Below are 111,152 nucleotides of genomic sequence, written 5' to 3'. Positions count from 1 at the left end.
ACGCACGGTTTGCATCTCATTGTGAAACACCATCGCTGGAGCGACAGACATAGACAAAACTGCATCTGTAGAAGGCGTGGTTAAAAAGTCAGAAACTGAAAGATTCTCATCCACCTGTGGAGAAGGTTGATCTTTATGAACTTCTTTATGAACTGGACGCAAGGTCATTTGATCCGATAAAGATTGAGAAGAGGCTGAAACAGCAATCTGTTGTTTCTCATCAGAAAGAGGGCGAGAACCTGTTGGAGGGAACACCACATGCGTCTGTTTTTCTTGAGAGGAAGATACCGAAACTCTAGAGACATTTTGTGCTTCTCTTAAATGACGTGGAGGGCGTTGCTTGGGTTTCGTTTTTGGAACAGATTTACGAGAACCGGTATTTTTTCCTCTAGAAGAAGCGCCTTGATCAGATAGTGTAACAGGAACTTTCGTTTTCTTTTTTGCACACTGTGTCTCAGTATTTGAATGTTCCGTATCTCCAGAAACTCTCGCTAAATACCAAGTTGTGGAACTGCCACTAGAGCTAGCACATCTAGTTCTCTTCTCCAAATGATACTGATAGGTTCCGCCATCGACAGTTGTAATTTCCTTACCAGAGTGATCTGCCAGAGTAAAATTAGCGCCTTCATCGTGGCTTCTATCGGTAACTAACGAAAGCTCAGTAACAAAACCATTCCTTTGTGAGAGAGGACCTGTAATCTCACGACCAGAATCTGCAACGCTTATTTTGTGATTCCCTGCCCCCTCACCAATCGTCAAGTAATCACTCGCATCCCACGTAGCACTAATATTGAATCGAAAATGTAAATTCCCTGAAAGCCTCTCGACATGAAGAGAAATATGACGTGGATCATACGGAATAGAAGTAAAAATAACAGTTCCATTCTGTCCCCCTAAATCTTCAATTTCAATCTGAGGTTTCTCTCCTATATTCCGTTCACCAACCTCAAATATTGTTTCGTCAACTCTTCCTCTTATAGGAATATTTGTCTTATGAGTATGATTGGTCCTATCACCAGCGAATAAATAAAGTTCTCCGTGATCATTGACTCTTACGTCTCCAACAACTTTTTGTACACCAACATGGAACCACGATTTGGCAAAATCCGTAATTGTTAAAGTATCCACAAACCCTTGAGGATATACTACTTGAATAGCCTGCCCCTTCAAAGTAGTAGCATAAGACTCTCCATGCGCTAAAACGTGCTGTCTACCATTCTCTGAGACATCTGTATACATTGCGCCTCCCCCCTCTTTTCTTTCTCCCGTATAAAGATTTTGTTCTCCGTTCCTCCCTACTTTCGTATTCCAAACCATTGCCCCATCATACACATTCTGCTGTCCCACTGCTCCACCATCTCCAGAAACTATGGCACTATATGCACTAGTTTTTTTTACCACACTTCTAAGATCAATGTTTTTTTCTTCATGAACAAACTGCTTACCCCCAGTAACTTTAGCATCTATTGCAGTTCCTCCACGTGTCACTATTTGCATCGCCCCTTTTTTAATAGTGGAACCTATAGAAGTTGCTCCATTTTCAACAATCTCAACACCACCATCTTCAATCTTAACATTACTGCTGAAAATACGAGAAATCAGTGCTGAACCTTTTGGTACCTCTGCTCCATTTCCCACATGTTCTAATCTTGTTAGCCCTTTACTGCTCTCAACTGCACTTGCAACTTGCACAAGACAACTACTGATCATCAATACTGAAAAACTTAACTTGTATTTATACCTCATTATCCACACTCCACTCTCAATTATTTAGAAAAATATCCCGCGGCTACGTAGGTAACGCGTCTTAGATTGTATCGTAATGTGTTTTATTTATGTCTAAATACAATTTTTTAGTGTATTTTTTTATTTTAAACAATTATAAGTTGTAAATTTATAAAGCACTAAAAATTCTAACTTAAGGTGGAAAAACTGAATAAAATTTAAATTATTCACTTGAGTTCAATGAACAATTTGCAATATTTGAAGTTATAGATGAAAAAACGCTCATGCTTTTAAAAGAGAGTATAAAGACATCCCTACTGTTTGAGATAGTCTCTACACTCTCGAGAAGACAGAGTGGTGCATTGTCTTTTTAAGTTCGGAAAACAATAACGTTTGTAAAGTTAATAAGCCGTTTAAAGATAGACTTAGAAATTATAGCGCAACCCTAAAATACCTTGAAGAGCATTTTTAATCTTATGTCCTTTGAGGTAATGTGCTTCCGCATAAAGTGTTAGTTTATCATTGACCACACTGTTTAAACCAATTCCCAATTTACCCGCACTACCCGATAAGTCTGTGATAAATTTATGCTGATTATTAATTGTCACATAATTATTATTGATATTCTCACGCAACCAAGCTGCCATTATATAAGCTGTTAGTGAAGTTTCTGAATTCACAAAGAATTCATGTCCCGCCGTCAAGCCAACTTCACTACGAAATGAAATTAATGGTCTTAGATCACCGATCATTCCATTGGAAAGTTTTATTTTTTTACCTTCAACCTGTAAACCTGTTAGCTTGATATAAGGCTGCATCCAAGTGTTTTGCGCTGGTTCAAAATAACAACCAATCTCAAATGATCCACCTATCGCCCACTGATTATAACGACTTTGAATCGTTGAACCATTCGTTGATATGGCTTTCAAATTATCTCTATAATAATTATATTTCAAAACACCATCCATATACCATCCACGATGATCAAAATAGGTTGCGTACGTTCCAATACTATAAGAGCTCAGACCACTATCCCCCCCCCGCGCATGAGAAACACGTGCTTGATCATAACTACCAAAACCACCAATATATAACTCTCCATGCCTTAATTCATTCAATTGATCAGCACCAAGAACTAAACCTGTTTGCCCAAGCTTAAAGTGTGTATGGCCTGCTGCAATGCGCTCTCTGCTCTTAATCCCATAAGTCCATAGCTCGATATCTTTCCTATTTCTGTTCCAAATTTTTCTACCATTCCGTACAATTTGTAATTCATTGTTAAAAATGACTCCAGGAACTACGGCCAACGTTAACAGTGCATCCGTAGAAGGTGTTGTTGCTGTTCCACCAGGATTGAACGGATTTGTAGGATCTGTAACAGAGCTTTCTGGTCCACTGAGGCGGCTTGCAGATAAAAACCAAACTTTTCCATTTTCATCCTTTCTTTCTTTCAGTCCATACATATAAGTTCCACCATCAATGGCCTTAATGTTTTCACCCTTAAGATCTGTCAATGTAAAATGCGCTCCACCACTTTGATCCGTAATTAAATCCCGCTTATTTGAAAAAGGTTCCGTGATTTCAACGCCAGAATCAGCAACACTGATCGTATGATTCCCATCCCCTTTTTCAACGAAGAGATAATCACCACGGTTATGAGCAATGGTGGTATTGAACGCAAAATGTAAATTTCCTGAAAGATTATTTATATGAAGCTGAGAATAATATGGATCAGAACCCGTAAATGCAAAAATAACACTTCCCTCACCACTTAATTTTTGTATTAAAGAGCTTTTTCCATCAAACTCATCCGTGAGTGCGTATAATTTTGTATCTTTTCCATTTAAAATAATATCCTCTACTCTGGTGTGATGTTGATCATTACCAGCATAAAGATGAAGCTGCCCAGAATGATTTACCAATGTTTTGCCTTCTAATGTCGCTCCAGCATGCACCCATGATTTTGTTTCATCATTCATTGTTAGATTTTTTACAAATCCATCAGTATCTATTTCCTGAATAGCGTTCTCATTTAAAGTAACTCCAAGAGCCTGACCGCCTTTTAAAATACGCTGTTTACCACCACCAAAAACCTCTGTGTCAAACGCAAAACCATCATTTTTTGTGCTTTGAGATTTTTTTCCAATCTCTTGCACGCCCCCTCGCATGACCTTCGTATTCCAAACTTTACCCCCATCATATACTTTTTGCTGGCCTAATATTTCATCTTGACCATAAATGACAGTATGAGAAGCAATACTCCCTTTAACCTCTCCTCCAACATCTCCTTCACCGAAAACAAGCTGCTCACCACCATAAATTTTAGTTCCCTCTACTTTTCCTCCATTTCCAACACTTTGTTGTCCACCTTCTTTAACGACAGCATTTTTAGAAAAACCTTGTTTTCCCTTTAAAGCCTGAACATTTTCAATTCCACCATGTTCAATTTTACTATCCTCACTGAGACCTCCTGCATACACATAAAGCTCTGCACCATTCCTTACCGTATTATTGATGGATCGTCCTGGTCTATCAATCTCACCATCATTTGAAATGTAAGCCGTACCTTTATTATCAAGGATATAATTTTCGAGCAGTGCGCCATCTTTAATAGAGATAAGTTCAGGCTTTTTAAGAAACGTAGTATTTTGTTCATGTGCATTATAACCAACATTGTTATGATGGCTGCTGTCAAACTCCTGTTGACTTGCGAATACTCTAGTATCCCTAACAAGCGTAAAATTGCTAGGCTTTTTTAAAAAGCCTAATTCATTGCGTGTTCTTACAATGCCATCATTCGATGCTCCAAGGATGCATCTTCCCATTTTCATATCTTCATTGTATTGATCCTGAAATACTGGGGCATTTTCATAATTTGAAGATTGACAAAAAAACGGTGCCCCCCTCTCACTTGCAGCAGCAGCCTGTACAAAACAGCTGCTCAACATGAGTGCCCAAAAATTTCGTTTCCATTTATATTTTGTAGCCATATCCTCCCCCCTCTTCACGTCTGCATAGACACCAAACGTAACTAGCTCTACAAAATATATTTTCAACCTTAGATTGTAACAATTCTTCTGAGTAGCCTCATCACTTTACTCAAAAACTGTTTTTTACCATCTCTGCAACGCATTTTTGATCGGAGATATAAGGGAATCCCTGCATTTCTTCAAAGTTTTTTCATCAAAGAAAAAAGTAACACATAATAAACTATAATATAAATAAAGAGCACACAATCTTTCATGAAAAGTGAAGCTGTATGCTCTGAAGAGTTATTCACGCCTTATTAAAGATTTTTAAAAACAATTATACCTTTAAAGATAATCAAAAAATATCCCTATCATTAGAAACTATAGCGTACCCCTATAATGCCCTGAAGAAACTGTTTTGTTTTACGCCCTTTAATATAATGCGCCTCACCATAAAACTTCAACTTCTCACTCACTAAACTGCTGAAACCTATCCCTAATTTACCCGCATTCCCTGATAAGTCCGTGCTAAAGGGATGTTGGTGATTAATCAACGTTTGATTGTCATCTTTATGCTCTCGCAACCACGCTGCCGTAATATATGCAAGAGATGAAAAAGCCATACGAGAGCCAAATTCATACCCTAAAGATAAACCAACCTCACTGCGTAATGAAGTGAAGGGACGCAGCTCACCTACCATGTCATTCGATAACTTAATTTCCTTATCCTCAACTTTTAACCATGTAAACTGTCCATAAGGCTGTAACCAACTGCTCTTCGACGTCTGAAGTCGATAACCGGCTTCAAAGGAAGTTCCAACAGCCCATTGCGTATAACTGCCTTCAATCCCTAATCCATTCGTTGAAACACGCACGGTTTGCATCTCATTGTGAAACACCATCGCTGGAGCGACAGACATAGACAAAACTGCATCTGTAGAAGGCGTGGTTAAAAAGTCAGAAACTGAAAGATTCTCATCCACCTGTGGAGAAGGTTGATCTTTATGAACTTCTTTATGAACTGGACGCAAGGTCATTTGATCCGATAAAGATTGAGAAGAGGCTGAAACAGCAATCTGTTGTTTCTCATCAGAAAGAGGGCGAGAACCTGTTGGAGGTGCTCCTTTAATCACTTGACTTTCCAGAGTTGAAACAATTGAAGAAACTGAAGATTTTTGACTTAAGTTGGGGCGCTTTTCTCTTTGACGTGGCAACTTAATCGTGTGCTCTTCTGTATTTGTAAGAGTTGAAAAAGAAGAAACCGGTTGATTTTGGTTTAAATGCCGCGCAGATCTGCTTCTACTTCGTGGCAAACTATCAAGAAATGAAGAATTATCAATAGAGATTGCAGATAAATACCAAACTTTTCCATCTTCATCAGTTCTCTGTTTTAAACCATACGTGTAAGTTCCACCATCAACAATTGGAATTTTTGCACCAGAAAAACTTTGTAGAGTAAAAGATGCGCCTCCACTTTGATCCAAAATTAAATCAAGTTCTGCTGACGAAGGATCAACAATTTCAATACCAGAATCTACAACACTTATTGTGTGAAAACCACTCCCATTCTCAATAAAGAGGTAATCACCTTTTCCTTCTGCAAGGCTAACATTAAAGTTAAAATGTAGACTCCCTGCTAGATTATCAATATAAAGTTGAGAGTAATATAAATCATCTTCAGAAGAGGTAAAAATAACTTTTCCTACACCGCTTAACTGCTGAATATGTGTACTTTTGTCGCCAAAGTCACCAGCAATGGCGTATAATTGCGCTTCTTCTCCATTTAATGCAATGTTTTCTACTATAGTTTGTTGACCATCATCTCCAGCATCAAGATGGAGTCTTCCAAAATCCTGAACTTTTATTTCTCCTCCTAATACCACACCAGCAGAAACCCATGAATTGGCATTCTCTTTAATCGTTAGATTCTTTACAATTCCACCCGCATAGACTTCTTGAATACCACCAGTATGTAAAATAACTGTATTTGCTTCACCTCCTGCTAAAACACGCTGCATACCCTCTGAAAAGACCTCTGTATTTACGGCTAGACCACCGGCTTTTTCTACAAAGTTATCATCATCAGGAAACCATTTAGCAAGAGTTTGCATTCCTCCACTCATCACTTTTGTTCCCACTGCCATTCCATCATCGTATACATTCTGCTGTCCCAGTATGTCTCCTTGACCATAAATTGTTGTATCATAAGCACTGCTCCCAACAATTCCACCATTCACATATCCATCCCCAAAAATCAGCTGGTTACCACCGTAAATTGTAGTCTGCAATGCTGTTCCTCCTCCTTCTACCTGTTGTTTTCCCCCCTCGTAAATAATCGTAGACTCTGAAATCCCCTGTTCCCCGATAATCTCTGAACCGCCATTTTCAATTGTTGTATTTTTACCAAAACCACCAGCCTCAACATAAAGTGTTCCAGATTCCGAAACGGTAGTGTTAATAGACTTTTTAAGAGAATCTTTCTCTCCATCATCAGAGATATAAACGACCCTGTCGTCACCAAGCAAAAAGTTTTGTAAAATGCCTCCTCCCTCACAAATACTGAAATTAATGACATCAGAGATACTAAAATCTTTTGAAGATATCATATTTTCTTCTTTTTCAGGAAACTTATCTATAGGTGACTCCGCATGAGGTGAGGGGGGGACAGGAGTAGAAGTTGTTTCCAACGGCGCCAAATACCAAATCTTTCCTCCATTCTGATCTTTTTTCTTTAGCGCATACATATATGCTCCACCATCAATCGTACTGGTCTCTTCACCAGAAAAATCCGTCAGAGCAAAATGAGCATTTCCGCTTTTTTCATGAATCAAATCAAGTTCAAGGACTAAATTTTGTGTTTCTAGAGAAGAATTGGCAATTTCAATACCAGAATCAATCACGCTTATTGTGTGATGCCCTTCCCCCTTTTCGATAAGGAGATAATCACCGCGCTGCTCACCAAAATTGGTATTCAGCCTAAAACGTAAATTCCCTGAAAGCTTACCAACTTCTAGTTTAGAGTAATGCGGATTAAATATGGTAGAAGCAAAAATAACACGGCCATTACCACTTAGATTTTCAATCAAAGAACTTTCGCCATCCATCTTAGAAGCAATAGCGTACAATTTTGTATCTTTGCCATTTAAAACAATTTTTTCTACTTCAGTACGAGATTGATCAGCACCAGCATAAAGATAAATTCGTCCAGAATCATGAATCATAGTGCTTCCTTCTAATGTTGCACCAGAATGTAACCATGATTGTGCTTGATCCTTGATTGTTAAATCTTTTACGTACCCCCCCAAATCTATTGTCTGAAAAGCAGTCCCTTCTAAAAAAACGCTAATCGCGATTCCCCCTGCTAAAACGTGTTGTTGTCCACCAGAAAACACCTTCGTATCAAATGCAAAACTGCTATAATCGTCTAGCTCCTGTTCTACATAAAGATTTTGTACCCCTCCTTCCATGATCTTTGTATTAAAAACCTCTCCATCATCATACACATTCTGATATCCTAGTGCCCCATTTTCACCAGAAATAATGCTGCCATAAGCTCTACTTCTTACCACCGCACCCTTAATATCAGACTTTCCTGAAACAAACTGCTCTCCACTATAAATTTTAGCCCCTTCAGCTTTTCCACCCTCCTCAACCTTTTGTTTTCCGCCTCTCTGAACTATACTATCCTGTGAAAGACCTTGTGTTTTAATAAGCTCAGTACCGCCTCTTTGAATTGTCGTATACAAGCTAAAACCACCGCTATAAACGGAAAGCTTTCCACCATCTTTAACTGTATTACTAATTGAAGTTTCTCCATTGCTATCAATCTTCTCTCTGCTACTCTCAAAGCTAGGATCCGCAATCGTAACAATCATTCCCTTTCCAATTATGAATTCTGTGAGATCATTCGATAATGGAGCCATAACAGATGGTTGCAAGCTAAAATCAGAAAATAAAGAGGTATTTGCCTCATCAACAGCATAATTCGCATCTAAATACCAAATTTTACCAGTGCCTTTATCGTTTCTATGTTTCAAACGATACCTATAGGTTCCGGCATCAATCGTTTCGATTTTTTCACCAAAAGTATTTGTCAGAGTAAAATGAGCGCTCCCAGCGTGATCAGAAATTAATTTATGCTTTTTGTGAAAAGAATTTGTAATTTCACGTCCAGAATCAGCCACACTTATTGTGTGAGAACCAGAGCTACTTTCTTTAATGACAAGATAATCACTAAAGTGCTTGGCAAAGTTGACATTAAAATAGAAATGTAAAGAACCTGAAAGATTATCAATATTAAGTTCTGAGTAATGTTTACCTGTCCCTAAAGACGTAAAAACAACTCTACCGTTTCCCTGTAAATTATGGATATTAACGTGAGATTTTTTGCTGTTATCTTCAGGAGCAATAATATATAGTTTGGTATCTTCTCCATTTAAACTAAGATTTTCTACTTCTGTAACTGCTTCATCATTTCCAGCATAAAGATAGAGGCTGCCAAAGTCATAGACATTTGTATTTCTGTCTAATATTGCACCAGCAAAAGCCCATGAGCTTGCTTGATGATTAATTGTTAGATCATCCGTATATCCAGAATCATATATCTTCTGCGTAGCTCTATCGTATAAAGTAACTTCACTCGCATTTCCTCCTGCAAAGATATTCTGAATCCCATTTTTAAAAAGTTGGGTATTGAGTGCAGAAGCCCCCTCATTGATTGTAAAATCTTCCTCTTCTGTATCAGCTGTATCAGCATCTTCTGAAAAGCCATTATGAAAATTCTCTTGACCGTCAATATTCTGGACACCTCCTTTCATAACCCTTGTGTCAACAGCAATCCCCCCACTATAGATACTTTGTATTCCTAGCATTCCATCTGCAGCATGAATTTCAGTGCCATAAGCACTACTTGCCTTATCTTCAAGCAACAAACCTTCTCCAAGGATCATCCCTTTACCAAAAATAATCTGCTCACCACCATAGATTTTAGTCCCTTCAGCATTTGCACCACTTTCAACAATTTGTTTACCCCCTTTTTTAACAACGGCATATTCTGAAGTGCTAAGTTTTTGGATAAACTCAATCCCACCATGCTCAATGATCGTATCCCTACTCACACTTGCTGCATCAATGTAGAGTTTTCCACCTTCTTGAACCGTATTATTGATGGAATAGGCAGCACCTTCATAACTAAAGCTATTTATTTCAGAACCTTCAGAGCCACGGTTAGCAATATAAATAGCAGCACCATCGCTTATTATTGAATTTGTGAGAACTTCAAAGAGTAGATTTTCTGATTCCTTCCTTTCCTCTTCTGAAGACTTCCTTCCTTCTAGTGTCTTTTCATGCACTATCATTTTTGCCCCCTCTTTTTTTTCTTTTAATCCCCTCATTCTTGATAACAACTTTGGAGTTTCTTTTAGATATTCATTGATACCTACTGGTGTTAATAGCTTTTCTTTTGGTGTCGATACTCGATCTGCACTCGCAATTTTGATAAAAAAACTGCTGGTCATTAACGCACAAAAACTTAATTTCAATTTGCGTTGCATTCTTCACACTCCATAATTCCAAATTTAAATTCCCCATTTAGAAAAAAGTGCATAGACCAAAACAACATTCTGTAATGGTTCAACCTCATGTTTTTTAAAGCTAATAAAACATTCGATGATTAAACTCTGACAGATCAAATATACATCATGTGTTTTTAAATATATGCACAACTAAAAGATTTAATTTTTATTGTATGCAATTAAAAAGTGTTATAATTATATTCATAAAAAGATTTTTTAATATTTTTGAGACACTAAACACTGATCTACGAATAAGATTGATCTCTCAATAGATAAAAATTGGCCTTAAAACTTTAAAGGAAATAGCACTATGAACGAGAGCAGCCTTTATGGCCAAATATTTCCACCTTTTACAGCATTTAAAATAGCTTCTTTATTCTATTCAATTTTGATAATCTAAAAAACACATCATTGATGTTCATCAGTCCATTATCATTGTTTTAATATATTAAGAAACTTCATAATATCGACTCGACACTGATATGAAATTTTTATAATTATAGTTGGTTAATTCATATTTGATTTGCCATATACTGAAAGGGACATTCTATTCATGTCTATAAACTTAGAAATGCAAGGCATAAGCAACAGAAATTCCCCTCGTCGAATTTTGTTTGCAAGCCTTATTGGCCCAACAATTGAATTCTTTGATTTCTATGTCTTTGCCACTGCCGCAGCTCTTATATTTCCTCATGTGTTTTTTCCAACACAAAATGATCAGATTGCTATTTTACAATCTTTCCTGATTTTTGGAGCAGCCTTTTTTGCTCGGCCCTTTGGCTCGATTGTCTTTGGACATTTTGGAGATAAAATTGGAAGAAAAGCAACACTTATCGCCTCTCTTCTCACAATGGGTCTTTCAACAGTCATTATTGGTTTTCTTCCCACATATGAGACCGCTGGATGGTTTGCGCCCTTCCTCTTAACCTTGTGCCGTATTGGACAGGGAATGGGATTAGGAGGAGAATGGGGAGGAGCTGTTTTGCTCGCAACAGAAAATGCCCCTCCAGAAAAGCGGGGATGGTATGCAATGTTTCCCCAATTGGGTGTTCCAATCGGTCTATTTCTATCCATTGCTGTTTATTTAGGTCTGTTATATTTTCTTGATCATGATGCACTTGTCGCTTGGGGATGGCGCATCCCTTTTATTGCCTCAGTTGTTTTTATGATTATAGGATTATGGGTTCGTCTTTCAATCAATGAAACTGTTCAATTCAAAAAAGATCTTGAAAGTAAAGAACGTGTCAAAGTTCCTATCATCGATGTCTTTTTAAAATGTCCACGAATCTTATTTCTTGGGGTATTTTCTGGTATGGCAACATTTGTTTTGTTTTACTTGGTTACAGCATATTTGTTAAGCTATTCAACAAATCATTTGCAACTGTCATATTATCAAGCGCTTCAAGTCGAAATTGTCGGTGCTATTTTTTGTGGAATTTTTACGATCATTACAGGAAGACTTGCTGATCGTATTAGGCGAAGAACTTTGATGATTTGGATTACAATCATCACCGGTATCTACTCTTTTGCAATTCCTTATTTCTTAAATTCTGGAGTTATAGGAGTCCTTGCAATGTCCGTCATTGGTTTGTCTATCATGGGCATGATATACAGTCCTCTTGGTGCTGTTTTGGCTTCACCATACCCAACAGCCATTCGATACACGGGTTCTTCTATTACTTTCAACTTATCTGGCATCGTAGGAGCCTCTCTTGCACCTTATATTGCAGAATATTTGGTGCAACATTTTGATACGTCTTATATCGGCTATTATTTGCTTTTTGCTTCTTTTATTTCACTGATTTGCTTTGTTGGGTTTACAGATGATGAGATATCCAATTAGGATATAAGAGCGAAGAATAAAATAAGGACTGGCAGAAAAAGTGCTGCCAGTCTCATTTTAAAAGACATAGGTTGCGGTATACTCCACCACAATATTCCCGCAAACAATACACTCAAAAAGAAAAATAAAAAATCGGCAATATTGCTCATATCAGCAACAAAAAATACCCCTGATAAGATATGCGTTGTCCCCAACCACGAAACGCAAAAAAAAGCCAACATCACAGCCCATAAAACAAGCAAAATTCGATCAATAATCATCATCATGCCGTTTCATTTTTTTAATTATAGGCCATGTCTTTAGCATGCCTAAGAAAAAAATAATAATAAAGACCCAACGCCCTCCCCCTGATCCTTCCGCAATAAAAAGTGCTGGATTTACGATTCCTACTAATCCTATCAAAACCATAACAAAAGACACGAGGCGCATTAAACTTGTTTTTCCCAACAACGATCTTCAGTCTGTTGCCAATAGGTTAATTTATGATTTTCCATTTTATATTTTTTCCACTGTGCCCGAGCATAATTCAACTGCTCATCATTTCTACCATCAAATAGCACGACAAGTCGTTGGTAAGCATCAATATCCGAACAAACAGCCCCTTCTATGAGAAAACGAATCTTTGAATCATTTGGATTTTCTTGTCCTGTAGTCAGAAAGACAGGCTGAAGATTTGAATATTGATCACACTCCGTTCCATGTCCAATAAATGACTCATCAGCATAAACCCATAAATGCATATCTATAGAATCGCGCTGTTCTTTACTCACACATTGTATTGTTACCTTACCAAAACGATCCAATGCCCGCTCTACAAGCGTTGGCAAAATATCTTTCAACGTTGACTGCGTCAAATGATAGAATAGAATATCCAACCTCTTAAGCCCTCATTATTCTTTATAAAAAGCTAACATCTTTTTTAGAAAAACCTCTATATCCCTCATATAAAAGGGAACGGTTCAAGATATAAAGCTCTTTTTCGATTAAGATGCATTATCTTTTTGTCCGCGGTTTCAAAAAACTCTTTAAAAGATAAAATTTTTTTATTTTCAACGTTAATAAAAAAGTTTTTCAGTTATTTTCTAGATTCTTTGTAGACTATCGTTGAAAATAAAATATAATGTGTGGAAAAATTAAAGGGAATTTAACGAGCAATTTTATATCATTTATTTACTAAAAGCATCCAATCCACGGAAAGGGTGTTGTTTAAACTTTATTACATTTTAACCAAAAGCAGTAAAGATATTTGCTATTAAATTAAAGACTGAGGGTGTTCCCCAATTTATGCGTATTATTGAGTTCTACATCCTGAAACGTGTCTTTGTCTTGTTCAGTTCTGTTATGATTGCAGCAGTGGGCGTTAGTTGGACAGTGCAAATTCTTGCACGGATAAATTTTCTCACAACAAGTAAACAAACACTTTTCACAGTCTTGCAATTTTCACTTTCATTGGTTCCTTCTGTTGTTTTTATTGTCATTCCATTTGCATTAGTGATCGCAATTACAACCATCCTTTCAGCAATGAATCAAGACTCTGAACTTGCTGTTATTAATGCTTCTGGGTTTCCTAAGAGTACGGTTTGGAAACCTATTCTTTTTCTTGCTATTGTTGCATCATGTATTTCCTTTTCTATAGCTAATTTTGTTGTTCCTCAAGCGCGTCTTAATATGCGACAAATGCTCGCAAGTGCTCATTTTGATCTTATTAATCTGTTCATTAGTGAAGGAAGCTTCCAAAAACTTGCCAATAATCTTTACATAGAAATTGGTGAACGGAATCCAAACGGAACACTTGAACGTCTTTTCATTGCCGACCAGCGTGACCCTAAAACTGATCTTTTTTATTATGCAACAAAAGCCTCCATTGTAAGCAATCAAAATGGTCGTTTTTTAATCCTCAATAACGGTGAAATAGAAAGAGTCAATCATGAAAATAATAGCATTTCAATCGTTCAGTTTAGCGCATATACCTTTAGCTTAGGGGAATTTATTCCTAGTGATAAAATTCCTACTCTTTACCCAAAAGATCGATCTCTTTCTTATTTACAAAATCCTGACCCAAAAGATTCCTACTATCAACGAAAACCACTCCAATATAAAGCTGAGTTTCACCGCCGTCTAACACAATGGCTCTATCCAATCGTTTTTTCACTTATTGCATTAGCAGCGGCAGGAAATGTAGGCTCCCATCGACAAGCACGCCACTTTGCAAATTTTTTGGCAATTTCTCTTTCTTTTCTGGTCTATTGGATAGGGTATTTTTTCGCCGAAAAAGCAAAGAACGATCTTGCATATGTTCCTCTCCTTTATATTACGCCCATAGGAACAAGTATATTTGTCTTTTTTATGCTTTTAACGAATCATAAAATTAGACTCCCCGCAAAGCTTCATGAGATACTTCAAATCATTTTTCAAAAAGTAGTGAACAAATTTGAACATCGAAAACCTCAAGATTCTCTGGATAAAATATAATGATTGGGTGGACACTTGGACGCTATTTTTTTATACGTTACCTTAAAATAACTTGTTATTTTTTGGGGAGCATTTTTGTTCTTGCTCTTTTAATCGATTTTACAGAAAATTCTGGGAGGCTCCCTTCCCTTCCCCATTATACAGCAAAGGATGCATTTCTTCTCTCTGTTTTACGCATCCCTTTTATTATGCAACAACTTATCCCTTTTATTGCACTCTTTTCTGCAATGGCAACCCTTATCTCGCTTAACAAAAAACTTGAACTTGTCATAACTCGCTCAATTGGTGTTTCTGCATGGCAATTTCTTATGCCTGCTTGTTTGGGCGCTTTTCTTTTGGGATTATTTTCAATTCTTCTCATCAATCCAATTGCTGCATGGGGATTTTCTCAAGCAGAAAAAATGATGACTGAATGGCGCAATAATAATGTCCTAACATCTCTTCAGAATACGCGTATCCACTGGTTAACACAGCGTACAGATTTAGGCAGAACAACCATTGGTGCTAAATTTATCACTGACCAAGGACTTTCTCTTCTCGATGCAACCTTTGTACAATACAAAGACGACGCAACCGTCAAAAATTGGATTAACACCCCGAAAGCAACCTTGACCAATGGTGCTTGGCTATTAACAAATGGAACAATTTATAAAATAGGGCATCCCCCTGAAAAATTTATCGCGTTGAAAATAAAAACCAATCTAAAACCTGAATTTTTAACGGAACGTCTAGTAAACCCCGCAACGATTCCATTTTACCAATTGCCCCAAAAAATTATGATCGCACGTTCATTTGGCTATTCTGCTCATAATTTTGATATGTATTTACAATCTTTGATTGCCTTACCGGTATTACTTGTGGCAATGACTCTCATTGCAGCAACTGTATCTTTAAATTTTACGCGTTTTGGGCAATCCAGAACGTTGATTCTTGGTGGCGTAATAGCTGGGTTTATGCTTTATGTTATTTCCGTACTTGTTCAGGCTTTTGGTAATGCTGGATATATTCCACCAATTATTGCTGCTTGGACACCTGTTGTTATTGCATTATTCTTGGGAATCTCTTTTTTACTTCATAAAGAGGATGGCTAAGTGAAAGCGTTAACAGGTAAGAAAATCATTTTAGCAAAATTAAGTGCTCTCGCTTTTAGAAGTGTTATGGCAGTTATCTTAGGGGGAGCGTTGCCTTATTGCGCATACGCTCAAAGCCTTATGTCTCCTCCTCAAAGTCGCATTCAAAACCCAGAACGTCCTCTTTTGCTCTCTGCGGACGAACTCATCTACAACCGTGATAAAAACACTGTTTCTGCACAAGGGAATGTTCAAATTGAATATGATGGCAATAAAGTTATCGCTCAAAAAATCATTTACAACCAAAAAACAGGACGACTTATAGCACAAGGAAACGTTGAAATTACTCAAAAAGATGGTAATAAAATTTATTCCAATCAAATTGATATGACTAAAGATCTTGGCGAGGGTTTTGTAAACGCCTTGCGTATTGATACAGCCAATAATGTGCACTTTGCCGCTCAAAATGCTACACGCAAAAACAATCAGATAACAATTTTTGAAAATGCAACCTATACAGCTTGTGAACCTTGCTCTTATAAACCAGATAGAGAGGTCTTATGGAAAATTAAAGCCAGAAAGATCATATGGAATAATAGCGTTAAAAAAATTCGGTTTGAAAATAGCAGTTTTGAAGTTTTTGGTGTACCAATTATAAAATTTCCAAATTTTGAGCTCTATGATCCAACTGTCAGGCGTGCAAGCGGTCTGCTTACGCCTCATTTTTTCTATACTAATTATCTTGGTATGGGAGTAAAAAATTCTTATTTCTGGAATCTTGCCCCCCATTATGATTTTACGCTTTCTTCTACGGTTTACACTCAACAAGGGCTTTTAACTGAAGGGGAGTGGCGTCAGCGTTTTAAAATGGGCAATTATAACATTCGCTTTGCTCATATATATCAAATGAAACCGCATAGATTTGACAATGATACGATTGATGCACAGCTTAAAAACCGTTATATGCTAGCAACAAAAGGGGATTTTCGTATTAATTCACACTGGACGTATGGATGGGATATTTTTGCACAATCCGATCGGCATTTTAGTCGTGCCTACAAACTTGAAAACTATAGCAATCCTACACAACTTTCTCAAATCTATCTGAATGGTCTTGCAGGAAAAAACTATTTTGACATGCGTTTTTATCATTTTAAAATTCAAGATTCGATATTGAATGATCCTCATTATGAACGTCATTCTCAGCAAGCATGGGTTCTACCACACATCGATTATTCTTTTACACCAGATGAGCCTATTTTTAATGGAGAGCTTACCTTTCACAGCAATATACAATCAATTTACCGCCGTCATGCCGACTTCAATTCATCCGACTGGAACGAGAATCCTCTCAACACTGTAAGACTTTCTGGTATGGCTGGAAATAGTTTTCGTTTAACAAATGAGCTTCAGTGGAAAAAGCGCTTTAATACACACAATGGTCTCATATTAACCCCCCTTCTCTCTCTACGGGCCGATATCCTTACAATCAATGGACAAAAAAATCATGCTACTTCTGTAGAACACGATGCCTTATCCGCAATTGGAGGCTCAAAAATTCGTGGTATGGCAACAGCAGGGTTGGAAGTACGCTATCCCTTCCTTATTACAGCTAATCATTCTACACATATTATAGAACCAACCGCCCAAATTTTTATACGCAATAACGAACAATATATCGGACAACTTCCTAATGAAGATGCACAAAGCTTTGTCTTTGATGCAACCACCCTCTTTCAACGAGATAAATTTTCTGGTTATGATCGGGTAGAAGGTGGTACAAGAGCTAATGTAGGTCTCAGATATTCTGGAAGCTTTAATGACCATTGGTCTCTTTATGGTCTCATTGGACAATCCTTTCATCTGGCAGGAAAAAATTCTTTTGCTGAAAAGGATCTTGTTAATGTCGGTATTCATTCTAGCTTAGAGGCAAAACGTTCAGACTATGTTGCCATGTTTGGTGCAACCCATAAAAACGGATTTTCCTTAGAAACGCGTGGACGCTTTGACAAAAAAACAGGAAAAATCCGCCGTAGTGAAATTGAAGCATCACAAAAATGGAAATTTTTTTGGGCCTCTGTACAATATGCTTATATCGCAAGCCAACCAAATTACGAATATCCAAAAGAGCGCCAAGAAATTTCTTTTCAAACGGGCTTAAAACTGGCAGACTACTGGTCCATTAATAGCAGCGCTGGTTATGATCTCGTGTCCAACACATTTATAAAACGAGGCATTAGCTTGAATTATGCAGATGAATGTTTCGGGCTCACATTCGGTTATCAACAGGTAATGAATCCAGGGAGAAAAACACCCTTGCAAAACTTTAATTTCTCTCTTTCATTACGCACAATCGCAGATATTGGAAAAAATATAGATTCAAATTTATAAAGAGAATGTATAAGTGATTTAACTTATTATTGTTTTTATGAAAAAAAGTGTATAGTTTAAGTTATTGATGGGAATTAATAAACAATGCGAAAGCCTATTTACATGAATAAATTGAAAAAGCGTGTTCTTGCTTTATTTTATATTACGTCTTTGAGCGTAAGCAGCCTGCTCATAAATGAATTTTTGATTTCCTCGGCCTTTGCGCAGACTGCTATTGTTGTTACAGTTAATGGCAATCCTATCACAAACTATGATATACAAAGGCGTGTTGCTTTTCTCAGATTGCAACAAAAGCAAGGCAATTTGGTGGCACAAGCTAAAAAAGAGCTTATCGACGAAGAATTAAAAAATATTGAAATAAAACGCCGTAATATTGAGGTAAGCAAGGATGAAGTTGATAAAGCTTTTGAGAATTTTGCAACGCAAAATAATATGACACTTGATCAGCTCAATCAGATTCTGATCCAAAATGATATTACTGTACAACATTTTAAAAATTATATCCGTGGACAAATAGGATGGGGACGTCTTGTTAGTGCACGTTATCAAGCTCAAACGAGTATGATTAGCGAACAAGAGGCTGTGCGCAGAATATTAAAAAATGGTGGTGTTAAACCTTCAACCAACGAATATACATTACAGCGCATTATTTTTGTTATTCCTGCCCATCGTCGTTCAGAAATCTTTGAAAGACGTCAAAGAGAAGCAAGCAATTTCCGCGCAAATTTCCGTGGATGTGCAAATTCTCACAATCAAGCAAGAGGTATTTTAGACGTTACGATCCGCCACTTAGGAAAGTTTCTGGAACCTCAACTTCCCAGCGCATGGGAGCAAGCTATTCTTGCGACACCTGCTGGGAAAATGACAAAATTACAAGAAACGTCTGATGGTATCGAAGCAATTGCTGTTTGCAAAATAAAAAGGGTTTCTGATGATTATGTCGCTCGGCTGATCTTTTCTCTTCAAGATAATAAAAACAAAAGTCCCAAAGAACTTGAAGAATTGAGTGAAAAATATTTAGAAGAGCTGCGACGCGTAGCTCGTATTCAGTAATGACTGCTCTTGTTGTTAGTGGTGGTGATCCAGCCGGAATTGGTCCTGAAATAGCTCTAAAAGCGTGGAATTTGCGTGTTGCCTGTCAAGTTCCAGCTTTTGTGCTCATCGCTGATCCAGATGTTATTCGTTCGCGCGCTCGTTTTTTACAGATCGATGTTGAAGTGGAATCTGTTTTAACTACCACAAATCCTATCAAAAACTTTCAAAACGCTCTCCCTCTCATACCGTTAAAAAACAAACAAAGTGATCAATTAGGTTTTCCTTCTCCAACCAATGCTGCTGGAATCATTGAGGCTATTGAGCGCGGTGTTCAATTGATTCAAAGTGGATATGCTTCTGCATTGGTTACTTGTCCTATTGCCAAAAAGAATCTTTACGATGCTGGATTTAAATTTCCAGGTCATACAGAATTTTTAGCTGATTTGGCCCATAAAGCTTTTCATAAATGTTATCATCCAGTTATGATGTTAGCAGGACCTCGATTAAAAACGGTACCAATGACTGTTCATATCCCATTCAAAGATGTTCCTTTACAGCTGACCCGTCATTTAATCATTCAAACGGCCTTCATTATTGAATGCGATTTAAAAACACGATTTAAAATAATGTCACCTCGGCTGGCTGTCGCTGGTCTTAATCCTCACGCTGGAGAAGAAGGTGCAATGGGAAAAGAAGATATTGAAGTTATCACTCCTGCTATTGAATATCTTAAAAAGAAAGGTCTTAATATTACAGGTCCGCTTCCTGCCGATACAATGTTCCACGAATGCGCAAGAAAAACATATGATGTTGCTCTTTGCATGTATCATGATCAAGCTCTCATCCCTGTTAAAACATTAGATTTTGATACCACCGTTAATGTCACATTAGGTCTACCTTTCATTCGTACGTCTCCAGATCACGGAACTGCTTTTAACATTGCGGATAAAGGCATCGCTTCTCCGGAAAGCTTTATTGCTGCTCTTAAACTTGCAAATCAACTTGCACAAAATAATTCGATACCATGCCAATAGATAATCTCCCTCCTCTGCGTGAGGTCATTGATACATATGGGTTACAAGCTCATAAATCTTTGGGGCAAAATTTTATTTTTGATCTGAATTTAACATCTAAAATTGCGCATCAAGCAGGCAATATAGAAGGAAAACCTGTTCTTGAAATTGGTCCAGGCCCTGGAGGGCTCACGCGCGCCTTGCTAGCAAAAGGTGCTATAGTAACAGCAATAGAGCGCGATGAGCGCTGCATACCGGCCCTCTTAGAAATAGAAAAGCACTATCCAAATAAATTAAAAGTTATTTGTAATGATGCACTGAAACAAGATTTTTCAAAACTTTTTGAAACAAGCCTAGAAAAACCACGCATTATTGCCAATCTTCCCTATAACATTGGAACGCAACTCTTATTAAATTGGCTGTTAGTGGAACCATGGCCTCCTTTTTATGAATCAATGACATTGATGTTTCAACGTGAAGTTGCCAAGCGAATTACAGCAAAACCTCAATCTTCTCATTATGGACGTCTTAGTGTCTTAACTGGCTGGCGGACCATGGCTAAAATTGCTTTTGATGTCCCTCCTCAAGCATTCATACCAGCGCCTAAAGTAACTTCTTCTGTTGTTCATATCATTCCACGAACTCAACCCCTTGTCTGCTCCGCACAAAAACTAAGCTTTGTTACAAAAACCGCTTTTGGACAAAGACGAAAAATGCTTCGTCAAAATTTCAGAACTCTTGGAGATGAAATGCTTTTAAAAAAAGCAGGAATTGATGAAACACGCCGTGCTGAAACACTTTCAATTTCTGAATTTGTGACTTTAGCGAATTTGATAACCTAAAAAGTACAAATTTTTCAAAACAACAAAAATATTAATCAATCTTTTCAGAAATAAGTTCATCAATAAAAGTTTCAAGAAAAGCACATCTCTCGCGTTTTGCGGTTTCAGCTAAATAAATTGACCTAATAAGAGATAAAGACTGATCTAAATCTTCATTAATCACAATATAATCATAAGAATGCCAGTGCTTTAGCTCCGTTCGTGCATTTTCCAATCGTAAATTGATGATATCTTGACTATCCTCTGCTCGACGATGTAAACGCGAAACAAGCTCTTTCATTGAGGGTGGAAGAATAAAAACAGATACGATGTCTCCTGGCATCTTTTTTTGCATTTGCTTGGTGCCTTGATAATCAATATCAAATAACATATCACGACCGGCACTCAATGTATTTTCAACGGTTTCACGTAACGTACCATAATAATTCCCGTGTACTTCTGCCCATTCAATAAATTCATCTCTCTCACGTTTATGGTCAAACTCTTCCTTTGAAATAAAGTGATAGTGGAGTCCATCGACTTCACTGGAACGCTTTCTCCTTGTGGTTACACTGACAGAAAGCTCTAATTGTCCATCTTTTAAAAGTAACCTCGAAATTGTTGATTTACCAGCACCAGAAGGTGAAGAGAGAATAAATAAAAAACCGCGGCGTTGATTTTTTTTTAGAGTATTCAATTCACTTTCAATGACTGTCATTATACCACTCTATTTTGTATAAATTTTTCTTCAAAATTTGAACGATACATTATCTCAACTTTTCCCTAATCAATTTTTTTAGCAATTCTCAATATTATTCTGCACTTTTATTGAGATAATTTATCAGAAATATATTAATTTCTTTCTTAAATATTTTGTATCTATACGCTCATTCCACTTGTAACATACAAGAAAATCATTTTTATCATTCTCATCAAAAGTTTAAGCAGAAAAATCTCACTAATATTTGGAGCTCTCATTTACGATGCCAAAAGATACGCTATCATTATAAATTAATGTCTTGCCTTTAATTCTCGCCATTTGCGAACATTCATATTATGCTCTTCTAAGGTTCGAGAGAAAACATGTCCTCCTGAACCATCAGCAACAAAATAAAGCGCATCACTGCTTGGTGGATGTGCCACCGCTTTCAAAGAATCGCGACCTGGATTTGCAATAGCTGTTGGAGGCAAACCATTAATTTTATAAGTATTATAGGGTGTTTCCTTCTCAAGATCTGAACGGTAAATTGCACGACCCGATGGCTTTCCTTTTCCTCCAAAAAGACCATAAATTACCGTTGGATCCGATTGAAGACGCATCCGCTTTGCAAGGCGGTTATAAAATACTGCAGCAACCATTGGTCTCTCTGCAGCAACGCCTGTTTCTTTTTCAACAATTGAGGCCAATATGACAAATTCATCAATTGATTTAATGGGTAAATCAGGTGAACGCGCCGCCCATATCGCATGAATTAATTTTTTCTGTCCCTCATACAATCTGTTTATAATTTCTTTGCGCGTTGTCCCCCGAATAAAGCGAACAGTATCCGTCATCAAATAGCCTTCTGGCGGCAAAGTTTTTGGAAGCTCTCCAATCAAGATTTCATTTGTCGCTAATCGATCAAAAACTTGTTGAACCGTTAAACCTTCCGGTACTGTAAATGTATATTCAATGGATTTTCCTTTCACAAGAATATCCATAATATCTTGCATTGAAGCATAGGCTGGAATTAAATATTCACCAGCCTTCAGGTGGCTTGTGTTTTTGTGATAACCAACCCCATAAACAAAAATATCTGATGATCGAATGAAACCACGTTTTTCTAGCAATGAAGCAATTTCACGAATTCCTGTGCCAGGACTGATAAGGACAACTTGTTCTTCCTCAATTTTTCCCTTTTCTTCGAAAATACTTTTTCCAACATAAAGAGGAATACTTATGCCAAAGAGAATAATCACAATCAGCATGAGAAAAAAATGACCAAGAATAACCAACGGATTACGGACGATAGATGACTTCTTTTGTTTTTTATGTGTTAACATGCCTAATGATCTGCTCAATGATTTGAAGAGGAATCATTTATGTCCTTTAATGATGTTCCATTTTCCACATAGGACATAACCTCTCAATAGCGATTAAGGACAATATTATAATTTCTTATTCACCTTATAATAAAGGTGAAAATTCAAAAGTAGAAATTAAATAAAAATACTTAATTATCCCCTAAAACGTCGCATCACCAATGATGCATTTGTCCCACCAAATCCAAAAGAATTTGAAAGTATCGTATCAATCTTTCGTTCACGTGGTTTGTGCGGGACAAGATCGATTTTCGTTTCAATCGATGGATTGTCAAGATTAAGTGTCGCTGGCGCTATGTTATCGCGTATAGCTAAAACACAAAAAATAGCCTCAGCAGCACCAGCTGCACCAAGTAAATGCCCGATAGAGGATTTCGTTGATGACATAGAAACTTGTGGTGCATAACTTCCCAGAACACGTTCAACAGCTGCTAGCTCTATGGAATCAGCCATCGTTGATGTACCATGAGCGTTAATATAATCAAGTTCACTCACATTCACTTGTGCACGCTTAAGAGCGGCCATCATACTACGCTGTGCCCCTTCACCACTTTCTGAAGGCGCTGTAATGTGGTAAGCATCACCCGATAAACCATAGCCGATAACCTCAGCATAAATACGTGCTCCTCGTTTTTTTGCATGTTCCAGCTCTTCTAAAACAACAATTGCCGCTCCTTCCCCCATCACAAAACCATCACGATCAGCATCATAAGGACGTGAAGCTCGTTCAGGATCATCATTGCGGCAAGTAGAAAGAGCTCTACAAGCAGCAAAGCCCGCAAGAGATATCCGATTTATCGGAGATTCAGTTCCCCCTGCCACCATGACATCTGCATCACCGAACATAATCAAACGTGCCGCATCACCGATCGCATGGGCCCCCGTCGAACAAGCTGTCACAACCGAATGATTAGGTCCTCGTAAGCCATATTGAATAGACACATAACCAGAAGCAAGATTAATCAAACGACCTGGAATAAAAAAAGGAGAAACACGGCGCGGACCTTTATCACGGAGTGTATAACCCGCTTCAACAATGCCCTCAATTCCCCCAATCCCCGAACCGATCAATACCCCTGTACAAATCTGATCTTCATCACTCTTAGGAAACCATTCAGCATCAGAAAGTGCTTGGTTAGCAGCAGCCATTGCATAAACAATAAATGCATCAACCTTCCGCTGCTCTTTAGGTTCCATATACAAATCAGCATTATAGGTCCCCTCTGTTCCATCCCCTAAGGGGATACGCGCCGCAATCTGGCATGGCAAATCAGATACATCAAATTCAGTAATACGCCGAACACCACTTCTTCCTTCAAGAAGTCGCTCCCAACTATATTCAATATTACCAGCTAATGGAGATACCAATCCTAAACCAGTAATAACAACACGTCTCATAATTTCCAACCTTGAACTAAACTTCAGCTCTCAAAGCTCTCTTTTCAAAAGAGCTCCGAAAAATACAGGCAAAAGCAATGAATGCCTTTGCCTTTTAATAATCATGCAGAAGCTTTATCAATGAACTTGACTGCATCACCAACTGTGAAAATCGTTTCGGCAGCTTCATCTGGAATTTCTACACCAAATTCTTCTTCAAAAGCCATAACAAGCTCAACCGTATCAAGGCTATCAGCCCCTAGATCATCGATAAAGCTCGCATTTTCTACGACTTTATCAGCATTAACCCCAAGATGTTCCACAATAATTTTCTTAACGCGCTCTACTGTATCACTCATGTTGAAATCCTCGAATTTATATTTTCCTATAATTTGGTTAACTATATCGGTTCATCTAATCAAGTAAATAGATGCATTCCTTTAAAAGATTTTAGCAATGATTTAAAACATCCTGTGGATATTCCCTATAAAATGAACCAATCTGACATTCCGACATCAATTGATAACGACCATGTTAAAGAAATAGCGCATCTTTTCATTCCAATCGTTACTATCTAAAATAATACATCTTATAAATCAATGTGGAATACAAGAAAATACTTAAATCATTGCCATTCCACCATTAATATGGAGTGTTTGACCTGTCATATAGGCCGCTTCATCGCTCGCTAGATAAACAGCAGCAGCGGCTATTTCTTGCCCACTCCCCATACGCTTCATTGGAATCGCAGCCATAATGGCTTCTTTTTGCTTTTCATTAAGCTTATCTGTCATTGCCGATTTAATAAATCCCGGAGCAATACAATTAACAGTAATGTTTCGTGAAGCAATTTCTTGTGCCAATGCTTTGGAAAAACCTATCAAGCCCGCTTTTGCAGCACAATAATTCGTTTGTCCAGGATTTCCAACAACACCAACAACAGATGTAATATTAATAATCCTTCCATAACGACGACGCATCATAGAATGTGTTAATTCACGCGCCAAAAGAGAAGCAGCTGTTAGGTTAACTTCTAAAACATCATCCCAGTCTTTATCTTGCATCCGCACAAAAAGACCATCCTTGGTGATTCCTGCATTATTGACCAAAATATCAATACCATCCATTTCTTTTTCTGCAACTTCAGCCAATTGTTTAATTGATTGACGTTCAGAAAGATTAGCGGGAAACACAAAAACATTCCGCCCTAATTCTGCTGCCACTTCTTTAAGCTTGTCTTCACGTGTTCCATGAAGACCAACAATGGCTCCTTGTGCGTGGAAACAACGTGCAATTGCCTCACCAATTCCTCCCGATGCCCCTGTTACAAGAGCCTTACGTCCTGTTAATCTAAACATTTTTTTTAAACTCCTTATAGATTAAACGCCAAGCATTTCTAGCGCTGATTCTATTTCATCAACTGTTCCAATTGTTATCCCCCTTATATCCTTGTTAATACGGCGTGTTAAACCTGTTAATACTTTTCCAGAACCAACTTCAAAAAGCGTGTTGACCCCATTAGTGCCAATCCATTCTATTGTTTCACGCCATCGCACTCTCCCAGTCACTTGTTGAACAAGAAGAGCAGCAATACGCTCAGGATCGCTTTCTGGTGCAACAGAAACATTGGCAATCAAAGGAACAATAGGGGCAGTTTTGTTAACAGCCAAAAGTGCTTTCTTCATGGCATCAGCAGCAGGCTGCATTAAAGACGAATGAAAAGGTGCAGAAACCGGAAGAAGAAGTGCACGTTTTGCACCTTTTGTTGATGCAATCTCTAGCGCTGTCTCAACGGCTTTTGCCACACCTGAAATAACAATTTGCCCACCACCATTATCGTTGGCAATCTGGCATAGTCCTTCTTCAGAAACAGTTTCGCAAATTTCTTCCACAACGTGCTCTTCCAAACCGATAAGTGCGGCCATAGAGCCTTCACCAACCGCAACAGCAGCCTGCATAGCATTGCCACGAATGCGCAAAAGCCTTGCCGTATCTGTAAGACTCAATGTACCAGCAGCACAAAGAGCCGAATACTCGCCTAAAGAATGACCGGCAACAAACTTGATCTTTTCTTCTATACGAAGCCCTAATTGTTCCATCACACGAATGACAGCCATAGATACAGCCATTAATGCTGGTTGTGCATTGGTTGTTAACGTTAAAACATCTGCTGGTCCTTCAAAAATGATCTCTGATAATTTCTCACCCAAAGCATCATCAACTTCCTCAAAAACCATTCGCGCCGCAACAAATTGTTCTGTAAGCGCCTTCCCCATTCCTACAAGTTGACTCCCTTGCCCTGGAAAAATAAAAGCTGCACCCATTAATCGACTCCTTAATTGTGCCATTAAATGATTTTCTTTTGACCTTATTCATCCGCAAAAAGTCAAGACAAAGTGCTTTATTTAGAACGAATATCTCTTTTCAAATTATATTTTAAGGGCGGAATTTGATATAAAAACTTAGGAAAATAGGGGGCCATAAACTGAATAACACCCAAACTTATCAGACTTCCTAAAACTATACCTGCTAAAATATCAAAAGGATAATGTACCCCCACAAAAATGCGAGACCAACAAATCAAGCATAAAAATACCACAGCCAATTTAAAAGGACCTTTGTATCGGTAAAAATAAAAGTTTGCTGTATAAGATGCAATGGTTAAGGCGTGATTACTAGGAAAAGAAGCTGTTGGACGATGTTTAATCAGTGGTGTTGTCAACCCTACAACAAATGGGCGTTGATGAAAATAAATGAGAGAAATGAGATAACCTATAAAAAGAGCCGTACAAATGCTCATGCAAATGCTTAGCACGACACATCGTTCCCTTTCTCCACCACAAAACCACAATGCACAAAGATGAAGAGGAATAATGTAAATTAAAAACTTTGCACAAAAAATACTGAACAAAACTAAAATTGACCAAGACTGATGATTGCCGACAAACATCTTAAAGAGCGTAACATCAATCTGGTTTAAAAAATCCATTTTTCTCTCCTTTATCTGTATGTTACAGTACTATCTTTTTGTAGAAGAGGGAAATATATTGAAAATATATCAAGATTTAATAAATCTATTTTTTTATGGGTATAAACTTGCTATTTTAAGAAATAACCTGTAGATGTGAAATGTTCGTTGCCGGCACTTTAGCTGGAGGTTGAACGGAGGGCTGCAAAATACCAGTAGGAAATACAATGTTTCCGGCCTCCCGTGTCTCCGCTCTGAGATGTCTCACATTGTAAACGCGTCCTTTCTTCTTTGGATTTCCCAAAAAGACAAGTCGCAGAGGCTTTGCGCTAAAACCGGTAAGATTTAATTGAAGAAAGGCAAAACAATGGCTCTTTATGAACATATGTTCCTTGCCCGACAGGACGTTGCACCGCAGCAAGTTGATGAACTTTTGAGCCTTTACAAAGGTGTCATTGAAACGCACGGTGGAAAGGTTGGGCGTGTAGAAAATTGGGGACTTCGTCCTCTTGCTTACCGGATTCGTAAAAACCGTAAAGCTTATTACGTATTGATCAATATCGATGCACCAGCTGCAGCAATTGCTGAAATGGAGCGTCAAATGCGAATCAATGAAGATATTTTACGCTACATGACCATTCGTGTAGAAAAACATGAAAAAGAAAAATCTGCGATGCTTTCACACCTTGATCGCAATACGCACTTTGGTCAGGATGAAGAGCGTTCTCGTTCCCCACGTCGTCAACGTGAAAATGCTATAGAAGGGGTCGAATAATGACTGATACGAATCAAAACTCTGCACGTCGCCCTTTTCATCGTCGTCGTAAAACATGCCCTTTTTCAGGGGCTAATGCGCCTAAAATTGATTATAAAGATATAAAATTGTTACAGCGTTATATTTCTGAACGTGGGAAAATTGTTCCTTCACGAATTACAGCTGTTAGTCAGAAAAAGCAGCGTGAATTAGCTAATGCTATCAAACGCGCTCGCTTTTTAGGCTTACTTCCATACGTTATAAAGTAGACGATCAAGACATTCTAGCAACTGGAGAAGCTCTCTAGTTGCTTTTCTTATATGGTTTAGAGAATTAGAGAAATAGCTTACTGTATCCTATATTAAGCACTTAAATATCAAAGTTGAGGAATTAAAATGCCTCTAACTGCAGAAAGCAGGACAGCAATAAATGAAAAAAAATCGTACTTATGAGATATTAACCGGTGTTTTAGCGGGATTGTTTGCTGTTGTGATAGGAATGGCAATCATTAGTGTTGCTAATATCGCTCCCTATTTTTCTCTTTTTCTTGGCTGCTTTCTTTCATTGCCAATTTTTATTGTTGCATTTAATCAAGGAACATTTGCCAGCTTCGCTGCCTTAATAAGTGCAACTGTTATTCTTGCCATAGCTACGGATATCTATATTGCTGTTGGGCTTATGCTGTTATCCTTTCTTCCTGCTGTTTATGCCTCTTGGCTTCTTGGACTTGCGCGCCCAGCGCAAAAAGAAAACACACTGATATGGTATCCATTATCATCCATTATTTTTCATTTAACCAACTTTATTGCTCTTATAGTCACTTTCATTGGACTCTATGTGAAAGCTGCGATAGGCACCCCTCTCATTGCAAAAAAGATTATTGAAAATATAGTACAAACTCTACAACAATTGCAGTCATTAAAAGAAGATGATATACTCAATGTCCGTGAGTTTTTAATGGCGCATGCTGCAACTTTAGCTGCTATTTCCCTGACGATTTATAGTTTGATTTTTCTCATTGGTAATCTTTATTTTTCAGTGATAACAGCCCGATATATGAAGTGGCTGAAAAGACCTCGAGATGATTGGAGTGCAACTTTTCGCCTTCCAATTTCTGGAATTGTTATTTTCATCGCTGTTTCTATCGCGTCAATGACTGAATTGAGTGATTCTCTTAATTTGGGGACATGTGTCTTTAGCTCTGCCTATACTGTTATCATATCAATTAGTGGTCTCGCATATCTTCACAATATCACAAAAGGCGTCAACGGTCGGGTTATTATCCTTTTTCTTGTTTATATTGCTATGTTAACTATCGTTTTTTTACCACCTATTTCTCTCATGATGGTTTTGATGGGTATTTGGGCGGCTATTCAATACAATTTTCAATCACACAAAAAACTTCCCTAAATTTATTTGTTCGAAAGGAAAAACTATGGATATTATTCTACTTGAGCGCATTCCTCGTCTTGGTCAGATGGGTGATATTGTCTCAGTGAAAGATGGTTATGCACGTAATTTTCTCTTACCTCAAGGTAAAGCTTTACGCGCAAATGAAGCTAATAAAAAACATTTTGAAACCCAACGTGCACAACTTGAAGCACGCAATCTTGAACGCAAAAGCGAAGCACAAAAAATTGCTGACAAACTTGATGGTCAATCATTTATTGCTGTTCGTTCTGCTGGTGAAACAGGACAACTTTATGGATCTGTGTCAACCCGTGATATTGCTGAAATCATAACAGATGAAGGCTTCTCTATTGGGCGAAATCAAATTGAGCTTAATCATCCAATAAAAATGATCGGTCTTCATACGATTACTCTTAGTCTCCATCCTGAAGTTCAAATTTCTGTGGTTATTAACGTCGCACGTTCCACCAGTGAAGCACAACGCCAAGCAGAAGGTGAAACTCTTACCTCTGCTGAAGAAATATATAACATTCAAGACGAAATATTAGAAGAAAATCAGGAAGAGTTATTGATAGAAGAAATTAATGACAACGATATAAACACTCCTCATCAAGAAGCTTAATTGCTCCTTTTGTTTTCTGTTTTATATCTTTTATTCCATTTAAAATATTGGCCATAAAATACTCACGCTTTTAAATTGAGTATTTTATGGCTGTCATACATAAAGAATCTAATTTTTATGAAGAATTAGAAATATATCATCTAGAGATATTGCGTGCCCAAAATGATAATATCACTAAGAGGAAATGCTCTTATTTCTCCAGCATAAAAGCAAAAATAATCTAAAATTCTACCCTTAAGGGGAGAGTTTGCATGAGGGGTAGGTTTATTATATCCTCACGTAATCTACAATGATTTCAATTATAAAGAAGTTATTCTACTGACACTGGTATTAGAATTTTAAAATCACATAATTTCAAAACACTTCAATTCAGAGTCTAGGAACCTCCATTTTAAAAGTCATCTATTATAAAAATAGAACATACGAAATAGATGTTATATAAATAATACGCGAATGATAAATGAATAATTAGAAGAGAATTTTTAAAAATGATATGATTTTAACTTAAAATGAAGCTTTGTAGCTCTATTCTTTTAATATACGATTTTAAATTTATCGCCTAAAGTAGCTAGACTTGGAATTTTATGGGAAAATATTATGGAAGAAACTAGCATTGTTAATATCAGTTCTTCGAAAAAAGAAGATTCCCCTTCTTTTCGGCAACTTCCGCATAATATTGAAGCTGAACAAGCATTACTTGGTGCCATCTTTATCAACAATGATTCTCTCGACCGCGTTTCGGATTTTCTAAAGCCAGAACATTTTTTTGAGCCGTTGCATCAAAAGATCTATGATATTTTATCTCACCTTATTAAAACAGGAAAACTTGTAGATCCAGTTACGATTAAGCCTCATATCCAAATGGAAGAGAAAATTGGAGATATTACTGTATACCAGTATGTTGTTCGCCTAGCCAAAGAGGCAGTCACCATTATTAATGCTGAAGATTATGGACGCGTTATTTACGATCTTTTTATCCGTCGTTCTTTGATTAATCTTGGAACTGAAGTTGTCAATACAGCCTTTGATGCTCCTGTTGAGCTTACGCCTGCACAACAAATTGAAACTGTTGAAAATCAGTTATTTAAGCTCGCAGAAAAAGGGAAATATGGAGGCGGATTTGAAAATTTTAATGAGGCTATAAAAAAAGCACTTGATATGGCAAGTGCTGCGAAACAACGTTCTTCACAATTATCAGGGATAGCCACCCATATTAAAACACTTGATGAAAAAATGGGAGGATTACAAGCATCTGACTTAATTATTCTTGCGGGGCGCCCTGGTATGGGTAAAACTTCGCTTGCGACGAACATTGCCTTTAATATTGCCAATGCTTATAATCATAATGGTAATACCGAAGAAAATGAAGGGGGAATTGTAGGATTCTTCTCACTTGAAATGTCCTCAGAGCAGCTTGCAACGCGTATTATTTCTGAACAAACAGAAGTCTCTTCTTCTGATATTCGACGTGGTCATATTTCAGATGAACAATTTTCAAAAATCATCCGTGCGGTAAACCAACTCCAAAAGGCTCCCCTTTATATTGATCAAACTGGGGGAATATCAATTACGCAACTGGCTGCCCGTGCACGACGCCTCAAGCGACAACATGGTTTGGACGTTTTAATTATCGATTATATCCAACTCATGACAAGTAGCTCAAAGCGCTCATCTGAAAATCGTGTTCAAGAAATTACAGAAATTACGACGGGGCTCAAAGCCTTAGCCAAAGAGTTAAATATCCCTATTATCGCTCTTTCACAGCTTTCGCGACAAGTTGAAAATAGAACAGATAAACGTCCACAACTCTCTGACTTACGTGAATCTGGTTCTATCGAGCAAGATGCCGACATCGTTCTATTTGTTTATCGTGAAGAATATTATTTCAAAAATGAAGAACCAAAATTAGGCACTCTTGAACATGAGAAATGGCAAGATGAAATGGATAAAATTATGGGAAAAGCTGATGTTATTGTTGCAAAACAACGTCACGGACCGACAGGAATCGTATCCCTTGCCTTTCAGTCTGATTTCACACGCTTTAGTGATCTGGCAGATAGCAATTATCTTCCAGAACAAATTGGTTAAATCATCATGGTACGGAACCGTCTTCAATTTATCTGTCAAAATTGCGGAACCGTTCATTCTCGTTGGGCAGGGAAATGTAGCGCTTGTGGTGAATGATATCTCTTATTAAAGAGTTATTTTTCGATGATTTTAACCGTCATTAGCTGTCATTATTTGACATCTAAAAAACTCTCGAACAATATTAATCTTAATAATACATCTTTTAGTATTGCAAGTAGGACACATATATCTAAAATTCATAGCTACTTTAAATGTTGCTGTATTGTTCCTTCTTTTACAAAGTCTCCTTCTCACAAGACAATCATTTTCTTGTTATGAAATCCAAAAGAAATTGCTACTGTTGCGCAAGGCAAGCTATTATGTAAAATATCAGAAAATTTTCGCTTCACAGGACAATCTCTAATCTTTTAACAACAATACTTTTTAATCTGTCTGAAAAAACGACCTTCATTACCGCATATAAAAAAACAAGCTGTGTTTTAAATATTACAGTACAGAGAAAATTCTATAACATGCAAAATATTCTTGATATAAAATTGTATAAAAATTGATATCTAAACAAAGGGAAAGTATATAATTATGTTAGAAAAAAAAGAAGACTGCGATAGTGGATTTGACAGTCTTGAGAATGCCATCAAAAAAGTTATTGATATAGCAAGTGCTGCGAAGAAGCGCTCTTCGCAAATATCAGGGATAGCGACTCATATTCAAACACTTGATGAAAAAATGGGAGGATTACAACCATCTGACTTAATTATCCTTGCAGGACGCCCTAGTATGGGTAAGACTTCGCTTGCGACCAACATTGCCTTTAATATTGCCAATGCTTATAATCATAATGGTACTACCGAAGAAAATGAAGGTGGTGTTGTAGGATTCTTCTCACTTGAAATGTCCTCAGAGCAGCTTGCAACACGTATTATTTCTGAACAAACAGAAGTCTCTTCTTCTGATATTCGACGTGGTCGTATTTCAGAAGAACAATTCTCAAAAATTATTCGTGTGACGGAGCAACTCAAAAAAGCACCCCTTTATATTGATCAAACTGGGGGGATATCAGTTCCACAACTGGCTGCCCGTGCACGACGTCTCAAGCGACAATATGGTTTAGATATTTTAATTATCGACTATATCCAACTCATGACAAGTGACTTAAAATATTCATCTGAATATCGTATGCAAGAAATTACTGCGGAATTAAAAGCCTTAGCCAAAGAGTTGAATATCCCTATTCTTGCTCTTTCACAGCTTTCGCGCCAAGTAGAAAATAGAACAGATAAAAGCCCAAAACTTTCAGATTTAGGTGGATTTGGTTCTATTGAGCAAGATGCTGACATCGTTCTATTTATTTATCGTGAAGAATATTATCTCAGAAATGAAGAACCAAAGATTGGTAGCCTTGAACATGCAAAATGGCAAGATGAAATGGATAAAATTATGGGCAAAGCTGATGTTATTGTTGCAAAACAACGTCACGGACCAACAGGAATCGTGTCCCTTGCCTTTCAATCTGATTTCACACGCTTTAGTGATCTGGCAGATAGCAATTATCTTCCAGAACAAATTGGTTAAATCATCATGGTACGGAACCGTGTTCAATTTATCTGTCAAAATTGTGGAACCGTTCATTCTCGTTGGGCAGGGAAATGTAGCGCCTGTGGAGAATGGAATTCTCTTGTTGAAGAAAATATAAATGGTGGCATAGGAAGTGGTCCTAAGCAGAATACGCGTAAAGGACGCATTGTTGCCCTTACATCTCTTTCTGGAGATATCCAAGATGCTCCACGTATTCATTCTGGTATTGCTGAACTGGATCGTGTTACCGGTGGGGGCTTTGTCCGTGGATCAGCTCTTCTTGTTGGGGGTGATCCCGGTATTGGAAAATCAACATTGCTCACACAAACAGCTGCTGCTTTATCACGCAAAGGACACAATGTTATCTATGTCTCGGGTGAAGAGGCTATTGCGCAAATTTGTCTGCGCGCGCAAAGGCTTGGAGCTCATAATACAGAGGTAAAACTTGCTGCTGAAACCAATGTTGAAGATATTCTTGCAACCTTAAGCGAACATAAAAACCTTGATATGGTGATTATCGATTCGATTCAAACCCTATGGTCAGATACAGCAGATTCAGCACCCGGCACTGTCACACAAGTCCGTATTGGCGCGCAAGCTATGATACGCTTTGCCAAGAAAACAGGTGCTGCTGTTGTTCTTGTTGGTCATGTTACAAAAGATGGGCAAATTGCTGGTCCTCGGGTCGTTGAACATATGGTTGATGGTGTTCTCTATTTTGAGGGTGAGGGAGGGCATCATTATCGCATTCTTAGAACTGTAAAAAATCGCTTCGGGCCAACAGATGAAATTGGTGTCTTTGAAATGTCTGATAAAGGATTACGCGAAGTGATAAATCCCTCCGAATTGTTCTTAGGAGAACGTAATGAAAAAGCTCCAGGCGCTGCTGTTTTCGCCGGTATGGAAGGAACTCGCCCAATATTGGTAGAAATTCAAGCGCTTGTTGCTCCTTCTTCCCTTGGAACACCACGACGTGCGGTTGTCGGATGGGATGGAAATCGTCTTTCTATGATTTTGGCCGTTTTAGAAGCCCATTGCGGCATTCGTTTTGGGCAGCATGATGTCTATCTCAATGTAGCAGGTGGATATCGCATATCAGAACCCGCTGCTGATTTAGCTGTAGCCGCCGCTTTGGTATCCTCTCTTGCCAATATTCCTTTGCCAACGGATTATGTATATTTTGGTGAAGTCAGTCTTTCAGGAGCTACCCGCGCTGTTGCACATTCAGCCCAACGCATCAATGAAGCAAAAAAACTCGGCTTTCAAGGGGCATTTCATCCCACAACAACAACCGAAATGATGAAGTCGCTCAATTTTCAACAAAAAACTTTTTCCGACCTTCCCGAGCTCGTTGCCACACTTACTGCAAGTAAAAAATGGTCTGCATCACAGGTAGAATAATATAGAAAAAACTCTATAAAATACAAAAGATCCTTGCTATAAGAAAAAAAAATGGCATAACAAAAAATATATTTGTAGATTGACTTAAAAGAACACAAATTTAGGTATAAGGAACAAACAAATGATCATAACAATCCTTGATGGAATTGTCGTAGTAGTCATCCTGTTGTCCGCTTTTCTTGCTATGCTTCGAGGGTTTTCACGTGAAATATTATCGTTGGTTTCTTGGGCAATTGCAGCTGTTACGACACTGTTTTTATTCAAACCGGTCTTACCTTTCTTTGAACAATATCTCTCTAATAAAATGATTGCATTGATCACAACATTGGTCACAATTTTTATTATTGTTCTTATTATTACTTCAATTATTACAATGAAAATCTCCGACTTTATTATTGATAGTCGCATTGGTATCCTCGACCGCACTATTGGTTTTGTTTTTGGAGCATTTCGGGGTTTACTGATTATGGTCATCGGTATGTTGCTAATTAATGCCCTGATTAAACCCGAGCACCAAGCGAACTGGTTAAAAGATGCTAAAACAAGGCCTATTTTAGATTCTCTAGGACAAAAAGTTTGGGAAATACTCCCCAAAGATCTTGGATCTGTTCTCGAAAAGGCAGAAAATTTGTTTAAAGATAGCAATAAAAATACGCATGAATAACACTCTCGTGAAAAGACACTTTTAAAAAATAGGGAATAGCTTTTCATGCAGAAAGAGAACTAAATAATGTAAAATGTGATATGAATGATTCCTCCATATCACAAGTGAAAGAATATGATGATAAAAAGCGATATTTCCTGCCAAGAATTTTCATTAGATGATGATACCCTTCATGAAGAATGTGGGGTTTTTGGTATTCTTGGGCATGAAGACGCTGCAACATTAACAGCTCTTGGACTCCACGCACTTCAGCATCGTGGGCAAGAAGCAGCTGGGATTGTTTCTTACCATAATAAAATATTTCACCAAGAAAAGCATTTAGGTCTTGTTGGGGATCACTATACAAACCCTGCAACACTTGCACGTTTACCAGGAAATCGCGCTATTGGACATACCCGTTATTCCACAACGGGAGAAGTGGCATTACGCAATGTTCAACCCCTTTTTGCTGAATTGAAAGCTGGCGGCATTGCTATTGCGCATAACGGTAATCTTACCAATGGCCTTACATTGCGCCGTGAACTCATCGCTTCTGGTGCCATCTGTCAATCAACATCAGATTCAGAAGTTTTTCTTCATCTTATTGCCCGCTCACGTTATGAATCGTCCTCTGATCGTTTTGTTGATGCGATTCGGCAAGTAGAAGGTGGGTATGCTATGTTAGCGCTCACACGTACAAAGCTTATTGCAGCACGCGACCCCATAGGAATTAGACCTCTCGTGATGGGGGAACTTGATGGTAAACCTATCTTTTGTTCTGAAACTTGTGCTCTTGATATTATAGGAGCGAAATATGTCCGTGATGTTCAAAATGGAGAAATCATCATCTGTGAAATACAAAAAAATGGGGAAATTACGAAAAAAATTATAAAACCAGAAAATACAAAACCAGAAAAACTTTGCTTGTTTGAATATGTTTATTTTGCCCGTCCGGACTCAATCGTTGGAGGGCGTAGTGTTTATACAACACGTAAAAATATGGGAATTCGTTTAGCTCAGGAAGCCCCTTGTGAGGGTGATGTTGTGGTTCCTGTTCCTGATGGAGGAACGCCTGCTGCAATTGGCTATGCGCAAGAAATTGGAATTCCTTTTGAACTTGGTATTATTCGTAATCACTATGTTGGGCGCACTTTTATCGAACCAACACAACAAATTCGCGCTTTTGGAGTCAAGTTAAAACACTCGGCAAACCGTCCTGCGATTGAAGGAAAACGTGTTATTCTGGTTGATGACTCGATTGTACGGGGAACAACATCTCTTAAAATTGTACGAATGCTTCGCGATGCAGGAGCAAAAGAAGTTCATATGCGCATTTCTAGCCCTATGATTTTTTATCCGGACTTTTATGGTATTGACACACCTAAAGCTGAAAGCCTTTTAGCAAATCAATATCCAGATTTAAAATCTATGTGCAATTTTATTGGAGCGGACTCTTTAGAATTTCTTTCAACGGATGGATTATATCTTGCTGTAGCAGGAGAAAAACGAAATAACGCCGATCCACAATTTACTGACCACTATTTTACTGGATATTATCCTACGCATCTGGTTGATCAAGAAAATCTTTCCAAAATTCACCAATCATCTGTTCTTAAAACAAGAGATTAGTGATGACAAAATGTGACTTTAGTCTCCATGGGCGCGTTGCACTTGTTACTGGTGCATCAAGGGGGATTGGCTATTCTTTGGCGCTCGAACTTGCTGCACGCGGGGCTCATATTATTGCTCTTGCACGAACAGTCAGTGGACTTACTGAATTGGACAATAGAATTCGAGAAAAAGGGGCTCATGCAACCCTCGTTCCACTGGATTTGCATCATATGGAAAACATTGATACCCTTGCACTCTCAATTGCCAAACGCTGGAAAAAACTTGATATTATCGTTGCAAATGCAGGAATCCTTGGAACACTTTCACCAATAGCCCATATAGAAAACACGGTATTTGAAGATGTCTTCCAAATAAATCTTATCAGCCAATGGCGCTTAATAAAAGCCGTTGAGCCTTTATTACGTGAATCTGATGCCGGACGAGCCATCCTGTTATCGTCAAGCGTTGCGCATGTTGCGCGCCCTTTTTGGGGGGCTTACGCAGCCTCTAAAGCGGCTTTAGAAATGATTGCCCGCTGTTGGGCAGAAGAACTCAAACAAACCCCTATTAAGATTAATTGTGTCAACCCTGGAGCCACACGCACAGCCATGCGTGCTGAAGCTATGCCTGGTGAAGATCCACAAATGCTCCCCTCAGCACAAGAGGTTGCAAAAAAAATAATCCATTTGCTCTCTCCTGATTTAAAGGAAACTGGAAAACTCTTTGATGTCCGTAAAAATCGGTTTGTAGATTATCATAATCCTCATTGATCATCATCTGAGACGTCAATAGTTGAATCACCCTCTTTCCAGTGCTTCTCAACAGAAGAATGAAGCACTTTATGATTCTTGGAGAGCTTTAGCATCAGACTTTTTCTCTTCTAAAGCAGCGCGTTTACTATAAGCGATAAAACTGCAGGGGAGAAAAATTATATAGCCAACAGCCGTAAGCAATAAAGTTTCCCATGTATAAGTCGCAAGAAAACCAACATAAATGACAATAACCAACATGCACGGTATAACGATATCACGCCTCAAATTATGATCAATTGACTTTGCGTTCCACACTGGCAAACGGCTAATCAAAAGAAAAGAAATAATTACAGTATAAAGACTAAAAAACAATGCCCATCCCCTATTGGGAACCAAACCAAGGGCGCCTAGATACATAGGCAATAAAAGGAGTAACGCTCCTGCAGGTGCAGGAACACCAACAAAATAACTTTTCTGCCATTGAGGTATATCGGTGTTATCCAACATCACATTAAAACGCGCTAATCGTAAACAACAGGCAACACAATAAACAAGAGCTGCAACCCAACCAATGTGGTATGCTTGATTTAAAATAAAGGAATAAACAATAAGTGCAGGAGTAACACCAAAATTTACAATATCAGCAAGAGAATCCATCTGTGCTCCAAAAGATGAACTTCCATCTATTAAACGCGCAATACGACCATCAGCACCATCTAAAACTGCGGCCAAAAGCACCATTAAAATAGCAGCCTCATAGCGATTTTCAAAAGCTAAACGAATGCTGCTCATCCCTGCGCAAATGGCTAAAATAGTAATGATATTGGGAATAACATACCGCATTGATGTTGGTGAACGTCGCCGATTTGCAACATCATCATGCTGTCCCTCAGGATTGAATGAAGAAAATGGCGAAAAATTTTTCATTGGGTGACCCTAATCGTATCTGAAGTCCGTTATAGCACTCTTATCATCAAAAGAACCCAAAACTGTCTCTCCAGCAATGGCTGTTTGTCCAACTGCAACACGTAATTTCATTTCAGTTGGTATATAAATATCAAGGCGAGAACCAAAACGAATCAATCCAAATCGCTCTCCCGTGATAACAGCATCATTTTCTTTTGACCAACAAACAATCCGACGGGCAAACATCCCCGCTATTTGTACGATACCAATTTTTCCATGCTTGCTATCAATGACCACTCCATTACGCTCATTAAACTGGCTAGCCTTATCAAATTCTGCATTGGTAAACCGACCTGGATGATAAAGGATAGACTCTACTGTACCACTGATAGGAATACGGTTAATATGGCATGAAAAAACATCCATAAAAATGGATATACGGATCATTTCATCCTTCCCTAAACCTAATTCTTCAGGTGGCACACAAGATTCCACAAATGAAATACGCCCATCTGCAGGCGACATCACCCAATTTGAATTCAAAGGGATCACACGATCTGGATCACGGAAAAAGTAGATACACCAGACTGTAAGAATAAGACCACACCAAAACAACGGACTCCATATCCAGCCAAGAATGAGCGAAATAACAAAAAATGCTACAATAAAAGGGTAACCTTCTTTATGAATCGGCACAAAGCTATTATGGACAGATTGTAGAATACTCATATAATTTCCTATTCATCGTAAACTTAAACAAGCAATAAATCTTTTTGTTCCCCTTGTCTCTTTTTATGTATTTAATCAATCACTCCATATAAAGATATAGATTACATTTTACCCTCCTTATTTTTTTCGATTAACAATAGCCACCTCATCTTCTTGACGCATTTTACGTAATTTTTCTTCAGCTTGCGATGCTTCAAGCTGCTTATTCCACATTGAAGCATAGAGACCTTTCTTTCGTAAGAGCTCTGTATGCGTCCCATTTTCAATAATACGACCACTTTTAAGAACCAAAATTTCATCAGCATTGATAACCGTGGACAGACGATGCGCAATAATCAACGTTGTTCGTCCACGGCTTACAATATCCAATGCTTGTTGAATCTCCTGTTCTGTCGTCGTGTCAAGAGCTGCTGTTGCTTCATCTAGAATAAGAAGTGGGGGGGATTTTAAGAGTGTCCGTGCAATAGCCACACGTTGTTTTTCGCCCCCTGACAATTTGAGACCACGCTCTCCTACCATAGACTGAAAACCTTCCGGTAACATCTCAATAAATTTTGATATTTGTGCCATTTCAGCCGCTTTACGCATCTCTTCATCGGTCGCACTTGGTCGCCCATAGCGAATATTATAGGCAATTGTATCATTAAATAACACCGTGTCTTGTGGGACCATGCCGATCACTTCACGCAAACTTTTTTGTGTTATGTCACGAATATCCTGCCCGTCAATTGTGATAGACCCTGCATCAACATCATAAAAGCGAAAAAGTAATCGAGAGATGGTTGATTTACCTGCACCCGATGGACCGACAATAGCGACTGTTTTTCCTCCAGGGACTTCAAAATCAATATCTCTGAGGATCTGACGCGTCGAATCATAAGAAAACTTTACCTGATGAAAGCGAATGGTCCCATGGCTTATCTCTAACGGTTTAGCATTCGATTTATCAACGATCTCCTGCTGAACATCTAAAAGATCGAACATCGCTTCAATATCCGTTAAACCTTGTCGAACATCACGATAAATTGAACCAATAAAATTCAGTGGAATGGAAAGTTGCATTAAAAGAGCATTAATAAAAACAAAATCTCCTAAAGTTTGTGTCTTATAAAAAACTTCATAAGCTGACATCAGCATCATGATTGTCATGCCAATACCAAAGATAAGAGCCTGACCAAAATTAAGCCAGCTTAATGATGTCCAAATCTTTGTTGCGGCTTTTTCATAACCTGCCATGGAAGCATCGAAACGATCAGCCTCTAGAGTTTCATTGCCAAAATATTTGACCGTCTCAAAATTCAAAAGAGAATCAACAGCGCGCGTATTCGCCTCAGTATCTGCTGTATTCATTTGCTGCCGAATACGAATACGCCAATCACTCGCCTTAATAGTAAAAAAGGTATATAATAAAACCGTTATAACGACAATGAGAAAATAATACAGTCCGTAGTTGATGTAAAATACAAGAGCGGTTAATATAAATTCTAAAACTGTCGGTACGGTATTGAGAATCGAAAATCTTACGATTGCTTCGATTCCTTTTGTACCACGCTCAATCACACGAGAAAGCCCACCAGTCCGGCGTTCTAAATGGAATCGCAAAGATAGCTCATGAATATGTATAAAGGCTTTATAAGCTAATTGACGCACAGCGTATTGACCAACAGTCGCAAAAAGGGAGTCGCGTAATTGATTTAATCCAGCCTGCATCATACGTGCAACATTGTATGCCAAAACAAGCATGACGGGAATAATCCAACTGGATGGAAACCATTCAGGAAGCTGAAAGTTTGAATCAAGCATATTCGTAGAATATTTAAAGAAATACGGTACAGATATAAGAACAAGCTTAGCCAAAACTAGATAAAATATTGCCCATAGTACACGTATTTTTAGATCACGCCGATCGACCGGCCACATGTAAGGCCATAAATTGTAAAGTGTGTGCAGAGTTTTCCCTGTATCTGATGATACAGTTTTTGTCATTTCATTGCGTTTCATAAAGCTCTTACTTTTCTATCATCCACACAAACAGGCAAGACACCCCCCTGTGGTTGTTTATAAGTCTTTTATGCTTCCGATAAGCGATACCTACTCATTGTTTGAAGTTAGACTGTTTTTGAAAAAGGAACAAGAAATAATCCGCTATACAGTTTATTATTTTGATCTGTATTCTCATACCACTCTGCTGCAAATAAATTTTCAACTTTTACATGCTTTTTTTTCAATTCTGCCTGAAGCCACTTTTTTGTTTTACCAATCTCTTTAAGACCATCATCAATAACTTCACCATTTTCTACGACAATTATCGACTTCTTCCCCTCTTCCTTTTTAATAACAGTGCAATCACCATTGGTTTCCAAATGCACAAAAGCAGCTTCATGTAAGTGACACCCTTTAAGACGTAACATCGCAATGAGATCATTAACATTGATCCCTAAATTCTTAATCTTATCCATTTGAAAGTCCCCATCGAAAACCAATGTGACATTCCGCCCTGCAATAAGACGGCGAAAAAAAACTGAATAGCGTGCCCAAAAATTAAAGGAGGCGATCAAGGCTTGCCAAATCAGTAAAACAAGCAATAATTGAATACAGCTAATATTCTGATTATAAATGACTCCTCCAATAATACCTCCCATGACAAAATTGCTGACCAAATCAACGGGTGTCATCTGACTCAGACTCCCTCGACCCGTCGTTCTTAAAATAAAGAGAAAAGCAACAAGACCTACAGCCAGCTTAAGCGCAATATATCCGTAATGATATAAAAATTCCATTATATTCTCCCTCTAATTTATGAGAACTGCCGGAATAGGAAAATTAGAATCTTTTTATTTCCCACACAGTTATACGCTTACCACTTTGTGGATCCTTACTATCTTTTAAGAGAATCCCCTCGGCTGCAAGCTCACAACGAATTGTATCCGCAGCTTCCCACTCTTTATTATGGATAAGCCGCAGTCTTTCGGCAATGCGCTGATCAATAAATTTTGAATCAAGAGACGTTTTTTTTATAAATAATGGGCAGTCTATTTCTTTAATCCATTCTTGTCGTAATAGCCCTAATACATTCATCCCATTAGCAAGAGCCAAAGCATCCCTTGCTTTATAGAATTTTCGTAAAATCGTTAATGCTTTTGGCGTATTAAGATCATCACTGAGGGCGTCTATTAGAGTATTATCAATCGCTTCGTTTTTTTCCATCATACTCTTTTTACTGCGAAGCAACTCATACCAACGATACAGCTCACTGCTCGATTGTATTAAACGCTGCTCTGTCCAATTTAATGGTTCACGATAATGCGTTTGGAGCATCGAAAAACGTGCAGACAAACCCGCCCAATTTTGCTTCATCTCATCGGTTAACACACCATTAAATTCCGAAAAATTATTCTCTAAAACAGAACGAATGGTTATGAAATTGCCAAAGCTTTTCGACATCTTTTTACCTTCAACTTGTAAAAAACCGTTATGCATCCAAAAATTCGCCATTCGCTCTGTCCCAAAAGCTGAACAACTTTGTGCAATCTCATTTTCATGGTGAGGAAAAATTAAATCAAGTCCACCACCATGGATATCAAAAATATTCGCGATCGGATCATTACAAGTTAAACCACCACCATAGGGCGCTAATAACTTTGCCATTGACATGGCAGAACATTCAATATGCCAACCTGGACGACCTAAAACAGGAATTCCGCCTGGAGATTCCCAACCTGGCTCTCCTTCCGCAGAAGGCTTCCATAAAACAAAATCCATTTCCTCCCTTTTATAAGCGGCAACATCGATACGCGCCCCTGCCCTCATTTCATCTAAAGAACGATTTGCAAATGCCCCATAATGGGGAGGATTTTTTATGCTACTTATAGAAAATAATATATGGTTTTCCGCTTTATAAGCGTGCCCCTTTTCTAGTAGTCTTTCGATGAGCGCGCGCATCTCCTCTAAATGCTCCGTTGCGCGCGGCTGGCTGGTTGGCAATAAACAACCGAGCGCTATTGTATCTTGTTGAAACTGAGAATATGTGCGTTCTGTCAATTGACGAATAGCGTCATTCAGTGACAAGTTTGGATACTCACACGTAGCGCGTGCATTAATTTTATCATCAACATCTGTAATATTACGCGCGTATAGAACATGATTATTGCCATAAACATGACGTAATAAACGAAATAAAATATCAAAAACAATGACAGGGCGTGCATTTCCTATATGCGCATAATCATAAACTGTTGGGCCACAAACATAAAGACGTACTTTTGTTGGATCTATTGGTATAAAATTTTCTTTTTTACGTGTCAGCGTATTATAAAATCGCAATTTACTCATCATTATACTCCGTAAATGATATGACGCACTGCTCCTTTAGATGTCTCTTATCTCAAATGATCACATTAGGCGATTTAGACTAAAATTTTTACCTTATCGTCAATTCTTCTTCCCCTATTGTCAGTGAAGCTGTACCCATCATTTATCATAAAAACAATCTCTTTTATTTGATTAGACAACAGCATTCTATAGATAGAGAGCTTTTCTCTCCTTAAAGAAAACAACTTTAGACAAAATTTCATAGGGAATAGAATATTTATACAAAAATAGATCACAGGAAGCAAATCTTAAAATTTTAACCACACAAAGCTTCGTCAATATTTTCAATATTCCACAATGGGTTTCTTACTGTCTCTTACGCCCTATATTTTATAACCAGTCATTGAGAATAATGTCGCAATTAACCCTATTTTTAAAAATCGTTTTCATGACACAATTATTTTATCTGTACAGAGTTTTATTCAAAGAAAGCAATAAAAATAATGCGTAATGAATTGAAAAAAATCATTCTTTTAATATTTCTTGTCATTTCAATCCCAACCTTCGCGCAACAACCTCCACCCTATGAGAAAAAATTACTTCGCCTCGCAGAAATTTTGGGATCACTGCATTCTCTCCAAAATCTCTGTGAACCTCCAACAAACCAATGGTATGATTACATGAACGCACTGATTGAAGCAGAACACCCCATTCCACAAAGACGCGCTTATTTTTATGAAGCATTTAATGAAGCGTATCGTGCTTTCTCAGAAAATTATCATCATTGTACACAAGCAGCCATTGAAGCCAATCAAAGATACTCTGAGGAAGGAAGAGCTTTATCTGAAAGCCTTCTCATGCATTATAACAACTAATTTGTATAAAAAGCATCTCCTTCGATTTAAGCAATATAAATGATGCCCCTTCACAAGTGAAGAGATCAATAAATTTCTTTTGAAAAATAAAGAATTTTTTGAAAAATAATCCCTCGCTATGCTTTTATTCTTGTGCGGCCTTTTCTCTGTAGAAAATCATTCTTTGGCTGCCGTCCTCCTTAAAGGATGAAGATTCTTAATCCAATCTGATTTGTAAATAGCCCAAGTGTTCGTGCGTCCCACTTATCTTCTCACTCATGTGATGTACTTTGAGACTCTATTCAAAATCCTAAGAACCTTTATCACGCACTTAAAAAAATATCTATGTGTCGAGGAAGCTCGATATACCCTATATCACATCATCGCTCTATAAAGGATGGTGTTTTTGTGATATAATAAGATAAAGCTTATGCTGTTTACGCCAAAGTTTCTATAAATTTAACAGGCTCACCTTGTGAAGGTGTGACAATTTCACCTTCCCACATAACACGCATACCACGAATAATAGTCCCGACAGGCCAACCTTTAACTTTTTGACCATCATAAGGTGTCCAACCGGCCCGCGAACCAATTAAGCTATTCGTAATAACTTCTTCTCGCTTAAGATCAACAATGGTCAAATCAGCATCATATCCGACAGCAAGACGTCCTTTACAGCTTATACCAAAAATACGACTAGGGCCATGGGAAGTGAGATCAACAAAACGCTCAAGGGATATTTTTCCTGCATTCACATGGGTTAACATAATTGCTGCCGTTGTCTGTACTCCTGTCATTCCTGAAGGTGAAGAGGGATAAGATTGAAGCTTTTCTTCCAAAGTATGAGGCGCATGATCTGAGCCTAAAACATCAATAATCCCTTGTTGAACACCGTACCAAAGAGCTTCACGATGGCGCGGTTCACGAATAGGTGGATTCATCTGGATTAATGTACCAAACTGCTTATAATCATCAGCAGTAAGAGTCAAATGATGGTGTGTCACTTCAATTGTTGCAACATCTTTATGTTTTTTTAGAAAATCAATTTCTTCTTCTGTCGAAAGATGTAACACATGAATGCGTGCTTTCGTCTCATGAGCAATTTTTACCAAACGCTGCGTACACTTTAAAGCGGCAATCTCATCACGCCAAACTGGATGTGAGGATGCATTCCCCTCAATACGCAATATTTTACGCTCTTTAAGCCTTTCCTCATCTTCAGAATGAAAAGCCGCACGACGGCGTGTATTTTTCAAAATAAGGCGTACACTTTCATCATCATCGACCAAAAGATCACCGGTAGAAGACCCCATAAAGACTTTAATTCCAGCGGCACCAGGAAGTCTTTCTAATTCAGACAATTCATGAGCATTTTCACGCGTTCCTCCAACCCAAAATGCAAAGTCACAATGCATTCGATGAAATCCGCGCTTAACCTTATCGCTTAATGTTTCTTCTGATATTGTCAATGGATTGGTATTAGGCATCTCAAACACTGCTGTAACCCCTCCTAACACAGCAGAATATGAACCACTTTCCAAATCCTCTTTATATTCATTGCCGGGCTCACGAAAATGCACTTGACTATCAATAATTCCCGGCAAAATATGAAGCCCCGTACAATCAATCACCTCACCAGCCGAAGCACATGTAAGGTCGCCAATTTCAGCAATGCGGCCATTTGTAACACCAATATCACGCTTGCTTCTTCCATCATGATTTACAAGTGTTGCACCTTTAAAAATTGTATCAAATGTTTTAAACATAGGCAGGCTCCTTACATATTGCTCACTTATCGATTATGTAACTTTGAGCAGAAAGGCAAGAACCATGATTGAAAAACAAAATGCCATTTGCTTAAAAAACCGCGGAATTATTCAAATTACAGGCGAAGAAACAACAGATTTTTTGCAATCCCTGATCACAACAGATATCAAAAAAATCAGTCTCCAAGAAATTTTTCCTGGAGCCCTCTTATCGCCACAAGGAAAGGTCCTTGCTGATTTTCTTATCGGTAAAAGAGAAGATGGTTATTTTATTGATATTGAGATGTCTTTGGCCGATACACTCTACAAACGTCTATTGCTCTATAAACTGCGTAAAAAAGTAGAAATTACTCAACCATTACAAGATCTTGTTACAGTTTCTTGGAAAAATGAATCAGATACTTTAAACTTTGATTCAAGTTTTGTTGATAAACGCTTCCCAGAACAAAAAAAAATAATACGAATCTACGGTAAAATTCCTTTTTTAGCTTCAGAAGATTATGATCCATGGAATCAATTGCGTATTCGTTATGCAATTGCAGAAAGCGGTCAAGACTATGAAGTTGGCAAAGTCTTTCCTCATGATATTAATTACGATCAAATCAATGGACTTGCATTCAACAAAGGGTGTTATATTGGACAAGAAATTGTTTCACGAATGCACCACCGCCGCGCAGCACGCCGCCGTATTTTAATTATAAAAAGCCAATCTGATCTCCCCCCTCAATCGAGCATTGAAGCAGAAACAAAAATACTTGGCCACTTGGGAACATGTGTTGCAAATGAAGCTCTTGCTTTAATGCGTATTGACCATGTCAAAGATGCTATGGATCATAATATTCCCTTTACCGTAAAAAACATTCCTGTCACCATACATATTGCTGAAAATATGAATTTTACCTTTCCTGAAAATACTGTAGAAAACACGCATGGCTAAAGCTGAATTATTAAAAAATGGAGAAGCACGCGCTTGGCAAAGAATGCTCTCTGGACGCAGACTTGATCTTCTCAATCCTTCTCCTTTTGATATTGAAATTGAAGATATTGCCCACGGGCTTGCTCGCGTAGCACGTTGGAATGGTCAAACACGAGGAGAGCATGCCTATTCGGTTGCACAACATTCACTTTTGGTTGAACAAATATTTCAAAAACTTTTTCCACAGTCGCTAAAGTATGAATGTCTCTGTGCTCTTCTTCATGATGCACCAGAATATGTCATTGGCGATATGATTTCACCCTTTAAAGCTATCATAGGAAAACAATATGAACGTATTGAAAAGTGTATCCAAGATGCGATCCACATGCGCTTTTCTCTTCCTGTTGATCTTTCTCAAAAACTTTTAAAAAAAATCAAACAAGCCGACCGTATTGCTGCATATCATGAAGCGATCATGCTTGCTGGATTTAATACAGAAGAAGCCCTTCGCTATTTTGGCTCTCCCAATAATATTTCACCCGATGATCTTCATTTACACCCCTACTCTACACAACAAATTGAAAACGCATTTTTAATTCGCTTCAATGACTTAGATGCCCCAAAACTATAGACTCTTCACATTGTTGATTTCTTGTCATTACAGACTCATCACACTGATGTATAATAATTCATTGTTTTTCATGATGAATGAGAGCCCCGAATATCCCTAGGATTCACTCATTTCAGACCATCTTATACTAAATCAATCAAAATCATTTGCTTGCATATCATACGCGGGAGATGACTTATGTGGATAAAAACTGTACAAGAGGATTAAAAATGCCGCTTCTGAACCATTTCGAGTGCCAAGCGCTTATCGCATATTGGGAATTGGCAAGGTGTGTGATGATTCCCGCTTGCTTTTTTATGAAACGTAAAGATTATCGTGCTTTATAAATTCTTCCTAAAAACTTCACTATTATACCATTCACGAGCACAGCCTCGAGAGTAAAATTAGGTTCTAAATATTTCTTTTTTAAAAGCACATAAATTAGTACCTCAATGGCGTGCGTTCTACTTTACTGAGACGATTGCTTCCATTAAAGTAATGGAAAAAGCCATAGCTAAAATTGCATACAAAAATACACGAAATAATGCACATTCATTATAAAAATAGACAAATGTTCTCTTGTCGAGCGTTTCACCTTAAACTAAAATCTATGTCAGTTTATAAACTTCCTTTTCCGCTGGAAAAGCACGAGATGTAACATCTTCTGCATAGTTTTTGATTGCGGTTTCCATGGCTTGTTCAAGATTGCCATAACGGCGTACAAATTTTGGTACATGGGAACCATAGCCTAACATATCTTCCATCACCAAGATTTGTCCATCGCATTGATTAGATGCACCAATACCGATGGTTGGGATAGAAAGCTTTTTGGTAAGTTTCACCGCTAAAGGCTCGACAATTGCTTCTAAAACAATAGCAAAAGCACCGGCATTTTCAATCGCTGCTGCGTCCTCTTCAATTCTTTGCCAATCACTTTCTTTGCGTCCTTGTGTTTTGAAGCCCCCAAAACGATTCACTGCTTGGGGAGTAAGACCAATATGTCCCATCACTGGAATGCCCCGTTTACACAAAAAATCTATTGTTTCGGCTATATAAACACCACCTTCAAGCTTAACAGCCCCACATCCCGTTTGTGCCAGAATACGTGATGCATTTAAAAAAGCCTGCTCTTTACTTTCCTCATAAGAGCCAAAAGGCATATCGATAACGACAAGAGCTTTTTGAGATCCACGTACGACAGCCTGCCCGTGCAAAATCATCATATCTAAATTAACAGGAAGTGTTGTCTCGAACCCATACACCACCATACCAACGCTATCACCAACCAAAAGGATATCGCAATAGGGATCAGCAATCCGCGCAGTATAAGCTTGATAAGCTGTTAAAGAAACAATCGGCTGTTGCCCCTTTCTTGCGCGTATTTGAGAAGATGTTATACGCTTTACCATTGTATGTGCACTCATTTTCCACCCTTCTCTTGCAATATGTATTGATCAATCAGCCTTACCTCACCAAAACGGACAGTAAGGAGTAAAACTGCTGGTTTATTCAATTTTCCTTTGACCACGCATAAAGTTTCCATATCCCGTAAATCTATTGCTTCAATGATTGCACGCGTTTCTTTTTGTAAAGTATCACGAACAATTTTACATAACTTATCAACAGACCGTTCACCTTCATGGTAAAGCTTTTCAGCAGCTTTTCCACTTTCAGGAATAATTTTAGCCGCTTTACGATCTTCTAATGTTAAAAGTTTATTGCGTGAAGAATGCGCAACACCATCTGCTTCACGTAAAATAGGAACTCCAACAATTTCAACAGGAAAAGCTAAATCTTCAACCATACGCCGAACAATTAAAATTTGTTGAAAATCCTTTTCTCCAAAAAAAGCCTTATCGGGCTGAACAATATTAAAAAGCTTAGCAACAACACTCGTTACACCACAAAAGTGCCCTGGACGTAATTTTCCCATCAAAATACGTGATAATTTTTCCACTTGCACAATTGTATCATTTCCCGTTGGCCACATTTCATCGACAGAAGGAGCAAAAACACATTCAACACCTGATTTTTTTAATAAAGCACAGTCGCTCCTCAAATCTCTTGGATATTGAGCAAAATCTTCATGAGGTCCAAATTGCTTTGGATTGACAAAAATAGAAACCAATACGCGATCACACATGGCTTTTGCACGTTTTACTAACGCAAGATGCCCCTCATGGAGGGCCCCCATCGTTGGAACAAAACCCATCGAAAAACCTAATCGTCGTTCTTCTGAAATATAGTGACGAACTTCAACAATTGTCTTTAAAATTTTCATTTTCCCGTTCTATTTAATTATTATCAGATCAACAAATGAATGCCTGTATACCAAATCGACGCTCAAACAACTGTATCAAATTCATGCGCACTGATGGCAGTTTTATATCTCGTGGCTCCCAGACATGACGCATAAGAAAAAATCCCGTTAAGTTAAAACCATTTATTATATCTCTAAAATCCGCAGGACGAGTTTCTCTTTGCACAAGAAACTGTGGAAGAATAAGAAGTTTTTTTTTCCAAGGTTCCCCTGCTTCTTCACAGACAGCCCGACCAGATTTTGGCGATACATAATAAAGCTTTTCCTGACGACCTGTTGCAGCACAACAAGATAAATCAAGACCAAAACCCAGTTCTTCAAGAAGCCGCATTTCAAAACGTACCAGCAATTCTGCATTGATAAATGATTCATCAAAATTCTGCATAAAAAGATGTAAAATATCATATAAAACGGGGTGCGGATCACGCTCTGGAAGAAGCCGTAAATGAAAAGCAATCAATTGCAAAGCATACAGTGCTTCTGGTAGACAAATTAACCGTGCTGCATGGAGACCAAGCGCTTCAAGGCGAAAAAGTCCTAAATGTTCTTCTAAACGTGCACTCCATTCAGCCTCTACAAAATTTCCTGGCTGAAGAAGAGCTGCCATACGACGCGAACATCCTCCTTTTACCACGCCCATATAACGACCACGTTCACGCGTCATAATCTCAAGAATAACACTTGTTTCACCATATTGGCGTGCCCCAAGAATAACAGCTTGTTCTTTCCACTTCATTTTATTTTAATTATTTTAAAAAATCTAATCCCATTTCGCGATAACGTTCTGGATCGGTATCCCAATTATTGCGCACTTTCACGAAGAGAAAAAGATGAACCTTTTGATCCATAATTTCCATAAGCTCCTTGCGTGCTGCTTGACCAATCGTTTTAATTGTATCGCCTTTTGCTCCTAAAACAATTTTCTTCTGACTCTCACGCTCTACATAAATAACTTGATTAATTTTAACGGAACCATCTAAACGCTCTTCAAAGCTTTCTGTTTCAACCGTTGAGGAATAAGGCAGTTCATCATGAAGACGAAGAAAAAGTTTTTCACGCGTGATTTCAGCAGCAAGATGACGCATAGGCATATCGGAAATTTGATCTTCCGGATAATACCATGGCCCCTCCTGCATCATGTTACTCAATGCATGAAGTAAATCCTTACAACCAGAACCGTTTAAAGCAGAAATCATAAATGTTTGTGCAAACTTTACACGTTCATTGATTTTAGTGGTTAACGCTAGAAGAGATGATTTAACAACTGTATCAACCTTATTTAGAACAAGAACTTTTTCTTGTTTCATAGTGTTTACAATATCTAACATCATCTCAACTTCATCCGAAAGACCACTTTGAGCGTCAATTAACACAAGTAAAACATCAGCACTCTTAGCCCCTCCCCAAGCAGCAGAGACCATGGCACGTTCTAAACGCTTATGGGGACGAAAAACACCTGGTGTATCGATCAATACAATCTGCACATCATTATGAATGACAATACCGCGGATTAAAGTTCGTGTTGTTTGTACCTTATGCGTTACAATTGAAACCTTTGTTCCAACCAATTGATTAACCAATGTCGATTTACCGGCATTAGGCATTCCAATAAGCACAACAAACCCAGAACGCGTTTTCATAACGTCACTCATGATCATTTTTTCCCACAGTTTTCCAGACACCCTCTCGTCGCAAAATTTTTTCAGCTGCCATTCTTTCGGCATATCTTTTAGAGCTCCCCTGCCCAACTTCTGAAGCAAAACCTGAAATACTGACCTCTACCATAAAAACAGGATCGTGATCTGGACCTGAACGTTTGATAACCTGATAATGTGGTTGTGCATTGCCTTGGATATGCGCCCATTCCTGTAACTCTGTCTTGGCATCACGTCGACCAGCATCCATTTTCTTTGCCCGACTTTGCCAATATTTTTGAATAAAAGGACGAACGCTTTCCAATCCTCCATCAAGATACATCACAGCAATCAAAGCTTCCACAACATCTGCATGCATATTGATGAGTCGACGCCCTTCAAAATTTCTTATCTCAAAACCAACTTGGATCATATCAGGCAGCCTCATTTCGCGTGCAATATCAGCACATGTCTGCGCATTGACCAGATGATTTAAACGGACTGATAATTCACCTTCACTTGCCTGAGGAAAAAGTTGATACAGCATCTCTGCAATCAAAAGCCCTAGAACCCGATCACCTAAAAACTCTAGTCGTTCATAATTCCCCTGTTCCGAATCTTGTACACTCGCGTGTGTTAATGCTCTTTTTAATTTCTCTTCATCTTTAAAACGATGCCCCGTCAGCTTGGAAAGCTGATCAATCATGAGACGTCTCATCGTTGTTTCCTTGCTTGATAAGCGGCAAATCATGAACCGTATTTATGAAAGAAAACAAACGTTTCCAACGCACATCAAATGGCCAGCGCCAAAGCTGCCAAGCACTTGAACCATTGCTGATAGAAAAGAAAATTACGCTCGCGCGACCAATAAGATTTTCTTCTGGAACATAGCCTACATCCAAACGACTATCATCTGAATTGTCGCGGTTATCACCCATCATAAAATAATGTCCTTGAGGAACTTCAAAGACTTTTGTATCATCAACTTTTGGGATGAAAGCTAAATCAAGCGTATCGTAGCTAACACCATTAGGCAGTGTTTCACGATAGACCTCAACAGGATAGTTCACTTCCGTTATATCAGAATTATCAATCTCCCCCATAAAGTGACGCGAAACAGCCTCATCATTCACATAGAGGACACTTTGACGAACTTGTATACGATCACCTGGTAGCCCAACAACGCGTTTTATATAATCGATCTTCGGATTACTTGGTAAACGAAAAACGACCACATCTCCCCGTTGAGGTTGAGATGCCCAAATACGTCCAGAAAAAAGCGGAGGAGAAAAGGGGATAGAAAAACGAGAATACCCATATGCATACTTAGAAACAAAGAGATAATCCCCCACTAATAAAGTAGGACGCATTGAACCGGAAGGAATACTAAAAGGCTGGAAAAAAAGTGTCCGAATAAACGCTGCTAAAAGCAAAGCCTGTACTAAAACAGAAATTAATTCAAGAATCCCACCTTTTTTTTCTTTTTTATGCACTTTATCTTTTTGGACCATCACCAACTGCCTTCTCATCACAAATATAACTTTTCCCATCATAATATTCAAATAATAAAAGCACAATCTCTCACGCCATCTATCCACGTGGAAGTGCTTCAATAATAACGAATGCCTGCGCCCAAGGAAAATCATCAGTTATGCTGAGATGAATAACCGCATCATGATGAGGAGGTAATAACTTCTGAAGTTGCACTTGCGCACAATTTGTTAACTGCATGATTGGTTTCCCAGATGGTAGATTAACCACCCCCATGTCTTTCCAATTGATACCACAAGCGATTCCCGTCCCTAAGGCTTTAGCACACGCTTCTTTAGCAGCAAATCTTTTTGCATAAGAAGAAGAACTTTTTTTGAGGTTTTCGGATCTATTCCTTTCAATATCCGTAAAAATACGTTGGATAAAGCGCTCGCCATAACGAACCAACATTCTCTCAATCCGTCGTATATCAACCAAATCATTTCCAAGACCAACAATCATCAGATATACCCCGATCTTTCTTACGATGAACGCTTCTTTAAACGCCTTTTTTTTATAATCTTTTGATATCGCTTTTGTTTAAAACGAACCGTTGCTCTGTAAACACCTATATAAGATAAACCACCAAAAACAACACCTAAAAGAGTTCCACCTAAAATCATAGGACTCATAATTGAATCCCACGCACCTTTAAAAAGCAGAGAAAAATTTGACACTGTCAAACCATTAAATAGAGCACGAATTTGAGAAAGAGAAATCTCATTGACATCACTAAAAAGCGATAAACAAAAATACCCTACTTTATAATCAGCCATAACAATCAATAAAAACGTGAGTGGATTAGAAAAAACCGTCCCAATGATTGCAGCCGCAAAGTTTGCACGCAAAATCCAAGAAAAAAATATTGCCAAGATAATATGCACCCCAAAGACAGGGGAACAGGCTAAAAAAATGCCTATAGCAAACCCTAACGCAACTTCATGCGGTGTTGCTGATATCCGCAAAATACGTTTATAGATATAAGAAAATGAGCGAGAAAATGAACGACGTGGCCATAACCAAAGTCGAATACGCGTTACAAAATCTATTGGTTCTCGACGACGAAAAAGCATATGACTCTCAATACACATCTGATGATGAAATAATCTATATTATCCAAATTAATCTTTTTAAGTTTTTGCATAAAAAAAAATAGAAAAACAATTAAATATTTCGACTGCCTGGCTTAATCGCTGGAAGAACAGAAAGATCTGCCGGAAGTGCATCACTCGCATAAGAGGCTATCTCGTATTCAGCAAGCGCAATTAATGGAACGCCAACATCAACCTTGCCACCAGAACGATCAAGGATACACGCACTTGCCAAAATCTCTGCTCCTGCTGCTGCCAACGCCTCAATAGTCTCACGAATAGAAAGACCCGTTGTTACAATATCTTCGACAATAACAACCCGTACGCCCTTCTGAATTTCAAAACGACGCAATTCAAAGACGCCATTGACACGCTCTACCCAAAGAGAAGGAACACCAAGGTGACGTGAAGTCTCATAGGAAGGGATAAGACCGCCAATTGCGGGACCAACGACATAATCAATTGGTTCTGTGATAGATTCTTTTATTTTTTCAGCTAATCCACGACAGAGCTTTTCCGTCAAGTCAGCATGCATAAACACCTTCGCCTTTTGCATATAAATTGCACTATGGCGCCCCGATGTTAAAATAAAATGCCCTTCTAGAATAGCATCTGCTTGTTTAAAAATATCAATGACATCTTGTGTATTCATTGCAAAATCTTTCTTGTTATCCATGAACCCGCCGTACTGTACTGACTGAATCTGCTTTTTTTAACTGAGAAAAAATACGATTCAAATGTTTTAAATCCCAAACTTCTAAATCAATCATCATTTCTGTAAAATCTGGTGCTGTACGGATAAAAGATAAATTTTGGATATTGGCATCGTTAGCAGAAATTATTTGCGTAATTTCAGCTAAAGAACCAGGATTATTTACAGCCAAAATATTCATCCGTGCAGGAAACCGTTCATTCATTTGGGCATCAATATCCCAGCGGACATCAATCCATCGTTCTGGTTGATCGTCATACGCCATCAAAGCCGAAGACTGTATTGGATAAATAACGATCCCCGCGCCTGGTTGCATAATACCAACAATCCGATCTCCAGGAACAGCTCCTTCTGGTGAAAAACGTACAGGAATATCTCCACTGGTTCCTCGAATAGGTAATGCTTTAGATTGATGATTCTCAATCATTGTATCCTTTTCATTTTCTGGAACTTTAAAAATCATCCCTTGAGCATTTTCAATATTAAACCACCCTTCTTCTCCAGGCTTAAAAGATGACTTTTGTACAACACGCTCTTGATAATCAGGATAAACTGCTTTAATTACATCAGCAGAAAATAGCTCTCCACGCCCAACAGCAGCCAATACATCTTCTACATCTTTACGTGCCAAACGTGGCAAAACTTTCTTCAAAACATCTTTTGAAAATTGTTTTCCCATATATTCAAAAGAACGCTCAAGAATACGATATCCTAAACCCGAATATTGCTTACGTACCGCTGCTCGGCTTGCACGTCGAATAGCTGAACGTGCTTTCCCTGTGACAACAAGAAATTCCCATGCAGCTGGCGGAATTTGAGCATGTGAACGGATAATATCAACTTCGTCACCATTTTTTAATTTAGTCATTAAAGGCATAATACGACCATTGATTTTTACACCCACGCAAGAATCACCGATATCTGTATGAACAGCATACGCAAAATCAATAGGTGTTGCGCCTTTAGGAAAAGCAATTAATCGACCTTTTGGCGTAAAACAAAAAACTTGGTCTTGAAAAAGCTCAAGCTTTGTATGTTCTAAAAACTCTTCCGGATTATCACCATCAGATAAAGATTGTATCGTTTGACGCAACCATGCATAGGCATTCGTTTCGCTTGACAATTTCGAAGTCGAATAATTGGAACCTTGCTCTTTATATATGGAATGGGCAGCAACCCCATATTCAGCAACTTCATTCATGACAGCCGTTCTAATTTGCAATTCAACGCGTTGTCTCGAAGGTCCCACAATGGTTGTATGAATAGAACGATAATCATTTTGCTTTGGTATAGAGATATAATCTTTAAAACGACCAGGAACCATCGGCCATGTCGTATGGATAACACCAAGAGCACGATAACAATCATTCACGGATTCAACAATCACCCGAAATCCAAAAATATCCGATAGCTGTTCAAAAGATAATGCTTTACTTTCCATTTTGCGAAAAACTGAATAGGATTTTTTCTGACGGCTTTTAACATCTGCTTTAATGCCATTTTCCAAAAAAAGTTTTGTCAATTCATTCTCAATTGTGGAAAGCAAATCACGGTTGTGCTTCAATAATTCAGAAAGTCTATTGGTAATCGTACGATAACCTTCTGGATTTAAATAAAAGAAAGAGAGATCCTCTAGTTCCTCGCGCATATCCTGCATACCCATACGGCCCGCAAGTGGCGCATAAATATCCATTGTCTCCTCAGCAATTCGTCGACGTTTATCGTCTCGCATAACACCAAGGGTACGCATATTATGAAGGCGGTCTGCAAGTTTAACTAAAAGGACACGAACATCATCAGAAATGGCAATAAGAAGTTTACGAAGATTTTCTGCCTGTACAGCTTTTTTGGAGACAAGATCAAGCTTATTAAGCTTTGTAAGCCCTTCAACCAACTTCCCAATTTCAGAACCAAAAAGCTGATCAATTTCTGCTCGTGTAGCACTTGTATCTTCAATTGTATCATGCAAAAGAGCAACAGCAATCGTTGCTTCGTCCAACCGCATATCTGTTAAAATAGCAGCAACTTCTAAAGGATGAGAAAAATAAAGATCACCTGACGCACGCTTTTGATGTGCATGCTTTCTCATTGCATAATCATAAGCTCTGTTTAAAAGAGCCTCATCTACGTCAGACTTGTAACGCTGAACACGCCCAACAAGCTCACACTGACGCATCATACGAGCATATCCTTTATCTTTTCACGCCTCTAATCCTTATTGAACACATCTTGTCAATAAAAGACAAGAAAAATAATTGCTCCTTACATAACAAGGCATCTTTACCCCTGTAATATTATCATATTATCCGGCGCAATTAATAATCGTCACTTTTTTCTGGAACAACCAAACCTTCAATTCCTGCTAAAAGCTCTTCTTCTGACATATGATCAAATGAAGTCCCTTCTTCTTGCGATGAAGTATTAAAAACACTTTCAGCTTCACTTGAATGGGTGATAAATTCACTTGCCATTTCCGGCTCATCTACTTCCACATGCTTTTGCAGCGAATGAATAAGATCCTCTTTTAAATCAGCAGGCGACAATGTTTCTTCTGCTATTTCACGCAAAGCAACAACTGGATTTTTATCATTATTCCGATCAACTGTAATCTGCGCCCCTTGTGAAATCTGACGCGCCCGATGACCTGCTAAAAGTACCAATTCAAAGCGGTTATCAACTTTATCAATACAATCTTCTACTGTTACGCGGGCCATTTATGCTTCTTTCTCAAATAAAAAAATTAATAGTGGATAGAGGAGTATATACAATAATCGAAATAAAACACAAGAAAAACAACACAAGCTTTCATATTTTTTGCTTAAAAAACTTATTTGAGAAAATTCTTGGAAACTTTATAAAAAATGTATATCCTATTCATGTTCTTTATCAAAGCTTCTTTTTAAAAATTTTCCAAATAGCAACAGCTTTATGCTCACTTTTTATAATAATATATTTATGAAAGACAGAATTTTTCCTCTAAACATCACTCTGTATTACACTCTTATTCATCGAATAAATGACTGAAAGATTGCCTTTCGTTACATCATAATCAGCTATAAGCTTATATTAAATTTTCTTCCAAAATAGTTTATTGATATTTTAGGTTGTTTATCAAAACATGACCCGCCATATACGCTATAAAAGACTCAAAAGAATAAAAACGATTGATGCCTAACGCCATGAATAGCCCATTAACTTCGCTTTGCCCAGAGCCACCCCGAAATTGCAATTTATGCCCTAGACTCCATCAATTTATCGCTGACTGGCGTGTGAAAGAACCACGTTGGCATAACGCACCAGTACGCCCTTTCTTTCCCTATAAAGGTGCAGACACAACGCGCCTTCTCATTGTTGGCCTTGCTCCTGGATTACGCGGCGCCAATCGAACTGGACGTCCATTCACGGGTGATTATGCGGGGCACTTACTTTATTCTACTTTGAAAAAATTCGGGTTTGCCCAAGGAACCTTTGAAGAAAGAGCAGACGATAACCTTGAACTGATTGATGTTGCAATCGTTAACTCTGTTCGTTGTGTTCCACCAGAAAATAAACCCACCGGTGCAGAAATTAACACGTGCCGCTCTTTCTTTTCACCTCTTTTAACAAACCTTCCCAAACTTAAAGCCGTTATTACCTTAGGAACCATTGCACACCACTCAACCATACGTGCTCTTAATGCAAAAGTTTTAGCTCACCCTTTTGAACATGGTAAAATCAATAACGTTGGAAGATTGCGCATTTTTTCAAGCTATCACTGTTCTCGTTATAATACGAATACTGGTCGCTTGACAGACGCCATGTTTCATCAAATTTTTCAAGCAGCAAAAACATACTTAGATCAATGCTAAAACTATTTTAAAAAGCACTATAAATGAAGGACAGCCCTATCGATCATCCATATCTTTTTAAAAGTCTTGCTTTTTCACGTCCCCAATCTCGTTTTTTTTCCGTTTCACGCTTATCATGAAGTTTTTTCCCACGTGCTAAAGCAATCTCTAACTTAACGCGTCCACGTTCATTAAAATAAAGTTTAAGGGGAACAAGTGTCATTCCTTCACGGGACGTCGCATTAAAAAAGCGTGCCATTTCACGTTTTGAAAGCAATAACTTACGCAAACGTCGCGGCTCATGATTAAAACGATTAGCCTGCGTATATTCAGGAATATAGCTGTTTACTAACCATAATTCTCCATTTTCAAAACTAGCATAGCTTTCAGCAATATTAGCATGATTAGAACGTAAAGATTTCACTTCCGCTCCTTGAAGAACAAGGCCTGCCTCAAGATTATTAAGGATTTCAAAATTAAAACGTGCTTTACGATTGTCAGCAATTATTTTCCGTACGGGCGCGTTCTTTTTTTTATTCATGGCTTTGTCAATATCTTTTTATGCTTTTAAAAGACCAGCATGACGAAGAGCTGCATCAATAATCTTCTTTGTGCTCTCTGTTAATGGAACAATCGGAGAACGCACAGTCTCACCACAAAACCCCAATTTTGCAGCAGCATATTTAATACCTGCCGGACTAGGTTCAATAAACACAGCACGATTGAGAGGCATGAGGCGATCATTTAATTCTCGTGCTGTTTTATAATCACCACGAAAACAAGCGGCTTGAAGCTCTGCGCAAAGTTTTGGAGCAACATTGGAGGAAACTGAAATACACCCGACACCTCCATGTGCATTAAAACCTAATGCTGTACAATCATCACCGGAAAGCTGCACAAAATCTTTGCCACACTTTTCACCTTGTTCACTCACGCGCTCAATTCTGCTTGTTGCATCTTTAACACCAATGATATTATTAAAATTTTGATAAAGATCTCTCATCGTTTCCACAGCCATATCGATAACAGAACGACCCGGAATATTATAAATTATAATCGGAAGAGAAACAGCTTTGGCAATGGAAGAAAAATGTTTATATAAACCAGACTGATTGGGTCTATTATAATAGGGGGTTACAACCAAAATGGCATCTGCACCAGCTTTTTGCGCATACTGCGCAAGCTCTACAGCCTCGCTTGTGCTATTGGATCCTGCTCCAGCAACAACAGGAACACGCTTTGCGACCTGCTCAACACACAATGCTATAATTCGCTTATGTTCTTCATGACTCAAAGTTGCTGATTCACCTGTTGTCCCAACAGGGCTTACACCGTTAATCCCTTGTGTGATCTGCCACTCAACAAAATCACAAAACGCTTTCTCATCAATTGCACCCTTCTGATCAAACGGTGTGATAAGCGCAGTTATAGCTCCCTTGAGCATGATAAACTCCCTATAATGTTCGCTTTTATTTTTTTTAATAATCGCCTTTATAAACTTTAAATAGAGCATAATCTTGCTCTATCATTGAAGCAAGATGAATTTCAAAAAAAGCCTCCATAAGATAAACATGTCCCTCCTTATTAAATTTCGAACGTTGCTTTAAAATAAGCTGTCTGTATTAACGGGTTTTTCATGCTTGTGTTCTATAAACCCTTAAGTTTTTGCAAAAAGCAAGGTCCCAAGGTCTTTTCTCTATGCGTGTGTTTTCCACCTCTCTTTTCGTATCAACCTTTACTGCACTTATACTGGCAATAAGAATCTTATTTTCAAGTGCCTATGCACAAACACCTCTTTTACATGGAAAAACACCTATTCCTTCGACACGTCCTATCCCCTTTACTGTTAAACAAGAAGTTCAAGAATCTCTTCAACAAAGACACACAACATCACACAATACAGCGACACTCAAGCAATTAAAAGCTGGGCTAGATGCTCTTGCAAACAACAACATTGCAAAAACAATAAACCTTCGTAATTCAATGGAAAAACATAGCCTTGATCGTCATATTTTGACATGGGCGCTGGGGCTATCAAACCAAGATAATATACCAAGCTTTGAAATATATAATGCCATCAACATACTACAAGGATGGCCCGGTATAGAAACGATGCAACGCAATGCAGAACGTGCTTTTCTTAACGAAACCAATGTCACACGCACCATCATCCAAAAATTTTCTCATCACCCCCCTCTCACAGCACAAGGCATGGCTCTCTTCGCTAAAGCACTTATTGCAACCGGACAAGTCAGCCATGCTCAACATGTTATTGCACCATGGTGGCATAAAACACCGCTTAATGCAAAAGAAGAAGTGTTTGTTCTTAACAATGCAAGCGCTGCTTTAAAACCTATTGACCATTTAAAACGCATGCAGTTTATGCTGTATGCACATCGTTTTGATTCAGCGGCACGCGTTGCAAAATTAGCCCGTGCTCAATCTCTTTTTGATGCTTTTGTCGCCGTTGAAAAAAATGATCCTAGAGCGACAAAAAAATTACAAGCTATAGAGAGAACATGGAAAAAAGAGCCTCTCTTCCAGTTTACTCGAATGCGCCATCTTCGGCGAACAGAGCAATATGATGCCGCCGCAACACTTATGATGAAAACATCAAAAGATACTCTCCATCTTATGAACCCTCATTCATTGTGGAAAGAGCAACGCGCCCTTTCTCGAGAAATGCTCGATTTAAACAAACCCCAAATAGCTTATCAACTTGTTGCGATGCACACTGGCATGACATCTGCATTAGCTGTTGATGCTGAGTTTCATGCAGGATGGTACGCACTACGGTTTCTTCATAACCCTAAATTGGCAATGCAGCATTTTTCACGCATTCCTCAACTCTCCTCTTCACCTTTTTCTGCATCACGTGGATATTACTGGATGGGGCGAGCAGCAGAAACGCTAGGAGAACACAAAAATGCCCAGCATTACTTTCATCGCGCAACTCATTTTGGTGCAACTTATTATGGCCAATTAGCCGCTGCACGACTCAACCAAAAAAAGCTTAATATTTCTTTTCCTAAACCAACAACCGCTGAACGACAGCATTTTAGTGCACGACAAGCGATCAAAGCAATTCAACGTATTGAAGAAGCCGGCTATGCTGACTTTGCTAAAGTTTTTTATAGAGAACTTGGAAAAAAAATAGAAAGTCCCGGTGAATTAGCTCTTCTGGCTGTTATGGCAGAAAAAAATGGTGACTATTATACCAGCCTCAAAATCGGGAAAATAGCTGCTTTTCAAGGAAAAAATGTCGGAGCACTTTCTCATCCTCTAGGTGCCATACCAGCTTCTACTCATATTTCTGTAGAAGAAAAATCGCTTATCTATGCCATTGCACGCCAAGAAAGCGAATTTAATCCAACAGCCATATCAAAAGCAGGTGCACAAGGGATACTTCAATTGCTTCCTACAACAGCAAAAGCACTCGCAAAAAAATATTCAATCGCATGGTCTCATAAAAAATTTAGCAATGATGCTCGCTATAATGCAACATTAGGGGCCCATTTTCTCAATGAGCAATTAGAACGTTTTAATGGATCCTATATCCTAACTCTTATTGGCTATAATGCTGGCCCCCGTCGGGTCGATGAATGGATCAAACGTTATGGCGATCCTCGAGGACAATCTCTTGATGACGTCATCGATTGGATTGAACGTATCCCTTATACAGAAACGCGCAATTACGTGATGCGTGTCATGGAAAATTATGGTGTCTACAAAGCAAGACTCACTGGGAAAATAGATATAAAAACCGACCTGCTTTCTGGTCGATGGAAATAATATGTCTTAATCTTCCCCCAAGAGCATTGCATTCTTAAAAGCATTTTTATTTCGTCCTAAAGAGTATCCACATACAGCCTTACTTTTGAAGTGCAAATCAGTGATTTTAATCGATTCAGTATCAATAGAGTTGAAATAGAAAAAATCCTGCACTATTCTGGGCTCTCATTCCAAATAAAATAATGAATTACCTCCTATAATAAATCATTATATTGCACAAATAGTGCATTTAGTGCATTTCTTCTCAAGAAATAAATAATAATATCAATAGAGGTTATTTAATGTAAGAAGAGTGAAATGAATAGCATATCCTTTTACTGTTGTTTATTCGTCAACATTCAAATCTTATACAACAGCATATTTTGAGGGAGTTTTTCTGCTTACAATATTTCTATCCCCAATAGGCGTGCATTATTATATATCTCGTTTGAAGCATCTCTAAAGCAAAAAGACAGACTCATTGCGTGAGAAAACCTTAAAGATAAAATATTCTCCTGCCCCTTTCCTTTTCATTCAGCTTTACGACTTTCAAACATATCAATATCTTTTAAGATATGCAGATGAAGCTTTGCCTTTTATTTCTCTCATTTTTATATAGTAATAGTAAGATCATATCCTTCATAATACAAAGCAGGATATCTAGCCAAAATAGATATCTTTCTTATGTCTTTGTTTGTTTTAAAAAGACATTTTTTAAATGTTTCTAAGTTCATTTCACAACGGTGAACCTGAAAAGTGCTTATGAAAATCCTCTCACGAACGGTATAAAAATTATTGCCTTTAATGAGATAAAAGCTATAGCCCTATCATCCCCGAATACCCAATGTTGCGACAGCCCTTTCATTTAGAGCATTCATAAGAAGTATGCTAACTCCTAAAGTTTTTATCCATGTTGTCCCTTGCGACCATATTTAAGCGAATGGTTTTGATTGATTCAACATCAAAAAGATTTGGAGAGAATTATATTTTATTCAAATTGTAAAATGGTGGGCAATCATTCTCAATCAATATATTATCTAAACAGAGCTTCCCATAAAAATCAGCTAAATATCAAAGATACTCTGATTGTTTTATTCACTTTTGATGGTGGTGGTGGTGGAAAAGAACCAACGCGTTGAAGGGCTGCCATAGCCAATCGATCAAGTTCTGGATCTCCAGCAGAAACAACGACACGGCTAGAAAAAATACTCCCCCGCTCATGCACCCTAAATTCTAACTTCACCGTTCCTTTTGCTCGACTGGTACGCTGTCCTACAACATAATTTTTTTGCCGTTCTAATTGCGACTGTACCTTGGCCAACCACTCCATTAACACCATATCTTCAAGCCCTGCTGTACTGCCGCTCTGTCTGGCATTAAGTGAACGGACGGCCTTTACAGATGGCTTCTTTACAACTGTCTTTGGTATTGTTTTTTTCTCAAAAATTTTATCTTCTACTTTTTGAGGAAGGGTTTCTTCCAAAGATTTTACTGTGAAATCATCCTTTTCTACGGTATGCTGAGCCTCTTCCGGTTGAATTTCATCCACGGTTTCCGATATCTCTGGCTCTTGCTCAGCAAGATCTGGCTGCAATAGTTCTGATTTTGTGTTGACAGTTGATAAATCTGTATCATGATCTGGATTTGACGAATCTATATCAGCATCCAAATATACACTCTCTTGGGCAAGAGTTAGCATGACAGTCGATGAAAGCATACCGTTACTGACACCAGTCTTTCGAAAATAAAACTGTGCTCCCAATGCAATATGCAGAGACAGAGCGCCAACAAACGCACTAATCCAAAGAGTTGATAACTGCCTCGTATTTGCAAAGTTCATCGTTTCTTCCGCCGCTATTCTAAGTGTAATATTAGTAATTCATCTCATTAAAACAAGCTATTTTGAAATTGCAACTTTTTTCTTGACTGATTTTATCATGTTTAATATGGTTTCTCTGTGATTTTATGTTGTTAAATCATTCCTGCTTTATTGGCTAATTTTTGATCGGGTTAAGCCAAGTGTTTTTACGGGCATTTTTATATGTAAAATTTCAAGCTTAAGAGAGGGGATGTTAAAGAAAAAGGTTATGATGTGTTATGCGAATAAGACGAAAAAATATCCATAAGAGCTGTGTGATTTTAGGCGCGTTGTCGGTCTGTATACCTTCATTTGTTTTTGCACAAAACAGCGATAAGAATGTTGTGACTGAGCTCAAACCAATCCTTATTAAAGGAAAAAAAATAGAAGATGCTTCAAATTCAATAACCATTCTAACTGATCGTAAAACCAATAAGAATATTGATGAGAAACAAGTAACAGATGTTTATGATGTGAGTCGTCTTAATCCTTCTGTTTCCTATAATTCAGGAAATAACAGTTTCGTTATTCGTGGTTTAGATGCAAACCGTGTTCTTACGACAATGGATGGTATTTCTCTTCCATGGTTTGATGATATATTCCGTGGTGGAGGTGGAAACACAACTTTTGACTTTAATGCTCTTTCTACGTTTGATACTATTCAAGGATCAGATTCTAGTCTTTATGGTTCTGGGGCGCTTGGGGGGGTAATTGCGTTGCGTACCCTTAATCCTGAAGATCTTATCGTGGAAGGAAAGAACTGGGGAAGCCTTATAAAGGGCGGTTATCATTCTGTTGATAATAGCTGGCGCGTTAATCAAGCTTTTGCTGTGCGTAATTACCGAACATTTTTGCTTTTCCAAGGGTCTTATGTAGAAGGTCATGAGCGCAAAAATATGGGAACAGTGGGAGGATATCAAGAACGCACGCGTAAAAACCCTTCTCACTTTGATAAAAATAACTTGCTTTTTAAAATTCATCAATATTTGAGTGATAACCATCGGCTTGGTTTTACTGCAGAACGTTTTGGTCATAATAGTAACACACATTCATTAAATGAATCTAAAAGATATGCTCTAGGTTCCGTTTATGATCGGGATAATAAAATTCGTGAGCGCTTTTCTCTTTCTTATGATTATAATGGTAATGGTGATGCCGTTCTTGATGCGTTTAGAGGGCTGCTTTATTGGCAAAGGCAATCAAGTCGTCACGTTTTGACTGGCTTTCGTGTTTCAGCCCCTAAAGGGGATTACTTGAGAGATAATTTTTTGCGTAATATCAATTATGGTTTCAATGCGGATGCACTTAAAAAAGTGGATTTTGGCACTGTAAGCCATACGTTAAAGTTTGCAACGAATGTTTCGTCATCTAAATTTCATCACTATTTGTTAGGCAAAGACAATTGCCATGTGAAAGAATATGCGAGAGGATGTCTTTTCGTTCCTGCTAATCGATCAGATTCACCAGACACAAATGGTTACAATTTAGGTTTTGTTTTTGAAGATGAAGTTGGGTTCGTTGATAATCGTTTTCGTGTAACGCCGGGGGTTCGGTATGATTGGTACAAATATATTCCTCAGAAAACGCCTTCTTATGAGAAAGCATTGATTTCTGATAAATTCCCTTCAGAAAGAAGTGGATCACGCTTTTCTCCTAAATTACGTATGGAGTGGGATGTTCATAATCAAGTAACGCTTTATGCTCAGTGGGCACAAGCTTTTCGTGCACCACGTATTCCAGAGCTTTACGTCTCTTATATCAAACCTTCTGCTTATTACGTGAAAGGAAATTCTGATCTTCAACCAGAAACAAGCAATGGGTATGATGTTGGTCTACGGTATGGAAATGCAAATTTCGGTGGCTCCTTCAATGCCTTTATCAACCAATATAAGAATTTCATAGATACTGAGGATAAAGGTCCGTCAGAGGAATTCAAATTTGCGCGTCGGCATTACATGAATCGTTTCCACGTGCAAATTTTTGGTGTTGAAACAAAAGCGCATTTAGTTCTTAAAAATGGTTTTCATAGCAATGTTGCCCTTGCTTATTCACAAGGAAAAGATCTTGATAAAAAGGAATATCTTAACTCAATTCCTCCTTTGAAAGCGGTTATCGGTTTAGGATATGCAAAAGAAGTTTGGGGAAGCGATATTATCCTTACTTTGGCAGCCAAACGTGATAAAGTAGCTGAAGCATCTGATTACCAAAAAATTCCAGGATACCATGTTGTCGATATGACAGGATGGTGGAAACCATTCGGTGAAACGGGGCCTGTTCTCAGAGCTGGTGTTTATAATCTTTTCAATACAAAATATTGGAATGCATCAGAACTTCCTTCAGGTAAAAGTTCAACACCAAAAGATTATTATAGCCAGCCTGGTCGTAACTTTAAGGTGTCGTTTGTACAAAAGTTTTAGTCACTTCTGTTAACGATTAGGTCAATAAAATCGTATCGATAAAAGGATCAATTATTGTGTTTCTATTTTCAACATCTTTAAAATTACAAAGGTTTGATAAAAAAGTTTTAATTCTTTCTGTTTTATCGTTTTTTGATTGTTCAGCTGTTGGCAATAGAGCGTTATTTTGTGGTAGATCGAACTCTTAAAAGAGTTTGATCTGTTGCCTTGGAATTGTGAATTTTGAGAGTTAGTTTTTGAGTTAAGTAACATAAGGTAAAGTCATGGCACATACAGCTGAAATGATTCTTCGTTTGCGTGAAGAAAAAAAAGAAATGCGAAACCGCGATTTTGCGGTTTCGATTGGTATATCTGAAGCGGAACTTATTGCGGCCTATTGTACCGTTGGAAAAGCAAAAAGACTACAAGCTGATGTTTCTACTCTCTTGGAGAGTGCTCCTCGACTTGGGACTGTCATGGTCTTAACGCGAAACGAACATGCTGTTCACGAAATAACAGGACGTTTTGAAAAAATTGTTCAAAACGAACATATTCCTATCACGCTTGGTGAAATTGATTTGCGTATTTTTACAAAACAATGGAAGTTCGGTTTTGAATATGATGTCATTGTTCATGGAAAACCTACAAAAAGTCTACAATTCTTTGATCAACATGGCGTTGCTATTTTTAAAATCTATTCTAAAGATATGACAAATATGGAAGAGTGGAATGAGCTTGTTGAGAAGCTTCTTCTTGAAGACCAATCCTCTGCTCTTGACATTCTTCCCGTTTCTCTTCCAGTCCAGTGTGATATAACAGAATTGGATATTGAAAGCTTTCGGGATCGTTGGCGGACAATGACAGATGTACACCAGCTTCACAACATTATTTCCGAATTTAAGCTTAATCGGCATCATGCTGTAAAACATGTTGGCAATGAATTTGCCGATGAATTACAGATAGATGCTGTTGAAATGATGCTTAACCAAGTCGCGCAACAAGAACTGCCAATTATGTGCTTTGTTGGTAATAAGGGATGTATTCAAATCTTTAGTGGGGCTGTAAAAAATATTAAGCAAATTGGGCCTTGGCTTAATGTTCTGGATCCAGGGTTTGACCTCCATTTACTCATGTCTGGGATTGCTCGTGTTTGGCATGTTCGCAAACCTACTCGTGATGGTTATGTCAGTTCACTTGAAGTTTTCGATAAAAATGATGAGATGATCGTTCAATTCTTTGGCTTGCGCAAAGAAGGCCAAAAAGAGCGTGAGGATTGGCGTTCTTTATTGAAGTCTCTTCCTCCCTATCAAGAATCAGTCGTCGCTTAGAAAGATAAAATATGCTTATACTTCTTTTACGCAGACGATTAAGTTGTTTTCTTCTTTTTATACTGCTTTCTTTTAGCTTCTCTTCTCAACAAGTCTTTGCTGAACCTACCACACAATTTTCTGAAAATGCACGAATTGTCTCTATCGGTGGTTCTCTAACGGAAATTGTTTATGCATTAGGCGCTCAAGACCAGCTTGTTGCCCGTGATAGCACAAGTGTTTATCCTAAAGAAGCCCTCAAACTTCCAGTGCTTGGTTATATGCGTGCTCTTTCTCCTGAAGGTGTTTTGTCTCTGGCTCCAGAAGGTATCTTGCTCGTTGAAGGAAGTGGCCCTCCTTCTACAATTGAAATTCTCAAAAAAACATCAATTCCTATCGTGATCATACCAGAAGACTATTCTCGAGAAAGTGTCATAGGAAAAATTCGTCTCGTTGGAAAAGCCATCCATCGTGAAGCACAAGCTGCTGCATTAATTCAAAAAGTGAGCCGCGATTTTGTAGAAAATGATGCTCTTTTGGCAAAAGTAACGAAACCAAAGCGTGTCCTTTTTATTTTGTCCGTGCAAAATGGGCGCGTTATGGCATCTGGAACAGATACAGCGGCTGATGGTATCATAAAACTTTCAGGGGGTATCAATGCCATTACTGATTATAAGGGGTATAAACTTCTCAATAACGAGGCGTTATTGAAAGCAAATCCTGATGCTATTTTGCTTATAACACATAGTGGAAGATCTATGAATCTTGAAAAGCTTTTAGCTATACCCGCAATTCAAGCAACAACTGCCGCAAAAAATCATGCTATTAAACAAATGGATGCTATGTACCTTTTAGGATTTGGTCCACGCACTGCATACGCATCAAGAGAACTTATTCATATGCTTTATGGTGCAAACCAAAACGGTAAAAACGGATAGAATTGGTAGAGAATCCATCCATGTTTTATGCATCTGAAACAAAAAAAAATAAAAAAATAAATCGCGAGAATTTGAGAAAAATACTCTTATTCAGTCTAATAATATTCCTCATCTTTAGTATTTTAAGCGGACTTTTAAATGGTGCTTCAAATACTTCTTTCTTTGATTTTCTTTATAGCATGTTTACACAAGAATTTTCTGTCAGTAGTAAAACACGCGATTATCTTATATTTATTGATATCAGGCTTCCTCGCGTTATCTTAGGATTATTGATCGGGGCAGCTTTGGCTGTCTCTGGTGTTCTAATGCAAGGACTTTTCCGTAATCCTCTTGCAGATCCTGGTATTGTAGGTGTATCAGCAGGAGCCGGTCTTGGTGCTGTTTTAGCAATTGTTATTGGTTTTGCCTTTCCCGTTTCATTTGCACCTTTTCTAGAGCCATACAAAGTTATTATAGGCGCTTTTTTGGGTGGGCTTTTATCAACAATTGTTCTCTACATCATAGCGACGCATCATAACTTTACCTCTATTGCAACCATGTTGCTTGCCGGTATCGCCCTTGGTGCCTTAAGCAGTGCAGTTGTTGGGACATTAATTTTTATCGCAAATGACCAACAATTACGCGATATCACTTTTTGGAGTCTTGGCTCTCTTGCGGGGGCGACATGGTTGAAAGTATGGCTTGTTCTTCCTTTTATCTTTATTGGTCTTCTTTTTTCCCCCTTTTTATCACGAGCACTTAATGCCCTTGCGCTTGGAGAAGCCGTTGCTGGTCATATCGGTTTTTCTGTTCAACGCGTTAAAAATATTGCTATTCCCCTTGTTGCTCTTATGTGTGGAAGTGCTGTTGCTGTCAGTGGTGGTATCGGTTTTATTGGTATTATTGTCCCTCATATTTTACGTCAGCTCATTGGTCCTGATCACCGCTATCTTATTCCTTATTCTGCTCTCTTGGGAGCAGCATTGCTTATTTTTGCTGATACGTTTGCACGCTTAATTGTTGCTCCCGCAGAATTGCCAATCGGAATCGTAACAGCACTTTTTGGTGCCCCCTTTTTCCTATGGATTCTTATATGCAAACGAGGGACAGACTTTTCATGATTGAAGCGACAGATATTTGCGTTCAGCGCGGAAAAAAACAGATTCTTAGCCACATTAATCTTCAAGCTAAAAGTGGAGCTTTTACCATCATTATCGGTCCCAACGGATCAGGAAAAAGTACTTTTGTCAAAGCATTGAGTGGGGAAATTCCTTACAGTGGAAAAATAACCTTAAATGGTTATGATGTACGCCAAACAAAAACTTGTGAAATGGCAAAAATGCGAGCCGTTTTACCACAATCAACGACACTCGTATTTCCATTCTTAGTCCATGAAGTTGTAGGGCTTGGTCTTTCTGTAAACCAAATTACCATTACCAAAGCCGAATTACAAAACCTTATCCAAGAAGCTTTAGAGCGCGTTGACCTTTCTGATTATGGAAACCTGTATTACCACCAATTATCAGGTGGAGAACAAGCGCGTGTACAACTTGCACGTGTTCTTTGCCAAATCTGGAAACCCATTTATAATGGAATTCCTCGTTGGATGATATTAGATGAACCTATTGCTAGCCTCGATATTCAACATCAAATTATCGTTATGGATATTGCAAAACAATTTGCCCATTCTGGTGGTGGCGTTCTTGCTGTTCTTCATGATCTCAATCTTGCGGCACATTATGCAGATAACATGATCTTGCTCAAGGAAGGAGAGGTTTATTGCGAAGGAAATGCAACTCATGTTTTGACAACACAAAATCTCCACGATGTTTATCATTGTTCTTTAAACGTTTCTGAACTACCTAAAGAAGATATCCCTTTTATACTCCCTCAAACAGCATCCTCCTATGAAACGAGATCTCAAAAGTTTTCAACTTCAATCTAAAAATTAAAATTCATAGAAAAATAAAACATGTAAATATTAAAGAGTCTGTTTTATTTTTAAATGAACTCATTTTTGTCCTTTTTATAAAAATCGAACACACCGTATTTTAGATAAAGCCGCCTATTTAAAATCTTTTAAAATTTTACGTGCATAGAAATATTGGAGATTTTGTTTTGCGATTAATTTATATAATATAGATATGGGTTCTTCTGCTCTTTCAATAACTTATTTTATAAAAATAATCCAAGAAATATGTCCAAACTTAGATGTATTATATTTTCTAAATTCCCAATAGAAATCAAATCCCTTTCTTCAATTTATAAAATATTTATTTATGGTTTTAATGGCATTATTTTTTATGACACATATGCTTTAACTATTTTTATAAATAGACAAATATTAATTTATAATGATTACTGATACACCTCTATAGTAACAGTATATCAAATCATGTTTTTGACTTTTCTCCCTCTATTTACAAATTGTTTTTTGCCTCTTTCAAATGTTGTAATAAGATAGTTTTTTCTTCACATGCATAAAAATAACGCGGAATTGCTCCGCGTTAATAAAATTATCAAAGTGTATAGGTACTTTATTCCCCGATCATACTCATGATTTTATAGCATAGACAACTGTTGTATTAACGGGTCGCGTTTCTGTCTCACCCGTATGGGAAAGAGTTATCTTGTGTGTATGTGCACCAGAAGAATCTGTTGTCCCTTTCAGGGTTGCATTATAGGTATAATAATTGGGTAATCTCCCGATATTACCAGTTGGCCATCCAACTCCTTTATACTCAAAATCGTGCACATGCGCTCCTGATTCTTCAACGGCCCCAATATGCGTATGTGATTTTATGCTATCTTGTTGTTCATCTGCAAATTTTCTATCCTCATCTAGACCCCGACCATTATCAAAGCCACGTAAAAACATGCCTCTAAAATCAGGAACTTTAAAAGTTGTATCGCTATCTTTTCCCCATTTATCACCTATAGCCTTGAATAACTGCGGATAATCTTCACGCTTATAGGCCTTACCATCACATAAAAGCCAACCATTCGGTATATTTTGCATAGCAAATGTTGCAATGAATCCAGCAGGAAAACTTTCTATCTTTGGTGGTGTAGGATTTAATAAATACCAACCCTCATGCTCTTTTATTAAAATATCATTATTGTACACTATTTCATAAATACCATCTGTTTGTAGCTCTCCCCCTTCTAACGGTATAACCCCCGCAGCGGTGGCTTTATAGATAAGCTTTTCTCCTACATTATTAACAGTTATTGTTGTCGTACCAACATTCACGCCACGAGCTTTAAAACGCACGATGATATCATTGTTGTATTTCTTTATCGGTGAAACTGTCTTTAAGGTAATTAATGTTGTTTTATCTTCCGCATTTACCATAAAGTGTGAGTCAATAGATCCACCATTATCTGCAAGATATTCACGCACGCGCTGCATCATCGCTCGTGCACTGTCATTGACAGAACTAGGCGGCTGACCTTCTGCCCAATTAATAATATTATCTGAATGAGCATTTTCATCAGCCTTTAGCGACCAATCGTAAATATTAGACATTATAAATCCCCCATTATTTTCATCGCTTTTCTCATAATTTCTTGTTCTGTGCTCTAAAATGGTCCTACCGCATTAGGGCATCATAACCACTGCACCATCCGTATTTTAGGCATTCTTTCTCTCTTCACTCCTTCTCATTTCATAAGCTAATTTCATTAAACTTTTTTCATAACATTAGTTTTAATGCTTCCACTTCTAATGTGTAATATCGCCACCTCATCTGATGTTACTTGATAGCTTTTTTATTGCTTCACTATCGTTATAGAGTTGTATTTTTAAGTCTTGCATCTTGTTGCAAAGCTTACAAATATTGTTCAAATTTTCCCTTATTATGGATTTCATATAAGCACTATTGAATGCAATAACTTATCATCTGCATAGAAAGTTTCTGATTTAAATTTTTAATGAAACATTTTATTTTTCAATATGTTAAACTTATCTTTTGACGATGATTTCTATTAAAAACTCAAAAGTTAGCTTCAAATTCTTTGCATGCCTCATTATGTTTTTATTTACATGCAGATACTTTGTTCTATTTCATTCAATTTATTCCTGAAATTATGTTATGAGATCAGCACCTATGTTTTTTGAATAGGCTGATTTCAACCTCAGTGTATCATAGAGAACATATTTGATATGATAATTACTTCCCTTCAGTGAACTGAAACACTAAGAAAAAACACAGAATTTCCTCAGATATGAAGGTTGTACCCGATCTGGATATTAAGAAGCATAACCTCGCCCCCCAAGCCTTTATAAACAGATTTCGCAAATTCTTTAAAACCAACGCCCCGTAACCGCTTGCTCTCACTTACTGAAAACAGCTCTCTCTATATGCGTATTTTATTATATGTATATTTTTTTTGCAAGAACAATAAATCCTTCTCAAAATAATCTCGCAATTATTGGTATTCTCCTTCAATTCATTACAATATCAAAGTAAGCATTCTCGAAACTATTTTGCTAATTCATCTGTCTCATCAACCCAAACAAAAAATGCTTCAGCAATTTAACATTTGCTATCCCCTCAACTATCAAAGATAACTTCTTGATATTATAGTTTATCACTTCGTAATACCTATTTTTATTCTTTAAAAATACACCAAAATCGTTAAAAATATATCTTTGTGATTGACAATATCCGTATTTAAGCCAATCATATCGGTGCTAACAAAAGTGTTTTACATGGGGGGAGTGCAGATATTATTTAGATATTGCATAAATCTTTTCAAAATAAATTTTCTTAAGCTTTGTTGAAGATCGCTTACTATAAAATGTTATAAGCATTTCTTCATTCAGGAGCACATGATTGATCATTTGAATATATCCCCATACCACCTTGTTTTTGAACTCTGTGTTTAGAAGGAAAAAATTTGTGCCTAAAAATATTCCATCAATCAGTTGCAATCCCTTGCCCGCCTCACGCAAAATTTATCAACAAAGTCCTCTCTTTTCTGATGTGCGTGTTCCATTGCGTGAAATTTCATTGACCGATGGGTGTGGTGAAAAACCTTTAAATGTTTACGATACTTCTGGTCCCTATACTGACAAAGAGGCAATCATTGATCTTACAAAAGGCTTACCCGCAATTGGCTCATCTTGGCTCTCTAAGCGTGCTGATACTGAACCTTATCCTGCGCGCTCAGTTAAACCTGAAGATAATGGATTAACGAACTCTCCTATACCAGCCTTTGAAAAAAAACGACCTATTTTACGAGCCAAAAGTGGTAAATCAATTACACAAATGGCATATGCACGTGCAGGTATTATTACGGAAGAAATGGAATATGTTGCTATACGAGAAAATGAAGGGCTCGCAATAAAAGATCAACAAAAAGCGCAATCAAATCCATTGGGTGGAGAAATACCAGAAATTTATACTGCGGAATTCGTTCGGAATGAAATTGCAAACGGACGCGCTATTATTCCCCAGAATATCAATCATCCAGAATGCGAACCCATGATTATTGGACGCAATTTTCGTGTTAAAATTAATGCCAATATTGGCAATTCCGCCGTAACATCTTCTATGGCAGAAGAAGTTGATAAAATGGTTTGGGCTATTCGTTGGGGTGCTGATACAGTGATGGACCTCTCAACAGGGCGAAATATTCACAATATTCGTGAGTGGATTATTCGAAACTCCCCTGTGCCCATCGGAACTGTTCCTCTTTATCAAGCACTCGAAAAAGTACAAGGTGTTGCTGAAAATTTAACTTGGGATATTTTCCGTGATACCCTTATAGAGCAAGCAGAACAAGGCGTTGATTATTTTACTATTCATGCTGGCTTAAGGTTACCCTTTATTCCGATGACCATTGATCGTGTAACAGGTATTGTTTCACGAGGCGGTTCTATTATGGCAAAATGGTGTCTTCATCATCATAAAGAAAGCTTTCTCTATGAATATTTTGATGAAATTTGTGATATTGCGAGCACATATGATATCTCTCTTTCCTTAGGAGATGGATTACGCCCCGGCTCTATTGCTGATGCTAATGATGAAGCACAATTTGCCGAACTTAAGACTTTAGGAGAATTAACAAAAATTGCTTGGAAAAAAAATGTACAGGTTATGATTGAAGGACCAGGGCATGTTCCAATGCACAAAATTAAAGAAAATATGGAACAACAGCTTGATCTCTGTCATGAAGCCCCTTTTTATACTTTGGGACCTCTTACAACTGATATCGCTCCTGGTTATGACCATATTACATCAGCAATTGGTGCAGCTATGATTGGATGGTTTGGAACCGCTATGTTGTGCTATGTAACACCTAAAGAACATTTAGGGCTTCCCGATAAAGATGATGTCAAAACGGGAGTCATCACTTATAAAATCGCTGCTCATGCAGCTGATCTTGCAAAAGGTTTGCCTAGAGCACAGTTGCGCGATAATGCTCTTTCACGTGCACGATTTGACTTTAGATGGCATGATCAATTTAACCTGTCTCTTGATCCAGAAACAGCTTGTGCCTTTCATGATGAAACAATGCCGAAAGATGCCCATAAATTGGTACATTTTTGTTCCATGTGTGGACCAAAATTCTGTTCTATGCGTATTTCCCACGATATTCGTGATGCTGCTGCACTCCAAAAAACAAAAGGTGAAGGTATGGTTGCTATGGCTGAAAAATATCAAGAAAGTGGTGATCTTTATGTTAATGTTGCTCAAAAAAAGAGAGTAAACAGTTGAAGAATATTCTTATCAAAGGTGCGGGGGTCGGTGGTTTAACGGTTGCTTTTATGTTACAACAAAAAGGCGCTCATGTTACTGTGTCGGCCCCTCCTTCTTCTCCTATAGGAACGGCAAGTTGGTATGCGGGAGGAATGCTCGCGCCTTACTGTGAAAGAGAAAATGCTGAACAAATTGTTGAAGACCTTGGTGTACAAGCCATAAAATGGTGGTGCAAAATATTTCCAGATCTTGTTATACAAAAAGGAACTTTAGTGGTAGCCCCTATGCGCGATAGAGGTGAACTTGAACGATTTTCAGAACGGACACATTATTATAGAGTTATAAACGATGAAGAAATAGCGCGCCTTGAACCTGATCTTGCAGAACATTTTAACCATGCACTTTTTTATGAGAATGAAGCTCACCTTGATCCTCGTAAAGCACTTATTGCTTTAAAAGAACACCTGATAAAGAATGGTGCATGTTTTGTTGATGTCAAAACATCTGAAACAGATTTTGATATGATCATTGATGCAACAGGAATAGCACGTTCAGGAAAAGATAAAAATATACGGGGGGTGCGTGGTGAAATGCTGCTCCTACGCAGTAGGGATATTAAACTTTCCCGCCCAATTCGTCTTCTTCATCCCCGTATTCCGCTCTATATTGTGCCGCGGCAAGATAATATTTTTATGATTGGTGCAACGATGATTGAAAGTGACTTTGATGGTGCAATTTCTGTGAGATCAATGATGGAATTGCTCAACGCTGCCTATACATTGCACCCAGCTTTTGCTGAAGCAGAAATTATTGAATCTGGTGTCGGGGTTCGTCCAGCTTATCCTGATAACTTCCCTTCTGTATACAAATATGGTAATCACATTTCTATGAATGGATTTTATAGACATGGTTTTCTTTTATCTCCAGAAATGGCAAAACGAGCAATGAAATTGGCATTGGAGTAAAACATGCAGATATTTGTTAATGGTGAAAAACTTCAAACAGAAGCTACTTTTCTTAATCTCTTGCTTGTGGAATTGGGATATGAAGGGAATTGGCTAGCAACTGCTGTTAATGCTGAAGTTATTCCTATAGAGGCGCGCGACCAATTTATTTTGCATGAAGGAGATAGAGTAGAGATTTTAAGCCCAATGCAAGGAGGTTAATATTCATGTTGAATCTTTATGGACGCGAATTCTCATCCCGTCTTATGTTAGGTACAGCACAATACCCTTCCCCTGCAATTCTGCGTGATGCCATTTATAAATCGAATACAGAAATTATAACCGTTTCATTACGCCGAGAAAGTGCTGGTGAAAAACAAGGAAGGCAGTTTTGGCAATTCCTTCAAGAGCTTGATATAACGATACTTCCCAACACCGCTGGTTGTTACACTGTTAAAGAAGCGGTGACCACAGCCCATTTAGCACGAGATCTCTTTAAAACCTCTTGGATTAAACTCGAAATTATCGGTAATTCAGATACCTTACAACCCAATGTTTTTTCTTTAATTGAAGCAGCAAAAATTTTAAACAGTGAAGATTTCAAAATCTTTGCCTATACAACCGATGATCTCATTGTTGCTGAAAAGCTTCTCGATGTTGGTTGCCGTGTCATTATGCCTTGGTGTGCCCCTATTGGATCAGCAAAAGGTCCTCATCATACCGATGGGCTGCGTTCTATCCGTGCTTACCTTCCTGATGTTACTCTTGTTATTGATGCTGGCATTGGGCGTCCATCCCATGCGGCTGTTGCTATGGAACTGGGTTATGACGCAGTGCTTCTTAACACCGCCGTTGCTAAAGCAGGTAATCCTGTTTTAATGGCTGAAGCATTTTCTAAAGCTATTCAGGCAGGGCGTATGGGATATAAAGCAGGTATTCTCGAAGCACGCAATGTAGCAGTTCCTTCAACGCCCGTTATTGGTAAAGCGGTATTTTGATGAAACTGGATCCATTTTACCTCATCGTTGACAATGCTGATTGGATTGAACGCTTGGTTCCTCTTGGTGTCAAACTCATACAATTGCGTATGAAAAACGAAGACCTTCAAACAATTAGGCAACATATCAAGCGCGCAAAAAACATTTGTGATCAATGGGGAGCACAATTAATTATTAATGATCATTGGAGCATAGCCATTGATGAAAAATGCAATTTTATTCACCTTGGACAAGAAGATCTAAGCAATGCAGATCTTCCTGCAATACGTAGAAATGATATAAGATTTGGTCTTAGCACCCATGATGAACATGAATTAGATATCGCACTCTCTGTTCATCCTGACTATATTGCTCTTGGACCTATTTATCCAACAATCTTAAAAAAAATGAAATGGCAACCTCAAGGCTTAGAAAAAATCAAACAATGGAGAAAATGGATTGGTACTTTACCTTTTGTTGGCATTGGTGGTTTAAACCCAGAACGCGCAATAGATGTTTTGAAAGCAGGAGCTAATAGCGCGGCTGTTGTCACCGACATTATCCTCCATAAAAAACCCGAAGAGCGGGTAGAACAATGGCTCAAGGTGACCCAACCATGGCGTTGACACCCTCTATTCTCATTGTTGCAGGCACTGATCCAACAGGAGGCGCTGGTATTGTTCGTGATATAGAAACAGCTGCATATTTTCACATCAAAGCAAGTTTAGCGATCACTTGTGTGAATGTACAAGATGATCATCACGTCGCTGAAATCGTGCCCATGAATGAGAAACTTATCGCCGCGCAAATGCGTAACGCTTTAGAGGCTCATTCCGTCAATGCAATAAAAATTGGCATGACAGGAAATCAAGAAATTATAGCAGCAATTTGTAATGTGCTTAAAGATTATCCCCATATTCCAGTTATTCTTGACCCTGTACTGATTGCTTCATCAGGAGGAAAACTAACGACAGAAGAAATCATAGAAATTATGAACAATCAGCTTCTCCCATATGTTACTCTTTTAACACCCAATAGAGATGAACTTGCTCTTCTTAGCCAAACCCCACTGGCATCTCACCATGAAGAGGCAGTACAACAAGCAAAAAAACTTTTGTCATTGGGCGCTCGTGCTATTTTAGTAAAAGGCGGGCATGCAGAGGGGCCTCTTGCCATTGATAGCTTCATTGACAAAATGGAAGTCATCAATATTTCTGCTCCACGTTTAAAAGGAACAATGCGTGGCACAGGGTGCATTCTCTCAAGTGCTATTGCAGCCCATTTGGCACTCAATGAATCTCTTATTTCAGCTGTAAAAAAAGCAAAAGCATATACCCACACCTTGCTTTTAAATAATTGTAAAAACAGTTTTTAAATAATACTCACTTATATCAAAGTAATATTTATGTATTTTTATCCAAAATAAATAGTATTTTTAAATAAAAATCATAAAGAGAAATATGTCATTCATACCACTTGCGTTCCGTAGAGAATTCTTTTACCTTGAAAAAACTAGTTTGTTTAAATAGCGCAATTTAAACAGATTGTACATTTAAAGATGTATATAATCGCAAACATTCGCATTTTAAGATTTGTCTTTTTTTGTGAAAAGAGGAAATGCTGTTAGCGTTTTTATGCATGAACAAACATATTTATAAAACTTGAAGGATAATTTTGTTTGATCTATAGTTTTTAGGTCATTAGAAAAAATAAAATGTTAAATCAAACGCCGTGCTCAATTTCCTATGAAGAACTCTTAAACTTTTATAAAGAAAGTGGTGCGGATGCTGTCTTGGAAGATTTACCTATTGATCGTTTTAAGCAATCTGTTTGTTCAGAGAAAAAATTAACATCTGTTGTGAACGTTTCTCGTCATCAACAAACATTCCCCTCAACATCTTCAACCGTAAAATTAGATCATCAGCCGCTGTATAACTCTAAGGCTATACAAAACGAACCTGAAGCTATAGAGAGCGCAAAAAGAGCCCAAACACTTGATGAATTAAAATCTGCTCTTCTTGCATTTAATGGCTGTTCATTAAAATTGACAGCCAAAAACACCTGTTTTTCAGATGGAACAGCAGGAAGTCCCCTGATGCTCATAGGCGAAGCCCCAGGACGAGAAGAGGATATACAAGGCATTCCTTTTGTAGGAAAAGCAGGGATGTTACTGAATAAAATTCTCGCATCAATTGGCTTAACAAGAGATAATGTGTATATCGCCAACACTATTCCTTGGCGTCCACCAGGAAATCGGACACCAACACCAAGAGAAGTTGCCTTGTGCCGCCCTTTTATTGAACGACACATTTATTTAGCGCGTCCTCGTGTGCTTATAGCACTGGGAGGCGTTGCTGCACAGTTTCTGACCGGATCTCAAAGTGGGATTATCCGAACACGAGGGAAATGGCATATTTATGAAAGTGAGGATAATATAAAAATACCTGTTATGCCAACTTTCCACCCTGCCTACCTTCTTAGAACCCCTAGTCAAAAGAAGCTTACATGGATAGACTTCTTAGAAGTAAAAAATCGCCTCGATAGTCTTTTGTAATTCTTTAATCCTATCTTGCTTCTGAAATTAAACACTTTCTTTAACTCTTAAAATATGAATGGGAAAACTATGGAACAGCCAACAACATCTATTTATCGTTTGGAAGACTACCAACCAACCCCTTACACTATCCCCAAAACACAACTTTCTTTCCAATTGGCACCCACAAAAACCTATGTTACCGCCCTATTGTCCATTGAACCCCGTCACAATACAAAAGAATTCACACCTCTTGTACTTTCTGGAGATGATCTTACTTTAATTTCTGTTGCGATTAATGGTGAGACATTAGCCCCAAACACTTATAAAGTCACGCCTTCACGTTTAGAAATTACAACGCCACCAGCGGTTCCTTTTACATTAAAATTGGTTACGGAAGTGAATCCTGAAAGCAACCGCCAACTTATGGGGCTTTATCTTTCAAATGGTGTTTATTGCACACAATGTGAATCGGAAGGGTTTCGTCGTATGACTTATTTTTACGACCGCCCAGATGTTCTTTCTACCTATAAAGTGAAAATTGAAGCAGACTCCCAAACAGTCCCAATCTTGCTTTCAAACGGTAATCTCGTGGAAACAGGAACTTTAGAGAATAATCGCCATTTTGCCATTTGGGAAGATCCTTATCCTAAACCATCCTATCTCTTTGCTTTAGTAGGTGGTGATCTTGATAAGTTAGAAGACCATTTTACAACTGTATCTGGACGACGTATCAAGCTTGGTATTTATGTAGAAAAAGGAAAAACTAAACGCGCTGCTTATGCAATGGATGCTCTCAAACGTTCCATACGTTGGGATGAACAATGTTTCGGGCGTGAATATGATCTTGATGTTTTCAATATTGTTGCTGTTTCCGACTTTAACATGGGCGCAATGGAAAACAAAGGACTTAACGTTTTTAATGATAAATATGTTCTTGTTGATCCTGAAACAGCAACCGATCAGGACTATAGAAATGTTGAACGTGTCATTGCCCATGAATATTTCCATAACTGGAGCGGTAATCGTATTACCTGTCGCGATTGGTTTCAGCTCTGTTTAAAAGAAGGCTTCACTGTTTATCGTGATCAGGAATTTTCATCAGATCAAAATGTACGAAGCCTACAGCGAATTAAAGATGTAAAAACATTAAAAGCAACGCAATTTGCCGAAGATGCCGGACCTCTCGCTCATCCTGTTCGCCCTCGTCAATATAGCCAAATTAATAATTTTTACACCACAACTGTTTATGAAAAAGGTGCTGAAGTTGTTCGCATGATACGGACTATTTTAGGTCCCTCTCTGTTTCGTAAAGGTACTGATCTTTATTTTCAACGTTATGATGGACAAGCTTGTACAATTGAAGATTTTATCTCTTGTTTTGCTGAAGTGTCTGGTCAAGACCTCTCTCAATTCATGCTGTGGTATGAACAAGCTGGAACCCCCAATATAGAAATCGATAGTCATTACAGCAATGGTGTTTTAACAATTCATGCAAAGCAACATATTCCTGCCACCCCACAACAAAACACAAAAAAGCCCATGCTTATCCCTATCGTATTTGGCTTGTTAGGATCTCATGGAGAAAGCCTTGCTTATGAAGCGGAAACAGGTATTCAATCAGACATTATGCTTTTATCCAAGGAAAGCCAAACCTTTACATTGAAGGGGCTTCGTGAAAAACCCGTTTTATCACTGCTGCGAGATTTTTCTGCGCCAATCATTCTACACACGCCATTCAATGAAAGTGAACTTATTTTTCTTGCACAACATGATGACAATCACATCAATCGCTGGCAATCTCTTAACCATTTAATGGTGCAAGCTTTGACTCAAAGCATTCAAGATAAAACACAGACAAAAGCAACACTCCCTTCTGCTTTGCTAAAGCTCATTGAAACAATCATAACAGATGAAAACTTAGAGCCTGAATTTCGTGCCTTCTGTTTAAATTTACCTAGTGAAGTTGAGCTTGCGCATACAATCGGTACAAATATTGACCCAGATCGTATTCATTATGTCCGCAATCAGTTTTTAGCTTCACTTGCACAAACCCATCAAGAGCTCTTAACAAAATTCTATGAGCAGATGCAAACCCTAGAGCCCTATTCACCAAACACTGTACAAGCAGGAAAACGAGCATTAAAGAATATCATACTGGATTATCTTTCCATTGCTGAGAACAATCCAAATCGTGCGGCGACACAATATGCAACAGCTGATAATATGACTGACCGAATGGCAAGTATTGCTGTTCTCGTAAAGCGTTTTAATGAAAGTAAGCAGGCACAAAATGCTTTAAATGATTTTGAAAACCGCTATCGGCATGACCCTTTGGTCATGGATAAATGGTTTTCGGTTCAAGCAATGGTTGCTGGTGCAGAAACACTTGAGAATGTTCAAAAGCTCATGCAACACCCGCTATTTTCAAAGGATAATCCTAACCGTGTACAGTCTTTGATCGGTGTCTTTGCATCTCACAACCCCACAGGCTTCAACAGGACGGATGGAGCATCTTATCATTTTCTTTGCCAAATCATTTTGGAAATTGACAAAAAAAATCCACAGCTTGCTTCCCGATTATTAACAATGATGCGCTCTTGGCGACAATTAGAACCCATTCGGCAACAAAAACTTGAAACGGAATTAAAAACAATTGCTTCTGCACCAAAATTATCAAGTGATGTTGCTGATATCATCAATCGTCTGCTCACTTGAAACAAAAAAATATTTTAAATCAATATACTATAATATTTTTGAAATAAATTCTATAAACATCTCGATCATCACTAAACCGATAAACAGGCACTCTAAACCTGTTTATCGGTCATGTTTCAAATACCTTTTCCTTTTCATATTCCACATTCATAAAAGTAAAATACTTTTTTTTAAAAAAAAGACTGGACAGAAGACTCCTGTTTTGATTCACTGCGCTCTCATGGGGTTTACTCATGAAGATCGAAGCAGTTTTTAAATCACATTATTCCGTAATTAAAGGAACAAGAGATGACTAAATTGGACGCATATAATGCGCCAACGGAGATATATGCTGATTCAAAATCGAGCGCTCAAAGTCATAAAGCGCAGACAAAATCTATTCATCTGTTTTCTGGCTCTGACTATCAAAAACTTCTTTTTATTGAACCTTGGTTACGACGCTCACTGCCATTTTTCATTGTTGCATTTCTTATTGTCCTTGCGGTAATTCGTTTTGTATCAATCCATGATTGGCGCAATACAATTGATAAAAGCACGCGTTCTACCCTCACGCTCTTAGCTTCTCATATTACCAATACAATTGATCGTGACTTATTGGCTGTTTCTCAGAAAGGAAAAGTCTCTACCCTTTCTCATAGTCATTTACAAGATATTCTCGCCACTTTTCGCAATCAAGATTTTATTAATCCCAGCGCTCTAATCGCCATTGTTGATCAAAAAGGCCATGTCTTGGCTTCATCCAGTTCAGAGATCGTCTTAGGAAAACCTTTGCAAGATTTTATCTCTGACAGCATTGCTTTACAATCTCTTGGACAACGCGCTGGAATTATGAAAATCACAATAGGCAAGGACACTCCTGCTCTTGCTTCATTTCACCAAACGGAAAATGGGCAATATGGCGTATTCATTAGCGAAAAGATGCAAGATAGCGCTATAAAATGGCGCAAATTTTTTTCGCTTAATATAGCCCTCTTCATTGGAACGAGCAGTATTATTCTTGTTCTTCTTTATGCTTATTATAATCAACTTTTACGAGTCCGTAAGACAGATCTTGTTTCAGAAAAAATTCAAAACCGTATTGATATGGCAATGATGCGGGGGCGTTGTGGATTATGGGATTGGAATATGGCAAGTGGACGCGTCTATTGGTCACGAGCAATGTACGAAATGCTTGGCTATGTCCCTCAAGATGCATTGCTCTCAATTTCCCAAATTAGCGCCATTATCAATCCCAATGATGCCAATTTTTTTGACCTTGCTCAAGAATTAATGGGAGGCAAAAAAAAACATATCGATATCAATATTCCCATGCGTCATGCTGATGGTCATTATGTATGGATGCGATTTCGTGCCGAAATTACTGAAGAAGAAGAACCCCATTTGGTTGGTATTTCTTTCGACATTAGTGAACAGCAACAATTGGCTGAACAAACAGCTCAAGCTGACCTTCGCATCCGTGATGCGATTGAAAATATTTCAGAATCTTTTGTCTTGTGGGATGCTGAAGAACGTTTAGTCATGTCTAACAGCAAATTTTGCGAATATGCCGCTATTCCTAAACAAATTCTACAATCAGGGATCCAACGTGCAACCGTCGAAGCCATGGCCCGCCCTGCACTCAGTGAATATCCCCTCAAAGATGATGGTGCCGGTAACTTAACCAGTATTCGCCAAACAGCAGATGGTTGTTGGCTTAAAATTAATGAACGGCGAACCCAAGATGGAGGATTGGTTTGTATTGGTACTGATATTTCTGAGCTTAAACAGCAACAGGAAAAATTTGAAGACAGTGAAAGACGTCTTTTTTCTTTTATTCAAGAACTCAAACGCACAAGAGGAAGTGCTCAACAACGTGCAACAGAAGTTGAAAAACTTAATAAAAGTCTGAAAGCAGAAAAAGAGCGTGCCGAAAGTGCTAATAAGGCTAAATCAGAATTTTTAGCCAATATGTCTCATGAATTGCGCACACCTTTGAATGCTATTCTCGGCTTTTCAGATATCATGTTACAATCAACTTTTGGCCCCCTTGGTTCACAACGTTATAAGGAATATATGCATGATATTTACAATTCAGGGACCCATCTTCTAACCCTTATCAATGATATCCTTGATATGTCAAAAATCGAAGCTGGACGATTTACACTTGATTGTAAAAACACCGATCTTGAACCCATCATTAGTGAAGCAGTACGAACACTAACGCCTCAGGCTCAAGAAAAAAATATTGCTGTTACAACAAATATCACCCCAGAACTTCATGCTGAAGTTGATGGGCGTGCAATGAAGCAGATTTTCCTTAATCTCATCTCTAATGCCGTTAAATTTACGCCTTCTGGTGGAAATATTAATGTTTGCGCTTTCAAGAAAAAAAATAACCTTATTTTTAAAATTACAGATACAGGTGTTGGTATTCCGCAATCAGCCATCAAAAAACTTGGGCAGCCTTTTGAACAAGTTGAAAATCAGCTTACTAAATCCCATACGGGCTCAGGTCTTGGACTAGCTATTTCACGCTCCTTATTAGAACTACACAAAGGGAAACTTGAAATTACTTCAAAAGAAATGAAAGGAACAACGGTAACGATTATAATGCCCATCACGCAAAATTAAATTTGTTTTTAATTTCCTCATTTTGTTCCCGTTGTAGCAAAATCTGTTTCCGTTTAACGCCCCAACGATACCCTGAAATAAAACCATTTTTACGCACAACACGATGACAAGGAATGATGACAGCCAATTCATTACGTGCACAGGCATGAGCAACGGCACGAAAAGCATTCGGCATACCCACACGGCACGCTAATTCCTCATATGAAATTGTTTCACCACGTGGTATACTACATAATGCCGCCCATACTTTTCGTTGAAAAACTGTACCATTTATATCTAAGGGAAAATTATATTTCTTTACCAACTTAGGCGTTTCTATCATGGCTATAATATGAGCAACTTCTCTCTTAAATACATTGTCACCCACAACTTGTTGTGCATCACCAAATCGTACCATGAACTCCTGTAACAATTGCTCTGTCGTATCTCCTAAGGCGATATGAAAAATCCCTTTTTGAGATTTTCCCACCAAAAGCTTTCCTATGGATACATCTTTAAGACAGAATATTCTCTTTTGGGAAATGTTCAGCATTTTAACTTTCTCTATAATTAAAGAAGTTTTGAACATTATCTATAAAATAAAGAGAGAGTATTTACTATCTTTTAAATCCAAACATGATTATCCTGAAATTATCTTCTTCGTTATTGTACTAAAATACACTCTCACTATTTTATGGAATGGCATCATACGGAGATTGGCTTTCTTCCTACCTTTTAAAAGTCAAGACTTCGACCAGCGCCGCTCTATCAACAATCTAGCCTCTTCTCTCACAGTTTTCAACTTCAACCACTTCAACTATGGTTCACTTCATAAACTCTTATGATAAATCCTAGATTGAATTTTATCACACATTCTAACAAAAAACACCTCATGTATAAATTTGCGTGCCCCATATCGCCCTCTAAACAGCAATATTTTACGAAATAACACAATAAGTTTTCCATTTCATGTTACGAAACTCTATCGAACTATAAATAATGGTTCATGTTTTATTCCCTAGGAATGCTTGAATATTCTTGCTCTTCGGAGCACTCTCATTTTCTCATCAAAGGTTATCTTTTTGATATACTGATAAGGTCACTCAACCTAAAAAAGAAATTTATCTTTAATTTTATGAAAAAAAGCATGGAAAAGGTATTTTAGTGCTTACTTTCTTTGTCACTTAACTTATAAAATAACTGTAGCCTCAGAACTTAAATATTTTTCTTGCCACAATCGTACACGGATATTTGTCATAGGAAAAAGCCATGCCCAAACGCACAGATATAAAATCCATTCTTATCATCGGAGCAGGACCTATTATCATTGGTCAGGCATGCGAATTTGATTATTCAGGCACACAAGCTTGTAAAGCGTTAAAAGAAGAAGGATACAGAATTATTTTGGTCAATTCTAATCCTGCCACGATTATGACAGATCCAGATCTAGCGGATGCAACTTATATAGAGCCCATTACGCCTGAAATCGTTGCCAAAATTATTGCCCATGAACGCCCCGATGCCCTTTTACCCACGATGGGAGGACAAACTGCTCTCAATACTGCTTTATCATTAAAGCGTATGGGTATTTTAGACCGCTATCATGTTGAAATGATAGGGGCCAATGCCGAAGCTATTGATAAAGCGGAAGATCGTGCTTTATTTCGCCAAGCGATGGCAAAAATCGGTTTGGAAACACCGCGATCTATGTTAGCCAATGCGACAGAACTGAAAGAAGAAAATCGCCGACAACATGCAAAAACGCGTGCTGAACTTAAAGAAAAACTTTCTGGTGCAGCCCTTGACAAAGCCCTCGAAGAACTTGAACGCACCTGGCGACAGACCGAAGCTGATCGCAAACAACATTATATTGCCCATGCAACAGCAAAAGCAGTCCAAGCGCTTGATGTTGTTGGGCTTCCAGCTATTATTCGTCCTTCTTTTACCCTTGGTGGGACTGGCGGTGGAATCGCGTATAACCGCTCTGAATTTTATGAAATTATTGAACGGGGGCTTGAAGCTTCTCCTACAACAGAAGTTCTCATTGAAGAAAGTGTTTTAGGGTGGAAAGAATATGAGATGGAAGTTGTTCGTGATAAGAACGACAACTGTATCATCGTTTGTTCTATTGAAAATATTGATCCTATGGGAGTTCATACCGGTGATTCGATCACCGTAGCCCCTGCCCTCACCTTAACCGATAAAGAATACCAATGTATGCGCAATGCTTCGATTGCTGTCTTGCGTGAAATTGGTGTTGAAACGGGAGGATCCAATGTACAGTTTGCTGTCAATCCTGAAAATGGGCGTCTCATTGTTATTGAAATGAATCCGCGCGTTTCTCGCTCTTCAGCGCTTGCTTCAAAAGCAACAGGTTTTCCCATTGCCAAGATAGCAGCAAAACTAGCCGTTGGCTATACACTTGATGAATTAAAAAATGATATCACAGGTGGTGCAATACCAGCATCATTTGAGCCTTCTATTGACTATATTGTGACAAAAATTCCTCGTTTTGCTTTCGAAAAATTTCCTGGGTCATCACCTGTTCTGACGACTGCGATGAAATCTGTAGGAGAGGTCATGGCCATTGGACGTACTTTTCAAGAGTCATTACAAAAAGCACTCCGTGGACTTGAAACAGGACTTACTGGTCTTGATGAAATTGTCATCCCAGAACATGCTGAAGGTGATGAAAAAAGTTCTATACGCTCAGCCATTGCCATCCCAAGCCCTGATCGTCTGCGCTATATTGCTCAAGCCATGCGTGCAGGCTTACCCTTAAATGAAATTCACCAAATCAGCAAAATTGATCCGTGGTTTTTAGAACAAATAGCCTCCATCATTGAAATGGAGCAGCGTATCCGCATCCATGGCTTACCCCAAGATGCAGATAACTTACGTATGTTAAAAGCTATGGGATTTTCAGATGCGCGATTAGCCACCCTTACCGGACAAGAACCCGATGATATCGCCGCTTTGCGTAAATCACTGAATGTTAAACAAGTCTTTAAACGGATTGATACTTGTGCTGCTGAATTTTCTTCTCCTACAGCCTATATGTATTCAACATATGAAGTCCCCTTTACCGGCGTAGAACACTCTGAAGCACATGTTTCTGAACGCAAAAAAATTGCTATTCTAGGTGGTGGTCCAAACCGCATTGGGCAAGGGATTGAATTTGATTACTGTTGCTGCCACGCGGCTTTTGCACTGCGTGATGCAGGCTTTGAAGCAATTATGATTAACTGCAATCCTGAAACCGTTTCAACTGACTATGATACCTCTGATCGTCTTTATTTTGAATCTTTAACAACAGAAGATGTTATCGCTATTTTAGAAACAGAACAAGAAAAAGGCGAACTCGTTGGAGTCATCGTTCAATTTGGCGGACAAACACCATTGAAATTGGCAAGCGCTCTTGAAAAACACAACATTCCCATCTTAGGGACTTCACCTGACGCTATCGATTTAGCAGAAGATAGAGATCGCTTTCAAAAACTGTTATTTAAACTTAATTTAACACAACCTAAAAATGGAATTGCCCACTCTATCGAACAAGCACGCCTTATCGCCCATGAACTAGGCTTCCCATTGGTTGTACGTCCCTCTTATGTTTTAGGAGGACGTGCTATGCAAATTATTCGTGACGAGCGAAGCTTGCAAAATTATTTACTTGAAAGTGTTCCTGAATTAATTTCAGAAGATATCAAAGCCCGTTATCCAAACGATAAAACAGGACAAATCAATATATTGCTTGGTAAAAATCCGCTTCTCTTTGATACCTATCTAACAGAAGCCATTGAAGTAGACGTTGACTGTCTCTGTGATGGAAAAGAAACACTGATCGTTGGGATTATGGAACATATTGAAGAAGCAGGGATCCACTCCGGTGATTCAGCATGTTCTTTACCAGTCCATACACTCTCCCATAGCATAGTCGCTGAATTAGAGCGCCAAACCAAAGCATTAGCGCAAGCACTTCATGTTCGTGGCTTGATGAATGTACAATATGCCGTTAAAGATGAAACAGTTTATGTCTTAGAAGTCAATCCCCGAGCTTCACGGACGGTTCCATTTGTTGCAAAAACAATTGGTCGCCCTATTGCTAAAATGGCTGCACGTATTATGGCAGGAGAAACGCTGCACAATGCTCTTCAAGCTTATAGTGGATTGCCTTCTTCTCAGAAAAAGCAACATATTGCCGTTAAAGAAGCCGTGTTTCCTTTTGCCCGTTTTTCAGGTGTTGATACGCTTCTTGGTCCAGAAATGCGCTCAACCGGTGAAGTTATGGGAATTGACTATGAGTTTGCGCTTGCTTTTGCTAAAGCCCAACTTGGAGCTGGTGTAAAACTCCCTAAGGAGGGAACTTTATTCGTTTCTGTAAGAGATGAAGATAAAAAACGCATCTTAAATCCTGTAAAACGTTTAAAAGAGCTTGGCTTTTCTGTTGTTGCCACAAGTGGAACACAAAAGTTTCTTACCGAACATCATATTGAGGCAAAAAAAATCAACAAAGTTTTAGAAGGACATCCCCATATTGAAGATGCTATTCGTAATCGTCAAATTCAATTGATTTTTAATACAACCAGCACAGCCAGTGCCATCTCAGACTCCAAATCATTACGCTATGCAGCACTCATGCAAAATGTCCCCTATTATACAACAATAGCGGGTGCTAAAGCCGTCGTAGAAGCAATCAAAGCACTCAAAAAAAAGCGCCTTGAAGTACGTTCACTACAAAGTTATTTCAATTGAATTTCTTGCTATATGGAAAAGCATACGCTTTTTGATACTCTTTCTCAATTTTTTCTTTGTGTAAAAAACAAGCTTTAATAGCAATTAAAGCTTGCTTTTTATTCTAAAGGCTCCTATATGAGTTTTATCGAATTTTCGGTTACGTGACTTTCTTTCCTGTGCACTCTGCACTTTTGACGAAACCTCTCCCACCTAATTTCGATCTACAACCGTATTGAAGAATTATAGCTTCAGTACACAATATAATTATATATCTAAGGAGTTTCCTATGTCTACAGGAACAGTTAAGTGGTTTAACACAACAAAAGGTTTCGGATTCATTCAGCCTAGTGATGGCAGTGCAGATGTGTTTGTACACATTTCTGCCGTTGAACGTTCTGGTCTAAGCAACCTTAATGAAGGACAAAAAATTTCTTATGATGTTCTTCAAGATCGTCGTTCAGGAAAATTTGCCGCTGGCAACCTTGCAGCTCTTTAAAGTTTAAATTCTGCAATATTTTATTTAAAAATCTTCGTCTATAACGACGAGGATTTTTTTTATTTTGTAGAAAACAAAATTGGCCTTAATAAAAGAAAATACTGCTTTTCTATTTTGCACAATTTATCAAGATATTCCTATTCTTCTTCTAAAACTTTTATAATCCTTAAAAGAAGAATTCCTTGTTAAAATTCTCAAAAAACAGCACTATAAAAAACCGTGTCAGAGTATTTTAGAAGTTTTTTATTGCATACAATATAATCTCTTATAGAATATCTTTAAAGCAATAACTATTTATTGATATAATACAAGGATTTTAAATTATGGCTTTTATCGCCGACAAGCTGTCTCGTATCAAACCTTCTGCAACAATTGCTGCTTCCCAAAAAGCCCGTCACTTAAAAGCATTAGGGCGCAATGTTATTGCTTTGAGTGCTGGAGAACCAGACTTTGATACCCCAGACAACATCAAAAACGCAGCCATTGAAGCCATTCGAAGGGGAGAAACAAAATATCCTCCTATATCTGGAATTCCAGAATTACGTCAAGCAATTTCTGCAAAGTTTAAAAGAGAAAATAACCTTCTTTACCAACCAGAACAAATTATTGTTGGGACCGGTGGAAAACAAATTCTCTTTAATGCTTTGATGGCAACGTTGAATAAAGGAGATGAAGTCATCATTCCATCGCCTTATTGGGTGAGTTATCCAGAAATGGTCGCGCTTAACGAGGGTACACCTGTCTTTTTAGAAACAAAAGCGGAATTTTCTTATAAACTCCAACCACAAGAGCTAGAAGCTGCTATTACCCCCAAAACAAAATGGTTTATCTTTAACTCTCCTTCAAATCCATCGGGAGCCGCTTATACACATGATGAATTGAAAAAACTCACGGATGTTTTAGTAAAATATCCTCATATCTATATCCTTTCCGATGATATATATGAACATCTCACGTATGAGGATTTTACCTTTGTGACTCCCGCTCAAGTAGAACCAACGCTTTATGAGCGTACACTCACAATGAATGGCGTTTCCAAAGCCTATGCAATGACGGGCTGGAGAATCGGTTATGCAGGTGGTCCACAAGAACTCATTAAAGCTATGGATATCATTCAAGGACAGCAAACATCTGGCACGAGTGTTATTTCACAATGGGCTGCTGTTGAAGCACTCAACGGGCCTCAAGACTTTATTGTTAAAAATAAAAGTATTTTTCAAGCACGCCGTGATCTTGTTGTTGCCATGCTAAACCAAACTCCCGGTATTCATTGTCCAACACCCGAAGGTGCTTTTTATGTTTATCCTTCTTGCGCAGGACTTATTGGCAAGAAAACACCGAATGGCCAATGCATTCGGAATGATGAAGACTTTGCTCTGGCACTTCTAGAAACAGAAGCTGTTGCTGTCGTCCAAGGGTCTGCTTTTGGACTTGGATCAACTTTTCGTATTTCTTACGCAACATCAGGAAAATTACTTGAAGAAGCTTGCACACGTATCCAACGCTTTTGCAACAGTTTAATTTAAAGTTTTTAACATCATCTCTTGCGATTATTTTTTGCCCAATGTCAATCTATCTAATAAAATACCGAAAGCTATATTAAAAATAGAACCTATCGATTCAGCAAAGGTATTCATGAATAAACATAATAAAAAATAGAAGCTGTAGATATAAAGATCAAAAAACAGCGATTAAATAAATAAATCAGTCTATTGTTATGAAAGATGAAAAACCTGTTTAGCTTTTCTCTATCCAATTTATAACACTAAGAAAAACTTCGTACTTTTAAAACAATCGCCCTTATAATTAAACTGCCTTTACAATTAAACCTTTTCTATTTATGGGGCTTCCTTTTTGCCTGAAAATGAAGAAGTGTCTCTCCCTCTCCGTTGTGTAAATAGTTTAATTTCTCTTAAGTTTTCGCTATTAATCACTTAATTGACTTTATAAATTTTATGAACAATCCCTCAATATTCGCCCTCATACTCTCATAAAAAACACTTCATCTATAAAGTGTTACATGCTTTACAGCACGCCCATAAAGACAGAGTTTTTATGGTACCACAGAATAAATCTCTCTCAAATTTATCGTTGAGCTTTAGTATCCTTAAAAAATTTATTGGATATCCATAAATTTTGAAATCTTTTCTTTATCAATCTTCCCATGTATTGCAGTTTATAGGCACTCTTTTAGGAATAAAAAAAAGCCGGACAAATGCCCGGCAAATTTAGAAAATCTCCAGAGATAAAATCAATCTGTCAGATCTTCGTAAGGGAACACTCAAGAAAATGCAATGGGAGGCAACATAATCAAGAGATAGTGTTGTATGTCATTTTATAAGCAGAAGCACAATAAAGACTTAAGCGTATCTGCTATGCAATAAACACATAGCTTTAATTTTTTCTCAATCTTGGACCACTCTCCTTGAATTAAATAAAAAGAGGTTACCCTCGTACCATTGTCCAATTTTCTATGTTATAATAGCCTTCACATTTGGACGCATTTATAAAAAATATTTTATCCTTTTCTGCAAGAGTATTTATTCACACAAACGCCTTCTCCCGTATGACCTAGAATGCTTTCAGCGACCTCATAAGGAGCATCGGTTGTTTCAGCAAGCCAATTCTGTCAACTAGAGTAAAACCCATGCAAATAAGCTTTAAGTTTATTTTTCTCATATACTTTGATGTACAACTATCAGCAAAGTGACCACAAGCTCTAACAAAAAAGTCTTTGTGAGATGGCAGACACGCTTGTTTTAAAATTTCTAATACCTCTCATGATAAAGGCACGCGAAATTTTGTTATACAATCGATCTTTCATATTCTCAAATCAAGGATGATAGAGATATTCACCTTCAAATCTGATTTTTATGAATATGACATAAGGGAAAAGAATGTCGCCCCCTGTAAGAATAAGTAAACGCAAAATCAGTTGTGGTTACGGCTGTTATTTGGCAAAGTATTTTGTAAAAAGTCGAAATATTTCCCCAATCCATTGCCGGTATGTTTTGAGTTTTATAGAGTTGTTTACTTAAGAAAGTCCGTGCTTATTTTGCTACTTATAGATCAACATCCAAATCTAACGCTCCACAGCATGTTTGAAATAAATCTTAAGATGGTTCAGCGCTTTACGAGCTGTATTAGCTTTTATATGCTAGTCAGCTTTCAAAAGTCTCTAGAGAAATATTCTTTAAGTAACAGAAATTGCTTATTGCCTCACGCTTTTGTTTATCGCATTCTTTAATGCGGTCATAACCTTCATGTAAATACAGATCATTATTGCATTGCATACTCATGCACTTTTTTAAGGGATATCTCTAAGGCATCCATCCTATCTCGCGATAGCGCCCTGTAAATGTTATAATGATAAAGCCATTTCCCTCCGCATGCAAAGGAGCAAGACAGCACTTCCCACTCTTTGCTAGCCCTAAAATATTTCAACGGCCCTTGGCACTTGAGACCGTTCAAAAGAGGCATGGCTTTCTTGTACAATTTTTATCTACATGTTCCCCCCACTTGTGACGTACAAGCAAGTGATTTTGATTGATTCAATATGGGAAAATTTGAAACGAAAGAATATTACGAGAGTCTTAAAGTCAAAACGACTAATTATTTCTTATAAATTAAAGCAATGAATATTAAAAAGACCACTGACGCGCTTTTAAAAAAATATAATCTCTAAAAGCATTCAACCTTGCCAAATTCTTTAAATTATAGGGATAACAAAAAAAGGTATCAAAAGAAGGAATATCAACCATATCAGGAAAAAGACGTACCAAGTGCTCATTATTGTTGACAATATAATCAGGCAGTACAGCAATCCCAAGATCACGCATAAGCGCATTCTTGATTGAGATGATATTGTTGATTTGTAGGACCGAAACGCGCAATGATCCATCACTTCTACCAGCTTTTTCCAACCAATTTAAACCCGACAAATAAGGGGGAACCGGTTCACCAAACGAAATAATACGATGCTCATCGAGCTCAGACAATTTTTCAGGTTTTCCATAATTTGCAATATACTTTTCCGAAGCATAAACATGCATATGAATTGTAAATAATTTTCTTTGTATAAGGTCGGGTTGCTGGGGTTGATGGAGACGAACAGCACAATCTGCATGGCACATCGTCAAATCAAGCTCTTCATCGGAAAGCAAAAGCTGAACCTGCATATCAGGATAAAGACTAAGAAATTCTGGCATACGCTCTGCAATCCACCCAGCCCCCATTCCAAAGGTTGAAGTCACACGTAAATGCCCCGTTGGTTTTGCATAGCTTTCACTCAATTGCAAACGTACACTTTCAAGCTTCATCAAAACATCATGCGCTGTACGATAAAGAGTTTCTCCCTGTTGTGTAAGAATCAAACCACGCGCATGACGCTGGAATAAAGATACCCCAACTTCTTGTTCTAAAGCCGAGACCTGTCGTGAAACTGCTGATTGGGATAAATGAAGCTTTTGGGCAGCATGCGTAAAAGATCCCGCTTCTGCTGCTGCATGAAAAACCCTTAACTTATCCCAATCCAACGGTGGCGCCACAATTAATTCTACCTCTAGATTCTCTCTATTCTCAATGAATTATGAACGCTTAGATAGATCTAAAAACCGTTCTGCTTCTAATGCTGCCATACATCCCCTTCCCGCGGCTGTTACAGCTTGGCGAAATGTTTCATCTGTTACATCCCCCGCAGCAAAAACACCAGCAATGCTTGTTGCTGTTGAATCCGGTGCTGTCCATAAATAGCCGCTTTGTTTTTGTTTCAGTTGTCCTTCAAATAAAGAAACAGCAGGATCATGCCCAATGGCAATAAATATTCCCTCTGCTTCCACTTTCATCTCATAACCTGTTTTAACATTTTTCAAACGTGCCCCTGTTACAACAGCTCCCCTTGCCCCCTGAGCTGGAAGCCCTATAATTTCTTCGACTACATGATTCCAAAGAACACGTACATTATTACAAGCAAGCAACCTATCTTGCAAAATTTTCTCTGCCCGAAACTGTTCTCTCCGATGAACCACGCTTACACTTTTTGCTATATGCGATAAATAAAGGGCCTCTTCAACAGCTGTATTTCCTCCTCCTACAACAATAACATCCTTATCTCGGTAAAAAAAACCATCACATGTAGCGCAAGCAGAAACACCACCACCCATAAAGGTCTGTTCACTTTCTAAACCAAGCCAGCGCGCTTTGGCTCCTGTTGCAACAATCAGTGCATCACAAGAATATTGGGTTCCTGAATCCCCATATAAGACAAAAGGATACTTTAATAAATCTGTCTTTGTAATCGTATCATAGATAATTTTTGTCCCCATATTCTCAGCTTGTTTTGCCATTTGTTCCATCAACCATGGTCCTTGAATGGGGTCAGCAAAACCTGGATAATTTTCGACATCCGTTGTAATTGTCAATTGTCCACCCTGCTGTAAGCCTGTCACTAAAACCGGCTGGAGCATTGCTCGTGCCGCATAGACCGCCGCTGTATAACCAGCCGGACCTGAACCGATAATCAGCAGACGAATATGCGATTGTACCATTCAATCCCCTTCATTTTTTACAACTTAATAATTCTATAAATTATAACGGAACGTAGTCTTTTAAAAAAATATTTTTCAATAGTCTCAATTATGTTATATACACTTCTTTTTAAGTTTTATGAAAAGGTCTGATGACCAATTCATCAAGGCATGCTGATGTTAAGAATTAATCTTTATCCTATAAAAAGAAAAACGTAAATTCTTATGAGCACAAAACCATAATAAAAAAAGATACAAAGATAGGGAACGGTCATTTTTCAGTTTATTATCAATGTCTGTGCACGTTTTGCGTTAATCATGGGAGGAGCGATGCTTTTGCCAATTTTTGTGGATTTGCACGACAACAACCATAATTGGATAACCTTTCTCTATTCTTGTGCCATAACCACCATGTTAGCGACGCTGATTCTTTTAGCAACGAAGGGGGCTACTTGTCGTTTTTCAGCACGGCTTGGCTTTATGCTTACTGTTTGTCTGTGGCTTACAGGAAGTATCGTAGGTGCCTTACCTCTTTATCTTTCCCCTCTTCCCATTTCTCTAGCAGGAGCCATTTTTGAATCTGTCTCTGGAATTACAACAACAGGCTCTACAGTCCTTTCTGGTCTTGATCATTTATCGCGAAGTATTTTGTTATGGCGTTCTATTATATGCTGGATTGGGGGTATTGGTTTTATTGGTTTAGCTCTCTTGCTTTTGCCTTCACTGCGTGTGGGTGGCGTACGCCTTTTTCATATGGAATCATCGGATAAATCTGAGAAAATATTGCCTCGCATCAATCAAATTGCTAACGGAATTATCATCGCTTATGTTGGACTTACATTGGCTTGTATGCTTTCTTATTTCGCTGCGGGTATGAATTTATTTGATGCCATTAACCATGCGATGAGTACAGTAGCAACAGCTGGTTTTTCAACACATGATGCTTCTTTTGGCTATTTTTCTGATACACCAGCCATCTTAATTATTTCAACAATCTTCATGTTGCTTTCTGCTTTGCCCTTCGTACTTTATGTTAAATTAGTCCTTCCTGGACACTCCAAACGCTTCCTTGATCCACAAGTGATTGTTTTTCTCCACATCGTTCTCCTTTTCAGCTTTGCTTTAGCAGCATGGCTACGGTTTCATGATCATCGCGCTTTCCACTTGATTTTCCTTGATGTCATTTTTCACCTTTCATCCATTATTAGCACCACAGGTTACAGCGCTGAAGATTATCAACTTTGGGGACCATTTGCGCTTGGAATTTTCTTCATTGTTTCTTTTACAGGTGGATGTGCTGGTTCTACTTCTGGTGGTATAAAAATCAATCGCCTCATTATTCTTTGGCGTATTACACAAACAAATATAGAAAAACTTCTTTCTCCTAATGTCGTTGTAAAGGCGCGCTACGATCACTCAAATATATCAAATGATGTTGCTCAAGCCGTTTTGTTTTTTGTTTGTCTTTATATGTTCTGCCTTGTTATCGGCACTGCATTTTTGCTGACAACCGGTCTTGACTTCACCTCTGCCTTTACGGGCGTCTTAACAGCACTTTCAAATGTTGGCCCAGGCTTTGGAGATATTATTGGTCCCGTTGGTAATTTTTCTACAATCAATGATAATGCTTTATGGATTTTAAGTTTTCTCATGTTAGCTGGACGTCTTGAAATCATAACAATATTCGTCCTCTTTATTCCCGCTTTCTGGCGTGAACAATTCTAATGCATAGAGCATTGTATTTTACCATGATAAAAAGGCGTGAACAATATGCAAAATAATATTCAATCTTCAATCAATCGACTGAAGGTTTCCTAAAGTTTCAAATAAAATGGATACATAGAACATCCTTTTTTACAAATAATCTCTCATGAAAAAATATGAATATTTGCTGATAAAAATGTTTTTTTCTAATAAGTCATCGCCTTATAAACACATGCCATTTATTACAAGCTTGTTAAAAAAACATCTCACAATGCTCTTCACCCCCATTACACCACAGTCTTCATGAAAATTATAAAACAAGCATTATTACTTTTACTTCAATCACAAGCTGCAAGTCGGTACCACAAAATAAGATATAAATAGCACCACCATACTATTTTCTTTCTATTAATGTTATACAGCCTGTATTTCAGATAATTTATAAGAAATCTCTTTACACCTTATCTTCAATAGTTTTTATCCACCATATGCCATCTTCCAATTGTGATATGCAAAAAGATAGTTCTCATTGATTTAATATCAACAAATTTGACATGAGAAAATCTTATTCAAATTGAAGAGGTAAATTATCCATATGAATCAATATATTGATCTTAGACCTATCTTATTATGAATTTATTGAAAATATGTATGACTATTTTATCCATAGTGATACCGTCATTTTCTTTTTTAAGATAAGAAAGCATTTTTTTGCTATCTATTTAAGTCTTACAAAACGAACAATATCAGAACAACACCTTTAAGATAGTGCATAAATCTCTAGTTTTGAGTTAAAGCATTATTTTTTTATTCCCAAATATCACTAGAATAAAAATAACCTTTAAGGAAAACACTTTTTATCATTCCTCAAGAAGATTTTTGATATAATACTAAGAATTAAGATATTTTTTCCGCAAAAAGTTCTTCGTAAACACTTTCAATATCGCTTGCCTCTTTTTCCAAAGGAAAATGCGTACGAACATACATTAAAGCTTTCTTTCCGGCTGCCAATGTTTTTTCTACATCAGCAAAATAAGATTCAATAGCTGCCGTTAAAGCCGGACCATCTCCTGCTTTTACAACCGTTCCTGTTTCCTCCACCACCAATTCTTTATATGCTCCCGCATCACTGGTCACAACTGTAACCTGTGATGCCATTGCCTCTAAGGGGGTTAAACCAAAACCTTCTGTACGAGAAGGGGCAACATAAAGTGACAGGCGACGATACCACAAAGGAATGTCTAAAATCTCACCAAGAAAAATAATGCGCTCTTCTAACCCCGCTTCTGCAATTTTTTGGCGTAATTTTTTTTCAAATTTATAATGTTGCTCCGTCGTTCGACCAGCGATAAGTGCTGTCCACTCAGGATAGTGGGGCAATAATGCTATCATTGCCTCGACAAACAAATCTGTTCCCTTTGAGCTGCGCACACGTCCAAAACATCCTATCGCATATTTTCCTGGAAATCCTGTCGAAGCAAAGTAATCATCAAGAGTCTGTGGAGGAGTAAAACGCCTCACATCCACCCCATGCATAATAACCTTATGAGGAACTTCTAGATAAGCGCCCGTATGCGTACTGGTCGCAATAATCCTATCCATACGGCGAATCAACCATTTGGTAAAAGGCTTATGATGGCGTTGTGAAGCCGATGTAAAGATAAGTTTCAGCTTCATTTTCAAGATATCACGCAAAAAGATTCCACAAAGCATCTCGATATTGCGCCTTGCATGCCAAATACGAAACGACTTCCCTTTCGGACTTTTCCAAAGTCCGAAAAGGTCTCTAAAAGCAAGAGCCGGCAATTCTTTTGGTAATCCACCCCCCAGAGTAGATATACGCACCCCTTGTTCGCGCATCAATGGAACAAGCTGAATAATCGTAGATGTCACTCCCGACAAACGCCTTTTAAAGTGAGGCGCTATAATCTCAGTTTCTTCCAAAGACACACGCATAACAATTTAGATGTACTGAACCTTAATGATTTCATAATTATGCGCACCACCAGGCGCATTCACTTCAATCACATCCCCCTCTTGCTTGCCAATGAGTGCGCGTGCAATCGGTGAAGAAATAGAGATTTTACCAATCTTTACATCAGCTTCTTGATCCCCTACGATCTGATACACCTTTTTTTCTTCAGTATCCTCATCCAAAAGTTTAATGGTCGCTCCAAATTTGATTTTGTCGCCTGAAAGACGAGAGACATCGATAACCTCTGCCCGCGCGATATAATCTTCAAGCTCATTTATACGCCCCTCATTATGACTTTGTGCTTCTTTAGCAGCATGATATTCGGCGTTTTCTGACAAATCACCATGGGCACGCGCCTCAGAAATTGCTTCAATAATTCGTGGACGTTCCTGTTGTTGACGCCAACGCAACTCTTCTTTAAGACTTTCAAAGCCAGCTGTAGTCATCGGAACTTTTTCCATAATCCGTCCCTTTCTATTACACGGAAGGTTTAATAAAAATACAAAAAACGGCTTCCAAAATTGCTTTTGGAATCCGAAAACTACGATCTTTTCTATTATATAGTACAGTATCTCTGTTTTCCATATAAAAATAAATAAAGGAAACAAAACATGCATTAATAGTGTTTAAAACATCTCATTTTGGTGTTTAAAACGTTAAACTCTACTCTCCCTTAAAATCTCATAAAGAAGAAAGAATTGTAATTTTTTTTATTTTATCATAGTCTAGCAAAAGAAATCATATGGTATACGAAGAGAGAAGGATTATTTCTAAAGAAGTTCTTTGCAGAAAAATGAAAATTTTCGTCATTTTTTTCATGTTGGGCCCTTTATTTTTAGCCACAACAATGTCTAAGGCAGCAGATGCCTTTGTGACAACGAATCTTAATTTTAGAACAGGTCCCAGCACTCAGTATGCACTTTGTGGCTTAATCTCTGCTGGAGAGTTGGTTTTTGTTAAAAATTGTGAAGGAAATTGGTGCCATATCCAATATAACGCTCAAATAGGCTGGGTGTCATCTCGTTATCTTTCATTTAAAGATGGAAATGATCTTTATCACACATACACAATGTCTTTAGTTGAAAAACCGTAGTCTTTAGTTTCAAAACAGACCCCATATGATTATTCTCCATAACAACCATAATAGCTTATGCCCTCTTGAAGATCATCATGGTAGGAATGCAATAGTGTCACGAACAAGCACCAATATGCCCCTTCCCAAGAAACCTTTCGCAGAATTATTCCTCTCATAGAAAAAACTTGATCAATATCCTCATGAATATTCCAGTAAACCAAAATAAACCTGTTCAATAATATTTTTCTGTTATCGTAATAAAATTGTAAAAAATAGTATTTCCTTTAGAATCACCAGCGCTTTTCTATCAAAGGATACAACAATGAAAAATGGTGTTACTGCAACCGTAGAAGCTCTTTCTGCTCTCATTGCTTCAGGTAATCCTCTTTTTAAGAATGGTGCATTATGGACACCTCACCGCCCTATTCCTCCTGAAAAATCTGAAGGTGGTATTCCGTTTCAACTCGAAACATCCTTTAAACCGTCGGGAGATCAGCCTCAAGCCATTAAAACTTTGGTTGAGGGAATTAAAAAAAATGAGCGCACACAAGTGCTTTTGGGGGTTACTGGCTCAGGCAAAACCTATACAATGGCGAAAGTCATTGAAAAAACACAACGTCCAGCTCTCATTTTAGCCCCCAATAAAACTTTAGCAGCACAGCTTTATGGAGAATTTAAAAACTTTTTTCCTCACAATGCTGTCGAATATTTTGTTTCTTATTATGACTATTATCAACCAGAAGCCTATGTTGCACGCTCTGACACTTATATTGAAAAAGAATCCTCTGTTAATGAACAAATCGACCGCATGCGCCATGCTGCAACACGTGCTATCTTAGAGCGTGATGACGTTATTATTGTTGCATCTGTCTCCTGTATCTACGGGATTGGCTCAGTAGAAACCTATACGGCCATGACTTTACAAATACAAAAAAGGGACAAACTTAATCAACGAAAATTCCTAGCTGATTTAGTTTCTCAACAGTATTATCGACAAGACATTAATTTTATTCGTGGTTCTTTTCGTGTTCGAGGAGATACCATTGAAGTTTTTCCAGTGCACCTTGAAGATCGTGCTTGGCGTATCTCGCTTTTTGGCGATGAAGTAGAAACAATTACGGAATTTGATCCTCTAACCGGACAAAAAACAGGAGACCTTCAATCTATTAAAATTTATGCCAATTCACACTACGTAATACCACGTCCAACCTTAAATCAAGCAATGAAAGCCATCAAAATGGAACTGGTTCAACGTCTTGATGAATTGAATGCTGCTGGACGCCTTTTAGAAGCACAACGCTTAGAACAGCGTACAATTTTTGATTTAGAAATGTTAGAAACAACGGGTTCATGTCCGGGAATTGAAAATTATTCACGTTATTTGACAGGACGAAATCCTGGTGAACCACCACCAACCTTATTCGAATATATTCCACTCAATGCTCTTGTTTTTATCGATGAAAGCCATGTAACGATTCCCCAAATTGGTGGCATGTATCGTGGTGACTTTCGCAGAAAAGCTACTCTAGCAGAATATGGCTTTCGCCTCCCTTCCTGTATGGATAACCGTCCTTTGCGCTTTGAAGAATGGGATGCTATGCGCCCACAAACAATTGCTGTTTCTGCAACACCAGGACGCTGGGAAATAGAGCAATCCCATGGTATTTTTGCTGAACAAATTATTCGTCCAACAGGGCTTGTTGATCCAGAAACAGAAATTCGTCCAGCACGTACTCAAGTTGATGATGTTGTCAATGAAATTCGTAAAACAATTCAAAAAGGCTACCGTACATTGGTCACTGTCCTCACCAAGCGCATGGCTGAGGATTTAACGGAATATCTTCACGAGCAAGGTATTCGCGTCCGCTATATGCATTCCGATATTGATACATTAGAGCGTATTGAAATTCTCCGTGATCTGCGACTTGGCACCTTTGATGTCCTCATTGGGATCAACCTCCTTCGAGAAGGTTTGGATATTCCAGAATGCGGTTTTGTTGCCATACTCGATGCCGATAAAGAGGGTTTCTTGCGCTCAGAAACCTCACTCGTACAAACCATCGGTCGCGCCGCACGTAATGTAGATGGTCGCGTTATTCTTTATGCGGATACAATTACCGGCTCTATAGAACGTGCTTTACAAGAAACACAAAGACGTCGACAAAAACAGATAACCTACAATAAAAAACACCATATAACACCAACCAGTATCAAAAAAAATATCGATGATATTCTCAATGCAGGAAGTGAAAACCATCAAACTCTTACAAATATTTCTAATTTTATCACGCAAAATAACGTGGATCGTAACAATTTAGCAAATCATATTCAATCTCTGGAAAAATCAATGCGTAAAGCAGCAGCAGATCTTAATTTTGAAGAAGCAGCACGACTTCGTGATGAAATAAAACAACTCCAGAAAATAGAACTCGCAATCGCCGATACCCCCTTAAAATAGCCATAGCAAACACCCTACTCATGATCTCATTAACTCTTAAATGATATAAATCTTGACCAAGAAAGTTCATCCATAGATACAAACGTTTTGAAAAATAAAAAATATCTCTCAAAAATACTTTTAACAAAATGGCAAAAAACAAAGAAAAATTTTGCAAACAAATAATCTAACACTCTTAAATAAACCTTGGATTTCTGAAAGCCCACACAAAATATGCACAAACAAAACATGCCCTATAGTTCAATAAAAATGTCTCATACACTGAAGAAAAGGATACTTTAAAAAAAACTTCAAATAAACGTGCATTCAAATAAAACTCATTTAAAAAAAATTCTCAGCTCTTCTCAACTGTCTCAATGTCAAAACCGATCGCAAAATAAAGAACTCATAAAATATAATGACGTCATCACTTTTGTATTTTTTTAAGTTATCGGAACCAGTTGATGCAAGAATTATCTGCTGAATAAAAAGCTTGTTACTCTTGTACAAAATGAGATTTTATAAAATAATTTTTGTCAACCAAAGAGCTCTTTATTCGTTTTGTCAAAATAAAGTCAAAAGTCGTTCAGATTATATTCAGTTTGGCACATGTATGATGTGAAAAAATAGGAATTTAGGTTAAGGAGTGTCGCTATGAGAAAACCGAGTAAATTAGCGGTATTATCAGCGGTATCAGTCACAACCGTTTTGATGCCGCTCAGTATAGCACTTGCAGATATGAAATGGATGCATAGTGAAAATCATATTGAGAAGCAAATAAATGATATGAGAAAAAGTATGGATAAACAAATGAAAGATATGAGGAACGGAATGAATTCCTATGTCCCTTCTTATCATTCTAACAACCGTTCTGCTTTTGAAAGACATTACTCTTCTCATACTTATCCCCACCATCATGTTGATCATAAAAGGCGAGAACATAATCGTCATCATGTTGAACACAAAACATATCATTATACTGAGCGCAAAAAGATAACACATCATCATATACATGAACATCATGTAACGCGTGATAACTCAGGGGATGCTTTAGCAGCAGGTATTCTTGGTCTTGCGGCAGGAGCAATTCTTGGCAATGTTTTGAAAAAACCTGAACAGCCACAAATTATCTATCAACCTGTACCACAAGGACAGGTCGTGTATCAAGAGGTTCCGCAAGTGGTGTATCAAGAGGTTCCCCAAACCCAAATCATTTATGAATCTCAGTCAATAACCACATACCAACCGTTCCATCAACCATGGACTCGTGGCTGGCTCCAATATTGCAAGAAAAAATACCGTTCATTCAACCCCCGCACAGGTACTTTTAGAGGCTATGATGGACAAGACCACTTTTGTTATGCTCCATTGAACTAACATCTTTGCTTTGGCTTAGAAAAATTTAAGTGGCTCCAAAACGCTTTAGAGCGTTTTGGGGTTATGTATTAAGCTCTTGAAGAAAAGGATTCCACTGACGCTCATAGCCGATATGACTTCCAGGGCCATGCCCACAGATAAAACGAACATCATCCCCTAAAGTTAAAACTTTTTCTCGAAGTGATTTCATCAATTTTTCATGAGAACAAAAAGGAAAATCTGTACGTCCGATAGAACCACGAAAGAGAACATCACCCAGTAAAGCGAAACGTTCTTTTTCATTAAAATAAATAACATGACCAGGAGAATGCCCCGGTGTATGAAAAACCCTGAACACATGTCCAGCAAAATGGACACTATCGCCATCCTCTAACCATTGATCAGGAATACACACACAAGCATCTGTGATACCATAGCTTCTTGCACTCTCAACGACAGAATCCATCACAGGTTTATCATCGCAATGTGAACCAATAATTTTAGCATTAAGGGCTTCTTTAGCGTGCATTGCAGCTCCCACATGATCAAAATGACCATGTGTTATCCAAATCGCTTCAACGGTAATACCCTTCTTTTTAATGACTTCTTGAATTTGAAGCCAATCTCCACCAGGATCCACTAAAACCCCTACTTTTTGTTTTTTATCAAAAAGCAGAGTGCAATTTTGCTGAAAAGGCGTAACCGGAATAATATGTGCACTAAAATGACTCATGAAATCCTTTTTAAAACAAATCTTTTCAAGCTTGCTGTCTTCAAGCTTACAAGGAATATTTCCCTTCTTCTATAGGATAGCCTGCTCGACAGTTCTATGCAACTTATGTAAAGTTAAATTTTTTGAAAAAATAATTTAAAGGTTTTGAAGAATGACCAATCACGTTCAAGTTTTGTGTGACGATGCCCCTCACCTTCTTGTGATTGATGACGATACACGTATTCGCAATCTTTTATTTCAGTTTCTCATTAAAAATGGATTTCGTGTTTCAGTTTCAGCCAATGCCAATGAAGCCAGACGACTGTTGGCACGTTTAGATTTTGACCTTCTTGTTGTTGATGTCATGATGCCTGGTGAAAACGGTATCAGCCTTACCCATTCACTCCGCCAAACAAAAGAAGTTCCTATCCTCATGCTAACGGCTTTATCAGAAACAGACAGTCGCATCCGTGGATTAGAAGCAGGCGCAGATGATTATCTGGCTAAGCCGTTTGATCCTCGTGAACTTCTCCTTCGCATCAATGCCATTTTACGACGAGGTTTTCCCCTTAACCAACCCAAAATTGAGCAAATCGTTTTTGGGCCTTATATATTTTCAATTTCACGGCGCGAACTCAAAAAGGGAGGAGAAATTATTAAGTTAACCGATAAAGAACAAAAAATGATGGTCATTTTTGCCGAAAATGCAGGAAGCATCATTCCGCGCCATCAATTTGCAATGGATGACAACGCTATCAGTGAACGTGCGATTGATGTACAAATCAACCGCCTTCGTCGTAAGATCGAAAGAAATCCAGCACTACCCATATGGCTCCAAACTGTGCGAGGAATAGGGTATAAACTCTCAATTGAATAGGCATAAGAATGATTAAACCTTTAAGATTTTTTTTTCGATGGTTAACGAAAAAGATGCCTAAACGGCTTTACGCCCGCTCTTTGATCATTATTATCGCTCCCATGGTGCTTCTGCAAACGGTTATTGCTTACGTCTTTATGGAACGTCATTGGCAAATGGTAACTGAGCGTCTTTCAACAGCTGTCGTGCATGATATTTCAGCCATTATTGATATTATTGAAACATATTCGAAGCAAGATAACTATGAAGATATAAAACGTATTGCACAACAGCGTATGGGACTAAACATTGCTATTCTCCCCCCTGCACCTCTTCCTCCTCTAGGACCCAAACCATTTTTTGCAATTCTTGATTATTTTCTCAGTGAAGAAATCACCCGCCAAATTAATCGTCCCTTCTGGATTGATACCGTAGGGGATTCTGATCTTGTTGAAATCCGTATCCATCTTGGTCACAATATCTTGCGCGTCTTTGCTCCACGCAGCCAAGCTTATGCTTCCAACACTGCCATTTTTTTAAGCTGGATGGTAGGAACAGCCCTTGTTTTATTACTGATAGCAATTTATTTTTTGCGCAATCAAATTAAACCCATTCAACAATTGGCTGAAGCAGCTGAAAGTTTTGGACGTGGTCGTCCTTTACCAAAAGGATTTCAACCACAAGGAGCCGATGAAGTTCGTCGTGCTGGCATTGCTTTTTTACGCATGCGCGAACGTATTGAGCGGCAAATAGAACAACGCACCATGATGCTCTCAGGTGTAAGCCATGATTTAAGAACTATTCTTACACGTTTTAAACTTCAGCTAGCATTAGCAAATACTGATTTTGATATTAAACCGCTTGAGCAAGATGTCAGTGATATGCAACATATGTTAGAAGATTATCTTGCTTTTGCCCGTGGTGAAGGAAATGAAAGTGTCAAGACCTTTGATCTCAATGCTCTTATGCAAAAATTCTCCGCCGATGCTCATCTTCACAAACGTCAATTTTCTTACATCATTGAAGGCCCTACACAAATACAAGTACGCCCCCGTGCTTTCACACGCTTGGTTAGCAATCTTGTCTCAAATGCATTTTGTTACGGTGCGACCATTAAATTAACAGCCAACTCTCAACAGGAATCTTTTATATTGATCATCGATGATGACGGACCTGGAATTCATAAAGATATGCGTACAGAAGTTTTTAAACCTTTTTTCAGAATTGATAAAGCACGAAATCAAGATGCAAGTGGAACAGGACTTGGTCTTTCTATTGCCCAAGACATAGCGCGCAGCCACGGTGGCAATATACAACTCGATGAGAGCCCTCTGGGGGGATTACGCGCTATTCTTGATATCCCCCTATGAGCAATCTTTTCAGTAAACCGTCTGTAAAAAATAGCAGACTTGATATTTTAGGCATTCCCTACAGTTTCAAACAAAGTATATTGCAGTGCCTTATAAGCGCTTTCTCCCGATAAAGCCACCATCTGAAAGGCAACATAATGGCTTTCACAGGCTTTAAGTGCGTGTATCAACAATGTTTCAACCTGTATATGGGATGGATGCACGCCACCCGCTAAAAGAAGACCTTGCCGATAAATAATCGAATTATTCCTTTGCCAGTAATCAAAATGTCCCAACAACAACTTTTCATTAATCGCTAGCAATAAGCGCTGTATTTCAGCTGTTCGAGCATTTTCAATAGAAAGATCAAATGAACAAGCCAAATGAAGTGCTTCTTGCTCTTCGATCCATGAAAAAGCAAGACGATAATTTGCCCGTTTTCCTTCCACACAAACACTAATTTCATCTTGTGCATCCCGCTCAAACGACCAATCATATTCACAGGCAATCTGTTCGATAAAATCAACAGGATGCTCTTTTCTTTCTGTGGCGCAAAATGCAAGCCTCATCACAATCCTCAATCATCTTAAAACATTGTCAATAGAATATAAACCACCTAAATTGTAACAATATTTTGTTACAATCAGAACCTTTACACCACACAAATACACATTAAAAACATTGATACTATACCCCCCAGAAAACAATCGCACTCTCTAGGGTAACCTGATCATCATAAAACGAATCATCAAGTCTTTTCAGTGTATTGATACAATTTCATAGCGCCAGCCCCCTTGATTCAAAAAAATGCATTTTACCCCCAAAAAAATTAAAAACAAACAAATGCTCCGCTCTAACAGACTCAAGATTAAGCATTTTTTAGTTTCACGCATCATATTGAAAAATTGGGGATATTTTTTTGAAGATTCTTTTTTTAGAGAAACTATTTTACTTTTTTTCGTATCTGCTTTTTTTCCAAATCATCTTTTTCTAGATCATCAAGACGTCTTTTTAACTCAGCATTATCAGCATGAGCCTTCAGCACCATCTCCTTAAAGGTCTCAAATTCTTCCCGTGAAACAAGATCAAGTTTATTGGCTATCTTTTCAGCTTGCACACGGAAAGCAGTTCCAGCTTCACGTCGTATACCCTGCGCAACATCAGCGGCATCTGTTGCTAATTTTGCTAATTCATCAAGAATACGGTTTGATCCATTACGCATAATATTTTTCCTTAAATATTAATTATTGACGCACGCATTATAGCGTATTCTCATAACATTTAGATACTGTAATTTGTTCCTTTTACCCTATTTTTGTCCTATTGTGCCGATTTTTCATAATAATTTTTTACCATAATAAACTAGTGGAAATCTATTCCCCTTTTTGAGTTATTTTCTTCCTGACTTGACCGTTGAGCATTCATCTGTCATTCCTGATCATAAGAGTCACTTCATATCCATCTCATATAATGTAAAGTGCTTAATTCATGAACAATTTCGTCTGTCCAGCCATTGCTTTTCCATCTTTTCTTGATCCTGTTATTATCCAGCTAGGCCCCATAACACTTCATTGGTACGGACTTGGTTACGTTGTGGGTATTCTCTTTGCTTGGTGGTATGCGCAAACATTATTAAAAAAGCCATCTCTATGGCATAACAACCGCCCTCCTATGGCTAAAGAGAAGATTGGAGATTTTGTTGTCTGGTCTGCCATCAGTGTTGTTGTCGGAGGGCGTTTAGGACAAGTCCTTGTATGGGATCCTCTTTATTACTTTAGTCATCCAAGTTCTATCATTGCCGTATGGGATGGGGGAATGTCCTTTCATGGTGGTCTCATTGGCATTATCATTGCAATGATTTTGTTCGCTCGTAAAAATAACATTAACATACGAGCCATGTTTGATATCATTGCTGCCGGAGCACCTATCGGTATTGGCATTGTACGAATCTGCAATTTCATCAATCAAGAATTATGGGGCAACGTTACCACACAACCTTGGGCAGTTTGTTTTCCCCTAGATCCTTACTATTTACCGCGCCATCCAAGCCAACTTTACGAAGCATTCATGGAAGGATTTATTCTCTTCATTATTCTCTTCATTGTTATTTTTGCCTTTAAAGCATTCAAACGTCGTGGGACTGTGTCGGGAATATTTATTATAGGTTATGCAATTGCACGCAGTATCTCAGAAGTTTACCGTGCTCCTCAAGAAGATCCAGAATGGTTCTCTACTCTTTTTCACTCTACAGGCTTTACTTATGGTATGGCTTTATCTCTTCCCATGCTTCTGTTAGGGTTTTATCTCCTCCTTCAAGCATTTAAAGACAAATCTACCGAAAATGACATCCCTCAAAGAAAGAATTAAAGAAATTATCGCATCTCATGGCCCCATTCCTGTCAGTAAATATATGACATTGGCGCTTACAGATCCTCAATTTGGTTATTATCAAACACAAACACCTTTTGGACGCACTGGTGATTTCATAACAGCCCCCGAGGTGAGCCAATTATTTGGAGAAATGATTGGCATTTGGCTTCTTGCCAGCTGGAAAGCTCAAGATTGTCCTCATCCTTTTATTCTCGCTGAGATAGGTCCAGGACGTGGAACTTTGATGGATGACATTTTGCGAACTATCCAAAAGCTTTCTACAACAGCATTTAATGCTGCTGAAATTTTTCTGATTGAAATAAGTAAAAAACTCGCAAAAGAACAAAAAAAGCGCCTTTGCTCTTATCAAAAAAAAATTCATAGCATTGAAAATTTTAATCAAATTCCTTCAAAACCTCTCTTCCTCATTGGCAATGAATTC

General features: G+C 38.1%; 87 protein-coding genes and 3 pseudogenes (1 of these 90 only partly in view). 48 read left to right on the top strand and 42 right to left on the bottom strand.

The features are described from left to right. The 3 genes from CER18_RS01660 to CER18_RS01650 all read right to left on the bottom strand — a co-directional run. A partial coding sequence (locus CER18_RS01660; protein ID WP_100128383.1) for a pertactin-like passenger domain-containing protein occupies nt 1-1,746 on the bottom strand: 1,746 nt, incomplete at its 3' end. Nucleotides 1,747-2,150: 404 nt separating this feature from the next. Beyond that, nucleotides 2,151-4,715: a BafA family autotransporter gene (bafA, locus tag CER18_RS01655; RefSeq protein ID WP_100128372.1), complete on the bottom strand. Its 2,565-nt coding sequence runs from the start codon at nt 4,713-4,715 to the stop codon at nt 2,151-2,153. A gap of 353 nt (nt 4,716-5,068) precedes the next feature. Further along, nucleotides 5,069-10,246, bottom strand: coding sequence for an autotransporter outer membrane beta-barrel domain-containing protein (locus CER18_RS01650; RefSeq protein ID WP_100128371.1), 5,178 nt, complete (start codon nt 10,244-10,246; stop codon nt 5,069-5,071). Nucleotides 10,247-10,820: 574 nt separating this feature from the next. Here CER18_RS01650 and CER18_RS01645 point away from each other — a divergent pair. Continuing rightward, the gene (locus CER18_RS01645; protein WP_100128370.1) at nt 10,821-12,110 is read left to right on the top strand and encodes an MFS transporter; all 1,290 of its coding nucleotides are present in this window, start codon (nt 10,821-10,823) and stop codon (nt 12,108-12,110) included. On the opposite strand, the gene CER18_RS01640 is transcribed toward CER18_RS01645, so the two are convergent. The 3 genes from CER18_RS01640 to CER18_RS01630 are packed head-to-tail and all read right to left on the bottom strand — an operon-like array spanning nt 12,107 to nt 12,985. Further along, nucleotides 12,107-12,370 (bottom strand): hypothetical protein, encoded by a 264-nt coding sequence (locus CER18_RS01640; protein ID WP_100128382.1) that lies wholly within the window; start codon nt 12,368-12,370, stop codon nt 12,107-12,109. The genes CER18_RS01645 and CER18_RS01640 overlap by 4 nt on opposite strands. Continuing rightward, on the bottom strand, nt 12,360-12,539 hold the full coding sequence (locus CER18_RS01635) for a hypothetical protein (RefSeq protein ID WP_100128369.1): 180 nt from the start codon (nt 12,537-12,539) through the stop codon (nt 12,360-12,362). The genes CER18_RS01640 and CER18_RS01635 overlap by 11 nt, the downstream gene beginning before the upstream one ends. Beyond that, a complete protein-coding gene (locus tag CER18_RS01630) occupies nt 12,539-12,985 on the bottom strand; it encodes a DNA polymerase III subunit chi (protein WP_100128368.1) in 447 nt (148 codons plus the stop codon). The genes CER18_RS01635 and CER18_RS01630 overlap by 1 nt, the downstream gene beginning before the upstream one ends. Nucleotides 12,986-13,394: 409 nt before the next feature. Here CER18_RS01630 and lptF point away from each other — a divergent pair, with 409 nt between their 5' ends. From lptF to rsmA, 6 genes are all read left to right on the top strand, one after another. Then, complete coding sequence (gene lptF / locus CER18_RS01625) at nt 13,395-14,582, top strand: LPS export ABC transporter permease LptF (protein ID WP_100128367.1); 1,188 nt, start codon at nt 13,395-13,397, stop codon at nt 14,580-14,582. Then, a complete protein-coding gene (gene lptG, locus CER18_RS01620; RefSeq protein ID WP_100128366.1) occupies nt 14,582-15,673 on the top strand; it encodes an LPS export ABC transporter permease LptG in 1,092 nt (363 codons plus the stop codon). The genes lptF and lptG overlap by 1 nt, the downstream gene beginning before the upstream one ends. Further along, nucleotides 15,674-18,043, top strand: coding sequence for an LPS-assembly protein LptD (locus tag CER18_RS01615; RefSeq protein WP_100128365.1), 2,370 nt, complete (start codon nt 15,674-15,676; stop codon nt 18,041-18,043). 102 nt (nt 18,044-18,145) lie between these two features. Then, complete coding sequence (locus CER18_RS01610; protein WP_100128364.1) at nt 18,146-19,096, top strand: peptidylprolyl isomerase; 951 nt, start codon at nt 18,146-18,148, stop codon at nt 19,094-19,096. Then, complete coding sequence (pdxA, locus tag CER18_RS01605; RefSeq protein ID WP_100128363.1) at nt 19,096-20,112, top strand: 4-hydroxythreonine-4-phosphate dehydrogenase PdxA; 1,017 nt, start codon at nt 19,096-19,098, stop codon at nt 20,110-20,112. The genes CER18_RS01610 and pdxA overlap by 1 nt, the downstream gene beginning before the upstream one ends. Beyond that, complete coding sequence (gene rsmA / locus CER18_RS01600) at nt 20,103-20,933, top strand: 16S rRNA (adenine(1518)-N(6)/adenine(1519)-N(6))-dimethyltransferase RsmA (protein ID WP_100128362.1); 831 nt, start codon at nt 20,103-20,105, stop codon at nt 20,931-20,933. The genes pdxA and rsmA overlap by 10 nt, the downstream gene beginning before the upstream one ends. A gap of 31 nt (nt 20,934-20,964) precedes the next feature. Here rsmA and gmk read toward each other — a convergent pair whose 3' ends face one another. From gmk to CER18_RS01565, 7 genes and pseudogenes are all read right to left on the bottom strand, one after another. Then, complete coding sequence (gmk, locus tag CER18_RS01595) at nt 20,965-21,630, bottom strand: guanylate kinase (RefSeq protein ID WP_100128361.1); 666 nt, start codon at nt 21,628-21,630, stop codon at nt 20,965-20,967. A 293-nt stretch (nt 21,631-21,923) separates the two neighbouring features. After that, a pseudogene (gene mltG, locus CER18_RS01590) lies at nt 21,924-23,032 on the bottom strand (endolytic transglycosylase MltG). A 97-nt stretch (nt 23,033-23,129) separates the two neighbouring features. Next, the gene (gene fabF, locus CER18_RS01585; protein WP_100128381.1) at nt 23,130-24,392 is read right to left on the bottom strand and encodes a beta-ketoacyl-ACP synthase II; all 1,263 of its coding nucleotides are present in this window, start codon (nt 24,390-24,392) and stop codon (nt 23,130-23,132) included. A 101-nt stretch (nt 24,393-24,493) separates the two neighbouring features. Further along, nucleotides 24,494-24,730, bottom strand: a complete 237-nt coding sequence (locus CER18_RS01580) for an acyl carrier protein (protein ID WP_004860281.1) — start codon at nt 24,728-24,730, stop codon at nt 24,494-24,496. A gap of 261 nt (nt 24,731-24,991) precedes the next feature. Next, a complete protein-coding gene (gene fabG / locus CER18_RS01575) occupies nt 24,992-25,729 on the bottom strand; it encodes a 3-oxoacyl-[acyl-carrier-protein] reductase (RefSeq protein ID WP_100128359.1) in 738 nt (245 codons plus the stop codon). 21 nt (nt 25,730-25,750) lie between these two features. Further along, nucleotides 25,751-26,695, bottom strand: coding sequence for an ACP S-malonyltransferase (gene fabD / locus CER18_RS01570; protein WP_100128358.1), 945 nt, complete (start codon nt 26,693-26,695; stop codon nt 25,751-25,753). A 77-nt stretch (nt 26,696-26,772) separates the two neighbouring features. Beyond that, a complete protein-coding gene (locus tag CER18_RS01565) occupies nt 26,773-27,360 on the bottom strand; it encodes an undecaprenyl-diphosphatase (protein ID WP_100128357.1) in 588 nt (195 codons plus the stop codon). A gap of 346 nt (nt 27,361-27,706) precedes the next feature. Between CER18_RS01565 and rpsF the strand changes: the two genes are divergently transcribed. The 11 genes and pseudogenes from rpsF to CER18_RS01510 all read left to right on the top strand — a co-directional run bounded on the left by rpsF (nt 27,707) and on the right by CER18_RS01510 (nt 38,213). Continuing rightward, the gene (gene rpsF, locus CER18_RS01555) at nt 27,707-28,114 is read left to right on the top strand and encodes a 30S ribosomal protein S6 (protein ID WP_100128356.1); all 408 of its coding nucleotides are present in this window, start codon (nt 27,707-27,709) and stop codon (nt 28,112-28,114) included. Then, nucleotides 28,114-28,362 carry a 30S ribosomal protein S18 gene (gene rpsR, locus CER18_RS01550; protein WP_005773744.1) on the top strand — a complete coding sequence of 83 codons (249 nt, stop codon included), beginning with the start codon at nt 28,114-28,116 and terminating at the stop codon, nt 28,360-28,362. Before rpsF ends, rpsR begins: the two co-directional genes overlap by 1 nt. A 160-nt stretch (nt 28,363-28,522) precedes the next feature. Further along, a complete protein-coding gene (locus CER18_RS01545) occupies nt 28,523-29,503 on the top strand; it encodes a hypothetical protein (RefSeq protein WP_100128355.1) in 981 nt (326 codons plus the stop codon). Between the two features lie 25 nt (nt 29,504-29,528). After that, entirely contained in the window at nt 29,529-30,125 is a 597-nt protein-coding gene (gene rplI, locus CER18_RS01540) for a 50S ribosomal protein L9 (RefSeq protein ID WP_100128354.1), read from the top strand. 597 nt (nt 30,126-30,722) lie between these two features. After that, on the top strand, nt 30,723-32,213 hold the full coding sequence (locus CER18_RS01535) for a replicative DNA helicase (protein ID WP_100128353.1): 1,491 nt from the start codon (nt 30,723-30,725) through the stop codon (nt 32,211-32,213). 6 nt (nt 32,214-32,219) lie between these two features. Beyond that, nucleotides 32,220-32,306 (top strand): annotated as a pseudogene (locus tag CER18_RS09945) (hypothetical protein); the annotation flags it as partial. A gap of 537 nt (nt 32,307-32,843) precedes the next feature. Beyond that, nucleotides 32,844-33,785, top strand: a pseudogene (locus CER18_RS01530) (DnaB-like helicase C-terminal domain-containing protein); the annotation flags it as partial. 6 nt (nt 33,786-33,791) lie between these two features. Then, entirely contained in the window at nt 33,792-35,189 is a 1,398-nt protein-coding gene (gene radA, locus CER18_RS01525; RefSeq protein ID WP_100128352.1) for a DNA repair protein RadA, read from the top strand. 121 nt (nt 35,190-35,310) lie between these two features. Further along, a complete protein-coding gene (locus CER18_RS01520) occupies nt 35,311-35,853 on the top strand; it encodes a CvpA family protein (protein WP_100128351.1) in 543 nt (180 codons plus the stop codon). Between the two features lie 117 nt (nt 35,854-35,970). After that, nucleotides 35,971-37,461 carry an amidophosphoribosyltransferase gene (gene purF / locus CER18_RS01515; protein ID WP_100128350.1) on the top strand — a complete coding sequence of 497 codons (1,491 nt, stop codon included), beginning with the start codon at nt 35,971-35,973 and terminating at the stop codon, nt 37,459-37,461. A 2-nt stretch (nt 37,462-37,463) separates the two neighbouring features. Further along, nucleotides 37,464-38,213 (top strand): SDR family NAD(P)-dependent oxidoreductase, encoded by a 750-nt coding sequence (locus CER18_RS01510; RefSeq protein WP_100128349.1) that lies wholly within the window; start codon nt 37,464-37,466, stop codon nt 38,211-38,213. Nucleotides 38,214-38,282: 69 nt separating this feature from the next. On the opposite strand, the gene pssA is transcribed toward CER18_RS01510, so the two are convergent. The 5 genes from pssA to cysS all read right to left on the bottom strand — a co-directional run bounded on the left by pssA (nt 38,283) and on the right by cysS (nt 44,162). Beyond that, a complete protein-coding gene (gene pssA / locus CER18_RS01505) occupies nt 38,283-39,122 on the bottom strand; it encodes a CDP-diacylglycerol--serine O-phosphatidyltransferase (protein ID WP_100128348.1) in 840 nt (279 codons plus the stop codon). A gap of 9 nt (nt 39,123-39,131) precedes the next feature. Then, nucleotides 39,132-39,830 carry a phosphatidylserine decarboxylase gene (locus CER18_RS01500; protein ID WP_100128347.1) on the bottom strand — a complete coding sequence of 233 codons (699 nt, stop codon included), beginning with the start codon at nt 39,828-39,830 and terminating at the stop codon, nt 39,132-39,134. A gap of 117 nt (nt 39,831-39,947) precedes the next feature. Beyond that, on the bottom strand, nt 39,948-41,831 hold the full coding sequence (locus CER18_RS01495) for an ABCB family ABC transporter ATP-binding protein/permease (RefSeq protein WP_100128346.1): 1,884 nt from the start codon (nt 41,829-41,831) through the stop codon (nt 39,948-39,950). Between the two features lie 107 nt (nt 41,832-41,938). Continuing rightward, nucleotides 41,939-42,610 (bottom strand): DUF421 domain-containing protein, encoded by a 672-nt coding sequence (locus CER18_RS01490; RefSeq protein WP_100128345.1) that lies wholly within the window; start codon nt 42,608-42,610, stop codon nt 41,939-41,941. Between the two features lie 43 nt (nt 42,611-42,653). Then, complete coding sequence (gene cysS, locus CER18_RS01485; RefSeq protein ID WP_100128379.1) at nt 42,654-44,162, bottom strand: cysteine--tRNA ligase; 1,509 nt, start codon at nt 44,160-44,162, stop codon at nt 42,654-42,656. Nucleotides 44,163-44,644: 482 nt separating this feature from the next. Here cysS and CER18_RS01480 point away from each other — a divergent pair, with 482 nt between their 5' ends. Beyond that, nucleotides 44,645-45,016: a TIGR02301 family protein gene (locus tag CER18_RS01480; RefSeq protein ID WP_100128344.1), complete on the top strand. Its 372-nt coding sequence runs from the start codon at nt 44,645-44,647 to the stop codon at nt 45,014-45,016. Between the two features lie 416 nt (nt 45,017-45,432). Here CER18_RS01480 and CER18_RS01475 read toward each other — a convergent pair whose 3' ends face one another. Continuing rightward, nucleotides 45,433-46,761: a dihydroorotase gene (locus CER18_RS01475; protein ID WP_100128343.1), complete on the bottom strand. Its 1,329-nt coding sequence runs from the start codon at nt 46,759-46,761 to the stop codon at nt 45,433-45,435. Between the two features lie 64 nt (nt 46,762-46,825). Between CER18_RS01475 and CER18_RS01470 the strand changes: the two genes are divergently transcribed. Further along, nucleotides 46,826-47,698, top strand: a complete 873-nt coding sequence (locus CER18_RS01470; RefSeq protein ID WP_100128342.1) for a YgfZ/GcvT domain-containing protein — start codon at nt 46,826-46,828, stop codon at nt 47,696-47,698. After that, entirely contained in the window at nt 47,691-48,308 is a 618-nt protein-coding gene (locus CER18_RS01465; RefSeq protein WP_100128341.1) for a YfbR-like 5'-deoxynucleotidase, read from the top strand. Before CER18_RS01470 ends, CER18_RS01465 begins: the two co-directional genes overlap by 8 nt. Nucleotides 48,309-48,895: 587 nt before the next feature. On the opposite strand, the gene panB is transcribed toward CER18_RS01465, so the two are convergent. From panB to rpoZ, 11 genes are all read right to left on the bottom strand, one after another. After that, the gene (gene panB, locus CER18_RS01460; protein ID WP_100128340.1) at nt 48,896-49,711 is read right to left on the bottom strand and encodes a 3-methyl-2-oxobutanoate hydroxymethyltransferase; all 816 of its coding nucleotides are present in this window, start codon (nt 49,709-49,711) and stop codon (nt 48,896-48,898) included. Then, a complete protein-coding gene (gene panC / locus CER18_RS01455) occupies nt 49,708-50,568 on the bottom strand; it encodes a pantoate--beta-alanine ligase (RefSeq protein ID WP_100128339.1) in 861 nt (286 codons plus the stop codon). Before panC ends, panB begins: the two co-directional genes overlap by 4 nt. A 28-nt stretch (nt 50,569-50,596) precedes the next feature. Further along, nucleotides 50,597-51,343: a DNA repair protein RecO gene (gene recO / locus CER18_RS01450; protein WP_100128338.1), complete on the bottom strand. Its 747-nt coding sequence runs from the start codon at nt 51,341-51,343 to the stop codon at nt 50,597-50,599. A gap of 10 nt (nt 51,344-51,353) precedes the next feature. Beyond that, complete coding sequence (era, locus tag CER18_RS01445; protein WP_100128337.1) at nt 51,354-52,259, bottom strand: GTPase Era; 906 nt, start codon at nt 52,257-52,259, stop codon at nt 51,354-51,356. After that, a complete protein-coding gene (gene rnc / locus CER18_RS01440) occupies nt 52,252-52,959 on the bottom strand; it encodes a ribonuclease III (RefSeq protein ID WP_100128336.1) in 708 nt (235 codons plus the stop codon). Before rnc ends, era begins: the two co-directional genes overlap by 8 nt. Then, nucleotides 52,940-53,752, bottom strand: a complete 813-nt coding sequence (lepB, locus tag CER18_RS01435; RefSeq protein WP_100128335.1) for a signal peptidase I — start codon at nt 53,750-53,752, stop codon at nt 52,940-52,942. The genes rnc and lepB overlap by 20 nt, the downstream gene beginning before the upstream one ends. A 79-nt stretch (nt 53,753-53,831) precedes the next feature. Beyond that, nucleotides 53,832-54,233: a holo-ACP synthase gene (acpS, locus tag CER18_RS01430; protein ID WP_100128334.1), complete on the bottom strand. Its 402-nt coding sequence runs from the start codon at nt 54,231-54,233 to the stop codon at nt 53,832-53,834. 20 nt (nt 54,234-54,253) lie between these two features. Next, on the bottom strand, nt 54,254-54,844 hold the full coding sequence (locus CER18_RS01425; protein ID WP_100128378.1) for a DUF2062 domain-containing protein: 591 nt from the start codon (nt 54,842-54,844) through the stop codon (nt 54,254-54,256). 91 nt (nt 54,845-54,935) lie between these two features. Then, nucleotides 54,936-55,514 (bottom strand): orotate phosphoribosyltransferase, encoded by a 579-nt coding sequence (gene pyrE / locus CER18_RS01420; protein ID WP_100128377.1) that lies wholly within the window; start codon nt 55,512-55,514, stop codon nt 54,936-54,938. A 16-nt stretch (nt 55,515-55,530) separates the two neighbouring features. Further along, nucleotides 55,531-57,753: a RelA/SpoT family protein gene (locus CER18_RS01415; protein ID WP_100128333.1), complete on the bottom strand. Its 2,223-nt coding sequence runs from the start codon at nt 57,751-57,753 to the stop codon at nt 55,531-55,533. Nucleotides 57,754-57,889: 136 nt separating this feature from the next. After that, nucleotides 57,890-58,288 carry a DNA-directed RNA polymerase subunit omega gene (gene rpoZ, locus CER18_RS01410; RefSeq protein WP_100128332.1) on the bottom strand — a complete coding sequence of 133 codons (399 nt, stop codon included), beginning with the start codon at nt 58,286-58,288 and terminating at the stop codon, nt 57,890-57,892. A 465-nt stretch (nt 58,289-58,753) separates the two neighbouring features. Between rpoZ and CER18_RS01400 the strand changes: the two genes are divergently transcribed. Further along, entirely contained in the window at nt 58,754-59,422 is a 669-nt protein-coding gene (locus CER18_RS01400) for a uracil-DNA glycosylase (protein WP_100128376.1), read from the top strand. A gap of 43 nt (nt 59,423-59,465) precedes the next feature. On the opposite strand, the gene smpB is transcribed toward CER18_RS01400, so the two are convergent. Further along, nucleotides 59,466-59,942: an SsrA-binding protein SmpB gene (gene smpB, locus CER18_RS01395; protein WP_012231306.1), complete on the bottom strand. Its 477-nt coding sequence runs from the start codon at nt 59,940-59,942 to the stop codon at nt 59,466-59,468. An 18-nt stretch (nt 59,943-59,960) separates the two neighbouring features. Further along, nucleotides 59,961-60,845, bottom strand: coding sequence for a 4-hydroxy-tetrahydrodipicolinate synthase (gene dapA, locus CER18_RS01390; RefSeq protein ID WP_100128330.1), 885 nt, complete (start codon nt 60,843-60,845; stop codon nt 59,961-59,963). Nucleotides 60,846-61,099: 254 nt separating this feature from the next. Between dapA and CER18_RS01385 the strand changes: the two genes are divergently transcribed. Next, entirely contained in the window at nt 61,100-63,193 is a 2,094-nt protein-coding gene (locus tag CER18_RS01385; protein WP_100128329.1) for a lytic transglycosylase domain-containing protein, read from the top strand. A 1,039-nt stretch (nt 63,194-64,232) separates the two neighbouring features. Here the strand turns inward: CER18_RS01385 and CER18_RS01380 are convergent. Further along, on the bottom strand, nt 64,233-65,012 hold the full coding sequence (locus CER18_RS01380) for an energy transducer TonB family protein (RefSeq protein ID WP_100128328.1): 780 nt from the start codon (nt 65,010-65,012) through the stop codon (nt 64,233-64,235). Between the two features lie 257 nt (nt 65,013-65,269). On the opposite strand from CER18_RS01380, the gene CER18_RS01375 reads away from it, so the two are divergent. The 5 genes from CER18_RS01375 to CER18_RS01355 all read left to right on the top strand — a co-directional run bounded on the left by CER18_RS01375 (nt 65,270) and on the right by CER18_RS01355 (nt 71,595). Further along, nucleotides 65,270-67,447, top strand: coding sequence for a TonB-dependent hemoglobin/transferrin/lactoferrin family receptor (locus CER18_RS01375; RefSeq protein ID WP_100128327.1), 2,178 nt, complete (start codon nt 65,270-65,272; stop codon nt 67,445-67,447). Between the two features lie 263 nt (nt 67,448-67,710). Continuing rightward, nucleotides 67,711-68,754 (top strand): hemin-degrading factor, encoded by a 1,044-nt coding sequence (locus CER18_RS01370; protein ID WP_100128326.1) that lies wholly within the window; start codon nt 67,711-67,713, stop codon nt 68,752-68,754. A gap of 11 nt (nt 68,755-68,765) precedes the next feature. Then, nucleotides 68,766-69,671, top strand: coding sequence for a heme/hemin ABC transporter substrate-binding protein (locus tag CER18_RS01365; RefSeq protein ID WP_100128325.1), 906 nt, complete (start codon nt 68,766-68,768; stop codon nt 69,669-69,671). Nucleotides 69,672-69,691: 20 nt separating this feature from the next. Next, nucleotides 69,692-70,771 carry a FecCD family ABC transporter permease gene (locus CER18_RS01360; RefSeq protein ID WP_100128324.1) on the top strand — a complete coding sequence of 360 codons (1,080 nt, stop codon included), beginning with the start codon at nt 69,692-69,694 and terminating at the stop codon, nt 70,769-70,771. Continuing rightward, nucleotides 70,768-71,595 (top strand): heme ABC transporter ATP-binding protein, encoded by an 828-nt coding sequence (locus CER18_RS01355; RefSeq protein ID WP_100128323.1) that lies wholly within the window; start codon nt 70,768-70,770, stop codon nt 71,593-71,595. The genes CER18_RS01360 and CER18_RS01355 overlap by 4 nt, the downstream gene beginning before the upstream one ends. A gap of 609 nt (nt 71,596-72,204) precedes the next feature. Here the strand turns inward: CER18_RS01355 and CER18_RS01350 are convergent. Beyond that, a complete protein-coding gene (locus CER18_RS01350; RefSeq protein ID WP_100128322.1) occupies nt 72,205-73,179 on the bottom strand; it encodes a phage tail protein in 975 nt (324 codons plus the stop codon). Between the two features lie 1,375 nt (nt 73,180-74,554). Between CER18_RS01350 and thiC the strand changes: the two genes are divergently transcribed. The 9 genes from thiC to CER18_RS01305 all read left to right on the top strand — a co-directional run bounded on the left by thiC (nt 74,555) and on the right by CER18_RS01305 (nt 86,139). After that, nucleotides 74,555-76,375: a phosphomethylpyrimidine synthase ThiC gene (thiC, locus tag CER18_RS01345; RefSeq protein WP_100128321.1), complete on the top strand. Its 1,821-nt coding sequence runs from the start codon at nt 74,555-74,557 to the stop codon at nt 76,373-76,375. Continuing rightward, nucleotides 76,372-77,322 carry a glycine oxidase ThiO gene (gene thiO, locus CER18_RS01340; RefSeq protein WP_100128320.1) on the top strand — a complete coding sequence of 317 codons (951 nt, stop codon included), beginning with the start codon at nt 76,372-76,374 and terminating at the stop codon, nt 77,320-77,322. Before thiC ends, thiO begins: the two co-directional genes overlap by 4 nt. 3 nt (nt 77,323-77,325) lie before the next feature. Continuing rightward, nucleotides 77,326-77,523 (top strand): sulfur carrier protein ThiS, encoded by a 198-nt coding sequence (gene thiS / locus CER18_RS01335; RefSeq protein WP_100128319.1) that lies wholly within the window; start codon nt 77,326-77,328, stop codon nt 77,521-77,523. A gap of 5 nt (nt 77,524-77,528) precedes the next feature. Next, nucleotides 77,529-78,299, top strand: a complete 771-nt coding sequence (locus tag CER18_RS01330; protein ID WP_100128318.1) for a thiazole synthase — start codon at nt 77,529-77,531, stop codon at nt 78,297-78,299. Then, complete coding sequence (locus tag CER18_RS01325; RefSeq protein ID WP_100128317.1) at nt 78,299-78,904, top strand: thiamine phosphate synthase; 606 nt, start codon at nt 78,299-78,301, stop codon at nt 78,902-78,904. The genes CER18_RS01330 and CER18_RS01325 overlap by 1 nt, the downstream gene beginning before the upstream one ends. Continuing rightward, nucleotides 78,895-79,653, top strand: a complete 759-nt coding sequence (locus CER18_RS01320) for a hydroxymethylpyrimidine/phosphomethylpyrimidine kinase (protein ID WP_100128316.1) — start codon at nt 78,895-78,897, stop codon at nt 79,651-79,653. Before CER18_RS01325 ends, CER18_RS01320 begins: the two co-directional genes overlap by 10 nt. A gap of 339 nt (nt 79,654-79,992) precedes the next feature. Then, nucleotides 79,993-80,832 (top strand): uracil-DNA glycosylase, encoded by an 840-nt coding sequence (locus tag CER18_RS01315; protein WP_100128315.1) that lies wholly within the window; start codon nt 79,993-79,995, stop codon nt 80,830-80,832. 69 nt (nt 80,833-80,901) lie between these two features. Beyond that, on the top strand, nt 80,902-83,529 hold the full coding sequence (pepN, locus tag CER18_RS01310; protein ID WP_100128314.1) for an aminopeptidase N: 2,628 nt from the start codon (nt 80,902-80,904) through the stop codon (nt 83,527-83,529). Nucleotides 83,530-83,817: 288 nt separating this feature from the next. Then, nucleotides 83,818-86,139 (top strand): PAS domain-containing sensor histidine kinase, encoded by a 2,322-nt coding sequence (locus CER18_RS01305; protein ID WP_100128313.1) that lies wholly within the window; start codon nt 83,818-83,820, stop codon nt 86,137-86,139. Here the strand turns inward: CER18_RS01305 and CER18_RS01300 are convergent. Then, nucleotides 86,126-86,671: a methylated-DNA--[protein]-cysteine S-methyltransferase gene (locus CER18_RS01300; protein ID WP_100128312.1), complete on the bottom strand. Its 546-nt coding sequence runs from the start codon at nt 86,669-86,671 to the stop codon at nt 86,126-86,128. The genes CER18_RS01305 and CER18_RS01300 overlap by 14 nt on opposite strands. Nucleotides 86,672-87,387: 716 nt before the next feature. Between CER18_RS01300 and carB the strand changes: the two genes are divergently transcribed. The 3 genes from carB to CER18_RS01285 all read left to right on the top strand — a co-directional run bounded on the left by carB (nt 87,388) and on the right by CER18_RS01285 (nt 92,877). Then, complete coding sequence (gene carB / locus CER18_RS01295) at nt 87,388-90,873, top strand: carbamoyl-phosphate synthase large subunit (RefSeq protein ID WP_100128311.1); 3,486 nt, start codon at nt 87,388-87,390, stop codon at nt 90,871-90,873. Between the two features lie 268 nt (nt 90,874-91,141). Continuing rightward, the gene (locus CER18_RS01290; RefSeq protein WP_100128310.1) at nt 91,142-91,351 is read left to right on the top strand and encodes a cold-shock protein; all 210 of its coding nucleotides are present in this window, start codon (nt 91,142-91,144) and stop codon (nt 91,349-91,351) included. A gap of 323 nt (nt 91,352-91,674) precedes the next feature. Then, nucleotides 91,675-92,877 carry a pyridoxal phosphate-dependent aminotransferase gene (locus tag CER18_RS01285; protein ID WP_100128309.1) on the top strand — a complete coding sequence of 401 codons (1,203 nt, stop codon included), beginning with the start codon at nt 91,675-91,677 and terminating at the stop codon, nt 92,875-92,877. Between the two features lie 2,115 nt (nt 92,878-94,992). Here the strand turns inward: CER18_RS01285 and CER18_RS01275 are convergent. Continuing rightward, complete coding sequence (locus CER18_RS01275) at nt 94,993-95,898, bottom strand: LysR family transcriptional regulator (protein ID WP_100128307.1); 906 nt, start codon at nt 95,896-95,898, stop codon at nt 94,993-94,995. A 39-nt stretch (nt 95,899-95,937) separates the two neighbouring features. Next, on the bottom strand, nt 95,938-96,897 hold the full coding sequence (gene trxB, locus CER18_RS01270) for a thioredoxin-disulfide reductase (protein ID WP_100128306.1): 960 nt from the start codon (nt 96,895-96,897) through the stop codon (nt 95,938-95,940). A gap of 309 nt (nt 96,898-97,206) precedes the next feature. On the opposite strand from trxB, the gene CER18_RS01265 reads away from it, so the two are divergent. Continuing rightward, nucleotides 97,207-98,601, top strand: coding sequence for a TrkH family potassium uptake protein (locus tag CER18_RS01265; protein ID WP_100128305.1), 1,395 nt, complete (start codon nt 97,207-97,209; stop codon nt 98,599-98,601). 876 nt (nt 98,602-99,477) lie between these two features. On the opposite strand, the gene CER18_RS01260 is transcribed toward CER18_RS01265, so the two are convergent. Next, a complete protein-coding gene (locus CER18_RS01260) occupies nt 99,478-100,536 on the bottom strand; it encodes a glycosyltransferase family 4 protein (RefSeq protein WP_100128304.1) in 1,059 nt (352 codons plus the stop codon). A 6-nt stretch (nt 100,537-100,542) separates the two neighbouring features. Continuing rightward, on the bottom strand, nt 100,543-101,016 hold the full coding sequence (greA, locus tag CER18_RS01255) for a transcription elongation factor GreA (RefSeq protein WP_005773808.1): 474 nt from the start codon (nt 101,014-101,016) through the stop codon (nt 100,543-100,545). Between the two features lie 356 nt (nt 101,017-101,372). Here greA and CER18_RS01250 point away from each other — a divergent pair, with 356 nt between their 5' ends. The 3 genes from CER18_RS01250 (at nt 101,373) to CER18_RS01240 (ending at nt 105,444) form a co-directional block, all read left to right on the top strand. Then, on the top strand, nt 101,373-101,648 hold the full coding sequence (locus tag CER18_RS01250) for an SH3 domain-containing protein (protein ID WP_432417130.1): 276 nt from the start codon (nt 101,373-101,375) through the stop codon (nt 101,646-101,648). Nucleotides 101,649-101,952: 304 nt separating this feature from the next. Continuing rightward, nucleotides 101,953-104,088, top strand: a complete 2,136-nt coding sequence (gene uvrB, locus CER18_RS01245; RefSeq protein WP_100128302.1) for an excinuclease ABC subunit UvrB — start codon at nt 101,953-101,955, stop codon at nt 104,086-104,088. 633 nt (nt 104,089-104,721) lie between these two features. Continuing rightward, nucleotides 104,722-105,444 (top strand): BA14K family protein, encoded by a 723-nt coding sequence (locus CER18_RS01240; protein WP_100128301.1) that lies wholly within the window; start codon nt 104,722-104,724, stop codon nt 105,442-105,444. A 61-nt stretch (nt 105,445-105,505) separates the two neighbouring features. Here CER18_RS01240 and CER18_RS01235 read toward each other — a convergent pair whose 3' ends face one another. Beyond that, nucleotides 105,506-106,156, bottom strand: a complete 651-nt coding sequence (locus CER18_RS01235; protein WP_100128300.1) for an MBL fold metallo-hydrolase — start codon at nt 106,154-106,156, stop codon at nt 105,506-105,508. 151 nt (nt 106,157-106,307) lie between these two features. Here CER18_RS01235 and CER18_RS01230 point away from each other — a divergent pair, with 151 nt between their 5' ends. Together CER18_RS01230 and CER18_RS01225 are read left to right on the top strand one after the other, a co-directional pair. Beyond that, entirely contained in the window at nt 106,308-107,012 is a 705-nt protein-coding gene (locus CER18_RS01230; RefSeq protein WP_100128299.1) for a response regulator, read from the top strand. Between the two features lie 8 nt (nt 107,013-107,020). Next, the gene (locus tag CER18_RS01225; RefSeq protein ID WP_100128298.1) at nt 107,021-108,361 is read left to right on the top strand and encodes an ATP-binding protein; all 1,341 of its coding nucleotides are present in this window, start codon (nt 107,021-107,023) and stop codon (nt 108,359-108,361) included. 47 nt (nt 108,362-108,408) lie between these two features. Here CER18_RS01225 and CER18_RS01220 read toward each other — a convergent pair whose 3' ends face one another. Both CER18_RS01220 and CER18_RS01215 read right to left on the bottom strand, forming a co-directional pair. After that, entirely contained in the window at nt 108,409-108,909 is a 501-nt protein-coding gene (locus CER18_RS01220; protein WP_100128297.1) for a YbjN domain-containing protein, read from the bottom strand. Nucleotides 108,910-109,283: 374 nt separating this feature from the next. Then, a complete protein-coding gene (locus tag CER18_RS01215) occupies nt 109,284-109,562 on the bottom strand; it encodes an accessory factor UbiK family protein (protein ID WP_100128296.1) in 279 nt (92 codons plus the stop codon). Between the two features lie 266 nt (nt 109,563-109,828). Here CER18_RS01215 and lgt point away from each other — a divergent pair, with 266 nt between their 5' ends. Both lgt and CER18_RS01205 read left to right on the top strand, forming a co-directional pair. Further along, nucleotides 109,829-110,707 (top strand): prolipoprotein diacylglyceryl transferase, encoded by an 879-nt coding sequence (lgt, locus tag CER18_RS01210; protein WP_100128295.1) that lies wholly within the window; start codon nt 109,829-109,831, stop codon nt 110,705-110,707. Then, nucleotides 110,682-111,152 carry the 5' portion of a class I SAM-dependent methyltransferase gene (locus CER18_RS01205; protein WP_100128294.1) on the top strand. 609 nt of this gene lie beyond the right edge of the window, so only the first 471 of its 1,080 coding nucleotides appear in the window; it begins with the start codon at nt 110,682-110,684; its stop codon lies beyond the right edge, outside the window. Before lgt ends, CER18_RS01205 begins: the two co-directional genes overlap by 26 nt.

Source organism: Bartonella tribocorum (assembly GCF_002777915.1).
GTDB lineage: Bacteria > Pseudomonadota > Alphaproteobacteria > Rhizobiales > Rhizobiaceae > Bartonella > Bartonella tribocorum_A.
The sequence above is the reverse complement of the archived record's forward strand: the minus strand, read 5'-3'. Positions and strand labels throughout refer to the sequence as shown.

Bases quoted from the DNA above. Each gene is read 5' to 3' on its own strand.
- bafA (WP_100128372.1), bottom strand. From the start codon at position 4,715: ATGGCTACAAAATATAAATGGAAACGAAATTTTTGGGCACTCATGTTG.
- CER18_RS01650 (WP_100128371.1), bottom strand. From the start codon at position 10,246: ATGCAACGCAAATTGAAATTAAGTTTTTGTGCGTTAATGACCAGCAGT.
- CER18_RS01645 (WP_100128370.1), top strand. From the start codon at position 10,821: ATGTCTATAAACTTAGAAATGCAAGGCATAAGCAACAGAAATTCCCCT.
- CER18_RS01640 (WP_100128382.1), bottom strand. From the start codon at position 12,370: ATGATTATTGATCGAATTTTGCTTGTTTTATGGGCTGTGATGTTGGCT.
- CER18_RS01635 (WP_100128369.1), bottom strand. From the start codon at position 12,539: ATGCGCCTCGTGTCTTTTGTTATGGTTTTGATAGGATTAGTAGGAATC.
- lptF (WP_100128367.1), top strand. From the start codon at position 13,395: ATGCGTATTATTGAGTTCTACATCCTGAAACGTGTCTTTGTCTTGTTC.
- lptG (WP_100128366.1), top strand. From the start codon at position 14,582: ATGATTGGGTGGACACTTGGACGCTATTTTTTTATACGTTACCTTAAA.
- CER18_RS01610 (WP_100128364.1), top strand. From the start codon at position 18,146: ATGAATAAATTGAAAAAGCGTGTTCTTGCTTTATTTTATATTACGTCT.
- pdxA (WP_100128363.1), top strand. From the start codon at position 19,096: ATGACTGCTCTTGTTGTTAGTGGTGGTGATCCAGCCGGAATTGGTCCT.
- rsmA (WP_100128362.1), top strand. From the start codon at position 20,103: ATGCCAATAGATAATCTCCCTCCTCTGCGTGAGGTCATTGATACATAT.
- gmk (WP_100128361.1), bottom strand. From the start codon at position 21,630: ATGACAGTCATTGAAAGTGAATTGAATACTCTAAAAAAAAATCAACGC.
- fabF (WP_100128381.1), bottom strand. From the start codon at position 24,392: ATGAGACGTGTTGTTATTACTGGTTTAGGATTGGTATCTCCATTAGCT.
- CER18_RS01580 (WP_004860281.1), bottom strand. From the start codon at position 24,730: ATGAGTGATACAGTAGAGCGCGTTAAGAAAATTATTGTGGAACATCTT.
- fabG (WP_100128359.1), bottom strand. From the start codon at position 25,729: ATGTTTAGATTAACAGGACGTAAGGCTCTTGTAACAGGGGCATCGGGA.
- fabD (WP_100128358.1), bottom strand. From the start codon at position 26,695: ATGGGTGCAGCTTTTATTTTTCCAGGGCAAGGGAGTCAACTTGTAGGA.
- CER18_RS01565 (WP_100128357.1), bottom strand. From the start codon at position 27,360: ATGGATTTTTTAAACCAGATTGATGTTACGCTCTTTAAGATGTTTGTC.
- rpsF (WP_100128356.1), top strand. From the start codon at position 27,707: ATGGCTCTTTATGAACATATGTTCCTTGCCCGACAGGACGTTGCACCG.
- rpsR (WP_005773744.1), top strand. From the start codon at position 28,114: ATGACTGATACGAATCAAAACTCTGCACGTCGCCCTTTTCATCGTCGT.
- CER18_RS01545 (WP_100128355.1), top strand. From the start codon at position 28,523: ATGAAAAAAAATCGTACTTATGAGATATTAACCGGTGTTTTAGCGGGA.
- rplI (WP_100128354.1), top strand. From the start codon at position 29,529: ATGGATATTATTCTACTTGAGCGCATTCCTCGTCTTGGTCAGATGGGT.
- CER18_RS01535 (WP_100128353.1), top strand. From the start codon at position 30,723: ATGGAAGAAACTAGCATTGTTAATATCAGTTCTTCGAAAAAAGAAGAT.
- radA (WP_100128352.1), top strand. From the start codon at position 33,792: ATGGTACGGAACCGTGTTCAATTTATCTGTCAAAATTGTGGAACCGTT.
- CER18_RS01520 (WP_100128351.1), top strand. From the start codon at position 35,311: ATGATCATAACAATCCTTGATGGAATTGTCGTAGTAGTCATCCTGTTG.
- purF (WP_100128350.1), top strand. From the start codon at position 35,971: ATGATAAAAAGCGATATTTCCTGCCAAGAATTTTCATTAGATGATGAT.
- CER18_RS01510 (WP_100128349.1), top strand. From the start codon at position 37,464: ATGACAAAATGTGACTTTAGTCTCCATGGGCGCGTTGCACTTGTTACT.
- pssA (WP_100128348.1), bottom strand. From the start codon at position 39,122: ATGAAAAATTTTTCGCCATTTTCTTCATTCAATCCTGAGGGACAGCAT.
- CER18_RS01500 (WP_100128347.1), bottom strand. From the start codon at position 39,830: ATGAGTATTCTACAATCTGTCCATAATAGCTTTGTGCCGATTCATAAA.
- CER18_RS01495 (WP_100128346.1), bottom strand. From the start codon at position 41,831: ATGAAACGCAATGAAATGACAAAAACTGTATCATCAGATACAGGGAAA.
- CER18_RS01490 (WP_100128345.1), bottom strand. From the start codon at position 42,610: ATGGAATTTTTATATCATTACGGATATATTGCGCTTAAGCTGGCTGTA.
- cysS (WP_100128379.1), bottom strand. From the start codon at position 44,162: ATGAGTAAATTGCGATTTTATAATACGCTGACACGTAAAAAAGAAAAT.
- CER18_RS01480 (WP_100128344.1), top strand. From the start codon at position 44,645: ATGCGTAATGAATTGAAAAAAATCATTCTTTTAATATTTCTTGTCATT.
- CER18_RS01475 (WP_100128343.1), bottom strand. From the start codon at position 46,761: ATGTTTAAAACATTTGATACAATTTTTAAAGGTGCAACACTTGTAAAT.
- CER18_RS01470 (WP_100128342.1), top strand. From the start codon at position 46,826: ATGATTGAAAAACAAAATGCCATTTGCTTAAAAAACCGCGGAATTATT.
- CER18_RS01465 (WP_100128341.1), top strand. From the start codon at position 47,691: ATGGCTAAAGCTGAATTATTAAAAAATGGAGAAGCACGCGCTTGGCAA.
- panB (WP_100128340.1), bottom strand. From the start codon at position 49,711: ATGAGTGCACATACAATGGTAAAGCGTATAACATCTTCTCAAATACGC.
- panC (WP_100128339.1), bottom strand. From the start codon at position 50,568: ATGAAAATTTTAAAGACAATTGTTGAAGTTCGTCACTATATTTCAGAA.
- recO (WP_100128338.1), bottom strand. From the start codon at position 51,343: ATGAAGTGGAAAGAACAAGCTGTTATTCTTGGGGCACGCCAATATGGT.
- era (WP_100128337.1), bottom strand. From the start codon at position 52,259: ATGAGTGACGTTATGAAAACGCGTTCTGGGTTTGTTGTGCTTATTGGA.
- rnc (WP_100128336.1), bottom strand. From the start codon at position 52,959: ATGAGACGTCTCATGATTGATCAGCTTTCCAAGCTGACGGGGCATCGT.
- lepB (WP_100128335.1), bottom strand. From the start codon at position 53,752: ATGGTCCAAAAAGATAAAGTGCATAAAAAAGAAAAAAAAGGTGGGATT.
- acpS (WP_100128334.1), bottom strand. From the start codon at position 54,233: ATGATTGTTGGTCTTGGAAATGATTTGGTTGATATACGACGGATTGAG.
- CER18_RS01425 (WP_100128378.1), bottom strand. From the start codon at position 54,844: ATGCTTTTTCGTCGTCGAGAACCAATAGATTTTGTAACGCGTATTCGA.
- pyrE (WP_100128377.1), bottom strand. From the start codon at position 55,514: ATGAATACACAAGATGTCATTGATATTTTTAAACAAGCAGATGCTATT.
- CER18_RS01415 (WP_100128333.1), bottom strand. From the start codon at position 57,753: ATGATGCGTCAGTGTGAGCTTGTTGGGCGTGTTCAGCGTTACAAGTCT.
- rpoZ (WP_100128332.1), bottom strand. From the start codon at position 58,288: ATGGCCCGCGTAACAGTAGAAGATTGTATTGATAAAGTTGATAACCGC.
- CER18_RS01400 (WP_100128376.1), top strand. From the start codon at position 58,754: ATGAATAGCCCATTAACTTCGCTTTGCCCAGAGCCACCCCGAAATTGC.
- smpB (WP_012231306.1), bottom strand. From the start codon at position 59,942: ATGAATAAAAAAAAGAACGCGCCCGTACGGAAAATAATTGCTGACAAT.
- dapA (WP_100128330.1), bottom strand. From the start codon at position 60,845: ATGCTCAAGGGAGCTATAACTGCGCTTATCACACCGTTTGATCAGAAG.
- CER18_RS01385 (WP_100128329.1), top strand. From the start codon at position 61,100: ATGCGTGTGTTTTCCACCTCTCTTTTCGTATCAACCTTTACTGCACTT.
- CER18_RS01380 (WP_100128328.1), bottom strand. From the start codon at position 65,012: ATGAACTTTGCAAATACGAGGCAGTTATCAACTCTTTGGATTAGTGCG.
- CER18_RS01375 (WP_100128327.1), top strand. From the start codon at position 65,270: ATGCGAATAAGACGAAAAAATATCCATAAGAGCTGTGTGATTTTAGGC.
- CER18_RS01370 (WP_100128326.1), top strand. From the start codon at position 67,711: ATGGCACATACAGCTGAAATGATTCTTCGTTTGCGTGAAGAAAAAAAA.
- CER18_RS01365 (WP_100128325.1), top strand. From the start codon at position 68,766: ATGCTTATACTTCTTTTACGCAGACGATTAAGTTGTTTTCTTCTTTTT.
- CER18_RS01360 (WP_100128324.1), top strand. From the start codon at position 69,692: ATGTTTTATGCATCTGAAACAAAAAAAAATAAAAAAATAAATCGCGAG.
- CER18_RS01355 (WP_100128323.1), top strand. From the start codon at position 70,768: ATGATTGAAGCGACAGATATTTGCGTTCAGCGCGGAAAAAAACAGATT.
- CER18_RS01350 (WP_100128322.1), bottom strand. From the start codon at position 73,179: ATGTCTAATATTTACGATTGGTCGCTAAAGGCTGATGAAAATGCTCAT.
- thiS (WP_100128319.1), top strand. From the start codon at position 77,326: ATGCAGATATTTGTTAATGGTGAAAAACTTCAAACAGAAGCTACTTTT.
- CER18_RS01330 (WP_100128318.1), top strand. From the start codon at position 77,529: ATGTTGAATCTTTATGGACGCGAATTCTCATCCCGTCTTATGTTAGGT.
- CER18_RS01325 (WP_100128317.1), top strand. From the start codon at position 78,299: ATGAAACTGGATCCATTTTACCTCATCGTTGACAATGCTGATTGGATT.
- CER18_RS01320 (WP_100128316.1), top strand. From the start codon at position 78,895: ATGGCGTTGACACCCTCTATTCTCATTGTTGCAGGCACTGATCCAACA.
- CER18_RS01315 (WP_100128315.1), top strand. From the start codon at position 79,993: ATGTTAAATCAAACGCCGTGCTCAATTTCCTATGAAGAACTCTTAAAC.
- pepN (WP_100128314.1), top strand. From the start codon at position 80,902: ATGGAACAGCCAACAACATCTATTTATCGTTTGGAAGACTACCAACCA.
- CER18_RS01305 (WP_100128313.1), top strand. From the start codon at position 83,818: ATGACTAAATTGGACGCATATAATGCGCCAACGGAGATATATGCTGAT.
- CER18_RS01300 (WP_100128312.1), bottom strand. From the start codon at position 86,671: ATGCTGAACATTTCCCAAAAGAGAATATTCTGTCTTAAAGATGTATCC.
- carB (WP_100128311.1), top strand. From the start codon at position 87,388: ATGCCCAAACGCACAGATATAAAATCCATTCTTATCATCGGAGCAGGA.
- CER18_RS01290 (WP_100128310.1), top strand. From the start codon at position 91,142: ATGTCTACAGGAACAGTTAAGTGGTTTAACACAACAAAAGGTTTCGGA.
- CER18_RS01285 (WP_100128309.1), top strand. From the start codon at position 91,675: ATGGCTTTTATCGCCGACAAGCTGTCTCGTATCAAACCTTCTGCAACA.
- trxB (WP_100128306.1), bottom strand. From the start codon at position 96,897: ATGGTACAATCGCATATTCGTCTGCTGATTATCGGTTCAGGTCCGGCT.
- CER18_RS01265 (WP_100128305.1), top strand. From the start codon at position 97,207: ATGCTTTTGCCAATTTTTGTGGATTTGCACGACAACAACCATAATTGG.
- CER18_RS01260 (WP_100128304.1), bottom strand. From the start codon at position 100,536: ATGCGTGTGTCTTTGGAAGAAACTGAGATTATAGCGCCTCACTTTAAA.
- greA (WP_005773808.1), bottom strand. From the start codon at position 101,016: ATGGAAAAAGTTCCGATGACTACAGCTGGCTTTGAAAGTCTTAAAGAA.
- CER18_RS01250 (WP_432417130.1), top strand. From the start codon at position 101,373: ATGTTGGGCCCTTTATTTTTAGCCACAACAATGTCTAAGGCAGCAGAT.
- uvrB (WP_100128302.1), top strand. From the start codon at position 101,953: ATGAAAAATGGTGTTACTGCAACCGTAGAAGCTCTTTCTGCTCTCATT.
- CER18_RS01240 (WP_100128301.1), top strand. From the start codon at position 104,722: ATGAGAAAACCGAGTAAATTAGCGGTATTATCAGCGGTATCAGTCACA.
- CER18_RS01235 (WP_100128300.1), bottom strand. From the start codon at position 106,156: ATGAGTCATTTTAGTGCACATATTATTCCGGTTACGCCTTTTCAGCAA.
- CER18_RS01230 (WP_100128299.1), top strand. From the start codon at position 106,308: ATGACCAATCACGTTCAAGTTTTGTGTGACGATGCCCCTCACCTTCTT.
- CER18_RS01225 (WP_100128298.1), top strand. From the start codon at position 107,021: ATGATTAAACCTTTAAGATTTTTTTTTCGATGGTTAACGAAAAAGATG.
- CER18_RS01220 (WP_100128297.1), bottom strand. From the start codon at position 108,909: ATGAGGCTTGCATTTTGCGCCACAGAAAGAAAAGAGCATCCTGTTGAT.
- CER18_RS01215 (WP_100128296.1), bottom strand. From the start codon at position 109,562: ATGCGTAATGGATCAAACCGTATTCTTGATGAATTAGCAAAATTAGCA.
- lgt (WP_100128295.1), top strand. From the start codon at position 109,829: ATGAACAATTTCGTCTGTCCAGCCATTGCTTTTCCATCTTTTCTTGAT.